This is a genomic window from Nisaea denitrificans DSM 18348 (assembly GCF_000426505.1).
Classification (GTDB): domain Bacteria; phylum Pseudomonadota; class Alphaproteobacteria; order Thalassobaculales; family Thalassobaculaceae; genus Nisaea; species Nisaea denitrificans.
This window is the reverse complement of sequence record NZ_KE384531.1, coordinates 1-115343: the sequence shown is the minus strand read 5'-3', so window position 1 is coordinate 115343 and position 115343 is coordinate 1. Positions and strand designations below refer to the sequence as shown.

General features: G+C 61.5%; 85 protein-coding genes. 34 read left to right on the top strand and 51 right to left on the bottom strand.

Annotation, left to right across the window (positions count from 1 at the left end):
* Window positions 1-90: 90 nt before the first annotated feature.
* On the top strand, window positions 91-636 hold the full coding sequence (locus K328_RS25995; RefSeq protein WP_028467081.1) for a PAS domain-containing protein: 546 nt from the start codon (window positions 91-93) through the stop codon (window positions 634-636).
* Window positions 637-708: 72 nt separating this feature from the next.
* Here K328_RS25995 and trxA read toward each other — a convergent pair whose 3' ends face one another.
* The 9 genes from trxA to K328_RS0117480 form a co-directional block, all read right to left on the bottom strand.
* The gene (gene trxA, locus K328_RS0117520) at window positions 709-1029 is read right to left on the bottom strand and encodes a thioredoxin (RefSeq protein ID WP_028467080.1); all 321 of its coding nucleotides are present in this window, start codon (window positions 1027-1029) and stop codon (window positions 709-711) included.
* Window positions 1030-1164: 135 nt separating this feature from the next.
* Window positions 1165-4686, bottom strand: coding sequence for a double-strand break repair helicase AddA (gene addA / locus K328_RS0117515; RefSeq protein ID WP_036554855.1), 3522 nt, complete (start codon window positions 4684-4686; stop codon window positions 1165-1167).
* 3 nt (window positions 4687-4689) lie between these two features.
* Entirely contained in the window at window positions 4690-7683 is a 2994-nt protein-coding gene (gene addB / locus K328_RS0117510) for a double-strand break repair protein AddB (protein ID WP_028467078.1), read from the bottom strand.
* Between the two features lie 23 nt (window positions 7684-7706).
* The gene (locus tag K328_RS0117505) at window positions 7707-8471 is read right to left on the bottom strand and encodes a nucleotidyltransferase family protein (RefSeq protein ID WP_028467077.1); all 765 of its coding nucleotides are present in this window, start codon (window positions 8469-8471) and stop codon (window positions 7707-7709) included.
* Window positions 8472-8487: 16 nt separating this feature from the next.
* Window positions 8488-9525, bottom strand: coding sequence for an aminoglycoside phosphotransferase family protein (locus K328_RS0117500; RefSeq protein ID WP_028467076.1), 1038 nt, complete (start codon window positions 9523-9525; stop codon window positions 8488-8490).
* Window positions 9522-10055 carry a tRNA (adenosine(37)-N6)-threonylcarbamoyltransferase complex ATPase subunit type 1 TsaE gene (gene tsaE / locus K328_RS24670; protein WP_051285052.1) on the bottom strand — a complete coding sequence of 178 codons (534 nt, stop codon included), beginning with the start codon at window positions 10053-10055 and terminating at the stop codon, window positions 9522-9524. The genes K328_RS0117500 and tsaE overlap by 4 nt, the downstream gene beginning before the upstream one ends.
* The gene (locus K328_RS25990) at window positions 10052-12448 is read right to left on the bottom strand and encodes a sensor histidine kinase (RefSeq protein ID WP_169721226.1); all 2397 of its coding nucleotides are present in this window, start codon (window positions 12446-12448) and stop codon (window positions 10052-10054) included. Before K328_RS25990 ends, tsaE begins: the two co-directional genes overlap by 4 nt.
* Before the next feature lie 149 nt (window positions 12449-12597).
* A complete protein-coding gene (locus K328_RS25985) occupies window positions 12598-13278 on the bottom strand; it encodes a DUF4286 family protein (RefSeq protein WP_051285048.1) in 681 nt (226 codons plus the stop codon).
* A 22-nt stretch (window positions 13279-13300) separates the two neighbouring features.
* Complete coding sequence (locus tag K328_RS0117480; RefSeq protein WP_028467075.1) at window positions 13301-14728, bottom strand: pyridoxal phosphate-dependent decarboxylase family protein; 1428 nt, start codon at window positions 14726-14728, stop codon at window positions 13301-13303.
* A 297-nt stretch (window positions 14729-15025) separates the two neighbouring features.
* Here K328_RS0117480 and K328_RS0117475 point away from each other — a divergent pair, with 297 nt between their 5' ends.
* Entirely contained in the window at window positions 15026-15499 is a 474-nt protein-coding gene (locus tag K328_RS0117475) for a PAS domain-containing protein (protein WP_028467074.1), read from the top strand.
* Here the strand turns inward: K328_RS0117475 and queG are convergent.
* The 4 genes from queG to K328_RS24650 are packed head-to-tail and all read right to left on the bottom strand — an operon-like array spanning window position 15494 to window position 19403.
* The gene (gene queG / locus K328_RS24655; RefSeq protein WP_036554851.1) at window positions 15494-16627 is read right to left on the bottom strand and encodes a tRNA epoxyqueuosine(34) reductase QueG; all 1134 of its coding nucleotides are present in this window, start codon (window positions 16625-16627) and stop codon (window positions 15494-15496) included. The genes K328_RS0117475 and queG overlap by 6 nt on opposite strands.
* Window positions 16628-16653: 26 nt before the next feature.
* Window positions 16654-17778 (bottom strand): tRNA guanosine(34) transglycosylase Tgt, encoded by a 1125-nt coding sequence (gene tgt / locus K328_RS0117465; protein ID WP_028467073.1) that lies wholly within the window; start codon window positions 17776-17778, stop codon window positions 16654-16656.
* Entirely contained in the window at window positions 17775-18818 is a 1044-nt protein-coding gene (gene queA / locus K328_RS0117460) for a tRNA preQ1(34) S-adenosylmethionine ribosyltransferase-isomerase QueA (protein WP_028467072.1), read from the bottom strand. The genes tgt and queA overlap by 4 nt, the downstream gene beginning before the upstream one ends.
* A 9-nt stretch (window positions 18819-18827) precedes the next feature.
* Complete coding sequence (locus K328_RS24650) at window positions 18828-19403, bottom strand: queuosine precursor transporter (RefSeq protein ID WP_051285046.1); 576 nt, start codon at window positions 19401-19403, stop codon at window positions 18828-18830.
* Between the two features lie 103 nt (window positions 19404-19506).
* On the opposite strand from K328_RS24650, the gene K328_RS26725 reads away from it, so the two are divergent.
* Window positions 19507-19959: a hypothetical protein gene (locus K328_RS26725; protein WP_156901451.1), complete on the top strand. Its 453-nt coding sequence runs from the start codon at window positions 19507-19509 to the stop codon at window positions 19957-19959.
* A 186-nt stretch (window positions 19960-20145) separates the two neighbouring features.
* A complete protein-coding gene (locus K328_RS0117450) occupies window positions 20146-20358 on the top strand; it encodes an RSP_7527 family protein (RefSeq protein ID WP_028467071.1) in 213 nt (70 codons plus the stop codon).
* 40 nt (window positions 20359-20398) lie between these two features.
* On the opposite strand, the gene K328_RS0117445 is transcribed toward K328_RS0117450, so the two are convergent.
* Complete coding sequence (locus K328_RS0117445; protein ID WP_028467070.1) at window positions 20399-21946, bottom strand: benzoate-CoA ligase family protein; 1548 nt, start codon at window positions 21944-21946, stop codon at window positions 20399-20401.
* 93 nt (window positions 21947-22039) lie between these two features.
* Complete coding sequence (locus tag K328_RS0117440) at window positions 22040-22504, bottom strand: flavodoxin domain-containing protein (protein WP_028467069.1); 465 nt, start codon at window positions 22502-22504, stop codon at window positions 22040-22042.
* A gap of 161 nt (window positions 22505-22665) precedes the next feature.
* Between K328_RS0117440 and K328_RS24645 the strand changes: the two genes are divergently transcribed.
* Window positions 22666-23565, top strand: a complete 900-nt coding sequence (locus tag K328_RS24645) for a helix-turn-helix transcriptional regulator (protein WP_084608379.1) — start codon at window positions 22666-22668, stop codon at window positions 23563-23565.
* On the opposite strand, the gene amrS is transcribed toward K328_RS24645, so the two are convergent.
* Window positions 23562-24698, bottom strand: a complete 1137-nt coding sequence (gene amrS / locus K328_RS0117430; protein ID WP_084608378.1) for an AmmeMemoRadiSam system radical SAM enzyme — start codon at window positions 24696-24698, stop codon at window positions 23562-23564. The genes K328_RS24645 and amrS overlap by 4 nt on opposite strands.
* A gap of 102 nt (window positions 24699-24800) precedes the next feature.
* On the opposite strand from amrS, the gene K328_RS0117425 reads away from it, so the two are divergent.
* Genes K328_RS0117425 through K328_RS24635 form a run of 3 tightly spaced genes read left to right on the top strand, consistent with a single transcriptional unit; the run spans window position 24801 to window position 27889 of the window.
* Window positions 24801-25739: an AEC family transporter gene (locus K328_RS0117425; RefSeq protein WP_028467067.1), complete on the top strand. Its 939-nt coding sequence runs from the start codon at window positions 24801-24803 to the stop codon at window positions 25737-25739.
* A gap of 51 nt (window positions 25740-25790) precedes the next feature.
* Window positions 25791-27179 (top strand): AmmeMemoRadiSam system protein B, encoded by a 1389-nt coding sequence (gene amrB, locus K328_RS24640; RefSeq protein ID WP_051285044.1) that lies wholly within the window; start codon window positions 25791-25793, stop codon window positions 27177-27179.
* A 17-nt stretch (window positions 27180-27196) separates the two neighbouring features.
* Window positions 27197-27889: a DUF2268 domain-containing putative Zn-dependent protease gene (locus K328_RS24635; protein ID WP_051285042.1), complete on the top strand. Its 693-nt coding sequence runs from the start codon at window positions 27197-27199 to the stop codon at window positions 27887-27889.
* Window positions 27890-28085: 196 nt separating this feature from the next.
* Here K328_RS24635 and K328_RS26455 read toward each other — a convergent pair whose 3' ends face one another.
* The 4 genes from K328_RS26455 to K328_RS24625 form a co-directional block, all read right to left on the bottom strand.
* Entirely contained in the window at window positions 28086-28643 is a 558-nt protein-coding gene (locus K328_RS26455; protein ID WP_084608376.1) for a GNAT family N-acetyltransferase, read from the bottom strand.
* A gap of 84 nt (window positions 28644-28727) precedes the next feature.
* Window positions 28728-28949: a hypothetical protein gene (locus K328_RS26965; protein ID WP_205620701.1), complete on the bottom strand. Its 222-nt coding sequence runs from the start codon at window positions 28947-28949 to the stop codon at window positions 28728-28730.
* Window positions 28950-28979: 30 nt separating this feature from the next.
* Window positions 28980-30299, bottom strand: a complete 1320-nt coding sequence (locus K328_RS24630; protein WP_051285040.1) for an adenylate/guanylate cyclase domain-containing protein — start codon at window positions 30297-30299, stop codon at window positions 28980-28982.
* 76 nt (window positions 30300-30375) lie between these two features.
* A complete protein-coding gene (locus tag K328_RS24625; RefSeq protein ID WP_051285038.1) occupies window positions 30376-31953 on the bottom strand; it encodes a gamma-glutamyltransferase family protein in 1578 nt (525 codons plus the stop codon).
* A gap of 112 nt (window positions 31954-32065) precedes the next feature.
* Between K328_RS24625 and K328_RS0117400 the strand changes: the two genes are divergently transcribed.
* Window positions 32066-32737, top strand: coding sequence for a hypothetical protein (locus K328_RS0117400; RefSeq protein WP_028467066.1), 672 nt, complete (start codon window positions 32066-32068; stop codon window positions 32735-32737).
* Between the two features lie 87 nt (window positions 32738-32824).
* The gene (locus tag K328_RS0117395) at window positions 32825-33589 is read left to right on the top strand and encodes an SDR family oxidoreductase (RefSeq protein WP_028467065.1); all 765 of its coding nucleotides are present in this window, start codon (window positions 32825-32827) and stop codon (window positions 33587-33589) included.
* 86 nt (window positions 33590-33675) lie between these two features.
* Here K328_RS0117395 and mutT read toward each other — a convergent pair whose 3' ends face one another.
* The 6 genes from mutT to K328_RS0117365 form a co-directional block, all read right to left on the bottom strand.
* Entirely contained in the window at window positions 33676-34092 is a 417-nt protein-coding gene (gene mutT, locus K328_RS0117390) for an 8-oxo-dGTP diphosphatase MutT (protein ID WP_028467064.1), read from the bottom strand.
* Entirely contained in the window at window positions 34089-34646 is a 558-nt protein-coding gene (locus K328_RS25980; RefSeq protein ID WP_051285037.1) for a GNAT family N-acetyltransferase, read from the bottom strand. The genes mutT and K328_RS25980 overlap by 4 nt, the downstream gene beginning before the upstream one ends.
* Window positions 34647-34657: 11 nt before the next feature.
* Window positions 34658-35890, bottom strand: a complete 1233-nt coding sequence (gene argJ, locus K328_RS0117380) for a bifunctional glutamate N-acetyltransferase/amino-acid acetyltransferase ArgJ (RefSeq protein WP_028467063.1) — start codon at window positions 35888-35890, stop codon at window positions 34658-34660.
* Window positions 35891-35910: 20 nt separating this feature from the next.
* On the bottom strand, window positions 35911-36843 hold the full coding sequence (locus K328_RS24615; protein ID WP_051285034.1) for a peptidylprolyl isomerase: 933 nt from the start codon (window positions 36841-36843) through the stop codon (window positions 35911-35913).
* 161 nt (window positions 36844-37004) lie between these two features.
* On the bottom strand, window positions 37005-37919 hold the full coding sequence (locus K328_RS0117370; protein ID WP_028467062.1) for a hypothetical protein: 915 nt from the start codon (window positions 37917-37919) through the stop codon (window positions 37005-37007).
* Between the two features lie 222 nt (window positions 37920-38141).
* Window positions 38142-39287, bottom strand: coding sequence for an alpha-hydroxy acid oxidase (locus tag K328_RS0117365; protein WP_028467061.1), 1146 nt, complete (start codon window positions 39285-39287; stop codon window positions 38142-38144).
* A 332-nt stretch (window positions 39288-39619) separates the two neighbouring features.
* On the opposite strand from K328_RS0117365, the gene K328_RS0117360 reads away from it, so the two are divergent.
* Together K328_RS0117360 and secA are read left to right on the top strand one after the other, a co-directional pair.
* A complete protein-coding gene (locus tag K328_RS0117360; RefSeq protein ID WP_028467060.1) occupies window positions 39620-40807 on the top strand; it encodes an FkbM family methyltransferase in 1188 nt (395 codons plus the stop codon).
* Window positions 40808-40995: 188 nt separating this feature from the next.
* Window positions 40996-43716 carry a preprotein translocase subunit SecA gene (gene secA / locus K328_RS0117355; RefSeq protein WP_028467059.1) on the top strand — a complete coding sequence of 907 codons (2721 nt, stop codon included), beginning with the start codon at window positions 40996-40998 and terminating at the stop codon, window positions 43714-43716.
* Window positions 43717-43749: 33 nt separating this feature from the next.
* Here secA and K328_RS0117350 read toward each other — a convergent pair whose 3' ends face one another.
* The 3 genes from K328_RS0117350 to K328_RS26960 all read right to left on the bottom strand — a co-directional run bounded on the left by K328_RS0117350 (window position 43750) and on the right by K328_RS26960 (window position 47208).
* A complete protein-coding gene (locus K328_RS0117350; protein WP_156901450.1) occupies window positions 43750-44226 on the bottom strand; it encodes a hypothetical protein in 477 nt (158 codons plus the stop codon).
* Window positions 44227-44518: 292 nt separating this feature from the next.
* Entirely contained in the window at window positions 44519-45079 is a 561-nt protein-coding gene (locus K328_RS0117345) for a class I SAM-dependent methyltransferase (protein ID WP_028467057.1), read from the bottom strand.
* The gene (locus K328_RS26960) at window positions 45076-47208 is read right to left on the bottom strand and encodes an aminotransferase (RefSeq protein WP_205620700.1); all 2133 of its coding nucleotides are present in this window, start codon (window positions 47206-47208) and stop codon (window positions 45076-45078) included. The genes K328_RS0117345 and K328_RS26960 overlap by 4 nt, the downstream gene beginning before the upstream one ends.
* A 102-nt stretch (window positions 47209-47310) precedes the next feature.
* Here K328_RS26960 and K328_RS0117335 point away from each other — a divergent pair, with 102 nt between their 5' ends.
* Window positions 47311-47766 (top strand): DUF1178 family protein, encoded by a 456-nt coding sequence (locus K328_RS0117335; RefSeq protein ID WP_028467056.1) that lies wholly within the window; start codon window positions 47311-47313, stop codon window positions 47764-47766.
* Here K328_RS0117335 and ubiG read toward each other — a convergent pair whose 3' ends face one another.
* The gene (gene ubiG / locus K328_RS0117330) at window positions 47767-48528 is read right to left on the bottom strand and encodes a bifunctional 2-polyprenyl-6-hydroxyphenol methylase/3-demethylubiquinol 3-O-methyltransferase UbiG (RefSeq protein ID WP_028467055.1); all 762 of its coding nucleotides are present in this window, start codon (window positions 48526-48528) and stop codon (window positions 47767-47769) included.
* Window positions 48529-48665: 137 nt separating this feature from the next.
* Between ubiG and K328_RS0117325 the strand changes: the two genes are divergently transcribed.
* The 9 genes from K328_RS0117325 to K328_RS0117285 all read left to right on the top strand — a co-directional run bounded on the left by K328_RS0117325 (window position 48666) and on the right by K328_RS0117285 (window position 60756).
* Complete coding sequence (locus K328_RS0117325) at window positions 48666-49895, top strand: aspartate kinase (RefSeq protein WP_028467054.1); 1230 nt, start codon at window positions 48666-48668, stop codon at window positions 49893-49895.
* Window positions 49896-49898: 3 nt separating this feature from the next.
* Window positions 49899-52172, top strand: coding sequence for a phosphoenolpyruvate--protein phosphotransferase (gene ptsP / locus K328_RS0117320; protein WP_028467053.1), 2274 nt, complete (start codon window positions 49899-49901; stop codon window positions 52170-52172).
* Window positions 52173-52549: 377 nt separating this feature from the next.
* Complete coding sequence (locus K328_RS0117315) at window positions 52550-53848, top strand: helix-turn-helix domain-containing protein (protein WP_028467052.1); 1299 nt, start codon at window positions 52550-52552, stop codon at window positions 53846-53848.
* Window positions 53849-53960: 112 nt separating this feature from the next.
* Window positions 53961-55109, top strand: a complete 1149-nt coding sequence (ispG, locus tag K328_RS0117310; protein WP_028467051.1) for a flavodoxin-dependent (E)-4-hydroxy-3-methylbut-2-enyl-diphosphate synthase — start codon at window positions 53961-53963, stop codon at window positions 55107-55109.
* Between the two features lie 126 nt (window positions 55110-55235).
* The gene (gene hisS, locus K328_RS0117305) at window positions 55236-56480 is read left to right on the top strand and encodes a histidine--tRNA ligase (protein ID WP_028467050.1); all 1245 of its coding nucleotides are present in this window, start codon (window positions 55236-55238) and stop codon (window positions 56478-56480) included.
* A gap of 11 nt (window positions 56481-56491) precedes the next feature.
* Entirely contained in the window at window positions 56492-57784 is a 1293-nt protein-coding gene (hemA, locus tag K328_RS0117300) for a glutamyl-tRNA reductase (protein WP_051285032.1), read from the top strand.
* The gene (gene prfA / locus K328_RS0117295; protein WP_028467048.1) at window positions 57781-58836 is read left to right on the top strand and encodes a peptide chain release factor 1; all 1056 of its coding nucleotides are present in this window, start codon (window positions 57781-57783) and stop codon (window positions 58834-58836) included. The genes hemA and prfA overlap by 4 nt, the downstream gene beginning before the upstream one ends.
* Entirely contained in the window at window positions 58836-59705 is an 870-nt protein-coding gene (prmC, locus tag K328_RS0117290) for a peptide chain release factor N(5)-glutamine methyltransferase (RefSeq protein WP_028467047.1), read from the top strand. The genes prfA and prmC overlap by 1 nt, the downstream gene beginning before the upstream one ends.
* Before the next feature lie 262 nt (window positions 59706-59967).
* Entirely contained in the window at window positions 59968-60756 is a 789-nt protein-coding gene (locus K328_RS0117285; protein WP_084608370.1) for a DUF4167 domain-containing protein, read from the top strand.
* 210 nt (window positions 60757-60966) lie between these two features.
* Here the strand turns inward: K328_RS0117285 and K328_RS0117275 are convergent, their stop codons facing one another.
* Window positions 60967-61728 (bottom strand): MOSC domain-containing protein, encoded by a 762-nt coding sequence (locus K328_RS0117275; RefSeq protein WP_036554845.1) that lies wholly within the window; start codon window positions 61726-61728, stop codon window positions 60967-60969.
* A gap of 251 nt (window positions 61729-61979) precedes the next feature.
* Between K328_RS0117275 and clpB the strand changes: the two genes are divergently transcribed.
* Window positions 61980-64598 (top strand): ATP-dependent chaperone ClpB, encoded by a 2619-nt coding sequence (gene clpB / locus K328_RS0117265; protein ID WP_028467044.1) that lies wholly within the window; start codon window positions 61980-61982, stop codon window positions 64596-64598.
* Window positions 64599-64651: 53 nt separating this feature from the next.
* Here clpB and K328_RS0117260 read toward each other — a convergent pair whose 3' ends face one another.
* Genes K328_RS0117260 through K328_RS0117250 form a run of 3 tightly spaced genes read right to left on the bottom strand, consistent with a single transcriptional unit; the run spans window position 64652 to window position 67102 of the window.
* Window positions 64652-65278, bottom strand: a complete 627-nt coding sequence (locus tag K328_RS0117260; RefSeq protein ID WP_028467043.1) for a pseudaminic acid biosynthesis-associated methylase — start codon at window positions 65276-65278, stop codon at window positions 64652-64654.
* A gap of 25 nt (window positions 65279-65303) precedes the next feature.
* Window positions 65304-66074 (bottom strand): cytidylyltransferase domain-containing protein, encoded by a 771-nt coding sequence (locus tag K328_RS0117255; protein ID WP_028467042.1) that lies wholly within the window; start codon window positions 66072-66074, stop codon window positions 65304-65306.
* The gene (locus K328_RS0117250) at window positions 66071-67102 is read right to left on the bottom strand and encodes a PseG/SpsG family protein (RefSeq protein ID WP_028467041.1); all 1032 of its coding nucleotides are present in this window, start codon (window positions 67100-67102) and stop codon (window positions 66071-66073) included. Before K328_RS0117250 ends, K328_RS0117255 begins: the two co-directional genes overlap by 4 nt.
* Before the next feature lie 86 nt (window positions 67103-67188).
* On the opposite strand from K328_RS0117250, the gene pseI reads away from it, so the two are divergent.
* The 4 genes from pseI (at window position 67189) to K328_RS0117230 (ending at window position 73621) form a co-directional block, all read left to right on the top strand.
* Complete coding sequence (gene pseI / locus K328_RS0117245; RefSeq protein WP_028467040.1) at window positions 67189-68250, top strand: pseudaminic acid synthase; 1062 nt, start codon at window positions 67189-67191, stop codon at window positions 68248-68250.
* A 1-nt stretch (window position 68251) separates the two neighbouring features.
* Window positions 68252-69961 (top strand): tetratricopeptide repeat protein, encoded by a 1710-nt coding sequence (locus K328_RS0117240; protein WP_028467039.1) that lies wholly within the window; start codon window positions 68252-68254, stop codon window positions 69959-69961.
* 112 nt (window positions 69962-70073) lie between these two features.
* On the top strand, window positions 70074-71894 hold the full coding sequence (locus tag K328_RS0117235; protein WP_028467038.1) for a tetratricopeptide repeat protein: 1821 nt from the start codon (window positions 70074-70076) through the stop codon (window positions 71892-71894).
* A complete protein-coding gene (locus tag K328_RS0117230; protein WP_028467037.1) occupies window positions 71891-73621 on the top strand; it encodes a tetratricopeptide repeat protein in 1731 nt (576 codons plus the stop codon). Before K328_RS0117235 ends, K328_RS0117230 begins: the two co-directional genes overlap by 4 nt.
* Before the next feature lie 17 nt (window positions 73622-73638).
* Here K328_RS0117230 and K328_RS24605 read toward each other — a convergent pair whose 3' ends face one another.
* The 15 genes from K328_RS24605 to ccmA all read right to left on the bottom strand — a co-directional run bounded on the left by K328_RS24605 (window position 73639) and on the right by ccmA (window position 86080).
* The gene (locus K328_RS24605; protein WP_051285030.1) at window positions 73639-74574 is read right to left on the bottom strand and encodes a DMT family transporter; all 936 of its coding nucleotides are present in this window, start codon (window positions 74572-74574) and stop codon (window positions 73639-73641) included.
* Window positions 74575-74695: 121 nt separating this feature from the next.
* Window positions 74696-75223 carry a GNAT family N-acetyltransferase gene (locus K328_RS0117220; protein WP_028467036.1) on the bottom strand — a complete coding sequence of 176 codons (528 nt, stop codon included), beginning with the start codon at window positions 75221-75223 and terminating at the stop codon, window positions 74696-74698.
* Window positions 75207-75959: an ABC transporter permease gene (locus K328_RS0117215; RefSeq protein WP_028467035.1), complete on the bottom strand. Its 753-nt coding sequence runs from the start codon at window positions 75957-75959 to the stop codon at window positions 75207-75209. The genes K328_RS0117220 and K328_RS0117215 overlap by 17 nt, the downstream gene beginning before the upstream one ends.
* A 3-nt stretch (window positions 75960-75962) precedes the next feature.
* Entirely contained in the window at window positions 75963-76682 is a 720-nt protein-coding gene (locus K328_RS0117210) for an ABC transporter permease (protein ID WP_281169437.1), read from the bottom strand.
* A gap of 84 nt (window positions 76683-76766) precedes the next feature.
* The gene (locus K328_RS0117205; protein ID WP_028467033.1) at window positions 76767-77618 is read right to left on the bottom strand and encodes a lysine/arginine/ornithine ABC transporter substrate-binding protein; all 852 of its coding nucleotides are present in this window, start codon (window positions 77616-77618) and stop codon (window positions 76767-76769) included.
* A gap of 59 nt (window positions 77619-77677) precedes the next feature.
* On the bottom strand, window positions 77678-78466 hold the full coding sequence (locus tag K328_RS0117200; RefSeq protein ID WP_028467032.1) for an ABC transporter ATP-binding protein: 789 nt from the start codon (window positions 78464-78466) through the stop codon (window positions 77678-77680).
* Between the two features lie 114 nt (window positions 78467-78580).
* Entirely contained in the window at window positions 78581-80092 is a 1512-nt protein-coding gene (ccmI, locus tag K328_RS0117195; RefSeq protein ID WP_028467031.1) for a c-type cytochrome biogenesis protein CcmI, read from the bottom strand.
* On the bottom strand, window positions 80092-80574 hold the full coding sequence (locus tag K328_RS0117190) for a cytochrome c-type biogenesis protein (RefSeq protein ID WP_036554838.1): 483 nt from the start codon (window positions 80572-80574) through the stop codon (window positions 80092-80094). The genes ccmI and K328_RS0117190 overlap by 1 nt, the downstream gene beginning before the upstream one ends.
* Window positions 80571-81119: a DsbE family thiol:disulfide interchange protein gene (locus tag K328_RS0117185; protein WP_156901448.1), complete on the bottom strand. Its 549-nt coding sequence runs from the start codon at window positions 81117-81119 to the stop codon at window positions 80571-80573. Before K328_RS0117185 ends, K328_RS0117190 begins: the two co-directional genes overlap by 4 nt.
* 1 nt (window position 81120) lies before the next feature.
* Window positions 81121-83115 (bottom strand): heme lyase CcmF/NrfE family subunit, encoded by a 1995-nt coding sequence (locus tag K328_RS0117180; protein WP_028467028.1) that lies wholly within the window; start codon window positions 83113-83115, stop codon window positions 81121-81123.
* Window positions 83112-83558: a cytochrome c maturation protein CcmE gene (gene ccmE, locus K328_RS0117175; protein WP_028467027.1), complete on the bottom strand. Its 447-nt coding sequence runs from the start codon at window positions 83556-83558 to the stop codon at window positions 83112-83114. Before ccmE ends, K328_RS0117180 begins: the two co-directional genes overlap by 4 nt.
* Window positions 83548-83739 carry a heme exporter protein CcmD gene (ccmD, locus tag K328_RS0117170; protein WP_036554835.1) on the bottom strand — a complete coding sequence of 64 codons (192 nt, stop codon included), beginning with the start codon at window positions 83737-83739 and terminating at the stop codon, window positions 83548-83550. The genes ccmE and ccmD overlap by 11 nt, the downstream gene beginning before the upstream one ends.
* A gap of 130 nt (window positions 83740-83869) precedes the next feature.
* On the bottom strand, window positions 83870-84595 hold the full coding sequence (locus K328_RS0117165) for a heme ABC transporter permease (RefSeq protein ID WP_028467025.1): 726 nt from the start codon (window positions 84593-84595) through the stop codon (window positions 83870-83872).
* Window positions 84596-84704: 109 nt separating this feature from the next.
* On the bottom strand, window positions 84705-85370 hold the full coding sequence (gene ccmB, locus K328_RS0117160) for a heme exporter protein CcmB (RefSeq protein ID WP_028467024.1): 666 nt from the start codon (window positions 85368-85370) through the stop codon (window positions 84705-84707).
* Complete coding sequence (gene ccmA, locus K328_RS24600; protein WP_051285029.1) at window positions 85367-86080, bottom strand: heme ABC exporter ATP-binding protein CcmA; 714 nt, start codon at window positions 86078-86080, stop codon at window positions 85367-85369. The genes ccmB and ccmA overlap by 4 nt, the downstream gene beginning before the upstream one ends.
* 409 nt (window positions 86081-86489) lie before the next feature.
* On the opposite strand from ccmA, the gene K328_RS0117150 reads away from it, so the two are divergent.
* Together K328_RS0117150 and K328_RS0117145 are read left to right on the top strand one after the other, a co-directional pair.
* On the top strand, window positions 86490-87683 hold the full coding sequence (locus tag K328_RS0117150; protein ID WP_028467023.1) for a CaiB/BaiF CoA transferase family protein: 1194 nt from the start codon (window positions 86490-86492) through the stop codon (window positions 87681-87683).
* Between the two features lie 45 nt (window positions 87684-87728).
* Window positions 87729-88529 carry an enoyl-CoA hydratase gene (locus K328_RS0117145; RefSeq protein WP_051285028.1) on the top strand — a complete coding sequence of 267 codons (801 nt, stop codon included), beginning with the start codon at window positions 87729-87731 and terminating at the stop codon, window positions 88527-88529.
* A gap of 3 nt (window positions 88530-88532) precedes the next feature.
* Here K328_RS0117145 and K328_RS0117140 read toward each other — a convergent pair whose 3' ends face one another.
* Window positions 88533-88865: a DHCW motif cupin fold protein gene (locus K328_RS0117140; RefSeq protein ID WP_028467021.1), complete on the bottom strand. Its 333-nt coding sequence runs from the start codon at window positions 88863-88865 to the stop codon at window positions 88533-88535.
* Between the two features lie 496 nt (window positions 88866-89361).
* Here K328_RS0117140 and K328_RS24595 point away from each other — a divergent pair, with 496 nt between their 5' ends.
* The 3 genes from K328_RS24595 (at window position 89362) to K328_RS0117120 (ending at window position 93822) form a co-directional block, all read left to right on the top strand.
* Window positions 89362-91032: a cyclic peptide export ABC transporter gene (locus tag K328_RS24595; RefSeq protein WP_036554832.1), complete on the top strand. Its 1671-nt coding sequence runs from the start codon at window positions 89362-89364 to the stop codon at window positions 91030-91032.
* A 218-nt stretch (window positions 91033-91250) separates the two neighbouring features.
* The gene (locus K328_RS24590) at window positions 91251-92447 is read left to right on the top strand and encodes a prohibitin family protein (protein WP_051285027.1); all 1197 of its coding nucleotides are present in this window, start codon (window positions 91251-91253) and stop codon (window positions 92445-92447) included.
* A 280-nt stretch (window positions 92448-92727) separates the two neighbouring features.
* On the top strand, window positions 92728-93822 hold the full coding sequence (locus K328_RS0117120; RefSeq protein ID WP_028467020.1) for a DUF697 domain-containing protein: 1095 nt from the start codon (window positions 92728-92730) through the stop codon (window positions 93820-93822).
* A 912-nt stretch (window positions 93823-94734) separates the two neighbouring features.
* Here K328_RS0117120 and K328_RS24580 read toward each other — a convergent pair.
* Window positions 94735-95481, bottom strand: coding sequence for a 4'-phosphopantetheinyl transferase family protein (locus K328_RS24580; protein ID WP_051285026.1), 747 nt, complete (start codon window positions 95479-95481; stop codon window positions 94735-94737).
* Window positions 95482-95920: 439 nt separating this feature from the next.
* On the opposite strand from K328_RS24580, the gene K328_RS25975 reads away from it, so the two are divergent.
* Together K328_RS25975 and K328_RS0117100 are read left to right on the top strand one after the other, a co-directional pair.
* Window positions 95921-105940, top strand: coding sequence for a type I polyketide synthase (locus tag K328_RS25975; protein ID WP_028467019.1), 10020 nt, complete (start codon window positions 95921-95923; stop codon window positions 105938-105940).
* Window positions 105937-115343 (top strand): non-ribosomal peptide synthetase (locus tag K328_RS0117100; protein WP_028467018.1); only part of this gene is annotated, 9407 nt, incomplete at its 3' end. The genes K328_RS25975 and K328_RS0117100, both read left to right, overlap by 4 nt.

Sequence of the window (115343 nt, the reverse complement as noted above, 5' to 3'; positions counted from 1 at the left end):
CACCCTATCAATTTAAGCTTGTCGAAAGACTTCCTTCACTTATTCTTGATACGAAAATAGAAATATTAGTTTTACTTTTTTTGGCCCTTTATGCCGAACGACGAACGACATTATGCCAGCTCCGTAGCGGACGCCTCGCTCCTGACTCACCCGGAACATCGAGCGCTGTTCGATCATTGGGCTGAGAATAGGAGCGGCGAGAAGGTGCCCCTACGCGGCAGTTTCGATCCGCTCACCTTTCACCGCTCGATGCCGCGCATGGCGATCATCGAACGGAGCGGCACGAAAGACGCCCCGATCTTCCGTTATCGCCTTGCAGGGACCGAAATCGTCAGGCGGGCGGGACGAGACCCGACCGGCAAGAGTTTCGAGGAACTCTATGAAGGAAGCTATCTCGAGACAGCGAACCAGACCTATCTTGAGATCGTGGAGAACGGGCAAGCCCACTTTTCCCAGCGGGTTTATCCCATTGGCGATGGAAGCAGCAGCCTACGCTACGATCGTCTGATCCTGCCCTACAGCTCACACGGATCGGCGATCGACCAATTCGTGCTCCTGATTGTCGTCGTCGAACAGGACACCCCGAAAAAACAGATCGGCAGTTTTTCCATTTTCGGCGGGCGAGAAAACACCTGAGCATCCAGCTACACATAAAAAAACAGGCGCCTTCAAGGCGCCCGTTTCTTTAGCCTGATCTGTTGATTTACGTCAGAGCGCTTCGTCGACCCACTGCTGAAGCTGTGCCTTCGGCATCGCGCCCATCTTGGTCGCGGCAACCTGGCCGTCCTTGAACAGGATCAGGGTCGGGATGCCACGGACGCCGTATTGCTGCGGGATCTGCGGGTTTTCGTCGATATTGATCTTGGCGACGGTAACCCGATCACCCATCGACTGCGCCATTTCCTCAAGAGCCGGGGCAATGGCCTTGCAGGGGCCGCACCATTCGGCCCAGAAATCGACCAGAACCGGTTTGTCGGAATTCAGAACGCTGTCGGAAAAGCTGGAGTCGGTGACTTTAACCGTCGACATGGGGCAATCCTCGTTTGACTCATCTCACATGCCGGGCTCGACCCTCGCATGGACAGTGAATCTAGGAAGCCGGAACACCCGCGTCAAGGCAACGGGTGTCGCGTTCAAATTTCCGGAATGAAATCAAAGGCTGCCTTATCCAGCGACGGAGCCCGGACCATATCCGTCGAGCAAATCACCCGGCAAATCGGTCAGAAACGGCCCGTCCGTCCAGAGCAAAAGGCATCGTACCTCACGGCCTTCGAACATTCGGGCAAGCAGCGCCCGATAAGCCGCCATCTGCTTTAGATAGGCTGCAGGCACGTCCTCCAGCCGCTCCGGCGGCGGCCGGTTGGTCTTGAAATCCACCACCGTCACCCGGCCCGCCTCGACCAGCAGACGGTCAATCTGCCCCGAGACTACCGTCACCTCGCTCCCCCCGGTCCCGACCTGTCCGACAATCGGCACTTCCGCGCGTGAGCCCGGTGCAAACAGTCCGGCCCAGTCCGGATGTTCCAGCACGGTCATGATCTCGTTGACATAACGCGCGGCAAGCCCCGGCGCGAGCCCGTGAACGGGACGCTGCAGGAATGCCAGTCCTGCCTCCTTGCGCCTTTCGGCGGGAAGATCAGGCAGTACCTGAAGCAAACGATGCAACAACTGCCCACGCTTGAACCGGCCTTCGTCGGCCGCAGAGAGCGGCGAGCGGGTGGCCGGCTCCTGCTCGCTCGGACGGGACGGCATCAGAGGACGCGGCGGTACCGGCTCCGGCGCGGGCTGTGCCAGCGCCCAGAGCGGCAATGGCGGCTTCTCGGAGACCTTAGCCGCCTCCGTAGCCTTTGCTTCCACCGTCCGCTCCTGCGGCGTCTCATAGCGCAGCACCGGCAGGTCGGACCCGGCAGATCCGGAAACGACGGGATCTTCCACTGGCGTTGCCATCTCGCTCAACGCATTTCGGATCAACTCGTACCAGTTGCCTTCCGGCGCCCGCTGTTTTGTCGCCCAGCCGCCGACATAAAGCCGGTCCTCCGCCCGCGTCATCGCGACATAGAGCAGACGGCGGTATTCCTCGTTCCGCTTGCGCTCCGCCCCTTCCTTCGCCGCCGTGCTGGCGGGTGCATCCTCAGGCTTGGCCGGAGCACAGAGAGGCACCGGCACGCCGTCCTCCCGCTCGCCCCAGAGAATCTTCGCCGTGCCGCGCGGCAACTGCAATGTGTCCGGCATGAAGACGATCGGCGCCTGCAGGCCTTTCGAGCCATGCACGGTCATCACCCGGACGCGGCCACCCTCGCCGCCTTCCATGTCCCGTTTGATGTCGCTCTCGGAGGCTTCCAGCCAATGCAGGAAGCCCTGCAGGGAGGCGACATGGCCACGCTCATATTCCAGCGCCTGGGCCAGGAACTCGTCCAGCGGATCGGCGGCTTCAATGCCGAGCCGCTCGAGAATGCGCCGCCGTCCGCTCGGCTCACCCTCGGCAAGAATGCCGGCGAAAAGCTCATAGGGCGGTGTCGTGTCGGTTCGTGCGAGATAGGATGAGAGCAGCCTGTCCGCCCTTGCGAAGGACGAGTTCTCCGGCGCCCGGCGGCGCAGCTCGCGCCAGAGCCGGTGCTCCTTGCGGCCATGGGCGAGATCGAACAGCTCGTCCTCGTCGAGCCCGATCAGAGGGCTTTTCAGCACCGTCGCCAGGGTCAGATCGTCGTCCGGCAGCAGCAGAAACCGGCCGAGCGCGATCAGATCCATGACAGCGATCTGGTCGCTCAACACCATGCGATCGACGCCGGCAACGTCGATATCGCGTTCTTTCAGGGCGCGCACCATCTCGTGCACGAAACCGCCCCGGCGGCGGACCAGGATCATGATGTCCCCGGGTCCGACCGGGCGGCCCTTGGAGGGCAGCATTTCGCCCCGGTCGATCCACTGGTGAATGCGTCCGGCGATGGCCCCGGCGAGGCGGGAGGCAGGGTTGTCGAGGCCGCGCTGGGTAACCGGTACGGCCCAGGCGCCTTCATCCTCGCTCTCCACCGGCTCGAACGGCGGCCAAAGCTCGACCAGGCTGGCATCGCCGCTGCGGGATACGCCATGCCGGATCGACAGAAACTCGCCATCCACACCGGCCTCCAGCACGCCCTCAGCGGCGGGACGGCTGTTGAACAGGCGATCCACCAGGCCGAGCACGGCGGCGCCGGAGCGGAAAGACACTTCCAGATCGACCGAGGCCCAGCTCTTTGACGCCGTTTCCACCCGCGCCGCGAAGTGCCGCCGCATGCGCAGGAAGCCTTCCGGGTCGGCCCTTTGGAAGCTGAAGATCGACTGTTTGACGTCGCCCACCGCGAAGATGCTGCGCCCGGCCCCGCGCACTTCCTCGAAAGCGCCTTCGCCGGAGAAGAATTCCTCGGTCAGGGCACGCACCACGTCCCATTGCTCCGGGTTGGTGTCCTGCGCCTCGTCGATCAGGATATGGTCGAGCCCGCCATCCAGTTTAAACAGCACCCAGGCGGCGACACCGGGTCGGCGCAACAGCTCGCAGACGGTCGCGACCAGATCCTCGAAATCCACCAGCGCGCCACGCCGCTTTCCCCCTTCGTACTGTTTGAGTACGGCGGAAGCGATGCGCAGCACGGCGGCCGTTCGCTCCGCCAGTCCGATGGTGTTCAGCAGTTGGCGCACAGCGATCAGGCGTTCCGCCTCCCGCGCCATGACGGTCTCGATATCGGCGAATGCCTCGACGGCTTTCTTCGTGGCCAGCCGCTTGCGCATATCCCCGTCACCGGTGAGAAAGACCGAGCCGTAACTCTCGAAGAGATCGATCCTTGTATCGGGGTCAGCCGCCAGGAATGTCGCAAGGCTTTCCGCCCGCTCCGCATCCGTCTTGCTGCTGCCCGCAAGGGCCTCCATGGCCCGGCGCAGGCCGACCGCATCGAACGCCGTGTCGGACACAGCGCCCTGCATGACGCTCTCCCGACTCTCCCCCTCAGGCAGGTCGAGATGGGCGAGCAGCGCCGGTGTGATCTGCCCCGGCCCGCCGATACCTTCGAAGAAGCGGGCCAGCCGGGCCCGTTCCATCAGCAGCTCCGAGACGAGCCCGTCGAAGGTCTCTTCCGCGAAGCGCCTGTTGATCAGGCGCAGCGCCTCGCCGAGCGGACTTTCCGGCGCGGCGGACGCCGCATTCAAAACCCGATCTCGGGCATCGGAGAGCCGTTCGGCGGCCGTCCTGTCATCCATAACCTGGAAATGCGGCGGCAGACCAGCCTCCAGCGGGAAGCGCTTCAGCACGGCCTGGCAGAAAGCGTGAATGGTTTGGATCTTCAGGCCGCCCGGGGTGTCCAGCGTGCGGGCGAAGAGGCGCCGGGCAAGGGCGATCTGGTCCTGCATCGGCTGCCGTCCGAGCAACTTTTCGAGCTGCTCCGTCAATGCCGTTTCACCGATGACGGCCCACTCAGAGAGCTTCGCGGATATCCGCGCGGACATTTCCGCCGCCGCCGCCTTGGTGAAGGTCAGGCAGAGGATACGGCCCGGATCGGCGCCCGCCAGCAGCAGGTTCAGCACCCGGTCCGTCAGCACCTTTGTCTTGCCGGTTCCGGCAGAGGCCGCGACCCAGACCGAGGCGGCGGGATCGGCGGCACGGCGCTGAGCCAAGTCAGCCTCGGCGATCACCGCATTCGGATCATGCTCCGCCATCGCCTAGACCTCCCCCGCCGCGGACCATTCCTTGACCCGGGCCAGATGCTCATAATCGGAATAGCGCGGCGCGTGTTCCGGAGCCGGACGGGAACGGTAGGGCGTCACGGGATCATCGAAAGCCTCAATCAATTTCAGCAGCCCATCCTCTGCTTCCTCGATCAGCTCTTCGAGATTGCCTTTCAGGGGTTTCCGTTCGCCTGCTGGCTCACCCCCACTCAGCCGCCAATATTCCAGCGCACCGATGGCGCCTGCCGGAATTTCCTCGAACCCGTCCATGGCCAGCATCATCGCTTCCAGCGGAAGCTGCGGAGAGAGTCCGGCCCGGACCTGCTTGTCGGTCGGCGGCGCGCCGGTCTTGTAGTCGACAATGACGTAGCTGCCATCCGCCTGCCGCTCGATCCTGTCCGCCTTGCAGGTCAGTTCCACGGGTGCGAGAGGGCCGCGGAGCATGATCTGCCCCTTGCGTTCGGTCCAGATCCGGGAAAGTTCGGCACGGCGCGGGCCATCCATCGTAACAACCCATTCCGCGATCCGCTCGAAGCGCGGCCACCAGAAGGCATGCACCGAGGGGCGGAGCATGGCGGGGGCAAACTGTTCCCGGCCAATCTCCAGCAATCGTTCCAGCGCCTTTGGCGGAAGCTCTTCCGGGAACTCCCGGACGAAAAGATCCAGCGAATCATGGATCATCGTGCCCCGGTCCGCAGCGCCCGGGTCCTCGTCGATCTCATCCAGGCTTTTCAGGCCAAGGATGCGCTTGGCATAGATGGCATAGGGGTCACGCACCCAGGTTTCGATCTCCGTGACGGAGAACCGCCGGGGCCGGACACCGACCGGCGGACAAGGCGCGGGAGGACGAACCGGCTCCAGTTTTTTCGGCGCATCCAGTGCTTGCTGCCAATGCGGATAGGTAGAGACACGCCGCCCAACCTTGTCCTGCAAGCTCAAGGCCCGGAGAACCGTTTCCATGCGCAACCACCAGCGCGAGGCAACAGTCGGCGCACCATCGACGCGCTCGGCCCGCGTCAGCACCACTTCCGGCGCCGATGCAGCCATCTGGAAATCATGCGCCGAGAGGCCAATACGGCGCTCCGGCGACGGCAGGCCGAACTCGGCCCGCATCGGACGGCTCATCCAGGGATCGGCGCCGGGATCGGGCGGCCATGTGCCTTCGTTCAGACCGCCGAGGACCATCAGATCGAATTGCTGCAACCGGCCTTCGAGCGGACCGAGAATAGCGAGGCGCGGGTGCGTGCCGTAACGCGGCCGGTGTACCCGGCCAACCATCAGAGCCTCCAGGAAGGCGCCATAGGACCGGCCCTCTATGGGCGGGAAATCACGCACCGCCTCAACCAGCTCGCCAAGAAAATTAGCCGCATCCTCACCCGCCTCGCCAGCCCAAAGCCTGCGGTCGCCCGCTTCATCTTCCGTTGCCGCCAGCGCTTCAGCCAAGGCGTTATGAGCGGAGAGCAGATCGATCAGGGAAACCGCATCACTGTCCAGCCGCTCCGAAAAATGCCTGACCGATGGCGCCAGCCGGTCAATCCAGCCGAGTGCATCCCGCTGTTCCTCTTCGGGGTATGAAGAGCGCACCGCATTCAGAAGGCCATCAATGCCCGGTGCAGGGCGCGGTCCGCGCAAGACGCTTCGCTCCAATGTGCGGACGCGGCGACGGAAACGCGGCGTTTCCATGCCACCTGCGGCAAGAGGATGTTTCAGGGCAGCGAGCAGCGAAACCGGCGCGCAGGCGCTGGCCGCCATTTCGGCGGTCGCCAGCCAGAAAGTCATGGGACCGGTCGCGGCCAGTGGTTGCCCGGCGGAATCGTCCACCTCAATATCCCAGCGCCGGAGCGCCGACTTCACCCGGCGTGCCAGCACCCGATCTGGCGTCACCAGGGCCGCCGTCCGGGTCTCGTCCTCCAATGCCTCACGCAGCATAAGAGCAATGGTTTCCGCTTCCTCGTGATGGCCGGGACAGGCCAGCATGGAAAGACCGCCGATGCCGCCGGAGAGAAGCTCCGCATGTTCTTCCGGGAGCCGTCGCCAGGCTTCCGTCGTTTCCGCCGGGCGCAGGGTCTCCTGGATCAACCGGCGGCGTGGTGACCGCACCGCACCGGCTCCGGACGACCGCCATTCGCGCACGTCCGACCGGTCGCGACCAAGACTTTTCAAGAGATGAGCCAATCCATGCTGGGCATGGCCCGGGTCCTGCCCGATGGCGGCCCAGGTTACCTCATCCGCATCCCGATCCAGTCCCGGCAACACCACGGCACCGAGTGGCAGATCCAGCACCGCGCCCATGAGGCGTGCGGTGGCCGGAATGCTACCGGTCGATCCGGCGACGATGACCGGGTCCTCCGGCGGCTGTTCCGCCCAGCGGGCCGAAAGCCGGTCGACCAGTGCGGAATGCCGGAGCGGCGCTTCCACCGCCCCTTCCTCCGCCAAGAGAGCCGGCCAGAATTCGGTGGCGATGGACAGAAACTCCAACACTTCCTGCCAGTGCGACGCGTAACGCTCCTTCGCAAGGCCTGCGAGGCCCTGATAGGGCACCTGCTCGGTGTGGACCTGATCGAGGAAGCCCGCGAGTTCGCCTGCCAGCAAAGTCGCATGATCGACGCTAGCGGCCTGAATCGCTGTCCCACTGTCCTTTCGCTCGAGAAAGCGCTGGACCAGCTGGGTCAGCAGTAGCTGACGGCGCAGCCCCGGAATGGCGGGCGGCAGGTCGCCAGCAGCGGCGGCACCATCCAGCCCGCTGAACCCGGCTTCGTCATCGTCGATATCGCCGACCGGCCGGAGCGACGGCAGCAACATCGGACGACCATTGCCGAGACGGAGAAAACTTTCGCGAAGGGTACGGACCGCACGGCGGGTCGGCACCAGGACGGACATCCGGGCGAGAACCATCGGGTCCTCACCGGCCTCCTGCCAAAGCCCCCGCGCCAGGGTGTCGGCGAAACCGTCTGTCGCCTCAATGGCGTAGAGCCCGCCGATGCCCATGCCGTCTCCCTTGTTAGCGAACCTCAGAAGAAAGGCACGTCGGGCACGTGGCCCTGCGCGTAAAATCTCCGCGCCGTCTCCAGGTCATCAATTGTGCTGATATGATACCAGAGCCCGTCATGCAGGGCACCGAAGAGACGCTCCCCCTCCTCGGCCTTGTCATAGAGCAGGTTAAGGGAGAAGGCCCCGTCCGGCGCCCCTTCGAACAGGCGCGGATGCAGGATCGAGGCACCCATATAGGTATAGGGCGCAACCCGCCGCTCTTCACGGCGAGTCAAATTACCCATGGGGCCCATGGTGAAGTCTCCCCGGCCAAGAGAGCCTGACACGCGGGCGGAAGGATGCAACAGCAGCAGCGCATCCATGGTCTTCTCGTGCCAGGCCTCGGCCAGTCTCTCCAGCGTCGGTTTCATCGCATCGACCCAGAGACTGTCGCCATTGATGACGAAAAACGGCTCCGTGCCCAGCAGCGGCAGGGCATTCACAACACCACCCCCGGTATCGAGAAGGCTGTCCTCACGGCTGATGACGATCTCCACATCCGTCCGACCGGCGAGATGCGACTCGATCTGCTCGCCGAGATGGAAAGTATTCACCACCACGCGCTTCACCCCAACCGCGATCAACCGCTCCAGGATGTGATCGATCAAGGCCTTGCCATCAACTTCAGTCAGCGGCTTCGGAACCGTGTCGGTCAGCGGCGCTAACCGTGCGCCTCGCCCGGCCGCAAGTACCATCGCGGTCTCGGGGATCGTCGTCTTTTTCGTCTTCAGTCGGGTCAGCAGCATTGTGTTCGGAACTTCCTCAGGCAGCGCATCCGCCCGGCGGCGGTGTCACGCGATGTGACTCTGGCACGTGTTTTTCGATCCATTCCCGGACGGGCGCAAGAGCCTCGTCGGATAAATTCTCCAGAGTCAGTCTCCAGAGCCGCGGCATATGCACCAGATAGCCGTGGTTGCCGTAAAGTACCGTCTGCCGGGCAAAGATCCCGAATACCTTGAGATGGCGCTGCGCTCCCAGCACCCGATAGGAGCTGAGGAACGCCTGCCGGTCCACGATCTCCGGCATGGCGGCGAAATAACGCTCCATGGTCGATTTGATGACAGGTTCGGAGATGTCCCGGCGGCAATCCTGCAACAGCGACACGAGGTCATAACTGGCGGGGCCGGTCACCGCGTCCTGAAAGTCCAGCAACCCGCAGGCCGCTATGCCGGGTCGGTCCGGGAGCAGCATCATGTTGTCGACATGGTAGTCACGAAGAACAAACACTTCCTCCCCGCAACGGGCAGCAGGCAAGCAGGCACGCAATGCGTCGGCAAAACTCTCACGCGCCGCGTCATCGATCTCAAGTCCGACACCGGGGCGAAGATACCAGTCGACGAACAGCATCGCTTCCTGCAGAAGCTTTTCATCGCTGTAGGCTGGAACCCGCCCCGTGACGCCGTCAACGCCGCGCTTGGCCAGATCAGTCAGCAAATCGGCCGCCAGACCATAGAGAGCATGTTCGTCCTCACCCGCGGCCAGCGCGCGGGTATAGGTGGTGTCACCCAGATCCTCCAGAAGCAGAAAACCCTCCGCTTCATCGGCGGCCAACAGCCGGGGGACGCTGTAACCGAAACCCGAGAGGATTTCTCCGACAGAGACGAACGGCCGGACGTCTTCCTTGTTGGGCGGAGCGTCCATAACGACCGCAGCCCGGCCATCCGTATGTTTCAAGCGGAAATAGCGTCTGAAGGATGCGTCAGCCGCGAGCGGCGCTTCCGTGGCGCCGTCCCACCCGGCCTCTTGCCAGAATGCACGACGCTTCGCCTCTCTCACATCCGTCACATTCATTTCACTCATCTGGTCCCCGCGTGCGTCACTCCGGCTTCGTCACAGGCGGCGACAAAGGCCGCGCGCCATTTGGCCGGAACCCTCGCTGTGACATCGCGCACTTCCGGCCCCGCGGCTTTATCCGCTGCAAAGTCGAAAATCAATTCAATGGCGTCTTTCGGGGCAAAAGAACCGAGACGGTCCGGCCATTCGACAAGACAGATCGTTGTTGCGAAGGCTTCATCCAGCCCCAGCTCAAGAACTTCATCCGGATCGCCGAGCCGGTAGAGATCGGCATGCCAGACCTCAAGCTCTGCACCGTCACGATCGAACGGACCATATTGCTGCACCAGAGTGAAGGTCGGACTTGGCACCTCTTCGTCCGCCCCGATCAGACGACGGATGAAGGCGCGGGCGAATGTCGACTTGCCTGCGCCGAGACCGCCAGAAAGCAGAAAAACACAGCCCGGTGCGGCGAAGCCGGCACAGGCGCGGGCCAGATGCTCTGTTGCCAACTGTCCGTTGAGGACAAGGCGCACCGACTCTGCGCCTGATGTCATAGGACCAGCTCACCTGCCAATTTAGTCGCCTCGTCCGGCGTGGCGGCATGACGCGGCAAGCGGCACTGAATACACAGACCTGCCCCCTCGACCGGCTCCACCGACATGGCCCCGCCATGCAGCTCGACCAGACGCCGGACAAGTGGCAGCGCCAGATCCGGCCCCTGCGCCCTGCCACCCCGATCAGGTCCGGAAAAGGCTTCAAAAATCAGGTTGCGCATTTCGTCCGGCACACCACTGCCCTCATCCATGACAGAAAACAGAATATCGTCGCCCTGTGCGCGTACGGAGAGATTTATGCGCTCCCCTTGCGCCGTAAACTGCAGCGCGCTGGACACCAGATTGAACAGGATTTGCCGCAACCGCCGGTCGTCCGCCTCGATCCCGGACACCGCTTCATCGACATCGACTTCAATCTCAACGCCCTGGCTGCGGGCTCTTTCCTCTATCAGCAATATCGCCGCATCGGCGACCTCACGAACATCAAGCTCCTGCGGATCGAGTGTCAGGTAGCCCGCCTCAATGGAGGCAAGATCAATAATATTGCCGATCAATGACGAGAGCCGGCCCGAAGAATCTAGAATGGCTTTCAGATATTCCCGCTGCTTCTCGGTGACATCGCCGACATAGCCATCGTTGAGCATCTCGGCAAATCCGATGATCGCATTCAGCGGCGTGCGCAGCTCATAAGAAACATTCGCGATGAACTCGCTCTTCAGCCGGTCCGCCGTTTCCAGCGCCTCGTTCCGATCCTGCAAGGCACGCTGCACATTCAGGGTATCAGTCACGTCCAGGAAATTGACCAACGTCGCGCCATCGGGCAACGGGACGAAAGAATATTCAAGGGCGGTTCCATCTGGGCGCTCGGTGCGGCCATGCTCGGACACCCGGTCGGCAAACCGGGCAGAGAATTCCTGTTTGTAGTCGTCCCAATCACGCTCCTCCAGAGGCGGAAAAAGAGGCCGCATGGCATCAAGGACTTCCGACACATGAAGAGACTGATCCCGGAAATCCGGGTCGAGATCCCACATACTGAGGAAAATCGGATTGGACAGCGTCATGCGCCCGTCCGCCCCGAACACGACAACACCTTCGGCAAGGTTGTCGATGGTCTCGCGCTGCACCTCGTTCAAGGTGTTGTAGTTCCGCTCCAGGGCGAGCCGATCGGTCACATCTTCGAAGGTCAGGAACAGCCCCCCGAAAGGGTGCGGCATCACCACCATGCGCAATGTCCGATCGTCCGGCAGGAAGAAGAAATCCTCCATCGGATCGATCAGGCGCGTGAAGAGCCCGTTCCAGTGGTCCCTGTATGCCCGGAAATCCGATTGCTCCGGCAGCCGGCGCAACTCGCGCAGCAATTCAAGAAACTCCGTGATGGTCGGGTCGGCGTCGAGCTGCGCCGGATCGACTTGCCAAAGTTCCGCGAAAGCGCTGTTAAAGAATTTCAGCCGCTTGTCCGGGCCGAAAATCGCGATCGCCGTGGACAGTCCCTCAAGCACGTCTTCATGCGCTGCGATATGCCGCGCGATCTCGGCCTGCGACTCTTCCAGAGACGTTACATCAATGGCCCAGCCGACAGTCCCGCGCACATCCGGGCTCGGTGCTTCGGTCACCTCGAACAGCCGGCGTTCGCCGTCAACCACGATAAACCGGCTTTCCGAATAGGGCGCCCCAAGCCGGCGGGCGCGCCGCGAGGTATCCCGCGCCGATTCTGAATCCAGATCGATGATATCCGCCGCGATATTCGCAAAGCGGATGTGCAGGTTTTCGTCGCGCCGCCAGAATGGAGTGGTCTGCAGATTGATCGAGGCGAGCAAATCCTCGTTCCGGCGCCTTCTGCTGCGCGCTTCTTCTTCTGCGGCCGCGCGGCTCTGCACTTCCTCGGAGATATCAACCATCGCCAGAGCCGCCCGGGGGGACGCGCCCGTGCCAACTTCCACCGGAATGCCCGAAACCTTGAGAGCGCGCGATCCGTTGCGGATCCCCGCAACGAATGAAAAGGCTTTCCCCTCAGCCATCAATGCGCGGACCGCCGACCCCAGTGTGACTCCCGCACCTTCGGCGAGATAGCCGGCGATATCATCGATGGTCTGAAGCCGTTCAGCGTCGGCGCGCAGCAACGTGCAGACGGACGGGCTGACATAGCGCAGTACAGACTCGTCACCCGACATATTGTCCGTGATCAGTCCGATCACTCCGACATATGGCATCTGGAGCGCAGCATCACGTCCGTCCAGCGCAGCGGCAAGGGCATCGCGCTCCGCGCGCAAGGCTTTGAATCGGCCAAGGTACAAAAACTGGATAGCGCCCAGTGCGACAGCAGAGGCAAGCGCAAATGCGAGAACCACTGCTGTGAACGGGTTTGAAGAAATGCCTCGAGCGAGGCTGTTCATGCCCTCAACAGGTTCCGCATACGCGGCCGGAATGAAAGCGGCCAGACAAAAGGCCGACAAGGACAGGGCGTAACAACGGATCGCATAACTTCTCATGCGCGTGAGACTACGCGTCCGGCAAAGTCCGCTCAAGGAAAGACGCTCCGCGCTTACCGGTTGTTCCCAAAAAGAAAACCGTAAATCGTCTGATCCAGACTGGCCACGGCGACACCGGCTTCTTCCAGAGCCTCCATAAGTCCATCATTTGCGTCCCGTACCGACGCCTCCGTAGCGCCATCCAGCAGCACAACCCATTCAGGGGTCTGTCCCGGCGGCACCGGTTTCCCCTGAGCAACCAGGCCGGCGTTACTGACATCGATGTTGTTCTCGGCAAGGCAGCCACCAAGCATGTTCAGGCGCTTGCCCAGCTCAGGCAGAACCGTTGTCTTGAGAGTTTCGCGCAATCGGTCGCGCACGCCTTGGTCAGGGAAAAACCGGGTTACTCCCAGCCAGCCGGAAAACCCATGGGTCTGATCGACAGTGATATCGGCTGTCAGCCGGTCGAACTTGGTGAAGCCTGCCATGACCTTCTGGCTCCACTCGCTCTGCACAGCGAGCCGGGCCATATAATCAGGATCTGACAGATCCTGCACCGTACCGGTCTCGTAGCTGGCGAAATACTTCACCCGGGCATCGGCATCCGCCGCGACATAGCGCCGGGCACGATGGAAACCCGGCATCCAGACGCGCTCGTCGATATGCTCGCGATTGTACCACTCGTTGTATTCGTCTTCGTCCTCCGGCGCGACCTCGGTGAAGGTCATCAGCATGCCGGTTCCATACAACCCCATAAGTCCTCCTGACTCCTGTTGTTCAGAGTCCCATTTTCAGACTACGTGCGATTTCGGTGACCACATCCCAGCCTTCGCGGACATGACGCTGCTCGGTGTTCGTCTGCCCGATGGAAAAGCGGATGGCCGCCCGCCCCCGAACCTTGTTCTGGGTCAGATAGATCCGCCCATCGTCATTGATCCGCTCCAGCAAGGCCGCGTTGAGACGATCAAGCACCTCCGGCTCGTCAACGCCGGCCGGGTGATAGCGGAAATTGATCAGTGCCAGAGAGCGCGGCGCCACGATTTCAAAATCCGGCTCGGCCTCTATCCATTCCTCAAGCTCCGCTGCGAGATCGATATGTTTGCGGATGATTTTGCGCAAGCCCTCGGCGCCATAGGACCGGATCACCATCCAGAGCTTCAACGCCCGGAACCGGCGACCAAGCGGCACGCTCCAGTCCCGGTAATCGATAACCGCGCCCTGCTCCCTGCTCTTCAGGAATTCCGGCAGGATCGAAAGTGTGCGGATCAGCGCATCGGGATCGCGCACGAAATGAGCCGAGCAATCGAAATTCGTCAGCATCCATTTGTGCGGATTGAAGACGATGCTGTCGGCATATTCGATACCGTCCAGCATCCAGCGCTGCTCCGGCAGCAGCCACGCCGTCCCGGCCCAGGCAGCATCCACATGCAGGAAAATGCCATGCCGCTCGCAGATCTCGCCAATGGCTCGCAGCGGATCGACAGCGCCGACGCCGGTGGCGCCGATGGACGCAACGACACATGCAGGGACGCATCCGGCTGCGATATCAGCCTTGATCCGTTCCTCCAGCACCTCCGGACGCAGGGCAAAATCCTCGTCAACGTCGATCAGCCGAAGGTTTTCCCGACCGAGACCGATAATCTTCACATTCTTCTCAGTCGCGGAATGGGTCTGATTGGAAGTGTAGACGGTCAGTACCGGCTGTTTGCCGAGCCCCTGCTCGTTCGCTTTCCAACTCGTAACCTTTTCCCGTGCCGTCAGCAGGGCGCAGAGGATCGCCCCGGAAGCAGAATCCTGGATCACGCCGGTCAAACCCTGCGGCAATCCCGTCATCTGCCGGAGCCAGTCCAGCACCCTGGTTTCCATTTCGGTCGCCGCCGGGCTTGTCTGCCACAGCATGCATTGCGCGCCGAGGGTTGCCGTCAGCATTTCAGCCAGTACGGAAGGTGGCGAGCTATTGGCAGGAAAATACGCGAAAAAGCGCGGGTGCTGCCAATGGGTAATGCCCGGCATCACGTCCGATTTGAAATCCTCGAAGATCCGCTCCATCGGCTCGCCCGCTTCCGGCGGTGTCTCGGGTAGCTTTGATGCGATCTCGCCCGGCGCTGATTGCGCGCGCACCGGATATTCCTCCACCGCGTCCATGTAGTCGGCCATCCAGTCGACAAGGTCGTGCGCATGACGGCGAAAATCTTCAGGAGACATGAGACATCCAGGAATCAGGATCAAGCGAAGTCAGACTAGACCGACGAGCTTTCCGGCGCCAGTAGCGCTCCCCGCACAGGTATTGCCGAATACACGACGCGATATAGGGTGCAATTAACTAAAAAAATTAATCGAATTTTAAGAAAATCGCTCCATATACGAAATTCGAGATTCCAGATTTAGCCAGCTACCCGCCTCCCCTGCTGTCCGCATCACGGTAGCGCCTGCTGATCACTTGCTGGCCGGTTTCAGGCATCAATCAAGGCTTCAGAATGGAGCCGGAAAAGCGTTCGCACCATGATCCTGGGTCATTATCGAGCCGATCATAAATACCGACGCGATCACAAGCATGCCGGCAATCGGGCGGAGGGCCTCCTCGCCTACTGGCACGCCAGTTGCGAGGGTGACGGCATCCCGGACCGGAATGCATTCGAACCTCAAGCTCTCCGTAAATGGCTGGGTTTCATCAGCGTTTATAAATATGTCGAAGAGCTCGACGATTTCGTGAATGCGCTCGAGGGCACCCTGATCTCGCAAATCACCGGGCAGGACTGGACCGGAAAGCTCGCCTCAGATGTCGACAACGAGTTCGGCTCGACATTTCACTATGAATTGTGCGAGGTCCGTAGATCAAGAAGCCCCTTGATGGACCATGTGAAGATCTATCAGAAAGACTACAAATCCGCGACCAGACTGCTGCTACCCATCGCCGACAAAGGCAGCCAAGAAGTGGATCAGGTCTTCCTTGGACTGTTTCCGGACTGGTCATGACAGGCCGCTGAAGCCAACTCCCCGTCTCAGCCATTCCTCCCGGACATCAAGGTCGTTCTCGTCTTCAGACAGCTCTTTTGCCAAATCTGAAAACCGCTCCGCAGGCAGCAGCCGCGACAACGCCCAGACAGCCATGGCGCGGACAATCGCGGACGGGTCCGTCAAAAGCGCCCCAATCATCGGCACAAGAAGCTCATCGCCGCTATTGCCGCAGGCGATCAGCACATTGCGCAGAAACCTGTCCCGGCCGATCCGCTTGACCGGCGATCCCCTGAACCGCTCCCGGAAAGCCGCATCGTCAAGGCCGAGGAAGCCAGCCAGTGGCGGCAGGGTCAGGTCATCCCGCGCGGCGAAGGCGGCTTCGGCGGATTGTTCGGCGAACTTGTTCCAGGGACAGACGGAAAGGCAATCGTCACAGCCATAAATCCGGTTGCCCATCGGCACCCGGAATTCCTCCGCTATATGGCCTTTATGCTCGATGGTCAGATAGGAGATGCAGCGCCGTGCATCGAGGGCATAGGGACGCGGGAAGGCGTCGGTCGGGCAGATATCGAGACAGCGGGTGCAGTTGCCGCAATGGTCGATCTCCGGTGCATCCGGCGCCAGCTCCATATCGGTGAAGACTTCGCCAAGAAAGATCCATGAGCCGTGCTCGCGGGAGACCAGATTGGTGTGTTTGCCTTGCCAGCCAAGTCCGGAGCCGGCGGCGAGCGGCTTTTCCAGCACCGGCGCCGTATCGACGAACACCTTCACCTGACAGCCGAACTCGGCAACCATCCATCGGGCCAGCCGCTTCAGGCGTTTCTTGATCAGGTCGTGGTAATCCTTGTTCCGGGCATAGACGGAAATATTGGCCCGATCCGCGGCGTCGAGATTGGCCATCGGATCGTGGTCCGGGCCGTAATTCTGGGTCAGCACGATAACGGACCGGGCGTCTGCCCAGATCCCTTTAGGGGCAATCCGGCGCTCCACATGGGCTTCCATCCAGCCCATGTCGCCATGCTCGCCATTATCGACGAATTCACGCAGCCGATCCTGCTCCCGCGTGCCGATATCGGCAGCGGTGATACCGGCGGCGGAAAACCCGATCGCCGCCGCTTCCTGCCTGATCCGCTGTTCCGGCTGCATAAGCCCTTTCCGTCCGGAGACCTTACTTAGAGGCGCTCGATATCGCCCTCCGCCTGCTGAGCCCGGAAGGCCGCAGCATGGGCCGACAGAGTGCCGGTCTCGATCGCGCCGCGCAATCCGGCCATCACTTCCTGGAAGTAAGAGAGGTTATGCCAGGTCAGCAACATCAGCCCGAGCACCTCGCCGGTTCTGAAAAGATGATGCAGATAGGCCCGGCTGTAACTGCTGCAGCACGGGCAGGAGCAACCCGGGTCAAGCGGGCGCGGGTCGTCCGCATGGCGGGCATTGCGGATATTGACCGTGCCGCGCCGGGTAAACGCTTGGCCCGTGCGCCCGCATCGGGTCGGCAGCACGCAGTCGAACATATCGATGCCGCGCTCCACCGCGCCGACCAGATCGTCCGGCTTGCCGACGCCCATCAGGTAGCGCGGCTTGTCGGCCACCATGGACGGCGTGGTGAAATCGAGGGTCGAGAACATCATCTCCTGCCCCTCGCCCACAGCCAGACCGCCGACCGCGTAGCCGTCGAAACCGATCTTGGTCAGCGCCTCGATGGATTCATGCCGCAGATCCTCGAACACGCTGCCTTGCACGATACCGAACAGGCCGTAGCCGTCACGGTCGACAAAGGCATCGCGGGAGCGCTGCGCCCAACGCATGGAAAGCCGCATGGACTCGGCGGCTTCCTTCTTCTCCACCGGGTAGGGCGTGCATTCGTCGAAGCACATCGTGATGTTGGAATCGAGCTGATGCTGGATCTTGATCGAGCTTTCCGGGGTCAGCTCGTGGGAGCTGCCGTCGACATGGCTCTGAAAGGTCACGCCCTGTTCGGTGATCTTCCGCAGTTTGGAGAGTGACATCACCTGGAAGCCGCCGGAATCCGTCAGGATCGGGCCGTCCCAGTTCATGAACTTGTGCAACCCGCCCAGCTTCTCCACCCGTTCCGCGCCGGGACGTAGCATCAGGTGATAGGTGTTTCCGAGCAGGATTTCCGCTCCGGTAGCCTTCACCGATTCCGGCATCATGCATTTTACCGTCGCCGCCGTGCCGACCGGCATGAACGCAGGCGTCTCGATGCTGCCATGCGCCGTGGTCAGGCGGCCGCGTCGGGCGGCGCCGTCGGTGTTGATCAGTTCGTAGCCAAGGGTCATGTCACGTTATCCGCACGTTCGAGCAGGCAGGCATCGCCATAGGAGAAGAAGCGATAGCCTTCCCGCTTGGCATGTTCATAGGCGGCGAGCATGCGCTCGCGTCCGACCAGAGCCGAGACCAGCATCAGCAAGGTCGATTTCGGCAAATGGAAGTTTGTCAGCAGCATATCGACGGCCTTGAAGCGATAGCCCGGCGTGATGAACAACCCGGTCTCGCCGGAGAAAGCCGGCACGGTTCCATCTTCCAGTACCGCGCTTTCCAGAAGGCGCAAGCTCGTGGTGCCGACGGCGACCACCCGGCCACCTGTGGCCCGAACCCGGTTGATCTTCTCCGCCATCTCCTGGCTGATTTCACCCCATTCGAGGTGCATCTTGTGATCGTCCGTATCCTCTGCCTTAACCGGCATGAAGGTGCCGGCGCCCACATGCAGGGTCAGCTCGGCACGCTCGACACCAGCCGCATCGATCTCGGCCAGCAAACGGTCGGTGAAATGCAGTCCGGCGGTCGGCGCCGCAACGGCACCGTCACGGGCAGCGAACATGGTCTGGTAGGAGGTCGCGTCATCGAGCGCCTCTTCCTTGCCGCGCTTTATATAGGGCGGCAGGGGCATCCGGCCGACCCGCTTTAGAGTCTCGATCAGGGCGGCGCCGGTTTCCGGGAAACCGAGGATGACTTCGCCGCCATCGCGCTTCTCGCGGACTTCCGCTTCGAGTTCGCCCTCGAAGAGAATGATATCGCCGACACGGCATCGTTTCGCAGGGCGTACGAAAGCAGCCCAGGATCCATCGGCTTCCGCCTTGTGCAGCGTCGCCTCGATCTTTCCCTCGCCCCGGCGCCCGGTCAGCCGGGCCGGGATCACGCGGGTGTTGTTGTAGACGAGAATATCGCCCGGGCGCAGCAGACCGGGAAAATCCGAGATGGAGCGATCCGCCAGCCCCGCCCCGGTCAGGTCGAGAAGCCGCGCGCTGTCGCGCGGCTCCGCCGGTTCCGTGGCAATAAAGTGTTGGGGCAGTTCGTAGTCGAACAGATCGACGTGCATGCGGAGACCTTACTGGGCAGCGTCCGCCGCCGTCTCTTCCTGCGCAAAGCGCTGCGGCAGAAGCGAGATGAAGGCGCGGAATGGCACCAGAAGGACCGCTGCCATGGCCAGCTTCGCCCCGTAATCGCCAATCGCCCATGTCACCCACGGCAAGCCGGTGGCGTAGAAGGCGAGAGAGAAGAACAGCGCCGTATCGAGGGCGGAGGACAGCAACGAGGAAATCACCGGCGCTTTCCACCAGCTTTGCTGGCGCAACCGGTCGAACACCCAGATGTCCAGCAGTTGGGCGGTCAGGAAGGCGGTGCCGGAGGCGAGCGCAATGCGCTGATCGGCGAACCACAGGGACAGCGCGACACCGGTCGCGAAGCCGGCATAGACAACCTTGCGGGCGGGTTTCGGGCCAAAGATCCGGTTCACCAGATCGGTAACGAGAAACGCGATCGGGTAGATCAGCGCGCCCCAGGTCAGCCAGTCATTGATTGGGTAATTGACCGCGATGTTCGAGGCGAGCACGACAACGCCCATGGCGCTCATACCCGCGACAAGCCCTGTACGGCTGAACGCAGCGTTTTCTGTGGTGGTCATGGACCAGGTCCTTTTCTGTTCTTGCCGATGCGGGAAGCCACATCGGCACGATGTCTTCTGCCGGTGTGGGAAGCCTCACCGGCCAAACAGTGGGGCAGCTCATATGTCTTTCACTGCGCTTTGTCGATGCGAAACTGCCCTCAAGGCATCAACAGCCCGCAAGGCATGTAAACAAGCCCGCAGTATACTGCAGCGCAACATGCATGATACTGCACATTCATGCTGGCTGCGATGCATTCTCCTGCTGCATAGCAGCCTCCATTTACATCCATTTTGGCATCAATTTGATGTCAAAAATATTAATTACCGGATTATCGGCAATTGTTATGCTGCACTCATAGCCAATTCAAAGGAGGCCGATATGAGAACCACCCTGATCCGCACTCCGAGTAACGCCGAAATCGTTGCCGGCATTGCCCATGGCAAGCGCGAGCGCGCAAAGGCAGTAAAATTAATGATTTCCGATATCTACGATACTGTCAGGAAACACTTTGAATGGCGCGCGAACATGAGCCGCACCGCCATTTCAGCCCGGTGCCCCGATTGCAGTTGCTGATTACAGGGCACGAAATCGCCACTGCGCGGCATCTCGCACATGCATCATTTCCAAAACGGCATACCAGCCTTGCTGCATTGCAACATTGAAATGTCAATGAACCTGACCTAAATTGTCAGTCATTGGGAAACGCAAATGGCCAAGCAGCAAGAATCAGCGGGCTCGCCGAGCAAAAGGAGCACTGTTATGACTGCTACAAAAACCCTCATTAATCGAGAAACCATCAACTTCTCTGAAGTCGAGCGTTATGTCGCCGCCGGCCGCGCCGAGCGGTCCAAAGCCGTCCACGAAGCGCTGCGCGCTCTTGGTCGGAGCATCGCGACACTGTTCGACCTTCATGCCGCGATGCAGAAGAAGGTGAGCTTCGAGCCGACCATCAAGGTCGCCCCGAAGCACTAAACTAATACCTCCCCCGAGTTCGAGGCCGGGAAATCGCCGATCAGGCGGTTTCCCGGAGCTTGAACCGCTGGATCTTTCCCGTCGCCGTCTTCGGCAGCTCATCCGCGTAGATAATCCAGCGCGGATATTTGAAGCTCGCCAGATCCTTTTTGACGAAAGCGGTCAGATCCTCCGTCAGCGTATCTGACGCATCGACCCCTTCCGCCAGCACCACATAGGCTTTCGGCTTGATCAGACCGTCATGGTCCGGATGGCCGACCACAGCGACTTCAAGCACGGCCTCGTGCTTCAGCAGCGCGCCCTCGACTTCGAACGGCGACACATAGATGCCGCCGACCTTCATCATGTCGTCATTGCGCCCGCAATAGGTATAGACCCCGTTTTCGTCCGCGACATACTTGTCGCCGGTCCGCGTCCAGGCGCCCCGGAACGTGTCGATGCTCTTGGTCCGCTGGTTCCAGTACATCACCGCAGCTGTCGGCCCGGACACCTCCAGAATGCCCATTTCGCCGGGCTTGCAGTGGGCCCCGTTCTCGTCGACCAGACGCAACTTATAGCCCGGAACGGCCTTACCGGTCGCCCCCGGCACGATCTCCCCGATCCGGTTGGAAATGAAGATATGCAGCATTTCCGTGCTGCCGAGTCCGTCCAGAATTTCCGTGCCCGTTCTCTGTTTCCAGCGATTGAGCAGTTCTTCCGGCAGCGCTTCTCCGGCCGAGACACACAGCCGCAACGCGTGCTCCTCCCCTGCCGGTAGATCCTTTGACGCGAGCAGCATGCCGTACAGCGTCGGCACGCCGAAAAACAGCGTCGGCTTGTGCTCCCGGATGATCTCGCAGACTGCGGCCGGCGCGGGCGGGCCTTCCAGCAGGATTGCCGTTGCCCCGACCGCGAAGGGGAAGGTCAGCCCGTTCCCGAGCCCGTAGGCGAAGAACAGCTTGGCCGCCGAATAAACGACATCTTCCTCGGAAATACCGAGCATTGGCACGGCGTAGAGATTGGCACTCTCCATCAGGTGGGAATGCAGATGCACCGCGCCTTTCGGCATGCCCGTCGTGCCGGAAGTGTAGAGCCAGAAACAAAGATCGTCCGGCGTGGTCTCCTCAGGCGCCGTGTCGTCCCCCGGTGCCGCAATGAAATCCGCGAAGGATTGCCGTCCCGCCACGTCGGCGCCGGAGACCACGACATGGCGCGGCTCCGCCCCGACTTCCGAGAGCACGGAGTCGATCAGATTGTCGGAAACGAACAGGGCTTCGGCCCGGCTGTCGGACAGGATGTAGGCATAGTCCCGCGGTGCCAGCCGGGTGTTGATCGGCACCGGGATCGCACCGGCCCAGATCGCCCCGAGAAAGGCCGTCGGAAAATCGATGGTGTCATGCAGGGCGAGAATGACGCGCTGCTCCGGCAGCACACCCGCCGCCCGGATGGCGTTCGCAAACCGCTCAATCCGGTCCGCCAGCTCCTGATATGTGTACGAGCCGCCACTGTCGATAACAGCGGTCTTGCCTCCTCGGCCCGCCTTGAGATTTCGGCCGATCAAGTCTTCTGCCGCGTTATAGAAACGCGCGGCAACGGCGTCCTCCGCCATATGTCCCTCCCAGTTTGGCCGTTTTGGCCGAAATGAACGGGTGCCGTTTACCGGCACTCCATTTTTCTTAGATTGAGACGCCGCGCCAGGGAATCAGGCGGCGGCTTTCGCCTGCAGCGCGCCGATCCAGCCTTCGATCCATTCGATGGCCTCGTCTTCCGCGAGCGCACCGGAGTTGGCATCATGGATATGCCGCTCGATCACACGTTCGGCACCGCATTCCGTGAGAATCGCGTCGAATTTCTCGCCGGCGAAATTGAAGGTGTCTTCGTATGTCGTATCGCCAAGACCGAAGACTGCGAAGCTGACCCGCGCGAGGTCCGGCTTTCCGGAAACCAGAGCTTCGAAGAATTCGGTGCCGTTATCGGGGATCTCGCCATACCCGTAGGTCGCGGTGCAGATGATGACGTGACCGCCCTCATCGAAGACCTCGATACCGAAATCTCCCATCAGAGTCGCTTCCGCCTCATATCCCCGGTCTTCCAGGATGTCGACCATCTCCTGTGCGCAGAGATCTGCCGTACCGCCTTGTGTGGCAACGAGAATCTTTACCTTCATTCCTCGAATACTCCTCTTCGGCCGGGTCCCGGTTTGGTAATATGAGCTAAATCAGACACGCACTATAATTCATGTTATCGTAAGGCGCAAAGAATGATAATTCAGGTTCATCCGGTTTATCGGAAACCGGTACGACAACCGCAAGGAACTGTCCCAGGGCCATGAGGCAGAGAACGCACAGCGAAGTGCCGCACCAGCGCCGCAATACTCTCGGGATCGAGGATTACCTCACCCGTCTCGGCGATCGGGTGCGCGCGGCGCGGGCGCAGCGCGGCATGTCCCGGAAAATCCTGGCGCGGGATTCCGGCGTCTCCGAACGCTATCTTGCCCAACTTGAAAGCGGCCGCGGCAACCCGTCGGTTGCGGTGCTGCACCAGGTGGCCGACGCCATGGACATGTCCGTGATGGAACTCGCCGACCCGCATGGCGGCACCGATCCGGCGCTGGCGGAAATCCAGGCGCTGCTCGCGCCGCTGGCACCGTCGGAATTGTCGGAAGCGGCAGAAATTCTGGAACGGCGTTTTGCCGGCAGCGGCACGCGGGGACGGCGGATTTCGCTGATCGGCCTGCGCGGCGCCGGGAAAACGACGCTCGGCAAGGCGCTGGCGGACACGCTCGGCTTTCCCTTCATCGAGCTTAACCGGGAGATCGAGCGGGACTACGGCGCCAGCATCGGCGAGATGCTGTCCCTCTCCGGCCAGCCGGCCTTCCGGCGTTACGAGAATCGCTGCCTGAACGCCATCCTGAACGAGTATGACGAAGCGGTGATCTCCACCGGCGGCGGCATTGTCGCCAATACGGACACCTACACCATGCTGCTGCGCCGCTCGCACACGATCTGGTTGCAGGCAAGCCCGGAAGAACATATGCAGCGCGTTGTCGAACAGGGTGACATGCGCCCGATGGCCCAGAACCGCGAAGCCATGTCAGACCTCCGCGCCATCCTCGAAGCCCGCGCCCCGCTCTATGACCGGGCCGAGACCAGCGTCGACACGGCGGGCGAAACGCCGGAGTCCAGTCTCGCAAAACTGACCGAAACGGCGCGTGAGCTGATCGCCTAGGCGAAAGCGGAGATATCGACGGGCAGGCGCTTCTGCCCCCAGTTTCCCGGTTTCGGCTCGAAGACGCCGGCGAGTTTCGTGCCGCATCCGGTACAGCAGCCCTTCTCATCCAGGTTCCAGTCCGACAGCACGTACCAGTCCCGGCCGATCACCCTCTCGCCGCAGCCGCTGCAATAGGTGCTCTGCCGGCCGAGATCGTGCACGTTCCCGGTATAGGCGTAGCGCACGCCATTGCGGCGGGCGATCCGGCGCGCCCGGGCCAGGGTATCGAACGGCGTCCGCTCCTTGTCCAGCATCCGGTAATCGGGATGGAAGGCTGAGAAATGCATCGGCACGTCGGGGCCGAGATGCTCGACCACCCAGCCGGTCATCTCGTCGATCTCCCGCTCGCTATCGTTCTCGCCGGGGATGATCAGGTTGGTGATCTCGAACCAGACATCGGTTTCTTGCCGCAGATAGAGCAGCGTATCCAGCACCGGACCAAGCTCGCTCTTGGTCACCGACTTGTAGAAACTTTCGGTGAAGGCCTTCAGATCGACATTCGCCGCATCGACATTGCGGAAGAAGGCGGGCCGCGCCTTGTCCGTCAGATATCCGGCCGTCACCGCGACGGTCTTCACCCCGGCTTCCCGGCAGGCGATGGCAACATCGTCGGCATATTCATGAAAGATGATCGGATCGTTATAGGTGAAGGCGACAGAGCGGCAGCCGAGCTTGGCGGCGGCCCGGGCAATCGCCTCCGGCTGCGCCTCGGACTGCATCGAGTCCATCTCGCGGCTCTTCGAGGTGTCGTGGTTCTGGCAGAAATTGCAGGCCAGATTGCAGCCCGCCGTGCCGAAAGACAGCACAGGCGTGCCGGGCAGGAAATGGTTCAACGGCTTCTTCTCGATCGGATCGACACAGAAACCCGAGGACCGGCCATAGGTGGTCAGCACGATCCGGTCATTCTGCCGCGCCCGCACGAAACATAGTCCGCGCGCGCCTTCCTTCAGCTTGCAGTACCGCGGACACAGCTCGCACTGCACCCGCCCGTCATCCAGCAGGCTCCAGAACTCCGTCTCGACAATAGGCCCTTTGCCCTTCAGCGCGGGAGGCGCGCTTTCGGCAAGGCCCGGCGCTTCGTGCATGACCATTTCGCTCACCAGCAATGTTCTCTCGCCGGGTTCTCGCCCGGGTTTTTAAACGATTATACTCCGCCCCGGTTTTGACCGCTTCCCCAAACCCGGGATCGCTCCTTGTTCTCCACACTCATCCTGCCCATCGCCCCGATTTTCCTGCTCATCGTCCTCGGCCACCTGCTCCGCCGGGGCGGTATTCCGAGCCTCGAATTCTGGAACCTGAACGACAAGCTGGTCTACTGGGTGCTGTTTCCCTGCCTGCTGTTCAACAAGATCGCCACCATCGATTTTTCCGGCGTGCATCTGGGCGGGCTGGCGGTCGCGGTCTATAGCGGGTTCGGCGCAGCGGTGCTGTTCTCTCTGCTGCTGTTCTTCCTGTTCCGCACGGAGCGGCCGCTCTGGACCTCCGTGCTGCAGGGCTGCTCCCGGCACAACACCTTCATCGCGCTTGCCGTGGGGGAGCAGGTCTTCGGCGCCGAAATCCTCGGCACCGCAGCGCTTGTCACAGCCCTGCTGATCCCGGTTACCAATGTGGTGGTTGTCTGCCTGATGGCAACCGCGCTGGCCAAAAAGGACGGCGGCAGCCTGACGGCGGCGATTTTCCGGGACCTGGCGCGCAACCCGCTGCTGCTCGCCATCGGGCTTGGCCTGGCGTTCAACTTCATGGGCTGGGCCGAGGTGCCGGTCCTGACCGACATGACGACGATCCTCGGCGCCGCAGCCCTGCCCATCGTCCTGCTCTGCGTCGGTGCCAACATCCGGATCCGGGCCATGGCTACCGATATCAAGGCGACCCTGTTCTGCGTCGTCGGCAAGATGATGGTGTTTCCGGCGGCAATGGCCTTTGCGGGTTACGCCATCGGGCTGGAGCCCACCCTGTTCCTGGCCGCCATGCTGTTCGGCGCCTCGCCGACGGCAGCGGGCGCCTACACGCTGGCCCGCGCCATGGGAGGAGACGCACCGGCAATGGCCGGGATCGTGACGATCCAGACCGCGTTGTCTTTTGTGACCATGCCTGCGACGCTTTTGCTCGCTCAACACCTAATCGGGCAATAACCCCTCCCGTTCGCACCAATCGCTCCCTATATTCGGTGCATGGAACAGGAAATGACCGCAACCACTGCCGTCCGTGCTCCGCATGTCGCAGGCGCCTTCTATCCGGGTGAGCCGGGTGCGCTGGAGAACATCGTCACGGAGTGCCTCACGGGCGCCGCGGAGACGCCGGTGCCGGATGCGAAAATCATCATCGCGCCGCATGCTGGCTATGTCTTTTCCGGCCCCATTGCCGGGACCGCGTTCAAGCCGCTCGGCAGACGCCGCGATAGCATCAAGCGCGTGGTTATCGTCGGCCCGGCCCACCGGGTCGGGTTCAAGGGGCTGGCGACGACCAGTGCCGATGCCTGGGCGACGCCGCTCGGCACCGTGCCGGTTGCCTGGGACGCTTTGCGCACGCTTATGACCCAGCCGAACTTCCACGTCTCCGACCGGGTGTTCGAGGGGGAGCACAGCCTTGAGGTTCATGTCCCCTTCCTGCAGCAGGTGCTCGGTGATTTCGAGATCGTACCGATCCTGGTCGGCGATGCCGGTGCGGGTGACGTCGCACGGGCGCTCGATGCCGTCTGGGGCGGGCCCGAAACGCTGATTTCGGTCTCCTCCGACCTGTCGCATTTCCTCGATTACGACAGCGCCCGCACGCTCGACGCCAGCACCATGCAGCGGATCGAGCTGCTGAAGCTGGAAGAGATCGACGGAAAAGGCGCCTGCGGGCACCGGGCGATTGCCGGTGCGCTCAGCCTCGCCCGGCGGCGGGACATGCGGGTGACGGCGCTCGATACCCGCAATTCAGGCGACACGCATGGTCCCAAGGACCGGGTAGTCGGCTATGGCGCGGCAGCGATGGAATATGCCGGGAGCGCGCGCATTCCGGAGGCTGACCGGGAGCAGATGATCGAGGCCGCCCGCTTCGCCCTGCGCTTCGGTGCCGAGCATGGCCGCCCGCCGGACGCGCAGCTTGGCAAAAACCTGTCCCCCAGCCTGACCGCCATGCGGGCCAGCTTCGTCACGGTGAATATCGGCGGCAAGCTGCGAGGCTGCATCGGCAGCGTGATCGCGCATCAGCCGCTGCTGCTGGATGTCATCACCAATGCCTACAAGGCCGGTTTCGGCGATCCCCGCTTCCCGCCGCTGACCGCCGAGGAGCTGGCAACGGCGGACCTGCACGTCTCCATCCTCTCCACCCCGCACGCCCTGCCCTTCACCAGCGAGAAGGATCTGGTGTCCAAAGCGCGGCCGGACGTGGACGGGTTGATCATGCAGGAGGGCAACAAGCGCGGCCTGTTCCTGCCGAGCGTCTGGGAAGGCCTGCCGAAAGCCGAGGATTTCATCCGCAACCTGAAGCGCAAGGCCGGTTTGCCGATGGACCACTGGTCCGACAGCCTGCGGGTGTTCCGCTATACAACGGAGAGCTTCGGGGCGCCGTTCTCGGATCGCTCCTAGGGAGAGGAATACGCAAGATGACCGGCACCGGGCCGACCGCGAACTGGCATGTCCACTACGTCAACGCGCGCGGCAAGCTCGACGATTTGAAGCCGCATGTCGAAGCCGCCCTGCAAGACGTCTATCCACGCATTTCGAAAATATGCGAGCCACCAGTCGTCGATATTCTGGTTGAGGCCGTCTGGAACAGTTCCGTCATTCCGGAAAGAGGGCATCTCGGTCGCGGGAACGAAGACCTCGTCACGCTCTGGCTCGCTCCCGAGCATCCGATGCTTGCAGAAAATCTCGGGGAACCTCTGGCCCGGGTGATCGCGCACGAAATGAACCACGTCTTACGGTTCCGCAGTGCGGGCGGATCGAAAACCCTGGGCGATCTCATCGTGAGCGAAGGTCTTGCCTGCCAATTCGTCAAAGAACTCTTCGGCAACGCGCCGGAGCCGTGGGAGCAAGCTCTTTCGAGATCCGAGCTTGGTCAATTCATCCCGCGTGCCACAGAGCACTTCGAATCTTCTGCCGACTGGCGCTCGCAAGAGATAGATATAAGCGAATGGATGTTCGGCACCGGCGCTTTACCGCGCTGGCTGGGCTACACGCTCGGCTATGAGCTGGTCGGACAATATCTTGAAGACCATCCCGACCTCAGCGCGTCCGGCCTTGTCGACATACCGAGCACCGACTTCAAACCGGCACTCGCCAAACTCTCGGCTTAACCCGCCGCCACGCCCGGCAAAGCCGTCACCTGTTTCGACCAGACCGCCAGCGGTGCTTCGAAGCCGCGGATCGTCCGCTACGCCAGCGATCCGGCATCTCCCGGTGACGGCATGTGACATCCCGTAAAGGATCGAAAGGCGGACTTAACTGCCATTCATCGCCCAATTCTCAATGGGGGTTTTCAATAACCCGGTGTCACTCAGCCAGTGAAACCCGGAACAGCAGTGTTGCATGCCCACCCAGTGATTTTGCGGCGGTATAGCTCCGCAACAACGATCCACCAGATTTTTCAATTACCCGGATTGACGCGGGGTTATCGGGACTGGTTGTGATATCTACATACTTCAGGCCGAAAGCGTGCGCCTCTGGAAGAAATGCAATCAGTGCAGCGGTTGCTAATCCTTCTCCCTGCCTCCAAGGCACTACAGAATAACCAATGTGGCCAGAACATGTGGGCGGCAAATCCTCGGTTCCGGGTTTCCAACGCAAACCAATATGGCCACAAAACTCATCGTCCCACAGCCAGCGCCGGATACTTGGCAGACGCGGGACTTCAGACCCGTCAGGTAATCTTATTGGACCCGCTTTCGCCGTAGGATCATCCAGACCAGAGACAAATAATGCTGCGTCCTTGGAGATCCTCGAAAGCTGTTCCTGTGTTGTTTCTGGTCTCAAATTGTCTGGTGACCATCCTCTCTCCAGCGCATCAACATAAGCCGGAATTTGATCCATGCTGGGCTTGAGCAGTTTCATTCGTGGTCACATTCACTCATTTGCAAATCCGAGCGAACACTTGTCCATCACGTAAAACGAGTCAAGATCCGCTCGAAGCTGCCGTTAACCATATGGCCGATTCAATCCCCATTCGGGCATGCGGCGCAACTGCCGTCCAAGAGCACAGCAGAGCACCCCAAGCATCTGTTCGATGACGGCTATCGGGTTCCATGTTGTCGTCGCAACTGTCTTGGTGCCTGATTTTGACGATTTTGCCGAACCTTCACGGCCAGCGTGACCAAATATCCAGGCCGTTTTTTCTTTCACGCCCAGAATTCGTGACATGACAGCACGAGGAAAAGTGCAGCTATCACCCTAATTCGCCGTCCCGTCGGGCAAGGCTGTCATCTGTTTCGACCAGACCGCCAGCGGCGCTTCAAACCCACGGATTTTTTGTTCGCCGAGCGGCTTAAGCAGATCATCCGGCCTTGCTTTCCCCGCCACACCGGCATCGGCCAGCACGGTCGCGCCGACATCCTTCGCCAGAACTTCCAACCGGGCCGCCCGGTTCACCGTGTCGCCATAGATCGTGAAGGCCTGCCGCTGCTCGGAGCCGACACGGCCCGATGCGATCTTCCCGGCGGCGAGGCCGACGCGAACGCGGAACCCGCACTCATCGGCGCACTTCAGCAGATCGGACGCGGCATCGAGGGCCGCCCGTTCAGGCTCGCGGATCTTCAGCGGTGTGTTGAAGGCAGCGAGCAGGCCGTCGCCGGTAAAGCTGATCACCACCCCTTCCCGCCTCGAAATCGCCTCGGCGGAGCGGGCGAGGAAAGCGCCCAGCGTTTCGATCACCTCCTCCGGCGGGCGGCCGTCAGCATAGGCGGTGAAATTCTCGATATCGAGCACCAGCGCGACCCCGTGCCGCACCTGTGGCGCGAGAGCTCCGCGGGACGAGGCCAGTCGCTCTGCGATTGTTTCGGGAACGAACCGGCCGAAGGTCCGGACTGCCCGCTCACGCGCCAGCTCGGCCTCCACCTGGGCCACGAAAACGCAGCGCGCCCGGTAGACCGCGAGTGCAAGAATGAGGGCTGCGATCATCAGCAGCACGGTTTCCTGGAGCCGGGTCCCGTAGCCGACGAAATCCGGGGAGAGAAACAGGCTGAGATACTCGGACGCCGTCGCTTCGGGAGACAGGTCGCCCCATGAAAGCCGCTGCTCCATCCCGGCAATGGCGAGACCGAAAGCGGCCCACCATCCGGTGACGGCGATCACACCGGACCAGGCTACCAGACGCCAGGACAGGGTCAGGCAGGCCATGGCAACCAGTGGAAACAGGAACTGGACGCCGAAGGCACGGAAGGCGAGGATTTGCGGCAGTTCCGGCGCGGACTGGCTGACCGGAATGACAACGAAGACAGCACAGACCCCGAAGATGTCGCTTGCGTAGAGGGCATATTTCAGCCACCAGCGCTCGTACCGCGTACCGATCACAACATAGCTGGCGATCCCGATGGCCGCGAACAGGGCAAGCGCGGAAAGGGCCATCAGGTTGGGCGTGAACCCGGAAAGGTTCAAGCCGACAGTCAGCCAGAACATGCCAACCGCGATGGCGGCAGTACGGCACAGGATCGCCAGTTTAAGGCCCTGCCGTTCCGCGACCAGCAGCCGCTCCCTTGCCACCCGACCCGCCATATTTCGTCCCCGGCTCACGCGGGCACAAAAGTGCGCGCCGCAATCACTGCATTCAGCCTGATCGCGGCGCCATAGGCTAGACCGCGAGTGCTGTCGATAGCGGCGTCGTCGGATGCGCCGACGCCGTGACCCCGCTATCGGAAACCATTGCCCCGAGCGGGCAGGCATACATGATCGGGTAGGTGGTCGCCGGCCAGCTCTCGGTCGGGGCCACAGCCTTCAGTGCCGCCATGGTCGCTTCGTCGAAGCGGGTATCGGCATAGATTGTGTCGATGGCGCTCAGATCAACACGCGGCATGTTCAACGCGGTCTGCATGTCCATGCCGAAATCGTTCATGAAGGAACAGAGCTGGTAGACGGCGGGCATGATCTTGCGGCCGCCGGAAGCGCCGAAACCGAACCAGGGCTTGCCGTCCTTCGTCACCACAGCCGGCACCATGTTGCAGAGCGGCTTTGTGTCCGGCTTCAGCGAATTCGGCCGGCCCGGGCGCGGATCGAACCAGTTGATGCCGTTATTCATCATGATGCCGGTTTCCGGGAACAGCACCCGGCTGCCGAAGCGGGACAGCAATGTCGTCGTGATCATCACGATATTGCCCTCGGCATCAGCGGCGGCGATATGGCTGGTGCAGCTCCGGTCGCCATGGTCTCCGGCATGGCCGAGATTTTCCATCCGGTATTCGTAGGCAGCCTTCAGGGTGCGGGCGTAGGCGGCATAAGTTTCCGCGTCCGGCGCCGAGCTGGTGAAGGCAGGCAGATCTTTCAGGGCATCGGCAAAGCTCGGCCCTGCTGTCAGGCCGCCCGGCACGTGATAGGTCGCCTCGCCGCGCCTCATCGACAGCGGCTCCTGGATTTCCGCTTCGTAGGCCTCTAGGTCCGCCATCCGGACAGAGGAGCCGAGCCGTTCCGCGTCCCTTGCGATACGTTCACCGATAGCGCCGCGATAAAAGCTCTCCGCGCCGTCCCGGGCGAGTTCTTCAAGCGTGTCGGCGAGATTGCCGAGGGAGAGGAATTTCGGTGCCGGGTCGGCGCCCATTGCCGGGGGGAAGCCGCCGGGAAGCCAGGTTTCCGCCGTCGCCGGGCTTTTCTGCAGTGCGGGCATGTCGGCACCGCACATCAGCATGGTCCACCAGGTCACCCGGTGCCCGCGCCGCGCGAGTGCGGCAGCAGGCGCGATAACATCGGCCAGGCTCTTGGTTCCGTATTTCTCCATCGCCAGCGCATAACCGGCGACCGTGCCCGGTACGGCAATCGAATACGGGCCGTTAACGTTCCGGTCGTCCACCACCGCCGGCCAGCCGAAAAGATCGGCGCCGGTGCCTTCAGCCAGCGGATAATCGGCCGGGTTCAGCCCCTTGGCGGACTTCATGGCGAAATCGACGACCCGGACCGCCTTTTCCTTCGCCGAATACAGCGTGATGTAGCCGCCACCGCCAAGACCGCTCATCCAGGGTTCGGCAACGGTCAGGGCAAAGGCCGTCCCGATTGCCGCATCCATGGCATTGCCGCCATCCTTCAGGATTGCCTGCCCGACAGCGGCCGCTTCGACATTCTGGGAGGCCACGGCACCGCGCGGACCGGTTGCCGCCGGCTTTTCCGATTGCCATGTCTCATAGGTCCGCTCGAACGCGGCGACGGAAGCGGGAACGCTCATCAAAGGTACTCCGGGCATGAAGGTTGCATTGCCGCAAGAGGGTGCGACACCCTGAGTGTGATATCGATGGTATGTAAAAAGCAATTCGGACGTCAGAAAGGGTGATGTTCCAATGACCAGCGACGGGAAATCGGCCCGCTTGGCTGTCCTCGCGATCCTGACGGCGCTGTGCCTGCAGTTTTCCGCGCTGCATTCAGCCGGAGCGCAGCAGACACCGCCTGACGAGCCCCCGAAGGACGTCAACGACGAGGACTGCTCGAAAATCCCGGGCGGCAATGCGCCAATTAATATTCTGGCCCGGCTGAAAGGCGGCATGGCGGTCGAGAATCTGGAATTCACCTACTTCACGAAAAAGCTCCACGAGCTGGCCCAGGAAGATTTCGACTACCTGAAAAAACTGATCCCCTATTGTGGAAACCAGAACTCAGAACAGATCGGATACATCCTCGACCGCCTCTCGGTACTGGTTCTCGAAGCGCAGCAAACGCGGCAGAAATCCATCGACTGGATCAAGGAGACAACCGAAAGGCTTGAGAAAATGCCCGCGACAAAGGCATCGATCGAGGAAGTGCATAACATCGAGATCGAATTGAAGAACCGGCTTCTGGAGATGACCCGGGCCGACGGGAATTATCTTGCTATGAAGCTGAACGAGACCCGTAACCGGCTCTATCGGGACGCGAGCGTGGAACCCACAGGCAAAGAGCCGCAGGACCCGGACCTCATGATCAGTCCCTTCCTGCCGGAGATCCCCGCAGACGAGCGGAAACCCGATCCGAGCTGACACGACAGCCTTTGCATTTTTCCGCGTGCCAAGCTGCCCCGCGCGCGACACACTCCCGCTCTCAAACGAATAAAATGGGAGGAAAAAATGTCGGGGAGTGGAAAAACCGCACTCGTAACCGGGGCCGGAACAGGTGTCGGTCGTGCAGTCGCGCTGGCATTCCAGAAAGAAGGCTACAATGTCGTTCTCGCCGGTCGCCGGCTGGAGCCGCTTGAGGAAACCGCATCGATGGCCCATGAGGGCGGTGGGGCAATGCTCGCGGTGCCGGCGGATATCGGCAAGGTGGCCCAGGTCGACGCGCTGTTCGATGCGCTGAAAAAGACTTTCGGCCGGCTGGACCTGCTGTTCAACAATGCCGGCATGGGCACACCGGCGATCCCGATGGACGAGCTGACCGCCGAGCAGTGGCAAGCCGTGGTCGACGTCAACCTGACGGGCTCATTCCTCTGCGCCCAGCGCGCCATGGCGATGATGAAAGCCCAGAAGCCCCAGGGTGGACGGATCATCAATAACGGCTCGATTTCAGCCCATACGCCGCGGCCGAATTCCGCGCCCTACACCTCCACCAAACACGCCATCACCGGGTTGACGAAATCGATCTCCCTCGATGGCCGCGCCTTCGACATCGTCTGCAGTCAGATCGATATCGGCAATGCGGTGACGCCGATGACCGAACGCATGGTCAAGGGCGAAGGCGTGCCGCAAGCGGACGGCTCGATGATGATCGAACCGCGCATGGATGTGGAACATGTGGCCAGCTCGGCGGTCCATATCGCCCGCATGCCGCTCGACGCGAACGTCCAGTTCATGACGGTGATGGCAACCAAGATGCCCTTTGTCGGGCGGGGCTGACTTGGGTCGGGCGGGGCTGACTTGGGTCGGGCGGGGCTGACTTGGGTCGGGCGGGGCTGACTTGGGTCGGGCGGGGCTGACTTGGCTCAGAGATAATCCTGCAGCATCGCCACCAAGGGCACATCGGCGGGCGGCATCGGGTAGTCCTTCAGACGCATCGGACGCACCCATTTGACCGCCTGCCCTTCCTGCGGCGTGATATCTCCCCACCAGCGGCGACAGAGATAGAGCGGCATCAGCAGGTGGAAATCTTCATAGGCATGTGACGCGAAGGTGAAGGGCGCAAGGCAGCTCTCCTTCGTGTCGATGCCGAGTTCTTCCTGCAGCTCCCGGATCAGCGCGTCCTCCGGGCTTTCCCCCGGATCGACCTTACCGCCGGGAAACTCCCAGAGCCCGGCCATGGATTTGCCTTCCGGCCGCTGCGCCAGCAATACACGCCCGTCCGCATCGATCAGGCCGACGGCAACCACCATGACAATCGGTTTCGCTGTGGCGGCACTCATACCGGCACAACCTTCCCGCCGCGCGCCTGCCAGTCGGAACGCAGCATGTCGAGTTGCATCATATCAACCTCATCACCGAAATTCGGGCGTTTCACACGCATCGTGCCGGCATGGACAAGCCCGCATTTCTCCATCACCCGGATCGAGGCCGGGTTGTCCGGCATCGCCGCGCCCCAGATCCGCCTCAGCCCGAGCGCACCGAAGCCGAAATCGAGCAGGGCTGCAAGCGCTTCGCTGGCATAGCCCCGCCCCCAGACCGGTGTGGCGAGCCAGTAGCCGAAATGAGCTGTTTCTTCCGGGTCGAAACGCAGGTCGATGGTGCCGACAGGCTCCGACGTATCCCGATCGAGGATCAGGTAATAGAGTCCCTTTTCCTCCGCACGCCCGGCCCGCGCACGTTCGATATAGGTATCGGCATCCGGGCGCGTGTAGGGCCACGGAACGGAGGTCAGATATCTGACGATGCCGAAATCGTTCATCTGCGCATAGAGCACATCGCCATCACTAGGCTCCGGAGCCCGGAAGGCGAGCCGTTCCGTCGTCACGCTTTCCATCGGACGGAACCCTAGCTCCGGTAATCCGCGTTGATGCTGATATAGCCGTGGGTCAAGTCACAGGTCCAGACGGTCGCGGTACCGTCTCCGGCACCGACGCAAACGTCAATGCCGATTTCCTGCCCCTTCAGATGGGCGGCTACCGGCGCTTCGTCATAATTCGGGTTCCGCTTGCCATCGACGGCAATATCGACACCGCCGAAGCCGATACTGATCCTGGAGACATCGATCGGCTGTTCGGACTTGCCGACGGCCATGACCACTCGTCCCCAGTTCGCGTCCTCGCCCGCGATGGCCGTCTTCACCAGCGGTGAATTGGCAATCGAGAGCGCGATCTTGCGCGCGGAGTCATCGGAGACAGCGCCGGTAACGCGCACCTCAATCAGCTTCTGCGCGCCCTCACCGTCTCGCACCACGAGCAGGGCCAGCTCGCGCAGGACCGATTCCAGGGCCTGCTTGAAGCCATCAAGTGCCGGCTCCGACGCCGAGGCCGGAGCCGCATTCCCGGCAGAACCGGTCGCGAACAGCAACAGCGTGTCGCTGGTCGATGTATCGCTGTCGACGGTGATGGAATTGAAGGTCCTGTCGACAACCGGAGAAAGAATTTCCTGCAGGATTGCCGCCGGAACCGCCGCGTCGGTAAAGACGAAGCTCAGCATCGTGGCCATATTCGGCTGCACCATGCCGGAGCCCTTTGCGATACCGGCGATGGTTACCGTCTTGCCGTCGATCTCGGCCGTGGCACTGGCGCCCTTCGCAAAGGTATCCGTCGTGCGGATCGCGCCGGCCGCCGCGTCCCAGCCACCTTCGGTCAGCTTGGATTTCGCATCCGGCAGTTTGGCGATGATCTTGTCATGCGGCAGGATTTCGCCGATCACCCCGGTCGAGGCGATAAATACCTCATCCGGCGCACAGCCGAGCACACCCGCCGCCGCAGACGCGGTTTCCCGCACCGATGCATCACCAATGGCGCCGGTGAAGACATTGGCGTTGCCGGCATTGACGACAAGCCCGCGCCCACTGCCTTTGGCAAGGATGTCCCTGCACCAGGTCACGGGCGCGCCCGGTGTCGTGGAACGGGTCAGCGTTCCGGCGACGGTGGTTCCGGGCGCAAGCTCGGCAACCAGCACGTCGTCCCGGTTCTTGTATTTGATCCCGGACAAGACCGTTGCGGTACGCACGCCGGCAATTGCCGGAAGTGTTGGAAAAGAGGCAGGAGCGAGCGGCGAAACCTGGTCGGTCATGGTCGGGGTCCTGTGAAAGACTATTTCGTCTGAAGTTCGGAGCCGTCCGGCCCGAAACGCTTGATATCAACACCAGAGCGAAGTTCCTCGACCGCCTTGGTCAGGATTTCGCGGGTCATGTCCTGCGCCAGCTGGGGCTGCACCTGCTCGAAGCTCGGCGGCTGCACGGCGCGCCGGTCTTCAACCTTGATGACATGCCAGCCGAACTGGGTCTTCACCGGCGTTTGCGTGAATTCACCCGCCTTCATGGCAAAGGCCGCCTCGGAGAACGCCGGGACCATGGCATCGGCCGTGAAGTAACCGAGATCGCCACCGCTGGAACCGGACGGTCCGGTGGATTTCTCAGCTGCGAGCTTGGCGAAATCGGCGCCTTTCTTCAGCTCTTCGATAATGGCTTTCGCATCGTCTTCTTTGGCGACCAGAATATGGCGGGCTTTGACTTCTTCGCCTGCATCGGCATCACCCTTGATCGTCTCTTCGTAGCGCTTGCGTAACGCGTCCTCGTCCACCGCATCCTTCACAATATCGGTCATATAGACCTCGGAGATGATGTCGGTTTCAGCCCGTTTCACCCGCACTTTGACCTCGTCCCGGTCCTGAATCCCCGCTTTGCGCGCCGCTTCCGCGATCAGGCGCGAATCAATCGCCCGGTCCAGCATCGGCGGATAGATCTGCTCCATCGGCGCCTGCTGATACTGCTGCGGCAGCTGCTGGATCTGCTGAAGGATTTCCGAAAGAAAAATCGGCTCGCCGCCAACGGTCGCAACGACGGTGGTCGCAGGATCGATCGCTACCTGCTCGGCCGGTTTGGTTTGGGGCGCGGCATTTGTGGTCTGTGCGGCCGCTGGGAAGGCCGACAGGATCGCGCTCAGGGCCAGGACTGGAAGCAGTGCCGTCAACGAGAAACGCAAAGCCGGGACACACAGGGCTGACCGGAAGCGGAGATGTTTCATTAAGGCGCCTTTCACCGGACCTTCGGCCCGCGCTTTGTTCTTGAAATAACGCGGGAGCCCGGCTTCCGCGCGACGAGCAGCCCTATCAGATCGACCAGGGAGCGGCAAGACGCGTTTGCGGCCTGCAATATGACAAATGCGCGGGTAACGGCGGCTGAATATCAGGGCTTGCGGAACGGCAGGATCAGATCGAAGCGCAGCCATTCTGCCGGAGCGCGGTGATCCGAGAAATCGCTGTTATCGGCGCGGATCAGGACAATGGCGCCTTCTGTGTCATCGCTTCCGCCAAAAAGCGGCAAATCCCGCCGGACCGTCTCGATGATCCTGTTGGCGATGGCCGCTCCGTGTGCGCCGGTATCGACGAAAATCCCCGGACGCGCATCATGCACCGCGGCGTTGCCGCGCACATCGAACACAACCCCGGTCGCCCGCATGTCGATGCGGTCCAGAAAATCAGCCGCACCGATCTCGATTGTCGCCGTACCGCGCAGCCCGTCATAGCGCACCGAAATGTTTTCGAACGCCAGCCCGCGCGGATTGCTGTTCGCGCTGCCAGCCTTCCGGAGATACCGCTCCCGCCCCAACCGCACCGCACTCAGCGCGGCGATATGAAAACGCCGTTCAACATCGTGGGAGGCACTATCCGGAACCTGCATCAGACCATGCACGAGCAGCCCGACATTGGTGACCGCACGGCGGATCAGGCTGCTGAGATCCTCCGTCAGCAGGACCGCAGTGGACCGGGAAATCAGCACATCGTCAGAACTCGACGACGAAGACGGGGCCGTCGCATTCGCATAAGGATTTGCCGCATAGGGCGACCGCGACCGGGCTTGCGGATACGTTGACGTGGAACCCGCCCCACCGGAGAGACGGACCTCTACAACGCTTTCGTCCGCATCGCTTTGCCTGCGGTTATGATTGGAATCCTGATCGCTCGCACTGTTTCGGTCGCGCCGTTCTTCACGGCGCGGCAAAACTCTCTGATTGAGCGCCTCTCCAGCAACCTGGCGGCTTCTCCGCCCTGCTGTCGGCGCGATCACCCCGGACGTGTATCCGGTGATCCGATCAATCATGCGCTCACCCTTTCTAGGTAATGCATCAAATGCATTAACGAATTTTAACCTAAATTAATCGTAATTTCGAATCATCTCCAGAAATCGATTTTCTTTAAAATGAATGCCTAATGTAACACGCATTGCAGCTTGATTCACACTCATACCGAGAACACGTCGTGACACCCCACGATTCATGGCGGCGGAGCGTCCCTGACGGAACGCATCACAACCCCACCGATCTCAGCGAAAAGCCACGGAATTCCGTGTCAGATCCTTGACGCTGCTGCAGCCCATCAGACGCATGTCGCGCTCGATTTCCGCCTTCATCAGGGTGAGAGCCCGCTCGACACCAGGCTGTCCGGCCGCCGCAAGCGGATAGAGATAGAAGCGTCCGCCGCCCACCGCCTTGGCGCCGAGCGAAAGTGCCTTCAGGACATGGGTGCCACGCTGCACGCCGCTATCCATGATGACGTCGATCCGGTCGCCGACCGCCTGCACGATGGCGTCGAGCTGATCGAAAGAAGAGCGCGAGCCGTCGAGCTGCCGGCCACCATGATTCGAGATCACGATGCCGGTGCAGCCGATATCAGCCGCCTTCTTCGCGTCCTCGACTGACATCACGCCCTTCAGGCAGAACTGCCCGTCCCAGAGCTCGACCATCTTGGCGACATCGTCCCAGGTCATCGAGGGATCGAGCATTTCGGTGAAATACCGTCCAATCGACATCGCCCCGCCGCCCATATCGACATGCTCGTCCAGCTGCGGAAGCTTGAAGGCTTCGTGCGTGACGTAATTGATGCCCCACATCGGCTTTATGGCGAATTGCAGCATGCCGCCGAGGGTCAGGCGGAAGGGAATGGAGAAGCCAGTCCTGAGATCGCGCTCCCGGTTGCCGCCGGTAATGCTGTCCACGGTCAGCATCATGACATTGATGCCTGCTTCCTTGGCCCGCTCCATCATCGCCTTGTTCAGGCCCCGGTCCTTGTGGAAGTAGAACTGGTAGCATTGCGGGTTGTCGTGCTTGCGGCGCAATTCCTCGAGACTGACCGTGCCGAGGGAGGAAACCCCGAACATGGTCCCGAACTTCGCCGCCGCCGCGGCCACGGCCCGCTCACCATCATGATGAAAAAGCCGCTGCAGGGCCGTCGGCGAACAATAGATCGGCATGGCGAGCTTCTGCCCCATCACCGTCACGGACATATCGACATCCGCCACCCCGCGCAGGATGTTCGGCACCAGATCGCAGCGCTCGAAACTCTCCGTATTGCGCCGGTAGGTCACCTCGTCATCGGCGGCCCCGTCTATGTAATTGAAGATCGGGCCAGGCAGACGGCGTCGGGCCAAGTTGCGGAAGTCCTGGAAATTATGACAATCGGAAAGTCTCATTTTTCCTCGCACGCCGTGGCCATGGTGATCGGTAATCTAAGTGCTAAACCAAGTTGAAGCGGCGTGTAACGGGAAATTCACAGAGCAAGGCTGCGGAGCTTGGACACCAGAATTGTCTGAAATAGTCGCCGATCATCTATGTCGGTACTCAATGTGGCCTGACGTCAATTGCTTCTCTACGATACAAGACGAGCGAGGCTGGGCACGACCACATACGCAAAACGTTCCGTCCCGGCATCATGCAAGAAGCCGGGACGGAATTAAGTCGCGCACCTCTTAATTTTGCGCGCGGTGAAACTTGGCTAAACATCAACTATTGAAATGTGTTGCAAATGATTCTGTCCGAAATGCCAGCCCAATTTCACGACCGACTCCGATTGAACCAAGCTTCAAAAAGCGAGTGTGTTGCTACGGTCGATGCGTCCATCGCAAACAAACGGCCATTAGAAGCAATCTATATTCTCGATCGCGCTCTGGTGCGCTTCCCGTCGAGCAAATTTCTGCACACACGCGTTTCCGACTTAGTGGCTAGCTTGATGAATTCCGTCGGCTCCGCGAAGGAAATGTTGGACCTTCAACCCATGGCAAAGGAAGATTTTTCCGAAATATTCAATAAAGTAGAAAATAGGTTTCTTCCTCTGCACGGCGTCAACTCCACAGAATGGACAGATAATATATTCCTGAATTGTGTGATTTTCAAAACAATGTGCATGATGATAGACAACGAAGAACCCATATGGAACGTTTTAGCCCGATTATCTGAGGAATTTGGCAGACGTTCCGCTAATATCAATTTTGGAGGAACGGCAAGATCTGCTGAAATTAAAAACAATATTGCAAAAATTTTAATTGGCGGGACTCTTGTAAAACACCATGTTTCGAACAATTTCATTGATTTCAGGCTTAAGTACTTTTTTGCACACGAGCCGGGCCTACTACGATTGATCTCTTCATTTAATCATGACGATATTTTCATCGATATCGGAGCTAATATTGGATCTTTTTCGATCGTTGCTGCAAAGACGAAAAAATGTCGCGTGTTTTCACTCGAACCATATTCCGTTAATTATTCAGAATTACAAAGAAACATCTCCCTCAATAACGCCACCAACTTGGTAACCCCGCTTCGCGTAGCACTTTCTGATACAACCAAAGAAGGGGCACTATCGTATCAGCGTCAATATCCAGGAGCTGCGACACAGGCCTTCGACGGCTCGGATACTGATGCAGCACAGAACGGGAATTCCATAGAGCAGGTACAAGGATATCGCCTTGATGACCTTATCTCCGAAGGCCTTGTCGATTTCCCCAACCATATCAAGATCGATGTCGACGGCACCGAACATCAAATTATCGCGGGAATGCAACATACGTTGAACGACTCCCGACTCCGCTCGATCCGATTGGAGATTCGTATTGAGGACCCCAGAAACGCCGCAGCACTTCGCACCATCGAAGCGGCCGGGTTCACATGCAAAGTCGGAGATGACCTGAAGAACATGAATTGCTTACGGGGTTAACGCAAAAGAGCGTTCCGAAGACTAGTTGGGGCACGCTTAAATTGTCGCGCGAAAACATTTCGTTCGCCATCGGGCACATCTGACCTAGCGCTCCTCCGGACCGGGCGCGTTGACAGAGTTTGCGCGACCCCCTATCTGTCAGCCACCCGGTTTTTAGCCGGGTACCCGTTTCCATATCAGAGGTCGGCATGTTCGGCGCACTCGCCAAGGCCATCTTCGGCTCGGAAAACGAGCGGATACTCAAACGTCTGCAAAAAACCGTCGACGCGATCAACGCGCTGGAGCCCGAAATTTCGGCGCTCGACGATACGGCTATTGCAGGCAAGACTGATGCATTCCGGCAGCGTCTGAACGACGGGGAAAGTCTCGACGACATTCTGCCCGAAGCCTTCGCGACTGTTCGCGAAGCGGCGAAGCGGACGCTCGGTCAGAGGCATTTCGATGTTCAGCTGCTCGGCGGCCTGGTGCTGCATCAGGGCCGGATCGCGGAGATGAAGACCGGTGAGGGCAAGACCCTTGTCGCCACTCTCGCCGTCTATCTGAACGCCATCGAGGGCAAGGGAGTCCACGTTGTTACCGTGAACGACTACCTTGCTAAACGCGACGCCGGCTGGATGAGCCAGATCTATAACTTCCTCGGCCTGTCAACCGGCTGCATCGTGCATGGCCTCAACGACGCCGAGCGCAAGGCCGCCTACGAGTCCGACGTGACCTACGGCACCAACAACGAATTCGGCTTCGACTATCTGCGCGACAACATGAAGTTCCGTCTGGAGGACATGGTCCAGCGCGACTTCAATTTCGCCATTGTCGATGAAGTTGACTCGATCCTGGTCGATGAGGCGCGGACTCCGCTGATCATCTCCGGCCCGGCCGAGGACAGTTCAGCCACCTACACAGCCATGAACACCGTGATCCCCGGGCTGGTTCCGGAAGATTACGAAAAAGACGAGAAGCAGCGCACCGTCGCCTTCACCGAGGCCGGGCAGGAACATATCGAGGAGCTGCTGAGCAACGCCGGCATGCTGGAAGAAGGCGGGTTGTACGACATCAACAACATCTCGCTGGTGCACCACGCCAACCAGGCGCTCCGCGCGCACCATCTTTTCGCCAAGGACACGGATTACATCGTCAAAGACGACAAGGTCGTCATCATCGATGAGTTCACCGGCCGGGCGATGGAAGGCAGACGCTATTCCGAGGGACTGCATCAGGCGCTTGAAGCCAAGGAACAGGTGACCATCCAGAACGAGAACCAGACGCTGGCCTCGATCACCTTCCAGAACTATTTCCGCCTCTATCCGAAGCTGGGCGGCATGACCGGCACGGCCATGACCGAGGCTGCCGAGTTCGCTGAAATCTACAATCTCGAAGTCGTCGAGATGCCAACCAATGTTCCTATCGCGCGGAAAGACTATGACGACGAGGTCTATCGCACGGCCGAGGAGAAGTGGGACGCCATCATCGACACCATCGCGGAATGCCGCGAAAAGGGTCAGCCGGTGCTGGTCGGCACCGTCTCCATCGAGAAGTCGGAGTTGCTCTCCGGCCTGATGCACAAGCGCCGGATCGAGCACAAGGTCCTGAATGCCCGCTTCCACGAACAGGAGGCAACAATTGTCGCCCAGGCCGGTCAGCCGGGCGCAATCACCATCGCCACGAACATGGCGGGCCGCGGCACCGACATTCAGCTCGGCGGCAACGCCGACATGCGGATCGCGCTGGAGCTCGGTGAAGACGCCGATCCAGCAAAGGTCGAGGCTATCCGAGCCGAGGTCGAGGTGGCGAGGAAAAAAGTTCTGGAGGCCGGCGGCCTCTATGTCATCGGTACCGAGCGACATGAAAGCCGGCGCATCGACAACCAGCTCCGTGGCCGTTCCGGCCGTCAGGGAGATCCGGGCGCCTCCAAGTTCTTCCTGTCCCTCGAAGACGACCTGATGCGGATCTTCGGCTCCGAGCGCATGGACGGCATGCTACAGCGTCTCGGCCTGGAGAAGGGCGAGGCGATCGTCCATAGCTGGATCAACAAGGCCCTCGAGAAAGCCCAGCAGAAAGTCGAAGCCCGTAACTTCGACATCCGCAAGCAGCTGCTGAAATACGACGACGTCATGAACGATCAGCGAAAGGTGATCTTCGAGCAGCGCAAGGACATCATGCGCGCCGAGGAAATCGCCGCGACCGTCGCCGACATGCGGCACGAGGTGATCGAAAATTTGGTGGCCCGTTGCATTCCGGAAGGCGCCTATTCCGAACAATGGGATATCCCGGCCCTGCACGAGGAATGCCTGCGACTGCTTGCGCTCGACCTTCCCGTGACCGAATGGGCAGCGGAAGAAGGCATCGCCGATCAGGAGATCCTCGAGCGGATCACCAAGGCATCGGACCGTGCGATGGCCGAGAAGGCCGCGAATTACGGCCCCGAAGTCCTGCGCATGGCGGAAAAAAGCCTGCTCCTGCAGATCCTGGACCAGCAGTGGAAAGAGCACCTGCTATCGCTCGATCATCTGCGCCAGGGCATCAATCTGCGTGCCTATGCCCAGAAGGACCCGCTGAACGAATACAAGCGCGAAGCCTTCAATCTGTTTGACGGCATGCTGACCGGTCTGCGCGAGACTGTCTGTGGTGTGCTCTCCCATCTGGAGATCCGCATTCAGGCGACACCCGAGGAAATGGAAGCGCGCATGGCGGCGGAGCGTGCCTCAGCGGAAATGCATGAGGGCCGTGAAGATCCTGCCCTTGCCAAAGGCGCAGAAGGCGATTCAGCGGACGGGGAAACCATGGTCCGGTCCCGGCAAAGTGCGGTCAGCGTCGACCCACAGGACCCGTCGACCTGGGGCAAGGTTCAGCGGAATGCTACATGCCCCTGTGGATCTGGCAAAAAATTCAAGCAATGCCACGGTAAACTCTGAGCGTGCGGCAGAAGCGGAAAAGCATCATACGGCCTAGCGAACGAGTGAAATAACCGTCCCGCCAGTGCGGACTGCCTCGTTGTCGGCACTGACCAGACCGACCAGAACGACATCGACCGCGCCGAATTCTCCGCTGAATGGCAGGCAAAGGATCTGCATTTCGCCTATGGAACCCGAAGCCGGTTCCTGGCTCTTTGCTGCGGCGAGAATACAGCGGGTGAGTTCGCCCGGCAAACCGCCGTCAGGCTCGGTTGTCGCGCCGATCGGGGTCCCGCCCAGCAAACCGCTGGCGGTATCCCCCGCGAACTCAACCTGAAATCTGGAATTTTCTCCATAGACGAGCAGCACATAGGGCATCTCGTCGACAAGATCGGAGATAAACAGGTTCTCGGAAAGTGGAAGGGTCAGCTGAGCACGGGAGAAGTCCCAATAGACTCTCAGATCCCGTAATACCGGGGACAACGGCTCCGCCTGCGCGAAACGTCTGTCCGGTTTAAAATCCAATATCATATTCCCCTCCATCGGCGTTGCCATGCGCCGTGGCTATGGATGGCCGACGATGATTTTTCATCGTCCGACACAACTCCAAGCCACCCCCCTTGTTCCTTTCGTTCCGGTTCCAGCCGTCACCCAGATCCGGCCCGCCTCGCTCTGTTTGCGCTATTTTAGGCGCTGATTATTCTTACAGCATAGCACCAAAGCGTATGTGACAAGGCCAAGCCCCGCAACGCCCCGTAGGGCGTGTGCGCGTTTTTCAATCATGAATTCTCACCATGCCCAACCATACCTAACCGCGGTGAGATTAATTATCAGCTATCTGGGGCATATTTCTGACCGCTGCGATCCGCTGGATACAGGCTGGCGCCGGAACGGTTACCGTCAGGTCTTCAAATGCGATAACCCTGAGTTCAGGTCTGCATAAAATCAGGAGTTCTTCATTGTGCAGCAGGAAATCCGGGTTTTTAGGCCGGCCAAAAGCCTCGTTACCTCTGGCGAAAGTCTCGTAGATCAGCATCCCACCCGGAGCAACGGCCGCAACGATATCCCGCATGATCGGCCGGTGCAGATAGTTCGTCACGACAACACAGCCGAACCGACGGTCGGCAAGCGGCCAGGGTCGTCCGGCTTCCAAATCGAATGCGACAAGCTGAACGTCCGGGTCGGCGGCCATATCGGCGACGGGCGCGATGTTCCGGTCCAGCATGACAACCGGATTCCCCCTGCTGCGAAAGAACCGGCCGTGACGCCCCGCGCCGCAGGCGACATCGAGGACCTCAACGTCTTTCGGCACCAGATCGGCAAACCGCTCGACCCAACTTGATACCGCCTGGACAGATCCCGTTTTGGCGCGCGCCCCGCTCATTCCGCTGCCTCGGCTTTATCAAGCACAGGGATGACCGCGCCGGAGAACGAGCAATCCGCAACCGCGAGCCGCAGGAAAACCGGACCAGCCGCCTTGACCGGTGAGACCGAGCCCGGGTCCTCATCAGGAAAAGCCGTGGCGCGCATGCCTGTGCGCATCGCGCCAGGATCGACGGCGTTTGCCCGGATGCCGAACTTCCTGTTCTCAGCGGCATAAACACGCATCATGGCCTCAATACCGGCCTTGCTTGCCGCATAGGCGCCCCAGTTCGCATGCGCCCCCCGGGCAGCCCCGGAAGTGACGAAGATACACCGGCCGGCATTGGACGCGGACAGCAGCGGATGCAGCGCAGCCAAAAGTCGGAACGCCGCGCTGAGATTGAGATCGATCACCCTGTCCCAGGATGCGTTTTCAATATCCGGCAAGGGTTTAAGATCCCCCAGCACCGCGGCATTGAGAACAAGTACATCAAGCCGCCCGCCGCCATTCTCGATAGCTTCCAGCAGCACTGCCATCCCTTCGGGGCGGCTGAGGTCGGCTGGAACTGACACTGCAGTACCTCCTTCCGCCTCTATCTCCGCCTGCCGGGCGGCGAGTCCTTCTGCATCACGCGCAAGCAGAAAAACGGTGGCGCCGGCACGGGCGAAAACCCGGGCGACCTCGGCACCGATCCCGCGGGAAGCACCCGTGACAAGCGCTACCTTACCGGCGAGCGGCTCCGCCGTGTGTTCAACCACGTCGGCAACCTTCTGCTCCTCGGCGATAATGCCCAGCTCTTTGCGGATGTATTCCAGAGCTGCTTCAAGCGTATCCACGATATCGTCGACCTGATCGTGCGTGACCACGAAAGGCGGCGCGATCAGCAGTGTATCCCGCACGGCGCGCACAATGATGCCCCGCTCCCTGAGGTTCTCACGGCAAACCGCGGCAACCACGCCGGGCGGATCGAACAGGATATGCCGGGCCTTGTCCTGGATCAGCTCCACCGCTCCAAGCAGCCCAAGGCTGCGCACTTCGCCGACCAGTGGATGGCCTGCAAGACGGGTAAGCGCGCGCTGGAAATAAGGGCCGATATCCTGCGCGACCCGCTCAATCAGCTTTTCCCGTTTCAGGATATTCAGGTTCTCCAGCGCCACGGCGGCTGCAACCGGATGCCCGGAATAGGTAAAACCGTGGGCAAGTCCGCCTTCCGCATCGCGCAGCTTGTCCGCGATCGGGTCCGAAATCATCAGCGCCGAAATAGGCTGGTAGCCGGAAGACAGGCCCTTCGCCAAGGTGATGAAATCGGGGCTGAGACCAAACAGTTCCGCCGCCGACCAGGCGCCGAGCCGGCCGAACGCGCTGATCACCTCATCCAGGACGAACAGCACGTCATGGCGCTGGCAAATCCTCTGAACCTCCTGGAGATAGCCTTCCGGCGGAAAAATCAGGCCGCCTGCCCCCTGGATCGGCTCGCAGATGAAGAGCGCGACGTTCTCTGCGCCCAACTCCTTGATCTTGATCTCAAGGGCGTGCGCAGCCTGCTGCGCGAACGCCGCCTCGGACATGTCCTGGCCGCGCAGGAATTTGTATGGCGCCTCGATATGAGCGAAATCCGGCATGCCGATGCCGCCCTGCGCGTGCATGGCCCCGACCCCGCCGGCGCTGATCGTAGCCAAAGTGGAGCCGTGATACCCTTCCTCCCGGCCGATCACGATCCGCTTCGACGGTTTGCCGACCAGTTGCCAATAAAAGCGCGCCAGACGGATCGCACTGTCGCAGACTTCGGAGCCGGAATTCGCGAACAAGGCGGTATTGAGATGGCCAGGCATTAAGGCCGCCAGCGTCTCCGCCAATTCAACCGTCGGCGCCGTCGTCGTGTTGAAGAAGGTGTTGTAGTAGGCAAGCTGCTGCATTTGACGGGCAGCTACGTCGGCCAACTCTTTGCGGCCGTATCCGACATTGACGCACCACAGACCGGCAAGCGCGTCGAGATATCGATGCCCCTGATCGTCCCAGAGGTAACAGCCCTCGCCCCGCTCGATCACGGTCGGCCCACCCGCGTCCGCGAGTTCCCGGTTATCCGTGAAAGGATGCAAATGATGGGCGGCGTCTCGCTGCCCCAGGGTCTTGCCGTCCGGATCGCTCACACTTTGTCCCCCGCGCAACGACACACTGGCTTATTAGTGAATATTACACTATTTCGACAGCATGCTACCTGATAGCTGACAGGATGACAGTGGGTCAGTTGGATGATCAAATACAGATTACGGTGCGACAAGGATCACAGCTTCGACGCTTGGTTTCGCGATAGCGCGGCCTACGACAAGCAGGCAGACGCCAGTCTGCTGACCTGCCCAAGCTGTGGCTCGTCCTATGTCTCCAAAGCCCTGATGGCCCCCAATGTCTCCTCCTCCAAGAAGAAGAGCGACAGAGAGCCGCCACATACCGATACCGTGCCTGCGATCAACGAAGTGCCGCCGGAAATGATCGAGATTCGTCAGAAGCTCGCCGCGCTCCGTTCCGAGGTGGAGAGTAATTTCGACTATGTCGGCAAGGATTTCGCCGAGGAAGCACGAAAGATCCATTACGGCGAAACAGATCCGCACGGCATTTACGGAGAAACCAGCGCCACCGAAGCTGAGGCCCTGCGAGACGAAGGGATCGAGTTTGGCGCCATCCCCTGGGTGCCAAAAAGCGACGCCTGATCAGGCAGCTTCCGGACGAACCGCCAGCATGGCGTAATTAATTCCCAGATCCGACGAGCGCTCGAACGAATCGCTCAGCGGATCGAAACGGATCCCGGTCTTCTCTGCCAACACCAGCCCAGCCTCGGTCAACAACGCCCCCAACTCTTCCGGTGTCAGGAACTGCCGCCAGTCATGGGTGCCGGCGGGCACCCAGCGCAGCACATATTCGGCCGCAAACTTTCCGAACAGAAGCGATTTCATCGTTCGGTTCAGCGTGGTGACGAAGACAGCACCACCCGGACGAACCAGCTTGGCAAGAGATCCCGCAAAAAGCGCCGGATCGGCAACATGCTCGATCACTTCAGAGGCAATCACCGCATCGAATGCTCCCGGCATTTCAGCGGCCAGGTCTTCCGCCAGAGAAACCCGGTAATCGATCTCAAGGCCCATCTGCTCGGCATGCAGCCGCGCTGTCCCGATGGTCCGTGCGTCCGCGTCAATTCCCGTCACCGTGGCGCCTAGTCGGGTGAGCGGCTCAGAGATCAGGCCACCGCCGCATCCGATGTCGAGCACCTTCAAACCATCGAACGGTGTCCCTGCGGCCTCGGGCAGAACGAAATGGTCGCTCAACCACTCCCTGATCAATCCGAGACGGACAGGAGTGAATTTATGCAGCGGGGCAAAAGGTCCCTCCATATCCCACCATTCCGCCGCCACGGCGGAGAAGCGTGCGACATCTTCCGGATCGATCGTGCTGGCGGCTGCGTTCTTCTGGTTCATGGGCGCTCCATTCAACACCGAGCCCGGCCTTGCCGGGACCGCGACGTGTCGCTATGTATAGCCCCGCCGGGAGCCATTAGGAACGCTCGCGTTCCGGTTTTGGGCATTGGGGATACATTCCTGAAAAGCGGAACGAAATGGCGCGTATCGTGCAAAAGTTCGGCGGCACGTCCGTCGCCGATATTGAACGCATCAAGAATGTGGCTCAGCGAGTCAAGAAAGAGGTCGATGCCGGCAACGAAGTAGCCGTCATCGTCTCTGCAATGGCCGGGGTCACGAATCAGTTGGTCGGTTATGCCCGTGAGATGAGCGTCCTACATGACGCCCGCGAATACGACACCATCGTCTCGACCGGCGAACAGGTGACGAGCGGCTTGCTGGCCATGGCCCTGCAGAATATCGGCGTCAACGCCCGCTCCTGGCTTGCCTGGCAGTTGCCATTCCGGACTGACGGTGTGCATAGCAAGGCCCGGATCGAGAACATAGAGACCGACGAGATCGTCAAACGCTTCGAGCAAGGTCAGGTTGCCGTCCTCGCGGGTTTCCAGGGCATCGGGCCGGACAACAGGATTACCACGCTCGGCCGCGGCGGCTCCGACACCTCGGCCGTTGCCCTTGCCGCGGCGCTCGATGCGGACCGCTGCGATATCTACACGGATGTTGACGGCGTCTATACGACCAACCCTCGGATCGTACCGTCGGCCCGGAAGATCGACCGGATTACCTACGAGGAAATGTTGGAACTGGCCTCTCAAGGGGCCAAAGTGCTGGAGACGCGCTCCGTCGCGCTCGCCATGCAGCACAATGTCAGGCTCCAGGTGCTCTCCAGCTTCATAGAAGCCCCGGGCACCCTGGTCTGTGATGAGGATGAGATCGTGGAACAGCAAATCGTCAGCGGCATTGCCTACAGCCCCGAAGAAGCCAAGGTCACCGTGCGCCATGTGCCGGACCGGCCGGGCGTTGCCGGGTCGATCTTCGGCAGCCTTGCCGATGCTGCCGTCAACGTCGACATGATCGTCCAGAACGTCACCGAGGACGGCAACACCACCGATATGACTTTCACTGTCGGCAAGACCGATCTCGAACGCGCCCGCCAGGTGCTGGAGAAATTGAAGGACGAACTCGGCTTCAAGGAAATCAACGCGGACCCGAACGTTGCCAAGGTCTCGGTCGTCGGCGTCGGCATGCGCTCCCAGCCGGGCGTCGCCAAAACGATGTTCCACACCTTGGCCGACAAGGGCATCAACATCCAGGTGATCTCGACTTCGGAGATCAAGGTCAGCGTCCTGATCGCCGCTGAATATACTGAACTGGCGGTCCGAGCTCTTCACACTGCATACGGCCTCGACGGGCCGCCGGCGAGCTAAGGCATGACGGCGGCGGTCGAGCAGAACGGCTTCGGCCGCAACTCCCGCACCATGTTGCGCAGACTGCGCGATGTGATGGCGGATACGCGCGCGCCGCAGGAACGTCTCGACAGCATCACCTCGATCATCGGCGCCGACATGGCCGCAGAGGTCTGCTCAATCTATGTCCGCCGTTCAGATAACCTGCTGGAACTCTGTTCTACCGAGGGCCTGAACAAGGACGCCGTCCACCGCACGCTGATGCATTTCGGCGAGGGCCTTGTCGGCGACATCGCAGCGCGCGCCCAGTCGCTCGCCCTATCGGACGCGCAATCCCATCCGAAGTTCGCCTATTTCCCGGAAACCGGCGAGGAGATCTACCAGTCCCTCGCCGGCGTGCCGGTGATGCGCGCCGACCGTGTTCTCGGCGTGCTGGTGGTCCAGAACCGGTCCCGCCGGCAGTATTCCGACGAAGAGATCGAGACGCTCGAGACCTTCGCTATGGTTCTGGCGGAACTGCTCGCCAACGGCGTTCTCGACGGGCAAGAGAACAAGCACGATGCCCCCGTTCGCCTCGCCGGTCAGTCGGTTGCCCCCGGCGTCGGGATCGGGATCGCACATTTCCACAGACCGAGCACCGCGATCCGCCGTGTCGTTGCCGACAACCCGGCGATCGAAAAGGAACGGCTCGACAACGCCATGCAGAGCGTGCGCTCACGCATCGACACACTGCTCTCGGCGCCAGACCTCGCCGAGGCCGGCGAACATCGTGACGTACTCGAGACCTTCCGCATGATCGCCCATGACCGCGGCTGGCTGACCCGGATGAACGACGCGATCGACAACGGCCTGACCGCGGAAGCCGCAGTGCAACGCTCACGCGCCGACATGCGGGCCCGTCTCGGCTCGGTGCAGAACCCCTATCTGCGCGAACGCCTCGCCGATTTCGAGGATTTGACGAACCGCCTGCTCGCCCAGCTCGCCGATGAAGAAGAGAATGGCGATGTCGCGGGGAGTATCGACGACGATCAGCCCTATATCGTCGTCGCCCGGTCAATGGGCCCCGCCGAGCTGCTCGACTACGACCGCACACACCTTGCCGGCCTCGTCCTCGAGGAAGGCTCGGCAACAGCGCATGTCGCCATCGTCGCACGGGCTCTGGACATCCCGGTCCTCGGCAACATCCCTGGACTGCTGAGCGAGGTCAATCCGGGCGACCACCTGATTATCGATGCCGACAACGGCCAGGTCCTGCTGCGGCCGACAGAAGACGTTCAGGATTCTTTCCGTGCAGGTCTGCGTGCCCAGGCAGAAACCAAAGCACGCTATCAGGCACTCCGCGACCAGCCGGCCCGGACGCTGGACGGCGTCGATATCAGCCTGTTGCTGAATGTCGGCTTGATGTTCGACCTGCAGCAACTCGATGCTACCGGGGCCGAGGGGATCGGGCTTTACCGGACCGAGATCCCCTTCATCGTCCGTCGTGACATCCCGGACGTGTCGCAACAGACCGACGTCTATCGCCGTGTCCTCGACGCGGCGAGCGGACGGCCCGTCACCTTCCGCACCCTGGATGCGGGTGGCGACAAACACATCCAGGCGTTCGACCATGACCCCGGAGACAATCCAGCCCTCGGCTGGAGGTCGATCCGGATATCCGTCGATCACCCGAGCCTCCTGCGCAACCAGATCCGCGCGATTTTACGAGCCTCTGCCGGCAAGCCGGTCGATTTGATGTTTCCAATGGTTTCCACCGTTGCGGAGTTCGATACGGCCCGCTCTATTCTTGACCGGGAGCTCGAACGGGCGGTGCGGCGCGGCGACATTCTGCCGGCGAAGTTGCGTCTTGGCAGCATGCTCGAGGTTCCGTCTCTGGCATGGCAACTTCCCGAAATCTTGAGCAGAGTCGACTTTCTCTCTGTCGGCAGCAACGATCTACAGCAGTTCTTCTTCGCAGCGGACCGGGGAGACCAGCGCGTGACCCATCGGTACGATGCCGTGTCCGTTCCCTTTCTCCGACTGCTCAGAGATATATCCAATGCATGTAAAAAGCACGATAAGCCATTGACTTTATGTGGAGAGATGGCCGGATCAAGAATTGGAGCAATGGCCCTCATCGGAATCGGCTATCACCGTTTATCCATGGCGGCAGCCTCGATCGGCCCGATCAAAGAAACCGTAAGATCGTTAAATTACAGCGACTTGCAAGTACTTATGTCTAGATTACTGGAAACGCAGGAAGGTCGCATCACTGATCATTTGAAGGCTTTCGCACGCGATCATCAAATCCCAACCTGAGTCTCCAGATCGAAAAATCCGAATAGATCATTGATTCATTAGAGAATTTAATCTAACTTGGCTTTGACGGTTGGTTACTCCATGGTGTCGCAGTGAGTTTTTCGGAATAATAACTGCAAAAATTGTGTAGCCAAACAGACGCAATATTCGCGGGCAACCAGGTCGTGGATGATATGAGCGCAAAAGCAAAGTTAAGACTCCGGCATATCGAAGATGCCGCAAAGTCAAAGACCGCAAACACTACGCCGCAAGCAGCGACGGTGAAACCTTTTGCGTCGCCAAGCCTTGTCTCCAAAACGAAAGGCACTGCCCCTGCTGAGCGAAATCCGCTCCCCCAGGTTGAACAAGCCGAACACGGGTCTGCAGTAGGCGAAATCTTGCAGCGGCACCGTATTGAAAGAGATCTCTCTCTTCAGGACATTGCCCAGCAACTGCGCATCCAGCGCAGCTATCTTGATGCACTGGAAAACGGGGACTTCGACAGTCTTCCCGGACTGACCTATGCCATCGGATATGTTCGCAGCTACGCACAACTTCTTGATCTCGACGCAGCGACGTTGATCACTGACTTCAAGGCCGAAGCCAAAAAGCTGCAGGAACCGACGCAACTCTCGTTCCCGTCACCGGCGCCCGAAGGAAAAGTACCCGGCGGGGCATTGGTATTTGTCGGTGTCTTCCTCGCGGCTCTCAGCTACGGCGGCTGGTATTATTTCTCGACCTCGGAAACCGCGGTCTCCGATCTCACGCCCAAAGTACCGGACCGGCTGGCCTTCCTTCTGGAAGAGCCTGCAATCGACACCCCGACAACAACGGAAAGCGCGTCGGCCACGACGCAGCCTACCGCAGTTGGCGTCGTCACTACGGCGCAGGCTTCCAGCAAAGAGCCTTCCGCCCCAACGCAGACCGAAGTCGCTTCAGCGCAGCCAGAGCGGGCAGGAGAGCCTGCAGCCGAGGCGACAACCGTGGCACCAGTTGTCACAACACCAGTCGCGGCATCGGCAAGCCCGGAACCCGCGCCCCAGTCAGACGACATACCGATAGCGGTAAGCCCCTCGGAAACGGCTCCGGCCGCGCCTGAAACGGCAGCAGCGACAAGCATCGACACAGAGATACCTGTTGCTCCGTCAAGCAGCGAAGCAGTAGCGACTGTCGAACCCGCCGCGGAGACGCCGGCACCAGCCGAGACGGCCAGCACCAATAGCACAGCATTGCCTTTATCCGCGCCTGAAGAGCCAGCGGCGGCGGAACAGATTGCCAGCGCACCGGCATCCGCTCCCGAACCCGGTACCGCCCAAATCCCGGACGTTCCCGAAATGCCCCGGCAGGAAGTCGCAACGGCCGGGCGGTCGGTCGCGGAAGCAGAAGCGGCAGCTATCGACAGCCGACCGAAACCTATTTCAGCCGTCGCCGGACCGCTTATCGTGATCAGCGCGACAGACGACAGCTGGGTCCAGGTCCGCGGCACCGATGCCACTCCGCTGCTGACCCGCATCCTGCGCAAGGGCGAGCAGTACAAGGTTCCAGCCCGCACCGGGCTGAAGCTCTTTACCGGGAATGCCGGAGCCCTGAAAATTTCCGTGAATGGGGCGGAAGTTCCGAGCCTCGGCCCGTTCGGCAAAATCGCCCGGAACATCCCGTTGGACGAAACTTTGTTGACCTACTCGGCCACCGACTGACGCGAGCAATCATCAATCGTCACGAAGGCGGCGTTTACCCGCGACGTCTGCTTGCTTTATAAGACCCGGGACGCCATCTCGCAGTGGCGAGTACAGCGAGCGGATCGATCCCATGAGCGTGCGGCCCTACCGCGACATCTTCAGACGAAAATCCCGTCAGATCTCTGTCGGCAATGTGCTGGTTGGCGGCGATGCGCCTATCACAGTGCAAACCATGACGAACACCCTCACATCGGATGCCAAGGCGACCATTGCGCAGATCCAGGAATGCGCCGATGCCGGTGCCGACATCGTGCGCGTCTCCTGCCCGGACGAAGACTCGACGGCGGCAATGCCGGAAATCTGCAAGGCCAGCCCGGTACCGATCGTCGCGGATATCCATTTCCACTATAAGCGCGCCATTGAAGCCGCCGAGGCGGGCGCTGCCTGCCTGCGGATCAATCCGGGCAATATCGGCAGTGCCGAGCGCGTCCGTGAAGTCGTGAAAGCCGCTAAAGATCACGGCTGCTCCATCCGTATCGGCGTCAATGCCGGCAGCCTGGAAAAGCACCTGCTGGAAAAATACGGCGAGCCCTGCCCCGAAGCGATGGTCGAATCCGCGCTCGATCACATCCGCATCCTGGAAGACAACGACTTCTACGAGACGAAAGTCAGCGTAAAAGCTTCCGACATCTTCCTTGCGGTCGCCGCCTATCAGGGACTGGCCGATGCCTGCGATTACCCACTGCATCTGGGCATCACAGAGGCTGGCGGTTTCCGCATCGGCTCCGTTAAATCTTCTATCGGTATGGGCATGCTGCTCTGGAGCGGTATCGGCGATACCATCCGGGTCTCGCTCTCTTCCGATCCTGTGGACGAGGTGAAAGTTGGATTCGACATCCTGAAGTCGCTCAACCTGCGCCATCGCGGCGTGAACGTGATCTCCTGCCCATCCTGCGCCCGCCAACAGTTCGACGTCATCAAGACTGTCGAGGTTCTGGAGAAGCGGCTTGCCCATATCACCACACCGATGACCCTTTCGGTAATCGGCTGCGTTGTGAACGGGCCGGGCGAAGCGCGCGAGACCGATATCGGCTTCACCGGCGGCGGCAAGGGAACTCACCAGGTCTACATCGCCGGTTTGCCGCACCACCGCCTGAAGGACGACAATGTCGTCGACCATCTGGTCTCTCTCGTCGAGGAAAAGGCGGCGGAGATCGAGAAGGAGCTGGCCGAAGCGGACGAAAGCCCGGCACAGATCATTTCTCCGGCGGCTTCCTGACACCGACCGGAATTTCCAACCAACGCAAAATCACTGCATCCGTTTGAATCCGGGACGGAAACGCGGCATAAACCGAGCCTCCCCGGCATTCTGTCGGTTTCGGGGATGTTTGAAAGGACCTCAATCATGGCCAAGTTGCAGCCCGTTCGCGGCACCCACGACCTCCTCGGTGAGGATGCGCGACGGCATCGCCATGTTGTCGAGACGGCCCTCGAAACAGCGGGTCGCTACGGTTTCAGCGAAATTCAGACGCCGATTTTCGAGTTCACCGAAGTCTTCGCCCGCACCCTCGGCGAGACCTCGGACGTGGTTTCGAAAGAGATGTACAGCTTCACCGACCGGGGCGATGAAAGCATCACCCTGCGTCCAGAAGGCACGGCAGGCGTGGCGCGCGCCTTCATCTCCGGCGGCCTGACCCAGGATCTGCCGCTGAAGCTGTTCTATCAGGGCCCGATGTTCCGCTATGAGCGTCCGCAGAAAGGTCGCCAGCGTCAGTTCCACCAGATTGGCGTCGAGCTGATCGGCGTGCCGACACCGCAGGCCGATGTCGAGGTGATCACGGTCGGTGCCGATATTCTCGATGCGCTCGGCATTTTCGAAGGCATCGTTCTGCAGCTGAACACCCTCGGCGACACCGAAAGCCGCCAAGCCTATCGCGGCGCGCTGGTCGAGTATCTGATGGGCCACAAGGACGGCCTCTCCGAGGACAGCCTCCGGCGGCTGGACGCGAACCCTCTGCGTATCCTAGACAGCAAGGATGAGGGTGACCGGAAGATCGTCGCGGACGCCCCCTCCTTCGGCGACTACCTCAATGCGGCTTCCGAAGATTTCTACGGCACGGTCAAGGCCGGGCTCGATGCGGTCGGAATTCCCTATCAGCAGAATGACCGGCTGGTCCGCGGCCTCGATTACTATTGCCACACCGCCTACGAGTTCGTCACCGACCGGCTCGGCGCCCAAGGCACAGTGATGGCCGGCGGACGCTATGACGGGTTGATCGAGACCATGGGTGGCCCCTCAACGCCGGGGGTCGGCTGGGCAGCCGGTATCGAGCGGATCGCCATGATGATCGAGGCGCCTGCCGCTCCGGCACGGCCGATTTCCCTGATCCCGGTCGGTGAGGCCGCAACTATCGCGGCAATCAAGCTCGCGCACGACTTGCGCAAGGCGGGGCACTCTGTCGAAATGGGCTATTCGGCCAATCTCGGGAAGCGCATGAAACGGGCCAACAAACTCAATGCCAGCCACGCCGTCATTATCGGCGAGACGGAACTCGAAAAGGGCGTAGCGACGATCCGTGACCTGGATACAGGCACGCAGGTCGAAGTCGCGCTGGGCAAGATCGGGGACCATCTCGGCGCCGAGGCCTAGCGAGGCGCGCGTTGGCGGACCGCCCCGCTTCCCCGCTTTTTCAGGACCTGCACCGCTTCGCCGTCGTCGGCGTCAACCACCGGACTTGTCCCGATGCGATCCGTGAACAGCTTTTCGTCGCCGACGAAGAGTTGCCGGTTGTGATTCGCTCGCTCCGTGTCTTCGGCGTTGAGGAAGCCATGCCGCTCTCGACATGCGACCGGGTCGAGGTTGCCGGTGTTTTCCCCAATCCGGAAGAAGCCCGCAGCATCATCGCGAAGATCCTCTGCGCCCCAGTCGATCTCGACCCGGCCCTACTGGAGCCGCTGCTTTACCGGCATGTTGGCGGGGACGCGGTGAGCCATCTGTTCCGCGTCGCCGCCTCCCTTGACAGCCAGGTTATCGGCGAGCCTCAGATCCTCGGGCAAATGCGCGCGGGACATCGGCTGGCACGCAGCCTGAAATCCTCCGGCCCGCTGCTCGACGCAACCATGAGCGCCGCCTTCGAAGCCGCCCGCCAGGTGCGCCGGGAAACCCGTATTGCCGAAGGGCCCGTCTCCATTGCCGCTGCCGCCCTTTCTGTCGCCCGCGACGTTCATGGCGCGCTGGAACGGACCCGCGCAGTGCTGCTTGGCTCGGGCGAGCTCGGCCTCATTCTGGCGGAACAACTTCACAACAGTCACGGGACACCGGTCACAGTGCTCGACCGCATTGCGCGGCGCGCCGAGGCAACAGCCAAATCCATCGGGGCACACCACGGCACCATGGATACTCTTGCGGATGCACTCGTCGATGCGGATATCGTCATCTCCGCCGTCGGAGAAGGCCGCACCCAGCTGACTGAGGAAATGATCCGGCAGACGCTGGTGAAGCGCCGCTACCGCCCGATCTTTCTGGTCGATCTATCGGTTCCGGCCGATATCGACCCGGCGGTGAACAGGATCGATGAAGCTTTCCTGTTCGATCTGGAGGATCTGGAACGGTCCGCCACCGAGGGCAAGAATGCCCGTCGCGCCGAGGCGGAAGCAGCCCGTGAGATGGTCGACGCCGCCGTCGCCCGGTTCCTCTCGGACCAGAGCGGGCGCATCGCCGCACCCTCCATCGCACGCCTCCGGGCTCATCTGGAAGGCATGCGCGAGACATTACACGCGGAGCAGCCAAACCTTTCCGCGGAAGACGCAACCCGCTTGTTGCTGAAACGCATCATGCACGGCCCGTCGGAACATCTCCGGCGCCTGGCGGCAACGGACAATCTGGACGACCGGACACTCTCCACGCTGGAGGAACTGTTCGGTCTCGACCAAGAACAAGGAGACGACCTGTGAGCTTGCAGGCAAATCTGGAACGCGTGCTGGCCCGTCACAAGGAACTGGAAGCTATTCTGGCCTCTGGCGACAGCTCGGACATAGCCAAGCTGTCGAAAGAACTCTCGGAACTCGCGCCCATCGCCCAGAAGGTGACGGAGCTGAACGACATGCGCCGGGAGCTGACCGATGCCCGAGAGCTGCTGGAAGATCCGGACATGGCGGACATGGCCGGAGAGGAAATACAGCGGCTTGAAAAGGCGCTGCCGGAGCTTGAGCGCGACGTCCAGATCCTGCTGCTGCCGAAGGACGAGGCGGACGAGAAGAACGCCATCCTCGAAGTCCGGGCGGGTACCGGCGGGGACGAGGCTGCATTGTTCGCCGCCGATCTGTTCGGCATGTACCAGCGCTATGCGGCTCTCAAGGGCTGGAAGTTCGAGGTCATGGAAATCTCCGAGAACGACATTGGCGGCTATAAGGAAGCCACAGCCGAGATCACCGGCCGCTCCGTCTTCGCGCGCCTCAAGTTCGAGTCCGGCGTGCATCGGGTTCAGCGGGTGCCGGTCACCGAATCCGGCGGCCGCATTCACACTTCCGCCGCCACTGTCGCAGTGCTGCCGGAAGCTGAGGATGTCGATCTGAACATCGAAGACAAGGATCTCCGGGTCGATGTGTTCCGGGCCAGCGGCGCCGGCGGCCAGCACGTCAACACGACCGAAAGCGCGGTCCGCATCACGCATATTCCGTCGGGCATCGTGGTCTCCCAACAGGATGAGAAGTCGCAGCATAAGAACCGGGCCAAGGCGATGAAGATCCTACGCGCCCGGCTTTACGATCACGAGCGCCAGCGCCTCGCCAGCGAACGCGCCGCAGACCGCAAGGATCAGATCGGCAGCGGAGACCGCTCCGAACGCATCCGGACCTATAATTTTCCGCAGGGGCGGGTGTCCGATCACCGCATCAACCTGACGCTCTACAAAATAGACAAGGTGATTGCCGGCGAGGCTCTGGACGAGTTTGTCGACGCCCTGACCGCCGAAGACGAGGCCGCGCGCCTCGCCTCGATGAGCTGATGACCCAAAACGATCCTGACAAGACCGAGACTATCGGCGCTCTGCTGCAGGCCGCGACGCAACGACTGACTGCGGAAGGCAACGACAGTCCGCGACTCGACGCGCGATTACTGCTTGCCCATGCCCTCGGCGTGGAAGGACGGCTGCATGGCCGGGAAGACGATTCGGTTACGGCGGAGGAGCGCACCTTCTTTGGCGCATTTCTGGCGCGCCGGATCGGTGGAGAGCCCGTGTCCCGCATTCTCGGCTCCCGCGAATTCTGGAGCCTGGAGTTCGATCTCTCACCAGCCACCCTCGACCCGCGCCCGGACAGCGAGACCCTGATCGACGCCCTTCTGGAGCTGCATCCGGATCGCGATCGAGCCTATCGCATCCTTGATCTCGGCACTGGAACCGGCTGCCTCCTGCTGGCGGCGCTGTCTGAATTTCCGAATGCAGAAGGTGTGGGTGTCGATATCGACGCGGATTGCGTCCAAGTTGCTCGCCAAAATGCAGAGAAACTATCTCTTTCCAGCCGCGCACGAATGATCCGTTCCCGGTGGGCGGACAATGTGAACGGACCATTCGATATCGTGCTTTCCAACCCTCCTTACATTCCCACACCCGACATCGCATCACTACAATCAGAAGTGAAAATACACGACCCCATGCAAGCACTGGACGGCGGCCCCGACGGCCTGACCGCCTACCGTAACATCGCGGAATGCCTGCCTTCCCTACTCGGCGAAGACGGCCTCGCAGCTCTCGAATTCGGAGAAGGTCAGGGGCCTGCAATTTCCCGCATCGTGGAAGCATCAGGCCTCATCGTGGAGGGTTTCCGGAACGATCTGGCGGGCATCGAGCGCTGCATTCTGGTGCGGCGAACCTAGCCTTGCCCTGTTCCGTCGCTGCGTTGCAGTGGGGGAATTAGAACTTGGAATGCCGCGCTCAACCCGGTAGTCTCCCTTCATGCAACAGAGGCCGGAGGGGGCAGGTCTGTTGCAGGAAACCATCCTGGTTATGAGATGAATGCATCGGCTTGGACCTGGTCCTACCGGATGCTCCGGATGTTTCGATCACGCACGTGGTGTGGATCGGTGTTTTGGCATGGGAGCCCATTTGGCGCCCTTTTAAAACGGCAAAGAATCAAACATGAGACAAGGTCCCCATCAGAAACGTGGGCGGGGTCGCGGCGGAAATAACAATAACCGTCGCCCGAGTACCCCCAACAGAAACCAGACCTTCGACAGCAACGGTCCCGACGTGCGGATTCGTGGCAATGCGCATCAGGTGTATGAAAAATACGTGACGCTCGCCAGGGATGCCTCGACTGCCGGAGACCGGCTGCTGGCTGAAAACCTGTTCCAGCATGCGGATCACTATTTCCGCATCTACAGCGCTTTCAACGAAGAGAATGAAGCCCGTGAAGCCCGGAAAAATGCACAGCAGGATAACGGGCAACAGCAGTCTGACAGCTCGCCGCGTAACGACGACTCCCGCAGAGACGACGAAAACGAAGCGGGTAATGTCGTAGAAGCGCGGTCGGTCCAGCCTCCAGTGCCCCAGCCTCAGGCGACACCGTCTTCGGACGAAGAGTCTGCTCCGGCACGCAGGACACGAAGCGAGCGCCGTCAGGACGCTGAAGCCGCAGAGCAAACCGGCGAACAACAAGCCAGCGAGCCGGAACAACGCGCACCGCGTCAGCCGCGCCGCCGTCGCAGCGCACCTGCTCCTCAGGATAGCGCTCCTCCGGCAGCTGATAATGATTCCGCGCTTCGGGCAATGCTCGGTGCCAGTGAAAGCGGTGCACCAAAGGCGGCGCCGCAAGAAGCTCCCGCCGATAGTGTTGTGCCGGAAGCAAAGCCGGTCCGCCGCAGAGGCCGCCCGCGCAAGGTCGTCGAAGCGGTCGAGCCAGCCCTGCCGCTGGCCGGCGAGGACTGATCAGCCTATAGCCACACCATTTTGAGAAAACCGGTTGTCAGCGATGGCGGCCGGTTTTTTTATGCGAAAATGTCAGATCAGCGACCGGATCTGCTTCGCGCCTGGATCTGCTTCGTGAACGAATAGGATGGCGAAGAACGCTGATACCCGACGCGTTCGTGGAAGGCATGGGCACCGGTCTGGCCTTAAGACGAAAGGCCAGCCCACAGACTAGAGAACGGTGATTTCGTCACCGACACGGATCGTGCCGCCCCCGGTCACATCGACATAGATTCCGCAATCGGTATGACCGAAACCATTCTGCAGATCCCTCGGGATCGTCAGGTCGCGCTGTGCAGTTGCCGGATCGACATTGGTCGCCGGGCAGCGGCCAATCCGTTCGGCAACGCGGATTTCGGCATCGCCGATTTTCAGCGTCTTTCCGACCCAGGTGAATTCTTCCCAAGCCGGCACACCTTCAATCAGGAGATTGCCCCGGAACCGCAGCGGATCGACCGGCTGGCCGACCACGCGTTCGAGATCCCGGACACTTTCCAGATTGATGATCGAGACGAAAGGAACCTTCACGTCGGAATAGGGTTGATCGCCACTCTCGACAATGCGCGGCTGGCCCCGGCTTTCCTTCGTCATGAAGGCGGCGAAGAACTGCTCCAGGACCGTCCGTCCATTGACGTCGGTAAGCTTGCCACTGGAGACGTTCCGGCCCTTGCGCCAGATCTGCAAGACCTCGCTCTCGCTGTCAAAACGCGATTCCAGTTGAGCGAGCTTCTCGACCTGTGCAAGCTGAAGGAAATTGGCTTTCGCCTTCCAATCCCGGTCTCCGGCTTCCGCACGCCGCGCCGATGCGCCGTGCAAAATTCCGAAACGACGGTCGTTCGGAAGCATGCGCCCCGCTTCCAGCGGTACGCTCTCTAGAGATTCCCCTGTCATACCCTTGACCGGAAACCTGTAAATCGAACTTATTTTTCCCATAGTGCACCGCACAATAAATAGCTTCGAAGGCCTGTCAACTCGCTTTCCCACCTCTTGCGATAACGCGGCCACTCACCATATCTGTGATGTGGGTTCCGGATGCCGTCATCGGGTTCGGCCCTCTTCCAAGCCGGAACACAATCGGCGATGCTGAAAAGATCGTCTGTGCTTTCCGGAAATAGGCTTACGTGCCGCCATAATGGAGCGCGTGGAGCTGTATCGGCAACCTTGCGGTACGAAGGAGACGACCATTGGATTTCGAAAAACTCTCGGAGCGCTTGCGCGGCTTTATACAATCGGCGCAGACCTACGCTACCGGCGCCGGACATCAGCGCCTGGCCCCTGAACATCTGCTCAAAGTCCTGCTCGACGATAAGGAAGGCATGTGCGCCAAGCTTATCGACGCGTCGGGTGGCGATGCGAAGGCGGCTCAGCTCTCGGTCGAGGCCGAACTCGGCAAACTGCCGACGGTTGAAGGCAGCGGTGCCGGGCAGGTTTATCTCGCCCCCGAAACCGCGCGACTGCTGACCCAGGCGCAGGAAGTGGCCGAAAAGGCCGGCGACAGCTTTATCACCGTGGAGCGGTTGCTTCTCGCCATCGCCATGGCGGAAGGCACCGCCGCGGCACGCATCCTGAAGGATGCAGGCCTCACGGCGCAGGCCCTGAACCAGACCATCAACGACGTCCGCAAAGGCCGCAAGGCCGACAGCGCAACCGCCGAGAATGCTTACGAGGCACTGGATAAATATACTCAGGACATGACCGAGGCTGCCCGCTCGGGCAAGCTCGATCCAGTGATCGGCCGGGACGAGGAAATCCGCCGGACCATCCAGGTGCTGTCTCGCCGGACCAAGAACAACCCGGTGCTGATCGGTGAGCCTGGCGTTGGCAAGACCGCCATCATCGAGGGTCTGGCCCAGCGCATCGTCAATGGCGACGTGCCGGAGCCGCTGAAACAAAAGCGGTTGCTGACGCTCGACCTTGGAGCCCTGATCGCCGGGGCCAAATTCCGCGGCGAATTCGAGGAGCGGCTGAAAGCCGTGCTGCAGGAAGTCTCGCACTCCGAAGGCGACATCGTGCTCTTCATCGACGAGCTGCACACGCTGGTCGGCGCCGGAGCGGCGGAAGGTGCGATGGACGCCTCCAACATGCTGAAGCCGGCCCTGGCCCGCGGCGAGCTGCACTGCGTCGGCGCTACCACGCTGAACGAGTACCGCAAGCATATCGAAAAAGATGCGGCGCTGGCCCGGCGGTTCCAGCCGGTCTTCGTGGAAGAGCCGAACGTGATCGACGCGATCTCGATCCTGCGCGGCCTGAAGGAAAAGTACGAGCTGCACCACGGTGTGCGGATCACCGATAGTGCACTGGTCTCGGCGGCAAACCTCTCCAACCGCTATATCACCGACCGGTTCCTGCCCGACAAGGCCATCGACCTGATGGACGAAGCGGCATCGCGCCGGCGCATGGAAGTTGATTCCAAGCCGGAGAAGATCGATGAGCTCGACCGCAAGATCATCCAGCTCAAGATCGAGCAGGAAGCATTGAAGAAGGAAGCCGACAAGGCCTCCAAGGACCGTCTCTCGAAACTTGAGGGCGAACTGGCGGCTCTTGAAAAGACTTCCGCCGAGCTGACCGAACGCTGGCAGTCCGAGAAGGAGGTCGTGGTCGGCGTCCAGAAAATGCAGGAGAAGCTGGAAAAAGCCCGTCAGGAGCTGGAGAACGCGAAGCGGCAAGGCAATTTCGAGAAAGCCGGCGAGCTTATGTACGGCGTGATCCCGGATCTGGAAGCCACCATCGGCCAGGCCGAAAACGCCTCTGCCGAGAAGATGGTCATGGAAGAAGTGACGGATCGCGACATTGCCTCCGTCGTCTCCCGCTGGACCGGTATTCCGGTGGACAAGATGCTGGAAGGCGAACGCGACAAGCTGCTTCAGATGGAGGCGAACCTGCATGCGCGGGTGATCGGCCAAGATGAAGCGGTTTCAGCGGTCGCCAATGCCGTGCGCCGGGCTCGCGCCGGGCTGCAGGACCCGAACCGTCCGATCGGCTCGTTCCTGTTCCTCGGCCCGACCGGTGTCGGCAAGACGGAGTTGACCAAGGCGCTTGCCGAGTTCCTGTTCGACGACGAGCAGGCAATGGTCCGGCTCGACATGTCCGAATACATGGAAAAGCACTCGGTCAGCCGTCTGATCGGGGCGCCTCCGGGCTATGTCGGATATGACGAGGGCGGTGCCTTGACCGAAGCGGTGCGGCGTCGGCCCTATCAGGTCGTGCTGTTCGACGAGGTTGAGAAAGCACATCCGGACGTCTTCAACGTACTGCTTCAGGTGCTCGATGACGGCCGCCTTACGGATGGCCAGGGGCGGACGGTCGATTTCCGCAACACGCTGATCATCCTGACCTCCAACCTCGGCTCCGAGTTCCTCGCGGCCCAGGGAGAAGGCGAGTCGGTCGATGCGGTCCGCCCGCAGGTGATGGAAGTCGTGCGCCGGGCCTTCCGGCCGGAATTCCTGAACCGGCTTGACGAGACGCTGCTGTTCTCACGGCTCGACCGCGCGAACATGACGCATATCGTCGATATCCAGCTCGGCAACCTCCGAAAGCTGCTGGATGACCGCAAGATCACGATCGACCTCGACGAGGCGGCCCTGCGCTGGCTCGCCGACACGGGTTACGATCCGGTCTACGGCGCCCGGCCGCTTAAGAGGGTGATCCAGCGCTCGCTGCAGAACCCGCTGGCCAACCAGATCCTGGAAGGCTCCATCCTTGATGGCAGCCACGTGAAGGTGACGGCGGAAGACGGCAAGCTGATCATCAACGGCAAAGCATCCGCCCCGAGTTCCGAAGTCCGGATCGAGGCGGCGGAGTAACGCGCCAAAACATCAATGGAAAACTGCCCTTCTCGTTCGAAGGGCCGTTTTCCCTATCCCCGCTTCTCCAGCAAAAACCACGTCATGTCATCCGCCGGGAAATTCGCGTCCCGGTGATAGCAGAAGCCGTAGTCGACCAACTTGAGATCCGGGAAGCGGTCCAGCAGGTCGCCGGCGAAATCCCGTTTGAACAGCCGGTTGTCATGCCCCCGATAAGGGATCGCGACCGGGGCCGGATTGTAATACTCCGAGAGCGCGATATAGCGCCCGCTCGCCGCATGGAGATTGTCATAGACGCTCGGCAGCGCGTCCGGATTGATGTGGATGAGCACGCCGGAGGTGAAGGAGAGATCGTGCGGCGTCTCCACCTGCGGCTCCAGGATCGAGCCGTGATGGACATTCAGCCGCTCCTGCGTCTGCAGGATCTTCACCGCTTCCGGGTTGATCTCGATGGCGGAGAGTTTCGCTTCCGGCAGCAGCGTGCGCAGGGCCAACATGTTGAGGCCGATATTGGCGCCGAACTCAACCACCGATTCGACCGTCCCCGCCCGAGACAGGATGCGGGTGAACATCGCCGTTCGCGAGGCCAGAATGGCGGCGTCCCGGTTCCGGTCGATATAGGCATTGCCGAACGATCCGGCCCAGAAGGCTTCCTGCTCGGTACGGTAGGTGTCCGTCATCGGGTTACTCCGGTTTGGCGGCGGCTCAGGCCTGCTCGGGATAGGCGCCGCTTTCATTCTTCACGGGCTGGGGGCGTTCATACACCCCGCGATTGATCAGCGGCCAGTCCGGGTGCTGCTCCAGCAAAGCCAGCACGTCCTGATAGGTGAAGGCCGGGTTCACCGGATAGAGCGCTTCGAGAATGCGCCGGATCAGCTCGAAATCCTCCGGATGGTCCACCGTCCAGCGATGACCGGTGATCGGCGGCTCGTGCAGCAGGTAGCGGCAGGCGAACCGGTCCTTGTGATTGTAGATGAAGGGCGTGACATGCTCGCGCTCCTGCCGGGCCCCGGCCTCGCGGTGCGCCGTCATCAGGGCCGTGCCCCGGATCCCCTCGGCATCGAGCCCCATGGGCAGCGTGCGCGGCGTGGTGTTGGAAACGTAATCGAGCGGCGGACTGCTGTCCCGCAGCGTCTCGACAACCTGATCCACCAGCACCGGGTCGATCAGCGGACAATCGGCGGTCAGGCGCACGATGAGATCTGCCTTCGCCATTTCCGCCGCTTCGGCATAGCGCGACAGCACGTCCGCTTCCGAGCCGCGCCAGACGCGCAGCCCCTCGCCCGCGACGAACTCCGCCACCGGATCGTCGGTCGCGTTCACCGTGGTGGCGACAACGATCTCGTCCACCGTCCGGCACCGGCCGACCCGTTCGAGCTGGTAGCCGAGCAACGGTTTCCCGAGGACTTGCTTCAGCACCTTGCCGGGCAGACGCGTCGAGGTCATGCGCGCCTGGATAATCACGACTGTTTTCACGAACTTCCGTTCCCCGCCCCAATTGCCAGCATCGCGTCGATCACCCGATCCGCCCCGCGCCCGTCGACTAGGGCCGATGCGGTGGCGGAGAGCTTTCGGCGCACGGCCGAATCTTGCAACACCCTGACGGTTTCCGCCACCAGTTGCTCTGCCGGGCAGTCCGCAAAGCGGCCGAGATACAGCGCCGCCCCCTTGGCCGCCATGCCCGCTCCCACCGGTTCTTCCACCTGAACGCTGGCGCCGAGGATCATCGGCGTGCCCTGCAAGGACAGCTCCCACACTGTGGAGCCCGCGGATGAAATCGCCAGATCCGCCCTCGCGATCAAGCCGCTCATATCCTTCACGCTACGATGATAGGCGATCATCGGCCCCGCATCCGCCGGCGGCAGCCATCCGCTCGCCGGGCCGATCACCGCATCGACATGGCCATCTCCAAGACCGGCTTTCAGCAGCGCTTGCGCCGCCGCCTGCGCCAGTGCCTCAAGATGCCCGCCGGGATCCGCGCCGCCGACCAGCACGAGAATGCGCTGCGGCCGGTCGGGGATCGTGCGGGGCGGCACGGCCTGACGCATATCGGCGCGGATCAGGGCATATCCGGGTCCGGCCAGGACCCTTGCCCCGGTTCGCCCGGTATAGTTATCGGGCGATGCCTGCACATTCTGGTTCAGCAGCAGATCACAGGGATAGTGCTCCGCCGATGCCGCATCGTCGAGCAACAGGATTGGCAGGCCCGCTTTGCTAACCCGATCGAGATAGCCGGGCGTCGCGAAGGAACCGTCGACAACCAGCCAGCGCGCGCCGATCCCGGCCGCCGCTTCGGCAAATTCATCGCCGTTATCAGGGGCGGGAAACACACGGTGCGCGATGCCCGCACCATCAAGCCGGGCAAGCACCGGATCGGGCAGCGCTGTACCGGAGAAAAACACGGCGTGACCGCCGCGCGCACACCACGCTTCCGCCAGCGCGAAGCAGCGCATGGCATGGCCGAGACCGATCCGCGCGTCGGCGTCGGCACGAATTGCCAGCATCCCCGGACTCACCCTGCGGCCATCCCTTCTATCCCCCGGTAAAAAAAGCTATTCTGGCGACTTCGCATCACCAAGTCACGGGAACCATGGCCAGCACCTTCGAGATCAACGGACGCCCGGTCGGCCCGGATCACCCGCCCTATGTCGTGGCGGAGCTATCCGGTAACCATAATGGCAATATCGATCGCGCCCTCGCGCTGATCGATGCCGCCAAGGCGTCGGGCGCCGACGCGGTGAAGATCCAGACCTATCGGGCGGATACCATCACCATCGATCATGATGGCCCGGAATTCCTGATTGATGACGGACTCTGGAAGGGCCGACGGCTCTATGAACTCTATGAGGAAGCCCATACCCCCTGGGACTGGCATGCGGCGCTGTTCGCCCATGCCCGTAATCAGGGCATCACGATGTTCTCCGCGCCGTTCGATCCGACAGCCATCGGGCTTCTGGAGCGGCTGAATGCGCCCGCCTACAAGATCGCCTCGCCGGAGATTGTCGATCTCGACCTGATCGAGCAATGTGCGCGGACAGGAAAACCGCTGATCATCTCCACCGGCATGGCCAGTTTCGAAGAAATCGAGGAAGCGGTTGCCACGGCCCGCGGCGCCGGGGCGACGGAGATCCTCGTCCTGCACTGCACCAGTGGCTATCCGACCCCGGTCGATCAGGCCAATCTCTCGACCATCACGGATCTGACGAAGCGACTTGATGTAGCGATCGGTCTCTCGGACCACACGCTGGACAACATCGTCGCCGCTGCAGCCGTCGCCGTTGGCGCGGTGCTGGTCGAGAAGCATTTCACTCTCAGCCGGGCCGATGGCGGGGTCGATAGCGTGTTCTCGCTGGAGCCGACGGAGCTGGAGAAACTGGTCAGGGATCTCCGCTCGGTCCACGCGGCCATCGGCAAACCGAACTACCGGCCGACCGCAGCCGAGCTGATTACACTGCCGATGCGCCGCTCGCTCTATGTGGTTGCGGACATCGCTGAAGGAGAGCCCCTCACCCGCGAGAATATCCGCTCCATCCGCCCCTCAAACGGCATGCTGCCAAGACATCTGAAAAGCGTGCTTGGAAAGACAGCGACCCGAGCCCTGAAACGCGGAGAACCACTGGCAGCGGATATGATCCGGGGTTTCACGGGCTAATATGACGGACGAAAGCCCGCAGGCTCTGCTTCATCAGGCGCTGCAAAAGCATCAAGCCGGTGATCTCGCGGGGGCAGCTCCGCTATATCAGCAGGTGCTCAAGGCAAACCCTCAAGATCCCGATGCCCTGCACCTGCTTGGCTTCCTGCTACACCAGGCGGGCAAGCCCGCCGAGGGCTTGAAACTCGTCGATGCCGCCATCGCCATCGTGCCGCAACAAGCCAGCTTTCGCAGCAACAGGGCACGGATTCTTCAGCGCCTCGGGCACCAGACGGAAGCGGATACCGCTTTCCGAATGGCACTCGCGCTCAATCCTTCCGACGCCGGCGCATTTCGGGAACTTGCAGAAGCACGGCGCGCAAATGGTCAGGTTCTGGCGGCGGCTCCGCTTTTCCGCCGTTTGCTTAGCTTTAGCCCCGCCGATCCAGTTGCCCTGCTTGCCGAGGCAACGAGCCGAATCGATCTCGGCCACTATGACGCTGCGCGCCATTTGTTGCGAAAGTGCCTGCTGGTTGCCCCCGCGCTGATCGAGGCAACCAACAGCTACGCTTTTCTCGGCATCACTGCCCTCACCTTCGTCGAAGCACGCCGATGGTTCATGCGGACCATTACAACTCAGCCGCGCTACGCCGCACCCTATTCCGGACTGGCTGAAATCACTTACTTCGAAGGCGATGTAACGGGCAGCCTCGGCTTTTCCGAACAGGCTGTCGCCCTTACCCCGGACGACCCGCAAATCCGGGTCCGGCACGGCATGCGCCTGCTCAGCATCGGACGTATTCAGGAGGGTTGGCAGAATTTCGAGTGGCGCCTGAAGCGGCCGGACGCTGTCCAGCGGGTTGGTCTCCCAAGCCGTTGGCAGGGCGAGCCACTTTCCGGCAAGCGTATCCTTGTCTGCGCGGAGGAAGGTGTCGGCGATGAAATACTCTACGCATCGCTGATCCCGGACCTGCTGTCAGCGGGCGCCTCCGTCGTGATCGAATGTGCCCCCCGTCTGGTGGAGGTCTTCCGGCGCTCTTTCCCGGATTGCCTTGTGCATGCTTATGCACGGAGCGGCGATAGGTTCAGGCCAGTGCATGAGTATAACTGGCTGCCGCAGGACCCGCCCGTAGACTATGCAATCGACGGCGGCAGCTTGCCCGCGCGGCTGCGCCCCGAACTAGCTTCCTACGATCACCAGCGCCCTTATCTTTCAGCATCGCCAGAGCGAGTCCGCCGTATGGCGGAAAAGCTGGCCGCCCTGCCACCGGGTCCCCGGATTGGTTTTGCTTGGCGATCAAAAATCGGCGATCCCTTTCGCAACCTTTTCAACACCCAGCTCGACGATTGGCGAGACCTGCTGACCGATCCGAAACTCCAGATCGTTTCCTTGCAATACGGCACCGGCTGGGAGCAGGAGATCGCGGAAGCGCGACAAGCGTTCGGCGCTCGCCTGCATGTGCTCGACGGTGTCGATATGACCAATGATTTCGAGGATATTTTCGCCCTCGCCGCTTCGGTCGACAGTCTCGTCTGCCCGAGCAGCACGCTGGTCTGGGTCGGGGCAGGCCTCGACAAACCGGTCCTTCAGTTCGCACTAAGGCCGTATTTCCCGCAGTTCGGCACAGATATCAGCCCGGGTTTCCCGACAGTGAAGTCTTTCCTCAAACTGGCGGCAGAGCCATGGAACCATGTAACGGACGAAATCACAGCATCCGTCCGAAACCTATGAGCACCCGAATGAAACTTCATCGCATGGCGCTCCGCATTCTCACATTCCTGCCGAGCCACTAAGCTCCGGGACCTTTGACCCTCCAGCAACACGGACATTCGACGAAACAATAATGCCCACTCAGGAAACTCAAAACCTGCTGCAACAGGCACTCGCACATCACCAGCAGGGCCGTCTGCCGGAAGCGGCCGCGCTATACCAGCAGGTATTGCAACGCGCCCCGCGCGATCCGGACGCGCTCCATCTGTTCGGTGTGCTGATGCATCAAGGCGGTCAGCATGAAACCGGGCGCCAGCTTGTCGAGGCAGCGCTGAAAATTGCGTCCGGGCGGGCAGACTTCCTAAGCAATCTTGGTCAGATCCTGAAAGCATTGGGAGAGCCGGAAGAAGCGGAAACCGCATACCGCAACGCTCTCTCCAAATCGCCCGGCTTTGTCGATGCGCTCGCGAACCTCGGAGCACTCTTGCAGGAACGTGGCGCGGTGGCCGAGGCAATCGGTTTCCTGCAGCAAGCCATCCGGAAAGAGCCCAGCCACGCCAACGCGCATATGAATCTTGGAAATGCCTTTCGGAAAGACGGTCGCGTCGAGGATGCCGAAGTGGCACACCGGCAGGCTGTGTCGCTAGCCCCACTCAGCGAGGAGACACACGCCAATCTGGCCACGACATTGATGGATCTGGACAAACTGGAGGAAGCGGAACGCGCCCTCAAACGCTCCCAGCTCCTCAAGCCGGCTCTGGCGGAGGCGGTGAACAGTTTCGGTTTTCTCCTCTTCAATCAACGCCACTATGTGAAACCGGGCACTTGGTTCCGCCGCGCCATCCTGCTGGCCCCCGGATATGCCGCCCCTGAGACCGGCCTCGCCGAACTGGCCTATTTCTCCGGCGACCTGGAACAGTCCCTTCGCCACTCCGAAAACGCGCTCCGCCTCGCACCTGACGAGCCGCAAATCCATCTGCGCCACGCCATCCGGCTGCTGGCGGCCGGCCATCTGGAAGAAGGCTGGCGGGAACGGGAATGGCGACACAAGGCGCCGGACCGGGTGCGGCGCCTCGGTCTGCCCCCGACCTGGCAGGGTGAGCCGCTGGGCGGGAAGCGCCTGCTGGTTTGCGCCGAGGAAGGTGTCGGGGACGAGATCCTCTATGCCTCCATTCTGCCGGAAATCAGGGAACTCGGTGCCGAGCTGGTGCTTGAGTGCGACGAGCGTTTGCTTCCGGTCTTCCGGCGCTCCTTCCCCGATGCCCTGGTGCATGCCTACGCCAGGGCGGGAGACGGATTCCGGCCGGTGCAGAAATACGATTGGCTGCCGCAGGACAAGCCAGTCGATTACGCGATCGATGCTGGCAGTCTCGCCCTCTATTTCCGTCGAACGCTTGCGGATTTCGCAAAGACGCGCCCCTATCTGAAGCCCGATCCGCAACGGGTTATCCAAGTCCGCGACATACTTAATAAGACTGGTGACGGTCTGAAAATCGCCCTTGCCTGGAGATCCCGTAAAAGCACGGCTTTCAGGGACGTCCACTACACCGCCCTGAAAGACTGGTTGCCGATTTTCGCCCTACCGGGAGCACAGGTATTCTCGATCCAGTACGGCGAAAACTGGGACACGGAGATCGAAACGCTCAAACGAGAAACCGGGCACGGCCCGACAATTCTGCCCGAACTAGATCTCACCGACGATTTCGACGACATCCTCGCGCTCGTCTCTTCGGTCGACGTGCTTATTTGCCCCAGCAGCACGCTGGGTTGGATCGGCGGCGCGCTCGGCAAGGAGACCTGGCTGTTCCATCCTCGTCCACTCTTCGTGCAGTACGGTGCGGACGGCTTTCCCGGATTCCCGAGCATCAAAAGCTTCGCAAAACCGTTTGAGGAAAGCTGGGAGCAGACCATCTACCAAATTGCTACTGCACTCCGATCAAAGGCAGCGAAATGAGCGCGACATTGCTTCAGGCCGCGTTCGCCTCCCACAGGGCCGGCAATCTTGAGGCCGCCATCGGTTATTATCGGGATTGCCTTGCCGCCGATGCTGGTCAAAGCGCCGTATACGATTATCTCGGCGTCGCCTGTACCGGTCTGCCTGAACACGGCCCGGAAGCTGTGCGCGCCTTTCGGCGCTCTCTGCTGCTTGAGCCCGGGCGCGGCAGCGTCTTAAGCAATCTGGCAACGCTCTATGTTCACGCCTCGGACGATCCCAGAGCCCTCCTGTGGTTTCGCCGTGCTTCAAAAACAGAGCCTCTGCGTGCCGACTATTGGGCGCGTCAGGCAAGTTGCGCGATCCGACTTGGCCAAAATGCCGAAGCACTTACCTGCCTGAAGCAGGCATGCAGGCGTGCTCCTGCTGACTCAACGCACTGGGAACATCTCGGCACTCTGCTGCGCCGCATGACCCGCCGGGCGGATGCGGAACGGGCAGTCCGGAACGGCTTGCTCATCACTCCCGAAGCCGGACGCCTCTGGTCTTCACTCTCCGCCACGCTTCTTGAGACAGATCATGTCACGTCGGCAATGCGGTTCGGAAGTAGGGCAACGATAGCAGCACCGACGGATAGCGAAGCTTTCGGGAATCTCGCTCAGGCGTTCTATCGGTCCGGCCAGATTGAAGCCGCCATCTCAAGCGGCGCACAAGCCATGCGGTTCGATCCTCAGAACCCGACCATTACCTTCAATCTCGCGATCTACCTATTGGCTAACGGCGATATGGCACGCGGCTGGCCGCTCTATGAAGCCCGCCTGATCCCGCTCCGGAAAATGACGCGCAATCTGCCGCAACAACGCTGGACCCCGGACATCTCCGGTCCCGACATCCATCTGCTCGTCTATGCCGAACAGGGCCTTGGCGACGAAGTCATGTTCGCCACCTGTTTTCCGGAATTGCAGGATCGTCTGGTACAGGGAGAGCTTGGAAGCGTCACAGTCGAATGCACCGACCGGCTCCGCCCCCTGTTTGAGCGCTCCTTCCCCCAGTTCCGCTTTTTCGATCGCATCCGGAAGCAGGAGCAGCGCCTGCATCCTGCCGACTACGGAACGATTGTGAGCGAGCGCGACTGCACCCACGAAATCGCAACCGGCAGCCTGCTGAAATTCTTCCGCCCGGATCGGGCGCGATTCCCGGACACGTCCGCCATATTGGTGCCCGATCCGGAAAGGGTCGACTACTGGAAACGTTGGCTCTCGAGCAAAGGAGACGGTCCCTGGATCGGGCTGTCCTGGCGATCTCGGGCGAAGCGTGATCTCGAAGCTGTCTATTATCCGGGCCCCGGAAACCTTGGCCCCATTCTCGACATTCCCGGCGCCGGTTTCGTGACCCTGCAATATGACGAGGACGCGGAAGAACTGACCCGGATTGAGGCGGAAAACGATGTCGGCATTCTGCGGCCCGACGGGCTTGACCTGACCAATGACCTGGACGGGGTCGTCGCGCTGATCTCCGAGCTTGATGCCGTGGTTTCCCCGCAAAATCTGGTGCTCAGCCTGGCGGGCGCACTCGGGAAGCAAGGTTACACAATGCCGCATCTCCTGAACTGGGTCTCGCTTGGCGCCAGCCGCATGCCGTTCTTCCCCTCGATTGAAGTCGATATCCGGCGAGAGGATGAGGGTGTGGACTGGAAACCGGTGATGGAACGCCTTGCCAAGCGGGCGCGATCGGATCTTGGCCTCTAAGACCCTTCCTGTTTGAGCTAACGCTCCGCGACCGCTTCGGCGGCGATCCGGTTGGACCGTGCTCTCTGCGCTTCACGATAGGTGATGTAGAGCCCGCTCCCGACGATAATCCCGGCGCCAAGCCAGGTCACCGCATCGGGCAAGGTTCCGAAGATCAGGAAAGTCAGCAGCGTCGCCATCAGCAATTGTCCGTAATTGAGCGGAGACAGCAGGGAGGCCTCGCCAAGTCGGAAGGCCTTGATGACGAGGAAGTGCCCAAGCCCGCCGAGAAACCCGATCAGGGTGAACAGGCCATAGTCGAGCGCGCTGGTCGGCAGCCGATAATCGAACGGCAGTGCAACAGTCGTCATCAGCGCACCTATCAAGGCAATATAGGTGATCGAGGTTTCAGCGGAATCGCTGCTCGCGTACTTCCGGGTGAGCACCTGATAGACCGCATAGAAGAACGCGGTGCCGATAACCAGGAACATCGCCCAGTGGCTTTCGGCACCCCCCGGCCGGATGATGATCAGCGCGCCGCAGAAGCCGACCAGAACGGCAATCCAGCGACGGATACCAACCTTCTCGCCAAGAAACGGAACCGCGAGGGCCGTTACGATGATCGGCGAAGTGAAGTTGATCGCGCTGGCGATCGGCACTTCGATATAGCGCACAGCCAGGAAGAACATGCAGGTGCAGCAGAACATCAGCACGGAGCGGATGATGTGAACGCCCGGCTTCTGCGCTCGCAGCAACCCGATCCCGTGCTTCGGCATGAAGAGGATCAACGCGAACAGCAGATGCCCCGTATAGCGCGCCCAGACGATCTGCGTTGTCGAGTATTCGGCGGAAAGATAGCGCGCCAGCACATTCATGCAGGGCAGCACCGTGATTGCGCCAAGCATGAAGAGAACGGCCGTGCCGTAGGAACTCGAAAGGGTTTGGGAGGCGGCTGCCTCAGCGTTTGTTGCCATGTTCGCAGTCTACTTTTGCGACACCGGCAAAACAAATTCCAACCCAGAATGAATGAGGCCTCGTCAGGCCCGGAAGCGGCCCAGAGACAGGGCGAGTTCCTCAATACAAACCTCTTGCGGCCTACCCCTTGAAGGTTTGCCGCGCCACGGTCAGGTACATCGCGTTCATGGTCGGGATTGGATGACGCCCTTTCTCGCGGAACCCGGCCCGCTTGAGAGCAATGACGGCCGGCCAGTTGTCCGGGTGCGGGCAGGCGACGATGCGGTCCGCATCCGATTCCTTGAATATCTTTCCGGCCAGTGACCGGAGCATGGCTTGTCCGATCTGCCGGTTCAGAAAATCAGCCTCACCGATCAGGAAATCCACGGCGCGGGTTTGCGCGGTGATATCCGGGATGGCGGTCCAGTTCGGATCGCCGTGAGCGCTGTAGACATGCGCGCACCCAATCTCCCCACCGGCAAATTCCACGATGTAAAGTGTGGATACCGGGTCCGATGACCCGCCATCAAGCGCCCCGGAGATCGTCGAGAATATCCGATGCGCCCAGCGCGTTACATGAGAAGCCGAAAGCCACCGGCGGATTGTTTCCTCGTCGGAAGGCTCTGCCCGGCGAAAAAGAATGTCTCCACCGTCACCGGAATCCAGCATCGATATCACCAATCGGCGCCGTTTGCAGGTCCTTGGCCGTGGGCACACGGGCCGCGTCACGCTGTTCCGGGTTCAGCCTGTATTCAATGAAAGCCACGACACGGGTCACGATGAAAACCAGCGCCAGGTAGAAGACCGCAGCAATCAGGAAAATTTCCAGCGGCTTGTATGTCTGCGAAATCAGCTTGCGGGCAATGCCGGTCATCTCCAGCAGTGTGATCGTGCTGGCCAGCGAGGTCGACTTGATCATCAGGATGATCTCATTGCCATAGGCCGGAAGAGCCTGACGAATGGCCTGCGGAAAGACGATCCGGCGAAACCGCATGACCGCATTCATGCCGCAGGCCTTGGCGGCCTCGATCTGGCCGAACGGAACGGCCTGGATGCCGCCGCGAATGATCTCGCTGGTATAGGCGCCGGTATTCAGCGTCAGCGCCAGGATCGCACACCACCAGGCTTCACGCAGCACAGGCCAGAGAAAGCTTTCCCGCACGGCTTCAAACTGGCCGGTGCCGTAATAGATCAGGAAGATCTGCACCAGCAGCGGGGTGCCACGGAAGACATAGACAAAACTGTAGGCGAAACCCGCCAAAGGCCTGAACCGGGAAGTCCGCAGCAGCGCGATGACAATCGCAAGGAAGAAGCCAAGAAAGAGCGACGATGCTGCCAGCACCATGGTGACCGGCAAACCGCTCAGGATTTTCGGGAAGGCTTCCGCCATCAACTCAATATCCATGGCTCAGGCCCTCCTGACGCCACGGTTGGCCCAAAGCTCCGCCAAGCCGAACCCTTTATTCGAAAAGGCGGTCAGGACGAGATAGAGGACGCCCGCCGCCAGATAGAACGTGAAGGGTTTCTGGGTCGACCCGCTGGCGACCGAAGCCTGCCGCATGATCTCTACCAGCCCGACGATGGAAATCAGCGAGGTATCCTTCAGGGTGAGCTGCCAGACATTGCCAAGCCCCGGCAGCGCGAACCGCGCTACCTGCGGCACCATGATGCGGCGGAACAGCAGAAAGCGGCTCATGCCGCAGGCCTTCGCCGCCTCGATCTGGCCTTTCGGCACGGCGAGAACGGCCCCACGGATCACCTCGGTCGCATAGGCGCCGGAGATGGTGCCGAGCGCGATGGTGCCGATGGCGAAAGCATCGATCTCGATATATTCCTCGTAGCCGAACACGCGGGCCACGGCCATGGCCGCCATGCTGCCGCCGAAGAACAGCAGGTAAATGACCAGCAGGTCCGGGACGCCCCGGATCAAGGTCGTATAGGCCTCACCGATCAGGCGAACGGCCAGATAGCGCGAGAGCTTTATGGCAGCGCCCGCAGTGCCGATGACAATACCGAGCAGAAATGCCGCCATGGCCACCGCAAGCGTCATCAGCATGCCGCGGACCATTTCATCGCCCCAGCCGGCATCGCCCCACTGCAGCAGTAGCATCCAATCCGGCAAAGTCACCTGGGCGGTCTCCGTCGCTTGTCAGCAGAAGCGCGGCCGCCCGGGGGCGGCCGCGTGCATTGTTCTGGGATCAGCAGATGCCGATCATTCTTTCGGCGTGCCGTCGAAGCCGAACCACTGGGTGGAGAGCTTCGAGATCGTGCCGTCGGCGCGCGCTTCATCAATCGCCTTGGTGAACATGTCGGCCAGTTCCTGGTCATCCTGACGGATACCCGCGCCGACGCCGTTACCGAACGGGCCACCGTCCATCTTCGGGCCAACCATCGCCATGGTCTTGCCCTTCTCGCCTTCGAGCAGCGGCACCCAGTAGGAAAGCGACGCCAGTGCGGCATCGATCCGGCCAGCGACGAGATCCAGATCCAGATTCTCCTGGGTGTCATAGGTCTTCACGGTGACCGTGTCGCCCATGTACTCGTTCAGGAAGTTCTCGTGCGTGGTGGAGATCTGCACGCCGATGGTCTTTCCCTTGAGGGCTGCTTTCATCGAGTCCAGACCTGCCTTTTCCTTGGCATCGACATCGGCAAGGGTCAGCGCGTCAAGACCGGCGCTCAGGCTTGCCAGAGGGCTTGATTTGACGACCACGAAGGATGCCGGGGAGCCCATGTAGGAGCGCGAGAAGGTGATGACTTTCTTGCGTTTGTCGGTGATGGACATACCGGCCATGATGGCGTCGAACTTGCCCGCCTGGAGCGCAGGAATGATGCCTTCCCAGGCCGTCTGCACCAGATCGCACTGAACGCTCATGCGCTCGCACAGATCGGCATAGAGGTCGACCTCAAAGCCCGCGAGCTTGCCGGAGCTGTCGGTGAAGTTCCACGGCGCGTAGGCGCCTTCGGTAGCGATGCGGACCTTGCTGCCCGCCTTGAAGTCCTTGGCGTCCGCGGCACCGCTAAAAGCGATAGACGCGAGGGCCAGAGCTGTCAGAAAACGTTTCATTATTTAGGCTCCCAGTTTGAATCCGGTTTAGTTCCCTGCGGTTGCTGTTGCTGCCCCGGTCAGTTTCGTTTGACGAACTGACGGCAGCGCTCCGATCGCGGATTGTCGAACACCTGTTCAGGCGGTCCTATTTCTTCCACACGCCCCTCGTGCAGGAAGACCACCTCGTTCGAGACCTCGCGAGCGAAATCGATTTCATGGGTAACGATGATCATGGTCCGGCCTTCCTCGGCCAGCTGGCGCATCACCAGCAGCACTTCGCCGACCAGCTCCGGGTCGAGCGCGGATGTCGGCTCGTCGAACAGCATCACCTGAGGTTCCATCGCCAGCGCACGCGCTATCGCGCAACGCTGCTGCTGGCCGCCGGAAAGATGGCTCGGATACTGATCCCGTTTGTCTGCGATCCCGACCTTCTGAAGCAAACCTTCGGCGCGGGCGATAGCCTCTTCGCGCGGTACCTTCAGGACGTGGATCGGCGCCTCAATGACGTTTTCAAGCACCGTCATGTGGGTCCACAGATTGAAACTCTGGAACACCATGGAAAGGCGGGAGCGAATGCGGTCGACCTGCCGGTTGTCCGCCGGAAGCTGGGTGCCGTTCGGACCCGGTTTCATGGCGATGGTCTCACCATTGACGGACACAACACCCCGGTCCGGAACCTCAAGCAGATTGATGCAGCGCAAAAAAGTACTTTTGCCGGACCCGGAAGAGCCGATCATGGAAATCACATCGCCCTGCCGGGCATCAAGAGAAACTCCCTTGAGGACCTCCAGGCCGGCGAAGCTCTTGTGCAGGTCCCGAACGACCAGCGCCTCGGACGCGGAGTCCGGCGCGTGCGCTACTGCCATATTGACGCAATCCCAACCATAACGGACATGCGCAGCATAATGGTCAATGCGAAACCGGCAAGATTAATGTCACGAAAACGCCATGAAAATTGCACTGAACGGTGCAGTTTTCACCTATCCGCCGAGCGCCTTGATCCGGGCTTCCAGCATTCCGCGAGCGGGCGCATCGGGGCCCATCAGTGCCAGCAGATCGCCCCATAGCTTTTTCGCAGCTGCAGCATCGCCTTTTCTGTACGCGACGAGCCCTCCATAGAAGAGGCCATCCGGGTTCGCCGGTGCCAATGCGCGGATATGCGCAACCAGCGAGACGAATTCATCCGTCATGCCCGTCTCCGGAGTACCCGGCGGGAACAGGGCGCGAGCATAGGACAGCTGGATATCCAGATCATCAGGCGCCAGCCGCGCGGCATTGGCGTGTGCGTTCTTCGCTTCCTCGGTCTTGCCGAGAACGTCATAGGCGCGGGCGAGGCGAAGCCAGCCCTCGAGGTCATCCGGCTCTTCTTCGAGACGGCCCGCCAGACGATCGACCATCGACTGGATCATTGCAGACCGGTCTTCACTGTTCATGTCCTGCGCAGCAGCCACGTCATCGGCGGTCGGCCCCGGAGCCACACTGGCGGACGGCGCGTTCGGCATCGGCGTGGCCATTTGTTGTGGCCGCTCCGGCCTTCTCTTCCGCTCAGCCTCCCTGAGGGACGCCACATCGATACCGGTTTCCGTCCCGATCTCGTCGATCCGCTGGGTCACCAGTGCTTCCCATGGGGCACCGGGCGGTGTGTCCGCTTCCAGTGCGATCCACCATTTCAATGCGCCGGCTGCGTCCGCGGCCTGACTGCGGGCGAGCCCAAGATAGTAGCGGGCGCGCGGCTCCAGAGGTTGGCTCAAATTGACATCGCGGAAGTCCTCGACGGCGGCTGGCGGCACCATGCCGTCGGCAGCGAGCACCATCGCCTCACCCCGCGCGGCCATTAGCTGCAGATTGTCCGGCACCAGCGCGAGCGCCTTGCCATAGGCCTTCACCGCATCGTCATAGCGTTCCGTCACCATGTAGGAACGACCCAGCAGGGCCCAGCCGTCACCATCGTCCGGGTTTTTCGCCAGCTTGGCTTCCAGCCCCGCCACCATATCCGAGACACCAGGCTGCTCCTGCTGTGGAGCGCTTGCGCCACCCTGACCGGATGCTGGAGTTCCTGGGTTTTCGGCAAGAGCCTGGGTTCCCGCCCCGTCACTGCGTCCGGCCAACGGCAAATCCCGCATACTGGGATTGCCAACGGAGACGTAGGTTAGAAGCGCACCGGCAGGGACCGCGAAAATCACCAGAACGGACGCCGCCAACCGGCGTTTGCGGACCGATTGCGGCGATGCGGCCGCGGATTTCTCCTGCTCCGCCGCTGCGGCCAGCATGCGGCGCTCAACCTCAAGCTTTGCTGCTTCGAACTCCTCGGCGCCGAGGCGACCCGCATCGAGATCGCGCTCCAGCTCCTGCAACTGATCGCGATAAACCGCCAGCGCTTCCGCGCCTGCTTCCTGTTCATCGCCGTCATCGACCCCGGCAGAGAGGACCGGCCACAACAGCAGCAAGACAACGCCGAATGTCAGAACTCCGGCAAAGACCCAAAAAATCATCAGGCTTTCCGATCCTGCTCAGACAATAATACGTCGATCCGCTTGCGTTCATCGTCCGTCAAAGGCACCGGCGCCTCGTTGACGGCACTGCCATCCCGCCGCCGCAACAGAAACACGGCAACACCGATGGCGCCCAGGACGCCGATGGCGAACGGCCCGTACCAGAGGAACAGTGTTTCCGCCTTGACCGGCGGCTTCAGCAGCACGAAATCGCCATAACGCTCGACCAGGAAGGTCTTGATCTCGCTGTCGCTGTCACCGGCGACGAGACGTTCCCGCAAGATCACACGGAGGTCTTTGGCAAGCCCGGCATTGCTGTCATCAATCGACTGGTTCTGACAAACGAGGCAGCGGATTTCCTTGCTGAGTTCACGCGCACGCGCTTCGAGCGCGGGATCCTTCAGCATCTCGCCCGGCTCCACCGCAAAAGCAGGCGCGGTCAGAACGGCAACAAGCAGCGCCATAATTATGGAACGGATCATCCTTTGGCCGCTCTCAAATGTTCGACCATCGGCAGGATCGTCTCCTTCAGGGCTTGAGCAGTCAGCGGGCCGACATGCCGGTAGCGGATATGCCCACCCGCATCGACGACATAGGTTTCAGGCACGCCATAGACGCCCCAGTCGATGGCGGCACGGCCGTCCCCGTCGACGCCGATCCGTCCGAACGGATCACCCAGCTCGCGCAGCCAGACAAGAGCCGCGTCCCGCTGGTCCTTGTAGTTGATACCGACAAGCGGCAGATCGGTCTCTGCGGCAAGCCGCATCAGGATCGGATGCTCTAGCCGGCAGGGCCCGCACCAGGAAGCGAAGAAATTGACCAGCTTCACTTCGCCCCGAAGCGCCTCCGGACCTACCCCGGGCTTGCCCTCAAGCAGGGGTCCTAGATCATGCGGCGGCGCCGGCTTGTCGATCATTACGGACGGCAGGATATGCGGGTCTTTCTTGGTCAGGATCGGCACCGTGAAATAGCCGGCGATCACCGCAAAGATCAGCAGAGGCAAGAGGAAGAGCAGCCGGTTCAGCATCTCAGTCTCCTGCCTCCGTCACGGCCGGTCGGGCCGCGGGTCGCTTCGAACGTTTCGGCGCACCGATGCGCAAGCGGCGGTCCGACAGCGAAAACAGCCCGCCGAGGACCATCAGCATGGCGCCGGTCCAGATCCACGGCACCAGCGGCTTGACCCAGACCCGGACAATGTAGCCGCCCTGGTCACTGCCTTCACCGATGGCAACATAAAGGTCGCCGGAAATGCTGGAGCGGATGGCCGCTTCGGTGGTCGGCATCTGCTGCACCGGATAGAGCCGCCGTTCCGGATGCAGGGTAGCGTATGGCACACCATCCTTGCTGACCTTCAGCGTCGCCATATCGCGGAAATAGTTCGGGCCCTGGCTGCGCTCGACTTTCTCCAGTACCAGCTCGTACTGGCCGAGGGTCAAGGTATCTCCGGCCCGCGCCGTTGCGACCAGCTCCCGGGTCCAGTTCATCTCGCCTGTAGCGCCGCAAATGAATACCGCCATGCCTATATGAGCAAGGCTCATGCCATAGGCGGCGCCGGGAAGATTGAAGAGACGCCTGATACTGTCGCCGAGCGGTATCCGGAACAGGCGGATCCGTTCAGCCAATTCAGTCACGACACCGCCCGCCACCCAGGCAGCAAAACCAAAGCCGAGCACCGGCGCCAAGGGCGCGCCTTCTTCCAGCACCAGAATTCCGCCCGCGACCACGACCGTGAAGAGCGCACTGACCCAGAGCTTTTCGACGGCCGCGCGGAGATTACCGCGCTTCCAGGGCAACAGTGGACCAATGGCCAGCAGGACCAGAAGCGGGATCATCACCGGCACGAAGGTCGCATTGAAGAAAGGTGCACCTACCGACACCTTGTCGCCGGTCATCGCATCCAGGAACAACGGATAGAGCGTGCCGATAAAGACAGTCACCGTCGCCACGCTCAGGATCAGATTGTTCAGCACCAGCCCACCTTCCCGGCTCACCGGCACGAACAGGCCGCCGGCCTTCAGCGCGGGTGCGCGAATGGCAAAGAGCGTGAGCGAGCCACCGACCGCGACGATCAGGATGCCGAGGATGAAAAGACCGCGCTCGGGATCGACAGCGAAGGCATGCACCGACGTCAAGATGCCGGAGCGCACCAGGAACGTGCCCATCAGGCTCAGCGAGAATGTGATGATGGCGAGCAGGATGGTCCATGCCTTCAGCGCATCTCGCTTTTCCACCACGATGGCGGAATGCAGCAGCGCCGTGCCAGCGAGCCAGGGCATGAAACTGGCATTCTCGACCGGGTCCCAGAACCACCAGCCGCCCCAGCCAAGCTCGTAATAGGCCCACCAGCTGCCGAGCGTGATGCCGGCGGTCAGGAAGGTCCAGGCGGCGAGAGTCCAGGGCCGCACCCAGCGGGCCCAGGCCGGGTCGACCCGGCCCTCGATCAGCGCTGCCATGGCAAAGGAAAAGGCCAGTGAGAAACCGACATAGCCGATGTAGAGCATCGGTGGATGGAAGGCGAGACCCGGATCCTGCAACAGCGGGTTGAGGTCGCGACCGTCGAGCGGCGCCGGATCGAGCCGCTCGAACGGGTTCGAGGTCAGCAGGATGAAGCCAAGGAAGGCGAGCCCGATCAGGCCCTGAATAGAGATCACACGGGCCTTCAGCGTGTCCGGCAACTGCCGGCCAAAGGCGGCAACCGCAAAGCCGAACAGAGCCAGAATCAGCACCCAGAACACCATCGAGCCTTCGTGGTTCCCCCAGACGCCGGAGATCTTGTAGAGCAACGGCTTCAGGCTGTGGGAATTCTGCGCCACGTTGGCGACCGAGAAGTCCGAGGTAATGTAGGCGCGCATCAGCGCGCCGAAAGCGATCGAAATGCACAGGAATTGAGCGGAGGCGGCGGGCGCGGCGAAGCCCATCAGAGCAGCATCCCGCCTGGCCGCGCCGTACATCGGCACGACGACCTGCGCAATCGCAACGAAGAAGGCAAGAACGAGGGCGTAATGCCCGATCTCAGCGATCATTTCGCCTCCTCCCCTTCTTTCCAGCGGCCGGATTTCTTCAATGCGTCGGCAACCTCGCGCGGCATGTAATTCTCATCATGTTTGGCCAGCACTTCGCTGGCGGTGAAGACGGTGCCGTTGAACTTGCCCTCTGCCACCACGCCCTGCCCTTCCCGGAACAGGTCCGGCAGGGAGCCGCGATAGACCACTTTCACCGCATTCTGAAAATCGGTGACAACAAATTCGGAGCGCAGCCCCTCCTCGTACTTCTTCCAGCTACCATCCTCGACCATGCCACCAATCCGGATACGACGGTCCGCCCCGACATCCTTTTCGGCGAGATCCGTCGGACTGAAGAAAAAGACGAGATTATCCTCGAACGCGGTCAGCACGAGTGCCGCCGCCGTGCCGAGCATGGCAAGGCCGATCAGGACAATGGATAGGCGGCGGCGTTTAGGCGTCATGGCGCGTATCCTCTGGATCGTTCTGCTGGCGGCGTTGTCGCCGGGGCCCCACCCGCTCTTCCAGAGCGGTTAATTCGCGATCCCGTGTCCGACCCCCGATAACTGAGGAGATCAGCATCACGGCAAGCATCACCACGACCACTCCGTAGGACGACCAGACATAGGTCGCGTATCCACCCATTTCGAGAAATTCCTGAATGGCCTTGCTCCAGCAAACCGTTCATCAACACCTGGAATTTAGATTAATTCCAAAATCGGTCAAAGCGACGTGAAGTCGCGGGCAATCACAACGCGATCAGTCGGCGCCACCGTCAGGACACGTCTGACAGGTGCAGCAGGCGGATGCGTCGGGCCATCAGCTCACCACGCATGCGCACAATCAAGAGATACAGGAAGTAAAGCTTGAAGGCGGCGGCCATCAGCAACAGCGGCAACAACATCGACGGATCGATGGACGGCCCGTCCATCCGCGCCACGCTCGCCGGCTGATGCAACGTGTTCCACCAGTCGACGGAGAACTTGATGATCGGGATGTTCACCACGCCAACCAACAGCAGAATTGCGCCCGCCTTGGAGCCACGTTCCGGATCGTCGAAGGCATTCACCAGGGCGATATAGCCGAGATAAAGGAAGAACAGGATCAGAACGGAGGTCAGCCTCGCATCCCAGACCCACCATGTGCCCCACATCGGCTGGCCCCAGAGGGAGCCCGTGATCAGTGCCATCAGGGTGAAACCTGCCCCGACCGGCGCGGCGGCCTGGGCCGCGACATCGGCCAACGGATGCTTCCAGATCAGAAAACTGCCCGCCGCAGCGGCCATCACCACATAGATGAACATCGCCATCCAGGCCGACGGTACGTGCACATACATGATGCGCACGGTCTCGCCCTGCTGGTAATCCGCCGGCGAGGCGAACAGCGCAAAATAGAAACCAGCAGCGCCAGTCAAAAGACCGAGCGCCATAATCCAGGGCTGCAGCCGGGCGGCAAAACGCATGAAGCGCGCCGGATTGGCAAGCCAGTGGAACCAGTTCATCCGAGCATATCCTCCATATACCGTATCGGTATGGATCGGTCCGGCCGTGGGGTCTGGCCCCATCTCTTTCCGTCCGCAGATTTGTTTGAACACCAACCGGCGGAAAACATCAACCGGCCGCTTGTCTGAGCGCCGCCGCAGTCGCCCACGGCGCGAGCGGAAGGCAAGCCATCAGCATGGCGCCCAGGATCAAAAGCTGCGCCTTGGCCGACTGCCCGGTAACAGCGGCCTCTACCGCCGACACCCCGAAGATCAGCAGCGGAATGGTCAGCGGCAGCACCAGCAGGGCAACCAGCGTTCCCGCCCGCCGCGCGCCGAGCACCAACGCCGCACCAACCCCGCCAAGCAGGCTGAGAACCGGCGTGCCCAGCGCCATGCTTGCCAGCAGAACCGGAAAGGCTTCGGTCTGCATATTCATGAAAACCCCAAGCAACGGCGCGATCAGCAACATCGGCAGTCCTGTGGTCAACCAGTGGGCCAGACACTTTGCCAGCACCAGGACTTCCAGCGGCACCGGGGTCAGCAGCATCAGCTCAAGTGAGCCGTCGTCGTAATCGGTCTGGAACATCCGGTCGAGTGACAGCATGGCCGCGAGCAGAGCGGCCACCCAGACGATACCGGAAGAGATCCGCTCCAGAACACCCGGCTCCGGGCCGACAGCGAGCGGGAACAGGGTTACCACGATGACAAAGAACATCAGCGCCATGGCGGCATCGCTGCCCTGACGGAGAGCGAGGGAGAGATCCCTGCGAACGAGGACGAAAAAGCACTTCATGACGCGTCCCGGAAAGCGTCGGCCCGAAGCTCCGCGCCGAGGGCACCGTAGGCCTCTGCGAGATCGCCCGCGGACGGGGCGAAACCCGAAAGCTCAAGCTCGGCAACACGATCGCCGGTCTCGAACCGGATATGGGTGGCAGCCACAATCATGCCGCCGCGAGCGCGATGCCCGGCAATCGCTTCTTCCAATGCCGCGACCCCATCGACATCCAGCCCAACCGTCGGCTCGTCGAGAATCCAGAGCGGGGCCTCACTGACGAGCAGCCGGGCGAGCGCCAGACGCCTCTTCTGACCGGAGGAAAGATAGCGCGCCGGAAAATCCGCGCGATGCCCGATCCCGAAACGCTCCAGCGCCGCCGCCACGGATATCCCGTTGGCGCCGCGCATTCCGGACCAGAATGTGAGGAGTTCTTCAGCCGTCATCGCGGGCTTGGCCGCATCGGCATGCCCGACATAGTGCAGCATCCCGGCATGGGATTGAGGATCGTCCGTGACCGAAACACCGTCCCACAGCAAGTCGCCGCGTGCCGGTCGGACCAGCGTCGCCATGGTTCGCAACAGGCTGGATTTCCCGCTGCCATTCGGGCCTTTCAGAATCAGCACCCCACCGGAGGCGAGTGTGAAATCCAGTCGGTCGAATACAAGGCGGCCGCCTCGCTGGCAGCCGAGCCCCCTGCCCTCGAACCGGTGATCACCAAAAACTTCCATGAAAGCAATGCCCTCGCACCCAATACCAACACCATAGGGGAGGTCGCCGCCCGCCTCAACGCGGTAAGGTGCCGCAAGGCATTCTCTGGGCAGTTTCCGGATTCGCATAAAGAAAGCGGCGCCGGTCTCTGGGGGGAGGGGGATGCGGCGCCGCTTTTTCAGTTCCCGGCCCTCCGAAGAGAGCCGGAGAAGGGGACCAGTTCTCGGCGGACTGTCCGCCAAGTCGGTTTACCGGGGACTGCCGGTATATGAAAAATATAGGAACGTCGTATGGTGATTTCGAGACCATGGAGTGTATTTTTTCCATCCACTCGATCCTGCCCGCTCTATCCCAAACGGAGCGACTTGATGAAATAGTCGCGCGTCAAACGACAACAACGATAAAAAATCAGCTCTCAGGGAGTAAACAATGCCCGCCATCCATGCCTCCGAAGCGCTCTCCCGTTTCACCGTGCTCGACCTGACACGCGTCCGCTCCGGGCCGACCTGCGTACGCCAGCTTGCCGACTGGGGCGCCAATGTCATCAAGGTCGAATTGCCCGAGGCAATGGAGGCCGGGAACCAGCTCGGCGGCGCCCGCAGCGGCTCCGATTTCCAGAACCTTCATCGCAACAAGCGGGCGATGACCCTGAACCTGAAAGATCCCGATGGGGTCGCCCTGTTCAAGAAGCTCGTGCAGACGGCGGACGTCATCGTCGAGAATTTCCGGCCCGACGTGAAGCAGCGCCTCGGCATCGATTACGAAACACTGGCGAAGGACAATCCCGGTCTGGTCTATGCCTCGATATCCGGCTTCGGCCAGGACGGCCCCTATGCCAAGCGCCCCGGCTTCGACCAGATCGCGCAGGGCATGGGCGGGCTGATGTCGATCACCGGCGCCCCCGGCGAGGGCCCGATGCGGGTCGGCATTCCGGTGGCAGACCTGACCGCCGGTATTTTCGCCTCGCAGGGCATCATGGTCGCTCTGCTGGAACGGGAAGCCTCCGGCAAAGGCCAGTGGGTCCATACCTCGCTGCTGCAGGCACAGATCTTCATGCTCGACTTCCAGGCCTCGCGCTGGACCATGAGCGGCGAGGTCGCGAAGCAGGCGGGCAACAACCACCCGACCAGCATCCCGACCGGCGTATTCCAGACCAGCGACGGCTACATGAACATTGCGGTTTCCGGCGAGAAGATCTGGACCCGGTTCTGCGCCGTCATCGGCCGCGAGGACCTGCCGGATAATCCGGACTACAAGACCGCGCCGTCACGGTCGGAAAATCGGGATACGCTGAACGCCATTATCCAGGATGTGCTCGCCACCGAGAGCACGAAACACTGGGTTGACCTGTTCAACAAGGAAGGCGTCCCGGCAGGCCCGATCTACACCATCGACCAGACCTTTGCCGACCCGCAGGTACAGCATCTCGGCATGCAGAAGACCGTGCATTCAGACGAGCATGGCGATATCGATCTGGTCGCCCAGCCAATCACCCTCTCGCGCACGCCCAGCACCTTTGCCGCCGCACCGCCCGCCTATGGCGAGCATACGGACGAGATCCTGGGCAGCCTTGGCATGAGCGCCGAGGAAATCCAGGCCTTGCGCGACCGCCAGGTCATCTGACCGCATATCCGCACGCCAACAGTCGACACGAAACGGACCCGTCCCATGCCTGCCAGTACCGCGCCGCAACCGATCCTGACCGAGTTCAAGGGAGGCGTCGCCCGCCTGATCTTCAACAACCCGGCCCGCCACAATGCCATGTCTCTGGAAATGTGGACCCATGGGGCAGAGCTGCTGGAAGCCTTCGGACGGGACGACAATATCCGCGCCATCCTGCTGACCGGGGCGGGCTCCGAGGCTTTCGTCGCCGGGGCGGATATCTCCAAGTTCGGGGACGAACGGGCCAGCCGGGAAGCGGTCGAGACCTATGATCGCGCCGTCGCCCGATTCCAGCAGGTCATGCGGGATCTGGAAAAACCGACCATTGCCCGGATCGACGGCTTCTGCATCGGCGGCGGCCTCGCCATCGCCATCGAATGCGACATCCGGATCTGCTCGGAGAAATCCAGTTTCTCCGTCCCCGCCGCAAAACTCGGCATCGGCTACGCCATGGACGGCATCCGCCGCCTCCGCACCCTCACCGGCCCCGCCTTCGCCGCCGAAATCTTCTACACCGCCCGCCGGTTCTCGGCACAGGAAGCGGTGATGATGGGCCTGGTCAACCGGGTGCTGCCCGAAGCGGAGCTCGACACACATGTCGACAACCTGCTCGCCCGCATCTCCGAAAACGCCCCGCTGGCCATCCAGACAGCGAAACGCGCGCTGATCGAGCTGGAAAAGCCGGAAGACACACAGGACTCCGCCTCCTGCGATGCGCTGGTGCTGAAATGCATGGAGAGCGAGGACTACGTCGAGGGGCGAACGGCGTTTATGGAGAAGCGGAAACCGGTGTTTAAAGGGCGGTAACGGCTAATCCACAATGAACAGCTTGGCGCCGGTCGCCGTCGAGGAACGGTGCGCGGCGTCGCCGAAGTCGGACACCTGATAGGACATGCCCGCTGTCATGGTGGTTTTGCGGCCGTCCTTCAGCTCGGAGACCAGCTCGCCTTCCAGCACATAGAGAATATGCCCCCGGTCGCACCAATGGTCAGCCAGATAGCCGACTGAGTATTCAACCTGCCGGATGCGGATATCGCCGATTTCCATGGTCCGCCAGATGGCCTCTCCGGGCTCTCCGGGATGTCTGGTTTCCGCGACCTCGGACCAGTCGGTGACGGTGAAAGGCAATGCGGGGATTTTCATGGGGGGCTCTCGGGTGATGGGGGAAGAGCCGGAATCTTAGGCAGGTACATGGCGCCTGACAATCTCCGGCTCAGGGTTCTTCCTCAAGCGAATGCTGGCATCACCTCGTCGATGAAGCGGGCCAGAGACGCCTTCTTCCGCTCAGTGCTCATGCCGCTGTCGATCCAGAACGAGAACTCGTCATAGCCCAGATCCTCGATCCGCTTCAGCCGGTCGATGATTTCCTGGCACCGTGCCGATTGTCAGATCCTGCCGCAGGGCAGCAGCAATCGGCTGCGCGGCCTCACTTCATGCGCCCCACCACTCGATCAACCGAGTCCAAATGCCCGCGCAATTGAAAAAGTGCATTCGATTGAATATCTATTTACTCATTGAGTGTAAAAAATATACCCGCACGTCGCATTACGTGAGTGAAGAAGGCACAGCCGCGCCTTCAAACCCCGAAAGGTCAATGGCCGCCGGGTGACACCGAACGGGATCTCTGGGGGAGAGACTTTTGGACCTGATCAAGCTGATACGACAAGAGTCCGCCGCCTCCTGGTTCGGCTTCGCGTTTTTTGCCGCGGTCTCCGGGCTTGCCAACGCCCTTGTTCTTGCTGTGATCAACCTGGCTGCAAGCGATGTTGCCGAGCTCGATGACGAGCGGCGAACCCATCAGCTGACGATCTTTCTCATCGTCGTCGGAATCTACGTTATCGCCCAGCGAACAGTGATGATTTCCTCGACCCGCGAGGTAGAGGAAATCATCCACAAGATCCGGATCCGCCTGATTGAAAAAATCCGGACCGCCGATCTCATACCTCTGGAGCGGATCGGACGCTCCTTCATCTATGCCAGCATCAACAAGGACACTCTGACCCTCTCGCAGGCGGCGCAGTCGCTCGTCGTCGGCGCGCAGTCCGCCATACTGGTTCTCTTTACGCTGCTTTACATCGCCTGGCTTTCACGCGTCGCCTTTGTCGTCTGCGTCGCGTTCATCGTGGCCGCAACCTGGTTCTATGGGAAGAACCTCAAAGGCTTGAATGCCGAACTTCAGGAAGCAGCAGTTACGGAAAACAGATTGTTCGACCTCCTCACGGACCTGCTGGAAGGGTTCAAGGAAGTCCGGCTCAACAAGCCCCGCAGCGATGCCCTCTACGCCGACCTGGAGCAGATCTCCTCAGAGGCGATGGAAAAGAAGAAGAACAGTCAGTCGGGGATCGCCAAAAGCTTCATTCTCTCCCAGACACTGTTCTATTTCCTTGTCGCCGCCATGGTTTTCCTCGTCCCGCAGTTCGGGAAGTTCTTCAGCAGCGCCGGTACCGATTACCACGAGGTTGTTATCAAAACCGCGACGGCAACCCTGTTCCTGATTGGACCCATCGGTTTTCTGGTCAACTTCATGGCAATCTTCGCCAACGCCAATTCAGCAGCGGAGAACATCAAACGGCTCGATGAAACGCTTACCGAGGCGGTCAGCGAGACGAAGGACGATCAACCCAACCTGCTCGGCGAGACCTTCGAGGAACTCGAACTGAAGCAGGTCAGTTTCCACTACCAGGGCTTACAGCCCGACAATCCGTTTGTTATGGGCCCCGTGGATCTGACGATCCGCAAAGGCGAGCTGATCTTCATCACCGGGGGCAATGGCTCGGGGAAATCGACCCTGATCAAGATCCTCGCCGGTCTCACCTACCCGACCTCAGGCTCCATGCGCGTCAACAGCCGGGAAATCGGGCCGGAGACCTATGACGAATATCGCAACTTGATCTCCATTATCTTCGGCGATTTCCACCTCTTCAAACGTCTCTATGGGATTGATCTCGGGGACGGCGGAAAAGCCAGGCGTCTGATGGAACATATGGAGATCCAGAACAAGACCCAGTTGATCTCCGATGAATTCTCAACGGTCCAACTCTCGACGGGCCAGCGCAAACGGCTCGCGCTTGTGGTCAGCCTGCTTGAGGAGCGCTCCATCTATATCCTCGACGAATGGGCCGCCGATCAGGATCCTGAATTCAGACGAAAATTCTACCGGGAGCTCCTGCCGGAGATGAAACGGGACGGCAAGACGGTCATCGCCGTTACGCATGACGATCAGTATTTCGACGTCGCGGATCGCTGTTTGCACATGGTCGAGGGCCGCCTCGTGACATCCCGGTCGCCCTTAGATGATACAGCCCACTGAATGGCGCCGGAGGATCGATAGATGCCCGAAAGCTCCTTCGCCACCTACTACCATTATAAGATTATATTTAAGCATCAATTGATATCTAAAAGTTGTAATTGCCTATATCAGCCAACATATATTGGAGAACAGGCACGCGCGAACGGCCGCGGAAGATTCCGCGCCTCCGAAAGTAAAGCCGCCATCTGCGCTGAGGGGACCACAAGGGAATCTGGAGCATGAAAGCCCTGAAAGACTTCATGATGCGCAGCCTGCCAGGCGTGACCATAGCCTTCATGATCACCGCGTTCATCTTTGTCTACTTCACTCCAAATATGGTCACCACCATTCCTGCCGGCTATGTCGGAGTCCTTTGGAAACGGTTCAACGACGGGACCGTGACCAACCATTTCTTCCGCGAAGGCAACCGGCTGATCCTGCCCTGGAACAAGATTATCTCGTACGACGCGCGCATGCAGAGGGTCAGCGAGGATTATGACATCATTTCCGCCAACGGGCTGGCCATCGGCGCCAACATCACTTTCCGCTACCGAATCTCCCGCAAACGGATTGGGTTGCTGCACAAGTATCTGGGACCGAATTATCTGAATACAGTGTTGATCCCGAAGATTGGAGCCATCGCCCGGGCGGAGTCGGCAAAGTACTCACCCGTCCAGCTTTACTCCACGAACCGCGGCGACGTGGAGGAAGCGATCCTTGCGGTCGCAATGGAACAGTTGGTGCGGGTGACGCAGGATGTGATTGCGACCGAAGAGAAAGAGCGTGCTGCCCTCAAGCTGCCGCCCTTGCCCGACGAACCGGATCCAATCATTAAATTACACGATATATCCTTTCGCAGCGTGACCTTGCCACTCCTGGTCGAGAAAGCCATCGAGCGGAAGGAAGAGCAATTCCACGTCAATCTGGAATACAATTTCCGCCTGGATCGTGAGCGCAAGGAGAGCGAGCGCAAAGCCATTGAGGCCCGCGGCATCCAATCCTTTCAAAGGATCGTGAGCGACGGAATTACTGACGCCTATCTGCGATGGAAAGGGATCGACGCGACCTTGCAGTTGGCCCAATCGAACAACAGCAAGATCGTCCTCATCGGCTCGGGAAAGGACGGATTGCCGCTCATTCTCGGCCCGATCGACAGCAGCTCAGGCAATGCCGGTGCGCCCGTCCCGGGGAAGCATCCTGGCCCCGAACTTCAGGCGCGGCTCGGCGCACAATTGGACGCCACCGCTGCGAAGCCAAGACAGGATGCTGAAAGAGTGGACACTATCTTTCCCAATAGCTCCACGGCGGATCTCGACCCCGGCCGCATCGACACCAAGGACACAAGCACGGGGACCTCCCCGATCAAGACGGTACGCCCTCCTGCGGGGATTAATGCCGTTGAAAAAGCTGCCGAGAGGAATTCTCCACTCAATTAAAAGTCGCGGTCAATTTTCAGCGACAGCAGGAACAAACCCTACCGTACACAAAAATAAAACACCATAACTAATTGTTTACAATACATTTTTTAAATCAATTGAATACGGAAAGCCAAAAGCATGCGCGGAAAACCCTCTACTCGATAAATATGTTTTTACTCAATTAATAATATGCTACTCTCTTATAGGATGAATTTAATGACGCTGTCTCCCGCAAAACTTGGAGTCGAAAGTCATTTAAGTGAATTTGGCTCCTTCATCAATTTTTGAGGCTTCCGAAGTGCCCGAAGATCCCAACGACACTCGAGACCTCAAGCGGGAAATTGCACGACTGAAGAGGCAAGCCAAGGCGGCTGAACGCGAAAGGCAAAATGCAAAGAAGGCGATCGACGCCGCGAACGCGCATCGCCAGACCGCAGAGACAGAAACCGCTGCGCTGAAAGAGTCTCAGGCCGCGCGAGATCGGGAAGCAAAAGCACTTCAGAGAAAGGTCGAAAGCGCAAACAGAACCAAAGAGAAGCTGAAGAAGGAATCAGCCGATCGAGACAAGGAACTAAAGCAACTCGAAAGCTCCCTGCGCCAGTCACAGGCACACGTGGACGGGCTGAAAAAGGCACTGGAAACCAAAACAGAGAAATCCGGCCAGCCCAATGGACAGGTCGGAGCCGCCGTGACCGGCGTCGCGGCGGCGAAGTCGGATAACCGCGAACAGCGCATTCCGAGCAATGACCGAGACATTAGAAAGGAAACTTCCGCAATGACCGCACAAACCGAAACAGGCGGCGCCGCCAAAAACGCGCAACCCGGACAACCCAATCCAGACAACGCCACCCAAACCGCAAACGCAGGGCAGCCGGATGAAGGGCACCTCGTCAAATATGAACTGGCCAAGACCCAATTACTCCAGCAAGACCGGCTCAAGGCGAACCGGATCGTCGCCACCTACAGCGCGATCGGAGCTGGCGTCGGCGTGATCCCCTTTGTCGTCGTCGACATTGCTGGACTTGCTACCGTTCAGCTCATGATGCTGAGCCGACTGGCCCAACTTTATAAGGTGCCATTCTCCGGCAACCTCGGGCGGACTTTGCTCTCCGCTGTTCTGGGCGCCATCATCCCGACGACCCTGAAGACCGGCACCATCGGGCTGATCCGCTCCATACCGCTCTTCGGGCAGCTGCTCGGCTTTGTCGCGATGCCCACATATTCATGGATGGTGACCTACGCCATCGGCACCGTCTTCACCGACATCTTCGAGCAGAACAAGGACCTCGATTCGGTGAGCATTGAAGAAACCACGGCAAGGGTCAAAAAGGTCATGAATGACCTTGCGACCAAGGAAAAGGCTGAAGCCGCTACCGCACAGCAAGCCGCATAACCGGCCTCGAGCCCGGCGCGCCCGTGACCTTCAAAACCACGGGCGCGCCAGGGCGGAGCGCCTGAGCCGTCGAGATGGGCGCATGCCCCCGAGGATATGCGCGCTCGTTTTTTTGGTTAAGTCATCGAGAGAGAGCGGAACGTGGAATACTTTTGGCCGCCGCAACTTACATTCGCGACACTTGTCATAATCTACCTCATTAGCTGCGCATTGGTCGGCCTCTATGGACGCGACCGGCTTCTGGGCTTTTGGGGATTTTTCATTCTGTCTTATATCGTCTCGCCGTTTTTCACCTTGCTGTTCCTCGTCATCACCAGCACACGACGCACCTCGAACTGACCCCATGAAAACTCAAACTCACCTCAGCGTGGGGCGCAGGAAAGCGTGGCGCGACCACCATCCCCGACCACGACTTCGGGCTGATCCAACGCCGTCGCCCCATCGCTGCAATACCAACCGATATACAAAAGCCTGCGAACCTTGTTGAGCGGTCCACAAATCAATTCCCGGCGCAAAAGCGCGTGTTCTCCGCCATTCGACCATTGCGTTCCGACATCGGGGAGCGTGACTGTACAAGAGTCCCGGCCGTTGCAAATACGCGCCACCCACCCCAGCCCGGAACACCATTGATCTGCAGAGCCGTACTTGGCACTCGAAACTCTAATCCAGGAGTCGAAAGCGCTCGCCGTCTCCCGCCGGCCCGGTGCATTTTTTTCGGTTGCACACCCGGCCTCAGCACCGCTCATAGATATCGCTGAACCATCGGCATGACGCATACCGTCACGATCGCATCCGGACCGAGCGGAGCCCGGATCAGACCACATCAAGAACAAGGCCAACCCGCAGGCCACGGGCAATCGGCGCGTCAATTCCACTCGCATCCGCTAAATCTCCCTGAACGATCGACAAAATCTACGTAAGAACAGGCTCAATGAGTGCGCCGTCCAATCCCTTCGGCTCGCGGCACAGCGCGGCAAGCGCATCTGGGCTGACCTCGTGGAACCTGAAGAGCACCCTGCCTGAGGGACCGGCTCGAACGGCCACGGCCAGCGTATATCCCGGTATTGGCTGCGACAGCCGGACCTGCCAATCCTCCCCCTTGCCTGCTTCCGGATCACCGAGCAGCGACGGTCCAATCACGAGAGACGAGGGATCGAGGCAAACGGAAAAACCATCGAGCGGAATAGACAGTCCTCGCCCGACAGCTTTCGTATAGGCCTCCTTCACCGTCCAGATTGCGAAGAACGCATCGCGGCGCGCACAGTCTTCCAGCTGCCGGAGAAAAGCCAACTCATCCGCCGCAAAAACCTGGTGCGCCAAGCCATCGATATCGACATCGCGGGTAACCCGCTCGACATCGATGCCAACATCCCTCTGCCGGGTGACCGCACAGCAAACCAGCCCGCGTGAATGCGAGAGGTTGAAGCGCAACCGGCCCTGCTCAGGTTCATCATCGATTTCCGGTTTGCCGTAGCGCCCAATTTGGAAGGTAAAGTCCTGCGCAGGGGTCCCGGATGCAGCCTCGAGGGCGCATCTGGTCAGTGCATGCGCGCAGACATAACTCCGCCGGTCCTCCGGAAAATGGAAGCGCCTGGCTTTGGCGCGCTCTTCATCATTGAGAACCTGGCCGAATGCCGAGAGATGTCCCCCGACAACCATGTCAGGCCTCGATACCCAGATCACAACCTCATCCCGCCACACCGAACGGCTCCACTCTCGGATCGACTGGCAGGCGCCTCTCGACGTCACACTCCACGACCCAGATTTGAATATATAAATATTCTACTACCTTCGGGTGCTTTTTGCGATCACAAACCCGCACACGAATTCACAATTATTAGTAATCGAATAAAATTCCAACGCTGGGATAACCGGGCATTTACGGGACGTAAAGCAGAGTTTTTCACTGAAATTTTCTGAAAAAGAAGCCCGCTTGCGCTGAGTAAAATATTATGCATATACTCGACATGGTTGCATATTAAGAAACCAGAAACATCATGCAAACCCCTTGGCACCCCATCGCCTCCGGCTTCTTAGGAGCCGGCATTTTCGGCCTCCTCCGGGAGACTTGTCGTACGCCTGAAAACGGAGCGAAATTGTGACATCAGCCCCCGAAACCCTGATCGATCTGCTCGACCAGCGCGCGGAATCATCGACCGGGAAATATCATTTCCTGAAGGATGGCCGGGATGTCACGGCAACGATCGGGTATGCCCCCCTTCGCAACCATGCTCAAGCAGTCGCCAACCGGCTGAGGCAGCATGTGGCTGAAGGCAGCCGGGCGCTGCTGCTCTATCCGCCGGGACTCGATGTCCTTCCCGCCTTTTTCGGGTGCCTGAATGCCGGGATCGTCGCGGTTCCGGTGCCGCCGCCGGACGGAGTTCGGCTGAAGCATTCTCTGCCGCGCCTTCAAGGCATCGTCGCGGACGCGGAAGCCGAAGTCATCCTGACGACTGCCGGTCTACAGCAGGATCTCGAGACCCGGCTGAGCGAGACCATGCCGCAGGTCCACTGGATCGCGACAGACATGCTGGAGCCAGCCGACGCGGTGGATTTCAGACGGCCCGATATTACCTCCGAGAGCCTCGCCTATCTGCAATACACATCCGGCTCCACCTCCGCACCACGCGGCGTCATGCTTTCGCACGGGAATGTGCTCGCCAATCTGGCCTATCTGCAGGAGGGCTTTGCGTGCGACGCGGACAGTATCTGCGTCACCTGGATGCCCTATTTCCACGATTACGGTCTGGTCGAGGGGCTGCTGCAGCCCATGTTCAGCGGCGCGGACTGCTACGTTCTCTCGCCGCTCACACTGCTGAAGCGCCCCGTCCGCTGGCTCGAAGCCATGGACCGGTTCGGCGGCACCCACACCCACGCCCCCAATTTCGCTTACGAACTCTGCCTGGAACGCATAACCGCAGAGCAACGCAAAACACTCGACCTGTCGCGATGGAGGGTCGCCGGCAACGGCGCCGAGCCTGTACGCGCCGAGACCTTGCGTCGTTTCACCGAGACCTTCGGCCCGCAAGGCTTCCGGGCCGAGACATTCTATCCGGCCTACGGAATGGCCGAGGCGACACTTTTCGTTACCGCCCGCGCCCACGACCAAAGCCCGCATGCATCGCGACTGAATGCCGAAGCCCTTGAGCAGAACCGCGTGGTCCCGGCCGATGATACGGCGGCCGATACCGCGACACGCACGGTTGTGGGCTGCGGCGTCCCGCGCCCCAAAACCGACCTGTGGATCGTCGATCCCGCGACCGGGCGGACTTGCGCGCCAGATACGGTTGGCGAGCTCTGGATCTCCAGCCCCAGCGTGGGGCTCGGCTACTGGCGGCGCCCCGAGGAAACAAAGGCCACGTTCCATGCCCGGCTGACGGACAGCCCAAAAGACGGCCCTTTTCTACGTACCGGCGATCTCGGCTTCCTCAAGGATGGTGAACTCCACATCACCGGGCGCCTGAAAGATCTCATCGTCGTCGCAGGCGTGAACCACTACCCCCAGGATGTCGAATGGACCGTTCTGGAGTCCTGCCCCGAACTCAGACGGGAGCATTGCGCGGCATTCTCGGTGGAACAGGACGCCGAAGAACGCCTCGTCATTCTCGCCGAGGCAGGGAAACGCATGAAGGAGTGGGAGGCCGCATTTGGCAAAATCCGTCAGGCGGTAGCCCAGAGCCACGGCCTGGCGACCGCCGAAATCCTGATCCTGGAGCGCGGACAGATCCGCAAAACCTCCAGCGGGAAAGTTCAGCGCCGCGCTTGCAGGCAGGCTTATCTAGATAATGAGCTCAAGTGCGTTGCCCGCTGGAGCCGGGAGCAATCGTCCGGCGCGAAGCAGGGCCGGCCGACAGGCGCCGAGCTTCGGGACTGGCTGAGCCGCGAGCTGGGCAGAATGCTGTCGCTCGCACCCGAGGCTGTCGATCAGCATACTCCCTTCGCGGAACTCGGGCTCGACTCCCGCTCGGCCGTTGCCCTCGTCGCGACATTGGAAGACCGGCTCGACGGCACGCCCCTCGACCCGACCCTGCTCTGGCAATATCCCACAATCGCGACGCTTTCCGAGCAACTGAGTGGCGCTGAAGTGAAACCCGCGCAAGCCGCAGCGGATACCACCACCGATCCGGCGACGGAGAAGGCATCCGCCATAGCGATTATCGGTCTAGCCTGCCGCCTGCCCGGCGCCCCGGATGCGGAAGCCTATTGGAACCTCCTCACGGATGGTGGCTGCGCAGTGCGAACCGACGAACGCCTGCCCGGCGTGGAGGCGGGGTTTCTCGACGGTATCGAAGGCTTCGATGCAGCCTTCTTCGGGCTTTCCGAGAGCGAAGCCCGAAGCATGGACCCGCAACAGCGCATCCTGCTCGAAGTCACCTGGCATGCATTGGAGAATGCCGGATTGCCGGCAGACCAACTGGAAGGCTCGAAGACCGGCGTGTTCGTCGGGATTTCCTCGGCGGATTTCGCCTTCGACCAGTTCAGCCGGGGCGACGCCGAGGGCCTGTTGAACGCGTATACCGGCACCGGCGTCGCCTTCAGCATCGCGGCCAACCGGCTTTCCTATCAGCTCGACCTGCACGGGCCGAGCATGGCCATCGACACGGCCTGCTCCTCCTCGCTCGTCGCCGTTCATCAGGCATGCCAGAGCCTGCGCGGCGGGGAGTGCAACGTCGCACTTGCAGGCGGCGTGAACATCATCGGCGGCCCGCATCTGCAGCTCGCCCTTGAGCGTGCGGGCATGCTCTCTCCACACTGGAGAAGCCGCACCTTCGCTTTCGATGCGGACGGTTATGTGCGCGGCGAGGGTTGCGCCATGGTGGTGCTCAAGCCACTCGCCACCGCCGAGCGGGACGGCGACCGCATACTGGCTGTGATCCGTGGCTCGGCGGTCAATCAGGATGGCCGCAGCAACGGGCTCACCGCCCCCAACCCACAGGCGCAGCAGAGCGTTATCCAGGACGCGCTCAAGGCCTCCGGGCTGGAAGCCGCTGACATCGATTTTGTCGAAACCCATGGTACCGGAACGCGGCTCGGCGACCCGATCGAAGTCGGTGCCCTGCAATCGGTTCTCGACCCGGCGCGCTCAAGCGAGCGGTCGTGCCTGCTTGGCTCCGCCAAGGCAAATATCGGACATCTGGAAGCCGCTGCAGGGATCGCGGGGCTGGTCAAGGCCGTGCTCTGCCTCCGCCATGGCGAAGTCCCGGCACAACCGAACCTCGATGAGATCAATCCACTAATCAGGCTGGAAGACTCCGCGCTCGATATCCCACGCGCTCCAACGCCTCTGCCGGACGGTGCAAGAGCGGCTGTCAGCTCCTTCGGTTTCGGCGGCACCAACGCGCATGTGGTTCTGGAGCAGGCCCCGGACAGGCCGCGACCGGTGCAGGAACAGGCCACGCTGCCACCGTACCTTCTGACACTCTCTGCCCGCGACCCGCAGGCGCTGCGCGATCTCGCCGACCGGTACGCTGCCCTGTGCCGCCAAGAGGACCCAGCGATCAAAGCGGAACAACTCTGCCGCGCGGCAGCCATACTCCGCCCCCATCTCGATCACCGGCTAGCTATCACCGGCGACTCGACCCGAGATTTCGCCGCGCAGCTGGAAAGGATTGCCGCCGGCGAAGGCGACGTTCAGCAAATGCCGGTCAACCCGTCGCCCGTCGCATTCCTTTTCACTGGGCAAGGCTCCCAGTATCTCGACATGGGGCGATCCCTTTACGAACGTCACGCGGGCTTTCGCGCGACCCTGGATCATTGCGATCAGGTGCTCGCGAAAGCGCTGGACCGTTCCCTATTGTCCGTCATGTTCGGCAAGGACGCGGATCTGCTTGCGCAGACCGCCTACACCCAGCCTGCCCTTTTCGCGCTCGAATATGCGCTGGCCGAACTCTGGCGCGACTGGGGCATCCGGCCGACGGCTCTTTTGGGCCACAGCGTCGGCGAATATGTAGCCGCCTGCATCGCGGGTGTCTTCGATCTGGAGACAGGGCTGCGGCTGATAGCAGAACGCGCCCGGCTCATTCAGGGCTTGCCACTCGACGGCGCCATGCTGGCCGTAATGGCGGAAGAAGCACAGCTCGCTGAATTCGCCACGCCGCATGCCGACGATATCTCGGTCGCCGCCGTCAACGGACCCCGCAATACCGTGCTTTCAGGGCGCCGCAAAACCCTGGCACGAGTTCAGGAGGAACTGGAGAGCGCGGGCCTTCGCAGCCGGTTTCTCCCGGTCTCCCACGCTTTCCACTCGCCCCTGGCCGACCCGATTCTGGAGCAGTTCCGCAAGACAGCCTCCCGTTTCGATTTCGAAGCGCCCGCGATCCCGCTGGTCAGCAATCTCGACGGCAAGGTTCTGGAGGCGGCTCCCGATGCGGATTACTGGACGCGCCATATGCGCTGCGCAGTGCGCTTTGCCGATGGCCTGAACTGCCTGTCGGAGCGTCATCGCGTCTTCCTTGAAATCGGCCCGAAGCCTCTGCTGACCGCTCTCGGCGCGCAATGCATCGCCGCGCCGGACACTCTCTGGCTGCCCAGCCTGCGCGAAGGCGCGGAGGACTGGCCCTCCATCACGGAAAGCCTCTCAGCGCTCTATACCGCCGGCATCACGCCTGACTGGCCGGCTTTCCATGGCAGCTCTAACGGGCGGGCAACACCGGACCTCCCATCATACCCGTTCCGCAAAAATACCTTCCCGCTGCCACCACGGCCAGTACAGGGAGATGCTGCAGCCCCTGTGCGGGCCGCCCTGGCGTCCGGCCTGGGTCAACCTGCAGATACGGTCACAGCGGTGCCTGTCGAGGAATGGGGCTTTGTGCCCCGCTGGACAGAGGTTTCCTCCGCACCGCGCGAAGATCGCGCGCCCACTGACTGGCTGCTTCTGGCAGACAGAAAAGGGACAGCGAAAGCTCTCGGAAAAGCACTCAGCAAGGCAGGCGACAGCGTGAGCGTTGCCACGGGACCGGCCCCCGAAAGCCTTCCCGAAGGGCGCGACCGCCTGAACATCATGTGCCTCTGGCCTCTGGATCTGACCGCACCCGAGCGCATGTCCGATACGGAAATTACCGACGCCATCGCCTCACTCACCGCGCGGCTTACCGGGCTGGTGCATACTCTGGCAGCGCAGGCTGACCGTCCGTTAAAGCTCTATCTGGTCAGCCGTCAGGCTTTCGCCATGGCTGGCACGGCGCTTCCGGAGGCCGGCATCGGATTGCTGCAATCCATCGTCTGGGGTCTTGGGCGGAGCCTGCGGCACGAACATCCGGGCTGGGATCTCTGCCTGATCGATGTAGACGGATCGCCACGCAAAGCGGCGTCCCAACTCCTTGCGGAGATTAATGCCGACCTGCCGGGGAGCGAGACTCTCTGGCGTCAGGAAAAGAGCAATGCTGTCAGGTTAGCGCTCAAGCTCGAGGCTGAACCGCTACCGCAACCGGAAGAAACATCCGGCTTGGAAGGGGGCTGGCTGGTGACTGGCGGGCTCGGTCGTCTCGGGCTCCACATGGCCGAGCACCTTATCAAGCGAGGGGCACAGCATCTGGCTCTGATCTCCCGGAACGCACCAACTGGAGCCGCCGCAGACCGGATCGAGGAATGGCGCAACCAAGGGATAGAGATCCAGGTCGGCGCTATCGATGTCACCGATGCGTCGGCGCTCTCGACATTTGTCGATACCCTGCCGACGGATTGGCCGCCTTTGACCGGTATCCTTCATGCGGCGGGCGTGCTCGACGATGCGGTGCTGCACCAGCAATCCTCCGAGCGCGCGTTCGCCGTGATGGCGCCGAAGGTGCTTGGCGGCTGGGCACTCCATCGCCTCGCGGCCAATCATCCTATCCGGCATTTCATGCTGGTTTCCTCGGCCAGCGGGTTGCTCGGCAATCCAGGGCAAGCTGCCTATGCCGCCGCCAATAGCCTGCTGGATGCTCTCGCACTCTACCGCCACCGTCGGGGACTTCCGGCACAGAGTCTCTGCTGGAGTGCCTGGGCCGATGCCTCCCGCGACGCGGCTTTGGCCGACCGGCTGGCCCGTCATGGACTAGCGCCGATAGAGACGGCTCAAGGCCTTGATGCGATGGACCGGGCCACTGCGCTCGACCTGCCCCATGTGGCAATACTGCCCGGGCAAAGCGGCGCCAAGCTCATCCATCCCCTGCTCAATGGCGCCCCGCTTCAGGCGGATGACAGTCGCCCCGCAAATGCTAAGCCGGACAGTGGCCTCAAGGCGCAATTGCGTGCACTGGCAACGGAAGAGAGGCTCGACCGTCTCACGGCCTACATCCTCGAGCAGATCGGCGAGATTGCCCCGACAGGACCGGAAACACCGAATGCCGATCGCGGCTTCTTCGATCAGGGGCTCGACTCGATGAACGCGATCGAGCTGCGCAATCGTCTGCAGACCGGTCTCGGCGGAGTCCTCCCGGCAACCCTGGCGTTCGATTACCCGACCCCGAAACGGTTGGCGCAGCACCTGCTGGAACGCGCCGGGCTCGACAGTGCGTCCCGGACAATCCCTGCCACAGCCCAAAACACCAGCTCGGATGCCGGGGGCGGGATCGCCATCCTTTCCCTTGGCTGCCGCATACCCGGCGGAGTCAATAACCCGGAAGCATTCTGGACGCTGCTAAAGGACGGCGTCGACGCAATCACGGAGATTCCGGGCAACCGCTGGGACGTCGATCGGTATTACAGCGCCGATCCCGAGACGCCCGGAACAATCCAGACGCGCCATGGCGGTTTCATCGACGGGGTCGATCTGTTCGATCCGGGATTCTTCGGGATCTCCCCGCGCGAGGCGACGCATCTCGACCCGCAGCAACGCCTCCTGCTGGAGGTTTGCTGGGAGACACTGGAACGCGCGGGCATTCCGCCGAGCAGTCTCGAAGGCAGCCAGACCGGCGTTTTCGTCGGCATCAGCACAAACGACTACCTGCATCGCCTGAACAGCGCGCCCGACCGGATCGACGCTTATCTCGGCACAGGCAACGCGCTGAGTGTGGCGGCCAACCGGCTGTCCTTCTTCCTCGGCCTGGAAGGGCCAAGTCTGGCCATCGACACCGCGTGCTCCTCCTCGCTGGTCGCGCTTCACCAGGCCTGCATGAGCCTCAGAAGCGGGGAATCGGATCTGGCGATCGGCGGCGGCGTCAACCTGCTGCTCGACCCGACCGTCAGCATCAATCATTCCCGCGCCCGGATGCTGGCGCCCGATGGACGTTGCAAGGCATTCGCGGCCGAGGCCGACGGTTTTGTCCGCTCCGAAGGTTGCGGTTTGGTGCTGTTGAAGCGGCTTCCGGATGCGATCCGCGACGGCGACCGGATCATGGCCGTGATCCGGGGCTCGGCGGTCAACCAGGACGGCCGCACCAGCGGGCTGACGGTTCCAAACGGACCGGCACAGGAACGAGTCATCCGCCGCGCGCTTAACCAAGCCAGGCTAGCGCCGGAGCAGATCGACTATGTCGAGGCGCACGGCACCGGGACCGCCCTCGGCGACCCGATCGAGGCCGGAGCGCTGGATGCCGTGTTCGGGGCGAAAGACCGGGACCGCCCGCTCACAATCGGGTCGGTTAAATCGAACATCGGCCACCTGGAGTCCGCCGCCGGAGTTGCCGGATTGCAGAAAGTCGTGCTGTCCCTCAACAACGGCGCTATTCCCGCCAGCCTGCACAGCGCCAACCGCAACCCCAACATCGATTGGGCGCGTGTCGGACTCCGCCTGCCGGAAGGCACTGAGCCCTGGCCGGCATCAGGTACGGTGCGGCGGGCAGGCGTCAGCTCGTTCGGGTTCGGCGGCACCAATGCTCATCTGGTTGTCGAGCAAGCGCCCGAACCCGCGTTGCGCCAAATACCGGAGTTCAGCCGCTACCTGCTGCCCCTCTCCGCCAAGAGCCGCCCGTCACTCCGTCAGCTCGCGCGGAGCGTTCTGAAGATCCTGAAACAAAGTCCGGCGCCACTTGCCGATCTGTGCTTCACCGCAGCTTGTGGACGCGACCATTTCCCCCACCGTCTGGCCCTTCTCGGCAGCGACAAGACCGCGTTGGTTATGGCGCTGGAGAACTGGCTGGAAGGACGGGACGACGAAGGCGCCATCTCGCGTGACGGGGCGGTGACGCGGCAACGCTCCACCGCCGAAAAAATCTCCGCCGGACAAGCAGGCTCTGTTGCCTGGCGCGTGTTGGCTGGACGCTACGCGGACGGCGAGAATCCGGACTGGACCGGACTCTATGCCGGACTACCACTGCGCCTCGCGGACCTGCCCGGTCATCCTTTCGAACGACAAGGCTACTGGGTGGAGTCCGAGAGCGAACGGCACAACGCAGCGCCCGTCACCTACAAGGTGAATTGGGAGCCCGTCGCTCCCTCCACGGAAGAGCCAGCACCCCCGCATGGAAACTGGCTGATCCTGGCCGACGAAAGCGGCTTCGGGCAGGCGCTGGCGACCGAGCTTGAAACGCGCGGCGGCGACAACGTGGATTGTACGCTGATCTTCAAGGCGCCTCTCAACGGGCATCGCCGCAATCTCGTTCCGGGAGACGAAGCCGCTGCGCGCGCACTCCTTGAAGAGTTGGGACCGCTGGAAGGCATTGTTCATCTCTGGAGCCTCGATGGCCCGTCTGCCGAAGACTTGACATCCGAAAGTCTCATCAACGGAACGGCCGGTGGTCTCGCAAGCCTGCCACCGCTCGCGCGTGTCTTGCTGGACCTCCCGCATCCGCCCCGGCTCTGGCTGCTGACCCGCGACGCGGTCGACGCGTGCCCGCAAGACCGGCTCGAAGGTCTGGCCCATGCGCCGATCTGGGGCTTTGGCCGCAGCATCGCACTGGAGGCGCCGCACATCTGGGGCGGGTTGATCGACCTGCCACTCACGCCCGACATGCCCGGGATAACATCCCGGATCGCGGATGTCCTGACAGGCGCGGGAGAAGAGAGCGAGTTAGCCCTTCGGGACGGGCGCATCCTCGTGCCACGGCTCCACCCGGCGGAACCGGCCCGACGACAATCTGTCCCGATCCGGCAGGACGCGAGTTATCTCATCACCGGCGGTTTCGGCAGTCTCGGCCGCGCAATCGGCCTGTGGCTGGCGCGGCAAGGGGCAGGGCGCATCCTCTTGACCGGGCGCCAGGGCGCGCAATCAGCGGCCGCGCGCGAGCATATAAAAGCGCTTCAGGATCTGGGCGCCGCCGTGGAAACGGCCGCACTCGATGTCTCCGATACAGAAACACTGACCTCACAGATCGCGGAATGGGGACAGAACGGCCCATCCCTCAGGGGCGTGATCCATGCCGCCGGCATCGGAGAGGCTCGAAACCTCTCCGACCTGACCTGGCCAGATTGTGCCGCCGTGTTCGCCGGCAAGGCGGGCGGCGCCTTGGCGCTGCACAATGCGACGGTAGGGGAAGAGTTGGATTTCTTCCTCGGCTGCGGATCGATCGCGGGCCTCTGGGGCGGGCAAAAGCAAGCCTCATACGCGGCGGCGAACGCATTCCTGGATGGGTTGGCGGCCTTCCGCCGTGCCCGGGGTCTTTGCGGCGCGAGCCTTGATCTTGGCCCCCTCTCAGACACCGGCATGGTGAGCGAGGAAATCGGTCGCGAATTGCACCGGATGGGGCTTGAGCCATTCCCCGCGGACCGCCTCCTGGAACGGTTGCCGCAGCTTTTGAACCCGGCGGAGGCCTGCACGGCACTCGTTGCCGCTGACTGGCCGCGTTTCGCCGAACTCTATCGCAGTCAACGGCCAACGGGATTGTTCGACCCGGTTCTCACCGACAGGGCGACGCCACAAGCCTCACCGGCACCGACCTCCGTCACTCGCGAGGTCTCGCAAACTCGCAAAGAGCCGGATCAGTCACCCCGCGACTGGCTCGCGGACACCATGAGCGAGGTTCTGCGCATTCCGCCGGACCGGCTCGCCCACGACACGCCACTACCGATGCTCGGTCTCGACTCCCTGCTCGCCATGGAAATCCGAACCCTCATCGAGCGGGAACTCGGTTTGACAATCGGCCTGCCGGACCTTCTCGGCAGCCACAGCCTCAACGATCTGGCCGAGCGCCTTGCGCAGGATCTGCCGGCCAGAACCACCTCCCCTGAACCAGACAACGCATGGATCGCAGGTCAGATATGACAATCGCAGAATTTGTAAAAAGCCTGGCGGAACGCCGGGTCGAGCTCTCCCTGACCGATGGCCAGATCCGGTATCACGGCCCGAGCGAAGCCCTCGTCGAAGAGGTGCTGACCGAAATCCGCGACCGGAAATCGGACCTGATCGACTATCTGGGCCGGGTGCCGGAAAATTTGCCTCCCGGGACAGAGCCGCTCTCTGTTGGTCAGGAAGCGCTCTGGTTCCTCTACGAGCTCGACCGGCAGAGCACCGCCTACAACACCCTGTTCGCCGCCCGCATGCGGCGCGACCTCGACATAGGCGCTCTTCAGGCGGCGATCGACAAACTGACGGAACGGCATGACGGACTACGCAGCCGCTTCGCCACCGCCGACGGCAAGCCCTTCCGGGCCGTCACGCCGCCCGCGCCCGTCGATCTCCAGACCACTGACGTCACCAGCTGGAGCCCGGCTGAGGTCGAGGAGGCAATAGCGGAGTTCGCCGACATTCCGTTCGATCTTGAAGCCGCGCCACCCGTTCGCTGGCATCTCTTCACCGGCGTGACGAACGGCACGCTGCCAACGCCGGTCCTCGCCTTTGTGGCGCATCATATTACCGTCGATTTCCGTTCCCTCGAAATCCTCATGGCGGAGCTTTCCAGCTTCTATCGTGCGGCATGCGGAGATCAACCGGCGGCATTGCCGCCCTTGCCCTGGACGCACAGCGACTATGTCGACTGGTCCCAGAAAAGCCTTGCCGCCCCGGCGGGAAAACGTGCCGAGGCCTATTGGCTGGACCAGCTGGAGGGCGAGCTTCCCGCGCTCGATCTCCCCACGGACGCGCCTCGCCCGCCCCGGCAGAACCATGCCGGCGCCACCCGGGTTCAGAATTTGGACACGACTCTCAGTCAGAAGATCAAGGATGCCGCCCAGCGCCTTGAGGTAACGCCTTATGTCCTTCTGCTCGGCATATTCGGCCTCCTGATGCGCCGTTATAGCGGTCAGCGCGAGATTCTGGTCGGCTCGCCGATGCTTGGGCGAGCCCAGCCGGAGCTGAAAGATCTCGTCGGGTACTTCGTCAACCCTGTGACCCTGCGCCTCGACGTGCCGGATGATATGTCCGGCCCGGACTACTTCTCCAGGCTGCGCGATACCGTTCTTGGTGCGCTGGAGCATCAATCCTATCCATTCCCGCTTCTGGTGGAACGGCTACAGCCGGAGCGTGACACCAGCCGTTCCCCCCTCTTTCAGGTCGCCTTCGTCTACGAGCGCGAGACCGGCGCGCCGCTTCTCGAGCAAGGACTTTTCAGCGAACTCCTGATCGGTGGACAGCGCGGCGCTGTGTTCGACCTGACATTGACCGCGCTCGACCGGGAAGAGGGCTTCCGCCTTACCTGGGAGTATGCGAGCGCCCTTTTCGAAGCCGACACAATTTTGCGCATGGAAGGTCATTTCGAGCGCCTGCTGGAAGCGCTGCTGGACCGGCCGGAGCAACCGCTTCAAAGCCTCCCTCTGCTCTCGGAGACAGAAGCCGCCCGGATCCGCGACTGGAACGAGGCCGACTGTCCGGTGCCGCCGGCCGCTAACCTGGTTGAGCTGATTGCCGCCAAGGTCGCCGCATGTCCGGATGCGGTAGCGCTGGAGTCTGGCGATACGCAACTGAGCTATGCCGAACTCGACGCCCGCGCCTGCCGACTGGCGCGCCATCTCCAGGAACGCGGTATCGGCGCGAACAGTGTAGTGGCGACCGCCCTGCCGCGTTCCGCCGAACAATTGATCGCTGTCCTAGGCGTGCTGCGGGCTGGCGGTGCATGCCTTCCGGTCGACCCCGAAGATCCGGCAGAGCGGATCGGCTTCCTCCTGCGGGAAAGCGAAGCGGCACTTATGCTGACCGATCCGGCAGGCAAGGAACGGATGCCGGACGATGCCATCCCCATCGTCACTCTCTATCCGGACGACCCAATCCTCACCACCGGCAACGCAGAAGCGCCCGCCTGCCCCGCTGGTCCGGAAGATCTTGTTTATGTGCTGTTCACGTCGGGTTCGACCGGCCGCCCGAAAGGCGTCGCCATGCCGCACCGGGCGCTCGTCAATCTCGTTGGCTGGCAGATGACCCAGGCCGGTTTGGAAGAACCGGCACGCACGCTTCAATACACGCCGCTGACCTTCGATGTCGCATTTCAGGAAATCGCCTCAACCTGGTGTTCCGGCGGAACGCTGGTGTTGATCGACGAGGCTCGCCGCCGCGACGGTCGCGCCTTGCTCGACTGGATAGACAGCCAGAATGTGGAGCGGGCCTTCATGCCTTTCGTCGCCCTGCAACATCTTGCGGAGAGTGCGGGCGACAAGGCACTTCCAGCCAGCCTCCGCGACATTGTGACCGCCGGTGAGCAGTTGCGGACAACGCCTGCGATAAGAGCGGTCTTTGAGCGCAGCACCTGCAGGCTGCACAACCATTACGGCCCGACCGAGAGCCACGTCGCGACTGCTTACAGCCTACCCGGCGATGTGGCCGAATGGGACGACCTGCCGCCAATCGGACGGCCAATCGGCAATGTCGCAATCCATCTTCTGGACGAGGCGGGTCAGCCTGTGCCGGTCGGCGTTCCGGGTGAGCTCTGCATTGCCGGCCCCTGCCTTGCCGACGGCTACCTGAAGCGGCCGGACCTCACCGCAGAGCGTTTCGTGGAGCATCCTGAATATGGCCGGATTTACCGGACCGGCGACTTCGCCCGCTGGCGCACGGACGGGCTGATTGACTATCTCGGGCGCCGCGACGACCAGGTCAAACTGCGCGGCGTGCGTGTCGAGCTCGGCGAGATCGAGGCCGTTCTGAGCGGGCACCCCGCCGTTGGCGAAGCCGCTGTCATTCTGTCTGGCAATGCCTCCTCCCGGCGCCTCGCAGCCTATGTCGCCCCGTCCGACGGGGCAACTGCCTCCAACTCGCTGCAAGCTGAGCTCATGGATCATCTGCGCGCGAACCTGTCGGCACCAATGGTTCCCAGCAGCCTGACCCTGCTTCCGGAACTTCCGAAAACCTCCAGCGGCAAACTCGACCGCCGCACGCTCCCCAAGCCGTCGGTTGAAGCGGATGAGACATTCATCGCCCCACGCAACGAAGCCGAGGCACTTCTGGCTGAAATCTGGTCCGATCTGCTCGGCCATGACCGGGTCGGGATAACCGCCAACTTCTTCGAACTGGGCGGCCATTCCCTGATCGCCATGCGTCTCGTCACCCGTCTGCGCGACAGTTTCGACGTGGACCTGCCTCTCAGCGCCTTGTTCGAGGCGCCGACAATCGCCGGACTGGCGGAACGGATCGAACAGCTCCGGGGCGGCGAACGCCTGCCGCCCATCTTACACGCGCCGGATGCCGGTACCGCACAGCTATCCTTCGCCCAGCGCCGGCTGTGGTTTCTGGAACAGCTTGAGGGGCCGAGCGCCACCTACAACATGCCGGCAACGCTGGAGTTGCGCGGCTCACTCGACGCGAGCGCACTTGGCGCTGCCGCCCGGGCGCTGGTCGCACGGCACACCGGCCTCAGAAACCGTTTCCCCTCCTCCAAGGGAGCCCCCGTGGCGGAGGTGATCGCGCCCTATGATCCGCTGCGCGTCACGGACCTGACATCTCTCCCCGCCATTGAACGCGAGGCCGAGGCCCAGCGCCTGGCCCGCAGCCATGGCTCCCAGCCCTTCGACCTTTCCGAAGGCCCGCTCTTCCGTCTGCATTTGCTGCAACTCGACGACCGGACTCACTGGCTGCTCTTCAACATCCACCACATCGTCAGCGATGGCTGGACCATCGACATTCTCGTGCGTGATATCTCCGCTCTCTACCGGGCAGAGACGCAAGGTGCGGAAGCCCCCCTCACGAACCTCCCCGTCTCCTATGGCGACTTCGCGCGCTGGCAAAACGATTGGCTGCAGGGCGAGCCGCTGACGCGCCAGCTCGACCATTGGACCGCTGAGCTCGACGGCGCGCCGACCCTGATTGAGCTGCCGTCCGACCGCCCTCATCCGAAGACGCGCAGCTATCGCGGCGGCCTCCTTACACGCACTCTGGACGCCGGTCTCACCGAGAAGATACGGGGCTTCAACCGAGCCCACGGCGCGACGGATTTCATGACCCTGATCTCCGCCTTCGGCCTCCTCCTGTCGCGCTATAGCGGACAGCATGATCTTCTGATCGGCTCCCCGGTCGCCAACCGTCGCCTGCGCGAATGCGAGGATCTGACGGGCATGTTCGTCAATACCCTCGCCCTCCGCTGGCGCGACGACGACGCATCTGATTTTGCCGCACTGGTCGCCGAGACCCGGCGCCGCTGTCTTCGTGCCTATGCCAACCAAGACCTGCCCTTCGAGCTGCTGGTTGACCATCTGCAGCCCGAGCGAAGCCTGATGCACAGCCCACTCTTCCAGGTGATGTTCGTGATGCAGAACGCACCGCTGGAACATCTGGTTCTGGACGGCGTTGAAACCTGTCTGCTGGCGCCACCGGTCACGGTGTCGAAATTCGACCTGACGCTCTATGTCGAGCCGAGCGGCGACGGCTTCGTCACGCGCTGGGAATACAACGCCGACATTTTCGACGAGGCCCGCATCCAACGGATGGCCGGCCATTTCGAGCAACTCCTGAGAAGCGCCTTGGCCGATCCGGAGGACAGTCTCGACGGTATCAGGCTGCTCACCAAACCGGAACGCCGCGATATCGCCAGCTGGCGCGACGGCCCGGACGTGGATCTCACCTCGAAAACCCTGGTTCACGCCATCGAAGAACAGGCTGCCCTCCAGCCGAACGCACCGGCCTTGGTCGACCGGCGGGAGAGCCTCGACTACGCCGAGGTCAATGCGAGCGCCAACCAGCTTGCCCACTATCTCAACCGCCGGGGCATCGGGCGCGGAGACATCGTCGCACTTTGCCTTGAGCCCGGCCCGGAGGCAGTGGTCGCACTGCTTGGCATCGTAAAAGCGGGAGCCGCTTATATGCCGCTCGACCCGGCCTATCCGGTCGAGCGGCTTGAGGCGATGCTTTCCGGCTCGAAGACCCGGCTGGTTCTGAGCAAGGGCGATCTGGCGGACCGGTTGCCATCCGCGGCTGAAATCTGCCGGTTGGACGCAATCGCCGCAGTGCTCGCGGAAGAGAGCATCGACAATCCGGTCACCCGTCCCGGGCCAGACGGTCTGCTCTATATCATCTACACGTCAGGCTCCACCGGCGCGCCCAAAGGCGCCGGGGTCTACCACAGGGGCTTCGCCAACCTGCTGCAATGGTATTGCACAGCGCTGGATCTGGGCGAGGGTGATCGCGGTCTGCTCGTCAGCGCGCTCGGTTTCGATCTGACCCAGAAGAACCTGTTCGCACCGCTGATTGCCGGTGCCGCGCTTCATTTCCCCGAGCCCGGCATTGGCTACGACCCGGCAGCGCTTCGCCGCACCATCGCGGAAGACGCGATCACCTGGATCAACTGCACACCGAGTGCCTTCTACCCATTGCTGGCTGGAGGCGATTACACCCCGCTCGCGTCCCTCCGCCACATCATACTCGGCGGTGAGCCGATCCAGACGGATCGGCTTCGCGACTGGCTGGCCGACCCGACCTGCCAGGCGACCGTGCTGAACAGTTATGGCCCGACGGAATGTACCGATGTCGCGGTGGCGGGACCACTTGATCCAACCTCGGACACGGCCGGAGTCCCACTTGGCCGTCCAATCGACAATGTCCGGGTCCTTCTCCTCGATCCAAACGGTACCCCAGTGCCGGAGGGCCTGCCGGGCGAACTGTTTATCGGCGGGATCGGCGTCGGCGCCGGATATCTCGGCCAGCCGGATCTCACCGAGGCCAAATTCATCGATATGAAAATCGACGGCCGCACAGGCCGCTACTACGCGACGGGCGATCTTGCCTGCTGGCGGGCTGATGGAACGCTCGATTATCTCGGCCGCCGGGATCAGCAGATAAAGCTGCGTGGCTTCCGGATTGAGCTGGAAGAGATCGAGACTGCCTTACGCGCGGATCCGCACGTGAAGGACGCCGCGGTCGTTGTCTCGCAAACCGGCGCGCAGGAGCAACTGGTCGGCTATCTGGCAGCTGATGCAGAACTAGACCCGGAGGAGTTGCGCCCGGCTCTGGAACGGCGCCTGCCAGCCTATATGGTTCCATCCCGGCTGATCCGTCTCGACGGCCTGCCGGTTACGCCAAACGGCAAGCTCGACCGCCGCGCGTTGGCGAGCCTGACAGTGGCACCGCGCGCCGCCAGGCCGCCGCGCGGACAGACCGAAGCCGCACTTTCCGAAATCTGGGCGGGGCTTCTCGGCCTTGATGAGATCGACCGCGAGGCGAACTTCTTTTCCATCGGCGGTCATTCCCTGCTGGCGGTCCAAATGCTCGCGAGGGTCACGGACGCATTCGCGATAGAGCTGTCCCTGCGTGAGCTGTTCGAAAAGCCGACCCTCTCCGGGCTCTCTTCCCTGATCGAGGCGAGCCGAAACCGGACACGGCCCGACATCACGCCTCTCCCCGACGGAGAGCACCCAGAACCCTCCTTCGCGCAACAGCGCCTGATGTTCCTCGATCAGCTGGAAGGGCCGAGTACCGCCTACAGTATGCCTGCCGCTCTCGAACTCCGGGGCGATCTGGACCGCGTCGCCCTCCGCCGGGCCCTGGCGGCGCTCGTCACCCGGCATGACAGCCTGAGGCTCCGCTTTTCGTTCGAGGCCGGCCACCCGGTCGCGCGTTACCTCGACGCCTACGATCCACTGACGGAACTGGACCTGAGCGACCGTCCGGAGGAAGACGCCGAAGCCGAAGCCCTGCAGCTCGCCGCGGAACATTCCGGCGTGCCCTTCGATCTCGCTACAGGACCTCTGTTCCGGCTCAAGCTGATCACCCTGGCTCCGGAGCGGCACCGCCTGCTCTTCAACATGCACCACATCATCAGCGACGGCTGGTCCATCGATCTTCTGATCGCCGACCTTGCCCATCTCTACACAGCCTTCCGCTCAGGGTCCGAAGCAACCCTGCCTGCCCCTGCACTGAACTATTCCGGTTATGCCAAGTGGCAAAACCAGTGGCTCCGCGGTGAAACTCTGGAGCGCTCGCTCACCTTCTGGCGGGATCACCTCGCCGGGGCGCCGGAGCTGCTCGATCTGCCGACGGACCATCCCCGCCCCGCTGTCCAGGTACATCAAGGTGGAGCCGTACCCTTGCGCATCGATGCGGAACTCGGCGGTGCGCTACGGAGGCTCGCACGCGGGAGCGATGCCACTCTCTTCATGGTCCTGCTGGCGGCTTACGACCTGCTGCTGTTCCGTTTCAGCGGCGAACGCGACATCAGTGTCGGCGTTCCCGTTGCCAACCGGAGGGACCGCCGGCTGGAAGACATTGTGGGGCTGTTCCTCAACACCCTCGTCATGCGCACGGAAGTGCCCAATAGCGGGAGTTTCCGGGACTTCCTGTCAGAAATCCGGCAGGCGACTTTCGCCGCCTATGCCCACCAGGATGTGCCATTCGAATATCTTGTCGAGCAGCTCCGACCGGCCCGCTCCCTCAGCCACAATCCGCTGTTCCAGGTGATGATCAATCTGGTCAACACACGGCGCGAGCAGATCACGCTGGACGGCCTGAAGGTGGAGCAGACCAGTCAGGCAGACGATTTCCTGGCCAAGTTCGATCTGAACCTGAGTTTCACGGAACAGCCGGACGGCTCGCTCGACGGAGAGCTGCAATATAATGCGGCCTTGTTCGAGCATGAGACGGCGGCCTTCCTCGGCGACTGTTTCCTCGCTCTCCTGCGCGGCATTGCGTCAGAGCCGGACGCGCCCCTGACGGAAATATCGCTCTATCGCGACGAACCTGCGGCGCGACGCGAGATGCCGGAACCGGCGGGAGCACCCGTCCGTTTCGGGTCGATCGAACGCTCCATTCCGAACCGCTTCGCCGAACAGGTAGCCCGGCATCGTAATCGCATCGCGGTCCAGACGCCGACGCAATCGCTCACATATGGCGCGCTGGATCTGGAAGGCCGACGCCTCGCCGCCGTACTGCTTGAACGCCCTGAGTGCAAACGGGTAGCCCTGCTGCTGCCGCACGACACCAGTATGGCAGTCGGCATTCTCGGCACGCTGCAGGCCGGACGGACCTATGTCCCGCTCGATCCGTCGCAACCGCAACAAAGACTCCAGGCGATCCTCGAAGATGTCGGCGCCGAGATCGTCCTCTGCACAGCCGAGAACGAAGAACTCGCCGCAACACTCGCAGGAGCGGGCCGCACCGTGATTTCACTCGACCGGCTGGACCGGTCTCCGGCAGCGGAACTGCCTGAAACCGCTCCGGACGGCATCGCCTATCTGCTCTACACCTCCGGCTCGACCGGACGACCGAAGGGCGTGGTGCAGAACCATCGCAACGTGCTCCACTTCATCCGGCGTTATACCGAAAATCTGCGGCTCACCTCCGAAGACCGTCTGCTCCAGGTCGCCTCCTACGCTTTCGACGCTGCGGTGATGGATTTTTACGGCGCCCTTCTCAACGGCGCCACGCTCTGCCTCTTCGACGCGCGTAACCAGTCCATTGCTGATTGCGCGCCCTGGCTGGAACAGGAGGGCGTCACCATCTGGCACTCGACGCCGAGTGTCTTCCGCGCCTTCGCTGCCGATCTGGAGACCCGCTTGCCGTCGATCCGGCTCACGGTCATGGGGGGCGAGGCCGTCACCCGTGCAGATTTCGAGACCTTCCGGCAACGGTTCGAGCCCGGCACCCTCTTCGTCAACGGCCTCGGTCCGACTGAGTCGACCGTGACCCTGCAATTCTTCGCCGATCATGAAACTGATCTGCACCGCCATTCAGTGCCTGTGGGCTATCCGGTCGACGGCACGATCATCGACCTTCTCGACGAGACCGGCGCACCGGCGAACCTGTTCGGTGAAATCGCGATCTGCAGCCCGCATGTCGCGCTCGGCTATTGGCAGCAGGACTCCGCCGCCTTCGAAGCGGACCCGGCACGCCCCGGTGCCATCCGCTACCGCAGTGGCGACATGGCGCGCCGTCTGCCGGACGGCAGTCTGGAAATGGTCGGGCGCCGCGATGGCCAAATCAAGCTGCGTGGCTTCCGTATCGAGCTCGGAGAGATCGAAGCGGTTCTCCGCAGCCACCCTGATATTCACGAAGCCGGAGCCATTCTCTATGGGCCGGAAGGCACAACGGCCGAACCGAGACTGATCGCCTATCTAACCGGAACGGCAAACTCGGGAACTGCCCTTGCATGGTGCCGGGAGCGGCTCCCCGGCTACATGGTTCCCTTCGAGGTGATTGTCCTCGACGCATTGCCGCTCACCGTCACAGGCAAGCTCGACCGCAAAGCCCTGCCCGTGCCGGACATGGTTGAGCGGAGCGGGTCCGCTGTGCCCGTGACGCCGGGCGAGGAGCTGCT

What these genes read in the sequence shown, in the direction of transcription:
- K328_RS25995 (WP_028467081.1), top strand. Translation starts at nt 91, where the DNA reads ATGCCGAACGACGAACGACATTATGCCAGCTCCGTAGCGGACGCCTCG.
- trxA (WP_028467080.1), bottom strand. Translation starts at nt 1,029, where the DNA reads ATGTCGACGGTTAAAGTCACCGACTCCAGCTTTTCCGACAGCGTTCTG.
- addA (WP_036554855.1), bottom strand. Translation starts at nt 4,686, where the DNA reads ATGGCGGAGCATGATCCGAATGCGGTGATCGCCGAGGCTGACTTGGCT.
- addB (WP_028467078.1), bottom strand. Translation starts at nt 7,683, where the DNA reads ATGGGCATCGGCGGGCTCTACGCCATTGAGGCGACAGACGGTTTCGCC.
- K328_RS0117505 (WP_028467077.1), bottom strand. Translation starts at nt 8,471, where the DNA reads ATGCTGCTGACCCGACTGAAGACGAAAAAGACGACGATCCCCGAGACC.
- K328_RS0117500 (WP_028467076.1), bottom strand. Translation starts at nt 9,525, where the DNA reads ATGAGTGAAATGAATGTGACGGATGTGAGAGAGGCGAAGCGTCGTGCA.
- tsaE (WP_051285052.1), bottom strand. Translation starts at nt 10,055, where the DNA reads ATGACATCAGGCGCAGAGTCGGTGCGCCTTGTCCTCAACGGACAGTTG.
- K328_RS25990 (WP_169721226.1), bottom strand. Translation starts at nt 12,448, where the DNA reads ATGAACAGCCTCGCTCGAGGCATTTCTTCAAACCCGTTCACAGCAGTG.
- K328_RS25985 (WP_051285048.1), bottom strand. Translation starts at nt 13,278, where the DNA reads ATGGGGTTGTATGGAACCGGCATGCTGATGACCTTCACCGAGGTCGCG.
- K328_RS0117480 (WP_028467075.1), bottom strand. Translation starts at nt 14,728, where the DNA reads ATGTCTCCTGAAGATTTTCGCCGTCATGCGCACGACCTTGTCGACTGG.
- K328_RS0117475 (WP_028467074.1), top strand. Translation starts at nt 15,026, where the DNA reads ATGATCCTGGGTCATTATCGAGCCGATCATAAATACCGACGCGATCAC.
- queG (WP_036554851.1), bottom strand. Translation starts at nt 16,627, where the DNA reads ATGCAGCCGGAACAGCGGATCAGGCAGGAAGCGGCGGCGATCGGGTTT.
- tgt (WP_028467073.1), bottom strand. Translation starts at nt 17,778, where the DNA reads ATGACCCTTGGCTACGAACTGATCAACACCGACGGCGCCGCCCGACGC.
- queA (WP_028467072.1), bottom strand. Translation starts at nt 18,818, where the DNA reads ATGCACGTCGATCTGTTCGACTACGAACTGCCCCAACACTTTATTGCC.
- K328_RS24650 (WP_051285046.1), bottom strand. Translation starts at nt 19,403, where the DNA reads ATGACCACCACAGAAAACGCTGCGTTCAGCCGTACAGGGCTTGTCGCG.
- K328_RS26725 (WP_156901451.1), top strand. Translation starts at nt 19,507, where the DNA reads ATGTCTTTCACTGCGCTTTGTCGATGCGAAACTGCCCTCAAGGCATCA.
- K328_RS0117450 (WP_028467071.1), top strand. Translation starts at nt 20,146, where the DNA reads ATGACTGCTACAAAAACCCTCATTAATCGAGAAACCATCAACTTCTCT.
- K328_RS0117445 (WP_028467070.1), bottom strand. Translation starts at nt 21,946, where the DNA reads ATGGCGGAGGACGCCGTTGCCGCGCGTTTCTATAACGCGGCAGAAGAC.
- K328_RS0117440 (WP_028467069.1), bottom strand. Translation starts at nt 22,504, where the DNA reads ATGAAGGTAAAGATTCTCGTTGCCACACAAGGCGGTACGGCAGATCTC.
- K328_RS24645 (WP_084608379.1), top strand. Translation starts at nt 22,666, where the DNA reads ATGAGGCAGAGAACGCACAGCGAAGTGCCGCACCAGCGCCGCAATACT.
- amrS (WP_084608378.1), bottom strand. Translation starts at nt 24,698, where the DNA reads ATGGTCATGCACGAAGCGCCGGGCCTTGCCGAAAGCGCGCCTCCCGCG.
- amrB (WP_051285044.1), top strand. Translation starts at nt 25,791, where the DNA reads ATGACCGCAACCACTGCCGTCCGTGCTCCGCATGTCGCAGGCGCCTTC.
- K328_RS24635 (WP_051285042.1), top strand. Translation starts at nt 27,197, where the DNA reads ATGACCGGCACCGGGCCGACCGCGAACTGGCATGTCCACTACGTCAAC.
- K328_RS26455 (WP_084608376.1), bottom strand. Translation starts at nt 28,643, where the DNA reads ATGAAACTGCTCAAGCCCAGCATGGATCAAATTCCGGCTTATGTTGAT.
- K328_RS26965 (WP_205620701.1), bottom strand. Translation starts at nt 28,949, where the DNA reads ATGTCACGAATTCTGGGCGTGAAAGAAAAAACGGCCTGGATATTTGGT.
- K328_RS24630 (WP_051285040.1), bottom strand. Translation starts at nt 30,299, where the DNA reads ATGGCGGGTCGGGTGGCAAGGGAGCGGCTGCTGGTCGCGGAACGGCAG.
- K328_RS24625 (WP_051285038.1), bottom strand. Translation starts at nt 31,953, where the DNA reads ATGAGCGTTCCCGCTTCCGTCGCCGCGTTCGAGCGGACCTATGAGACA.
- K328_RS0117400 (WP_028467066.1), top strand. Translation starts at nt 32,066, where the DNA reads ATGACCAGCGACGGGAAATCGGCCCGCTTGGCTGTCCTCGCGATCCTG.
- K328_RS0117395 (WP_028467065.1), top strand. Translation starts at nt 32,825, where the DNA reads ATGTCGGGGAGTGGAAAAACCGCACTCGTAACCGGGGCCGGAACAGGT.
- mutT (WP_028467064.1), bottom strand. Translation starts at nt 34,092, where the DNA reads ATGAGTGCCGCCACAGCGAAACCGATTGTCATGGTGGTTGCCGTCGGC.
- K328_RS25980 (WP_051285037.1), bottom strand. Translation starts at nt 34,646, where the DNA reads ATGGAAAGCGTGACGACGGAACGGCTCGCCTTCCGGGCTCCGGAGCCT.
- argJ (WP_028467063.1), bottom strand. Translation starts at nt 35,890, where the DNA reads ATGACCGACCAGGTTTCGCCGCTCGCTCCTGCCTCTTTTCCAACACTT.
- K328_RS24615 (WP_051285034.1), bottom strand. Translation starts at nt 36,843, where the DNA reads ATGAAACATCTCCGCTTCCGGTCAGCCCTGTGTGTCCCGGCTTTGCGT.
- K328_RS0117370 (WP_028467062.1), bottom strand. Translation starts at nt 37,919, where the DNA reads ATGATTGATCGGATCACCGGATACACGTCCGGGGTGATCGCGCCGACA.
- K328_RS0117365 (WP_028467061.1), bottom strand. Translation starts at nt 39,287, where the DNA reads ATGAGACTTTCCGATTGTCATAATTTCCAGGACTTCCGCAACTTGGCC.
- K328_RS0117360 (WP_028467060.1), top strand. Translation starts at nt 39,620, where the DNA reads ATGATTCTGTCCGAAATGCCAGCCCAATTTCACGACCGACTCCGATTG.
- secA (WP_028467059.1), top strand. Translation starts at nt 40,996, where the DNA reads ATGTTCGGCGCACTCGCCAAGGCCATCTTCGGCTCGGAAAACGAGCGG.
- K328_RS0117350 (WP_156901450.1), bottom strand. Translation starts at nt 44,226, where the DNA reads ATGATATTGGATTTTAAACCGGACAGACGTTTCGCGCAGGCGGAGCCG.
- K328_RS0117345 (WP_028467057.1), bottom strand. Translation starts at nt 45,079, where the DNA reads ATGAGCGGGGCGCGCGCCAAAACGGGATCTGTCCAGGCGGTATCAAGT.
- K328_RS0117335 (WP_028467056.1), top strand. Translation starts at nt 47,311, where the DNA reads ATGATCAAATACAGATTACGGTGCGACAAGGATCACAGCTTCGACGCT.
- ubiG (WP_028467055.1), bottom strand. Translation starts at nt 48,528, where the DNA reads ATGAACCAGAAGAACGCAGCCGCCAGCACGATCGATCCGGAAGATGTC.
- K328_RS0117325 (WP_028467054.1), top strand. Translation starts at nt 48,666, where the DNA reads ATGGCGCGTATCGTGCAAAAGTTCGGCGGCACGTCCGTCGCCGATATT.
- ptsP (WP_028467053.1), top strand. Translation starts at nt 49,899, where the DNA reads ATGACGGCGGCGGTCGAGCAGAACGGCTTCGGCCGCAACTCCCGCACC.
- ispG (WP_028467051.1), top strand. Translation starts at nt 53,961, where the DNA reads ATGAGCGTGCGGCCCTACCGCGACATCTTCAGACGAAAATCCCGTCAG.
- hisS (WP_028467050.1), top strand. Translation starts at nt 55,236, where the DNA reads ATGGCCAAGTTGCAGCCCGTTCGCGGCACCCACGACCTCCTCGGTGAG.
- prmC (WP_028467047.1), top strand. Translation starts at nt 58,836, where the DNA reads ATGACCCAAAACGATCCTGACAAGACCGAGACTATCGGCGCTCTGCTG.
- K328_RS0117285 (WP_084608370.1), top strand. Translation starts at nt 59,968, where the DNA reads ATGAGACAAGGTCCCCATCAGAAACGTGGGCGGGGTCGCGGCGGAAAT.
- K328_RS0117275 (WP_036554845.1), bottom strand. Translation starts at nt 61,728, where the DNA reads ATGGGAAAAATAAGTTCGATTTACAGGTTTCCGGTCAAGGGTATGACA.
- K328_RS0117260 (WP_028467043.1), bottom strand. Translation starts at nt 65,278, where the DNA reads ATGACGGACACCTACCGTACCGAGCAGGAAGCCTTCTGGGCCGGATCG.
- K328_RS0117250 (WP_028467041.1), bottom strand. Translation starts at nt 67,102, where the DNA reads ATGCTGGCAATTCGTGCCGACGCCGACGCGCGGATCGGTCTCGGCCAT.
- pseI (WP_028467040.1), top strand. Translation starts at nt 67,189, where the DNA reads ATGGCCAGCACCTTCGAGATCAACGGACGCCCGGTCGGCCCGGATCAC.
- K328_RS0117240 (WP_028467039.1), top strand. Translation starts at nt 68,252, where the DNA reads ATGACGGACGAAAGCCCGCAGGCTCTGCTTCATCAGGCGCTGCAAAAG.
- K328_RS0117235 (WP_028467038.1), top strand. Translation starts at nt 70,074, where the DNA reads ATGCCCACTCAGGAAACTCAAAACCTGCTGCAACAGGCACTCGCACAT.
- K328_RS0117230 (WP_028467037.1), top strand. Translation starts at nt 71,891, where the DNA reads ATGAGCGCGACATTGCTTCAGGCCGCGTTCGCCTCCCACAGGGCCGGC.
- K328_RS24605 (WP_051285030.1), bottom strand. Translation starts at nt 74,574, where the DNA reads ATGGCAACAAACGCTGAGGCAGCCGCCTCCCAAACCCTTTCGAGTTCC.
- K328_RS0117220 (WP_028467036.1), bottom strand. Translation starts at nt 75,223, where the DNA reads ATGCTGGATTCCGGTGACGGTGGAGACATTCTTTTTCGCCGGGCAGAG.
- K328_RS0117215 (WP_028467035.1), bottom strand. Translation starts at nt 75,959, where the DNA reads ATGGATATTGAGTTGATGGCGGAAGCCTTCCCGAAAATCCTGAGCGGT.
- K328_RS0117205 (WP_028467033.1), bottom strand. Translation starts at nt 77,618, where the DNA reads ATGAAACGTTTTCTGACAGCTCTGGCCCTCGCGTCTATCGCTTTTAGC.
- K328_RS0117200 (WP_028467032.1), bottom strand. Translation starts at nt 78,466, where the DNA reads ATGGCAGTAGCGCACGCGCCGGACTCCGCGTCCGAGGCGCTGGTCGTT.
- ccmI (WP_028467031.1), bottom strand. Translation starts at nt 80,092, where the DNA reads ATGATTTTTTGGGTCTTTGCCGGAGTTCTGACATTCGGCGTTGTCTTG.
- K328_RS0117190 (WP_036554838.1), bottom strand. Translation starts at nt 80,574, where the DNA reads ATGATCCGTTCCATAATTATGGCGCTGCTTGTTGCCGTTCTGACCGCG.
- K328_RS0117185 (WP_156901448.1), bottom strand. Translation starts at nt 81,119, where the DNA reads ATGCTGAACCGGCTGCTCTTCCTCTTGCCTCTGCTGATCTTTGCGGTG.
- K328_RS0117180 (WP_028467028.1), bottom strand. Translation starts at nt 83,115, where the DNA reads ATGATCGCTGAGATCGGGCATTACGCCCTCGTTCTTGCCTTCTTCGTT.
- ccmE (WP_028467027.1), bottom strand. Translation starts at nt 83,558, where the DNA reads ATGACGCCTAAACGCCGCCGCCTATCCATTGTCCTGATCGGCCTTGCC.
- ccmD (WP_036554835.1), bottom strand. Translation starts at nt 83,739, where the DNA reads ATGGGTGGATACGCGACCTATGTCTGGTCGTCCTACGGAGTGGTCGTG.
- K328_RS0117165 (WP_028467025.1), bottom strand. Translation starts at nt 84,595, where the DNA reads ATGAACTGGTTCCACTGGCTTGCCAATCCGGCGCGCTTCATGCGTTTT.
- ccmB (WP_028467024.1), bottom strand. Translation starts at nt 85,370, where the DNA reads ATGAAGTGCTTTTTCGTCCTCGTTCGCAGGGATCTCTCCCTCGCTCTC.
- ccmA (WP_051285029.1), bottom strand. Translation starts at nt 86,080, where the DNA reads ATGGAAGTTTTTGGTGATCACCGGTTCGAGGGCAGGGGGCTCGGCTGC.
- K328_RS0117150 (WP_028467023.1), top strand. Translation starts at nt 86,490, where the DNA reads ATGCCCGCCATCCATGCCTCCGAAGCGCTCTCCCGTTTCACCGTGCTC.
- K328_RS0117145 (WP_051285028.1), top strand. Translation starts at nt 87,729, where the DNA reads ATGCCTGCCAGTACCGCGCCGCAACCGATCCTGACCGAGTTCAAGGGA.
- K328_RS0117140 (WP_028467021.1), bottom strand. Translation starts at nt 88,865, where the DNA reads ATGAAAATCCCCGCATTGCCTTTCACCGTCACCGACTGGTCCGAGGTC.
- K328_RS24590 (WP_051285027.1), top strand. Translation starts at nt 91,251, where the DNA reads ATGAAAGCCCTGAAAGACTTCATGATGCGCAGCCTGCCAGGCGTGACC.
- K328_RS24580 (WP_051285026.1), bottom strand. Translation starts at nt 95,481, where the DNA reads ATGGTTGTCGGGGGACATCTCTCGGCATTCGGCCAGGTTCTCAATGAT.